Origin of the sequence: Pseudomonas sp. BT76 TE3572 (assembly GCF_050435365.1) — a bacterium.
Taxonomy (GTDB): Bacteria; Pseudomonadota; Gammaproteobacteria; order Pseudomonadales; family Pseudomonadaceae; genus Aquipseudomonas; species Aquipseudomonas fluorescens_W.
On record NZ_JBNDKE010000001.1, the window covers coordinates 1713838 to 1829180 of the forward strand.

General features: G+C 58.3%; 107 protein-coding genes and 4 pseudogenes (1 of these 111 running past the window's edge). 60 read left to right on the forward strand and 51 right to left on the reverse strand.

The genetic code is table 11. The annotated features are described in order from the left end of the window. Positions 1-288, reverse strand: the beginning of a protein-coding gene (locus ABH912_RS07705) for an NAD(P)/FAD-dependent oxidoreductase (protein WP_429510265.1). 1146 nt of this gene lie to the left of the window's left edge; only the first 288 of its 1434 coding nucleotides appear in the window; it begins with the start codon at positions 286-288; the stop codon falls past the left edge of the window. Positions 289-1145: 857 nt separating this feature from the next. Between ABH912_RS07705 and yghX the strand changes: the two genes are divergently transcribed. Then, entirely contained in the window at positions 1146-2033 is an 888-nt protein-coding gene (gene yghX, locus ABH912_RS07710; protein WP_429510266.1) for a YghX family hydrolase, read from the forward strand. On the opposite strand, the gene mug is transcribed toward yghX, so the two are convergent. Both mug and ABH912_RS07720 read right to left on the reverse strand, forming a co-directional pair. Further along, positions 2030-2551 (reverse strand): G/U mismatch-specific DNA glycosylase, encoded by a 522-nt coding sequence (gene mug / locus ABH912_RS07715; protein ID WP_429510267.1) that lies wholly within the window; start codon positions 2549-2551, stop codon positions 2030-2032. The two genes, yghX and mug, sit on opposite strands and share 4 nt — an antisense overlap. An 8-nt stretch (positions 2552-2559) precedes the next feature. Next, entirely contained in the window at positions 2560-3186 is a 627-nt protein-coding gene (locus ABH912_RS07720) for a TetR/AcrR family transcriptional regulator (RefSeq protein ID WP_429510268.1), read from the reverse strand. A 225-nt stretch (positions 3187-3411) separates the two neighbouring features. Here ABH912_RS07720 and ABH912_RS07725 point away from each other — a divergent pair, with 225 nt between their 5' ends. From ABH912_RS07725 to ABH912_RS07745, 5 genes are all read left to right on the forward strand, one after another. After that, a complete protein-coding gene (locus ABH912_RS07725) occupies positions 3412-4548 on the forward strand; it encodes an HlyD family secretion protein (protein ID WP_429510269.1) in 1137 nt (378 codons plus the stop codon). Next, the gene (locus ABH912_RS07730) at positions 4548-6032 is read left to right on the forward strand and encodes a DHA2 family efflux MFS transporter permease subunit (RefSeq protein ID WP_429510270.1); all 1485 of its coding nucleotides are present in this window, start codon (positions 4548-4550) and stop codon (positions 6030-6032) included. The genes ABH912_RS07725 and ABH912_RS07730 overlap by 1 nt, the downstream gene beginning before the upstream one ends. A 19-nt stretch (positions 6033-6051) precedes the next feature. Beyond that, positions 6052-7542, forward strand: a complete 1491-nt coding sequence (locus tag ABH912_RS07735; protein WP_429510271.1) for an efflux transporter outer membrane subunit — start codon at positions 6052-6054, stop codon at positions 7540-7542. A 23-nt stretch (positions 7543-7565) separates the two neighbouring features. Next, the gene (locus ABH912_RS07740) at positions 7566-8516 is read left to right on the forward strand and encodes an aldo/keto reductase (RefSeq protein ID WP_429510272.1); all 951 of its coding nucleotides are present in this window, start codon (positions 7566-7568) and stop codon (positions 8514-8516) included. A gap of 65 nt (positions 8517-8581) precedes the next feature. Beyond that, positions 8582-9520: a LysR family transcriptional regulator gene (locus tag ABH912_RS07745; protein WP_429510273.1), complete on the forward strand. Its 939-nt coding sequence runs from the start codon at positions 8582-8584 to the stop codon at positions 9518-9520. 63 nt (positions 9521-9583) lie between these two features. On the opposite strand, the gene ABH912_RS07750 is transcribed toward ABH912_RS07745, so the two are convergent. Together ABH912_RS07750 and ABH912_RS07755 are read right to left on the reverse strand one after the other, a co-directional pair. Continuing rightward, positions 9584-9856 carry a DUF2790 domain-containing protein gene (locus ABH912_RS07750; RefSeq protein WP_429510274.1) on the reverse strand — a complete coding sequence of 91 codons (273 nt, stop codon included), beginning with the start codon at positions 9854-9856 and terminating at the stop codon, positions 9584-9586. A gap of 492 nt (positions 9857-10348) precedes the next feature. Next, positions 10349-11901, reverse strand: a protein-coding gene (locus ABH912_RS07755) for an IS3 family transposase (RefSeq protein WP_429510275.1) whose coding sequence is annotated in 2 segments (ribosomal slippage) — positions 10349-11439 and positions 11439-11901 — 1554 coding nt in all. Because the reading frame shifts where the segments join, the coding sequence is not laid out codon by codon here. Between the two features lie 591 nt (positions 11902-12492). On the opposite strand from ABH912_RS07755, the gene ABH912_RS07760 reads away from it, so the two are divergent. Then, positions 12493-12945 carry a hypothetical protein gene (locus ABH912_RS07760; RefSeq protein ID WP_429510276.1) on the forward strand — a complete coding sequence of 151 codons (453 nt, stop codon included), beginning with the start codon at positions 12493-12495 and terminating at the stop codon, positions 12943-12945. Between the two features lie 8 nt (positions 12946-12953). Here the strand turns inward: ABH912_RS07760 and ABH912_RS07765 are convergent, their stop codons facing one another. Next, entirely contained in the window at positions 12954-13271 is a 318-nt protein-coding gene (locus ABH912_RS07765) for a carboxymuconolactone decarboxylase family protein (RefSeq protein ID WP_033056561.1), read from the reverse strand. A 212-nt stretch (positions 13272-13483) separates the two neighbouring features. Between ABH912_RS07765 and ABH912_RS07770 the strand changes: the two genes are divergently transcribed. The 4 genes from ABH912_RS07770 (at position 13484) to ABH912_RS07785 (ending at position 19143) form a co-directional block, all read left to right on the forward strand. Continuing rightward, positions 13484-14857 carry a glutamine synthetase family protein gene (locus ABH912_RS07770; RefSeq protein ID WP_033056563.1) on the forward strand — a complete coding sequence of 458 codons (1374 nt, stop codon included), beginning with the start codon at positions 13484-13486 and terminating at the stop codon, positions 14855-14857. 10 nt (positions 14858-14867) lie between these two features. Then, positions 14868-16259, forward strand: a complete 1392-nt coding sequence (locus tag ABH912_RS07775; RefSeq protein WP_429510277.1) for an aldehyde dehydrogenase family protein — start codon at positions 14868-14870, stop codon at positions 16257-16259. A gap of 3 nt (positions 16260-16262) precedes the next feature. Further along, a complete protein-coding gene (locus ABH912_RS07780; protein ID WP_429510278.1) occupies positions 16263-17423 on the forward strand; it encodes an iron-containing alcohol dehydrogenase in 1161 nt (386 codons plus the stop codon). A 154-nt stretch (positions 17424-17577) separates the two neighbouring features. Beyond that, positions 17578-19143, forward strand: coding sequence for an amino acid permease (locus ABH912_RS07785; protein WP_429510279.1), 1566 nt, complete (start codon positions 17578-17580; stop codon positions 19141-19143). 3 nt (positions 19144-19146) lie between these two features. Here ABH912_RS07785 and ABH912_RS07790 read toward each other — a convergent pair whose 3' ends face one another. Both ABH912_RS07790 and ABH912_RS07795 read right to left on the reverse strand, forming a co-directional pair. Continuing rightward, positions 19147-19320 (reverse strand): hypothetical protein, encoded by a 174-nt coding sequence (locus ABH912_RS07790; protein ID WP_429510280.1) that lies wholly within the window; start codon positions 19318-19320, stop codon positions 19147-19149. 27 nt (positions 19321-19347) lie between these two features. Further along, positions 19348-19938 (reverse strand): TetR/AcrR family transcriptional regulator, encoded by a 591-nt coding sequence (locus ABH912_RS07795; RefSeq protein ID WP_429510281.1) that lies wholly within the window; start codon positions 19936-19938, stop codon positions 19348-19350. 193 nt (positions 19939-20131) lie between these two features. Here ABH912_RS07795 and ABH912_RS07800 point away from each other — a divergent pair, with 193 nt between their 5' ends. The 9 genes and pseudogenes from ABH912_RS07800 to ABH912_RS07840 all read left to right on the forward strand — a co-directional run bounded on the left by ABH912_RS07800 (position 20132) and on the right by ABH912_RS07840 (position 28522). Further along, positions 20132-20845: an SDR family oxidoreductase gene (locus tag ABH912_RS07800; protein WP_429510282.1), complete on the forward strand. Its 714-nt coding sequence runs from the start codon at positions 20132-20134 to the stop codon at positions 20843-20845. A 10-nt stretch (positions 20846-20855) separates the two neighbouring features. Further along, complete coding sequence (locus tag ABH912_RS07805; RefSeq protein WP_429510283.1) at positions 20856-21764, forward strand: alpha/beta fold hydrolase; 909 nt, start codon at positions 20856-20858, stop codon at positions 21762-21764. A gap of 106 nt (positions 21765-21870) precedes the next feature. Next, complete coding sequence (locus ABH912_RS07810; RefSeq protein ID WP_429510284.1) at positions 21871-23196, forward strand: epoxide hydrolase family protein; 1326 nt, start codon at positions 21871-21873, stop codon at positions 23194-23196. Between the two features lie 78 nt (positions 23197-23274). Beyond that, positions 23275-23730 (forward strand): VOC family protein, encoded by a 456-nt coding sequence (locus tag ABH912_RS07815; RefSeq protein ID WP_429510285.1) that lies wholly within the window; start codon positions 23275-23277, stop codon positions 23728-23730. Positions 23731-24104: 374 nt separating this feature from the next. Continuing rightward, positions 24105-24371 (forward strand): annotated as a pseudogene (locus tag ABH912_RS07820) (PAS domain-containing protein); the annotation flags it as partial. A 234-nt stretch (positions 24372-24605) separates the two neighbouring features. Beyond that, on the forward strand, positions 24606-25670 hold the full coding sequence (locus ABH912_RS07825; RefSeq protein WP_419866184.1) for a methyl-accepting chemotaxis protein: 1065 nt from the start codon (positions 24606-24608) through the stop codon (positions 25668-25670). 221 nt (positions 25671-25891) lie between these two features. Further along, positions 25892-26053, forward strand: coding sequence for a DUF2986 domain-containing protein (locus ABH912_RS07830; RefSeq protein ID WP_082459073.1), 162 nt, complete (start codon positions 25892-25894; stop codon positions 26051-26053). Positions 26054-26124: 71 nt separating this feature from the next. Next, positions 26125-27576 (forward strand): M15 family metallopeptidase, encoded by a 1452-nt coding sequence (locus tag ABH912_RS07835; protein ID WP_429510286.1) that lies wholly within the window; start codon positions 26125-26127, stop codon positions 27574-27576. Positions 27577-27778: 202 nt separating this feature from the next. Next, a complete protein-coding gene (locus tag ABH912_RS07840; protein WP_429510287.1) occupies positions 27779-28522 on the forward strand; it encodes a hypothetical protein in 744 nt (247 codons plus the stop codon). Positions 28523-28564: 42 nt separating this feature from the next. Here the strand turns inward: ABH912_RS07840 and ABH912_RS07845 are convergent, their stop codons facing one another. Next, positions 28565-29365 (reverse strand): hypothetical protein, encoded by an 801-nt coding sequence (locus ABH912_RS07845; protein WP_429510288.1) that lies wholly within the window; start codon positions 29363-29365, stop codon positions 28565-28567. A gap of 204 nt (positions 29366-29569) precedes the next feature. Here ABH912_RS07845 and ABH912_RS07850 point away from each other — a divergent pair, with 204 nt between their 5' ends. The 15 genes and pseudogenes from ABH912_RS07850 (at position 29570) to ABH912_RS07920 (ending at position 45117) form a co-directional block, all read left to right on the forward strand. Beyond that, a complete protein-coding gene (locus ABH912_RS07850) occupies positions 29570-30241 on the forward strand; it encodes a GntR family transcriptional regulator (RefSeq protein ID WP_185049412.1) in 672 nt (223 codons plus the stop codon). Positions 30242-30355: 114 nt separating this feature from the next. Next, the gene (locus ABH912_RS07855; protein WP_429510289.1) at positions 30356-31288 is read left to right on the forward strand and encodes a 4-hydroxyproline epimerase; all 933 of its coding nucleotides are present in this window, start codon (positions 30356-30358) and stop codon (positions 31286-31288) included. Beyond that, a complete protein-coding gene (locus tag ABH912_RS07860; protein WP_429510290.1) occupies positions 31285-32400 on the forward strand; it encodes an NAD(P)/FAD-dependent oxidoreductase in 1116 nt (371 codons plus the stop codon). The genes ABH912_RS07855 and ABH912_RS07860 overlap by 4 nt, the downstream gene beginning before the upstream one ends. Continuing rightward, positions 32393-32629: a (2Fe-2S)-binding protein gene (locus ABH912_RS07865; RefSeq protein ID WP_429510291.1), complete on the forward strand. Its 237-nt coding sequence runs from the start codon at positions 32393-32395 to the stop codon at positions 32627-32629. The genes ABH912_RS07860 and ABH912_RS07865 overlap by 8 nt, the downstream gene beginning before the upstream one ends. Then, on the forward strand, positions 32626-33882 hold the full coding sequence (locus ABH912_RS07870) for an FAD-dependent oxidoreductase (RefSeq protein WP_429510292.1): 1257 nt from the start codon (positions 32626-32628) through the stop codon (positions 33880-33882). The genes ABH912_RS07865 and ABH912_RS07870 overlap by 4 nt, the downstream gene beginning before the upstream one ends. 74 nt (positions 33883-33956) lie before the next feature. Then, positions 33957-34706, forward strand: a complete 750-nt coding sequence (locus ABH912_RS07875) for a helix-turn-helix domain-containing protein (protein WP_429510293.1) — start codon at positions 33957-33959, stop codon at positions 34704-34706. A gap of 250 nt (positions 34707-34956) precedes the next feature. Further along, positions 34957-35775 (forward strand): transporter substrate-binding domain-containing protein, encoded by an 819-nt coding sequence (locus tag ABH912_RS07880; RefSeq protein WP_046055488.1) that lies wholly within the window; start codon positions 34957-34959, stop codon positions 35773-35775. 10 nt (positions 35776-35785) lie between these two features. Next, a complete protein-coding gene (locus ABH912_RS07885) occupies positions 35786-37564 on the forward strand; it encodes an aconitase X (RefSeq protein ID WP_429510294.1) in 1779 nt (592 codons plus the stop codon). Next, positions 37557-38222 (forward strand): amino acid ABC transporter permease, encoded by a 666-nt coding sequence (locus ABH912_RS07890; RefSeq protein ID WP_429510295.1) that lies wholly within the window; start codon positions 37557-37559, stop codon positions 38220-38222. The genes ABH912_RS07885 and ABH912_RS07890 overlap by 8 nt, the downstream gene beginning before the upstream one ends. Before the next feature lie 10 nt (positions 38223-38232). Continuing rightward, the gene (locus ABH912_RS07895) at positions 38233-38883 is read left to right on the forward strand and encodes an amino acid ABC transporter permease (protein WP_008157201.1); all 651 of its coding nucleotides are present in this window, start codon (positions 38233-38235) and stop codon (positions 38881-38883) included. Continuing rightward, positions 38876-39598, forward strand: a complete 723-nt coding sequence (locus tag ABH912_RS07900) for an amino acid ABC transporter ATP-binding protein (RefSeq protein WP_008157200.1) — start codon at positions 38876-38878, stop codon at positions 39596-39598. The genes ABH912_RS07895 and ABH912_RS07900 overlap by 8 nt, the downstream gene beginning before the upstream one ends. A 134-nt stretch (positions 39599-39732) precedes the next feature. After that, on the forward strand, positions 39733-40761 hold the full coding sequence (locus tag ABH912_RS07905; protein WP_076030925.1) for a trans-3-hydroxy-L-proline dehydratase: 1029 nt from the start codon (positions 39733-39735) through the stop codon (positions 40759-40761). A 138-nt stretch (positions 40762-40899) separates the two neighbouring features. Beyond that, positions 40900-41817, forward strand: a complete 918-nt coding sequence (locus tag ABH912_RS07910) for a dihydrodipicolinate synthase family protein (RefSeq protein ID WP_033056590.1) — start codon at positions 40900-40902, stop codon at positions 41815-41817. 71 nt (positions 41818-41888) lie between these two features. Then, positions 41889-43287: pseudogene (abaF, locus tag ABH912_RS07915) on the forward strand (fosfomycin efflux MFS transporter AbaF). 249 nt (positions 43288-43536) lie between these two features. Beyond that, positions 43537-45117, forward strand: coding sequence for an aldehyde dehydrogenase (NADP(+)) (locus tag ABH912_RS07920; RefSeq protein WP_429510296.1), 1581 nt, complete (start codon positions 43537-43539; stop codon positions 45115-45117). Between the two features lie 33 nt (positions 45118-45150). On the opposite strand, the gene ABH912_RS07925 is transcribed toward ABH912_RS07920, so the two are convergent. Further along, entirely contained in the window at positions 45151-46158 is a 1008-nt protein-coding gene (locus ABH912_RS07925) for an Ldh family oxidoreductase (protein WP_429513069.1), read from the reverse strand. Between the two features lie 237 nt (positions 46159-46395). On the opposite strand from ABH912_RS07925, the gene ABH912_RS07930 reads away from it, so the two are divergent. The 4 genes from ABH912_RS07930 (at position 46396) to ABH912_RS07945 (ending at position 48509) form a co-directional block, all read left to right on the forward strand. Further along, the gene (locus ABH912_RS07930; protein WP_429510297.1) at positions 46396-46836 is read left to right on the forward strand and encodes an Ohr family peroxiredoxin; all 441 of its coding nucleotides are present in this window, start codon (positions 46396-46398) and stop codon (positions 46834-46836) included. A gap of 76 nt (positions 46837-46912) precedes the next feature. Further along, a complete protein-coding gene (locus ABH912_RS07935) occupies positions 46913-47365 on the forward strand; it encodes an Ohr family peroxiredoxin (protein ID WP_429510298.1) in 453 nt (150 codons plus the stop codon). 107 nt (positions 47366-47472) lie between these two features. Continuing rightward, on the forward strand, positions 47473-47913 hold the full coding sequence (locus tag ABH912_RS07940) for an Ohr family peroxiredoxin (RefSeq protein WP_429510299.1): 441 nt from the start codon (positions 47473-47475) through the stop codon (positions 47911-47913). A gap of 134 nt (positions 47914-48047) precedes the next feature. After that, the gene (locus ABH912_RS07945; RefSeq protein ID WP_033056604.1) at positions 48048-48509 is read left to right on the forward strand and encodes a MarR family winged helix-turn-helix transcriptional regulator; all 462 of its coding nucleotides are present in this window, start codon (positions 48048-48050) and stop codon (positions 48507-48509) included. A gap of 35 nt (positions 48510-48544) precedes the next feature. On the opposite strand, the gene ptrR is transcribed toward ABH912_RS07945, so the two are convergent. Continuing rightward, positions 48545-49429: a putrescine utilization regulator PtrR gene (gene ptrR, locus ABH912_RS07950; RefSeq protein ID WP_033056607.1), complete on the reverse strand. Its 885-nt coding sequence runs from the start codon at positions 49427-49429 to the stop codon at positions 48545-48547. A 100-nt stretch (positions 49430-49529) separates the two neighbouring features. Between ptrR and ABH912_RS07955 the strand changes: the two genes are divergently transcribed. After that, on the forward strand, positions 49530-50921 hold the full coding sequence (locus ABH912_RS07955) for an aldehyde dehydrogenase family protein (RefSeq protein WP_429510300.1): 1392 nt from the start codon (positions 49530-49532) through the stop codon (positions 50919-50921). Positions 50922-50966: 45 nt separating this feature from the next. Here ABH912_RS07955 and ABH912_RS07960 read toward each other — a convergent pair whose 3' ends face one another. Beyond that, a complete protein-coding gene (locus tag ABH912_RS07960) occupies positions 50967-51338 on the reverse strand; it encodes a nuclear transport factor 2 family protein (RefSeq protein ID WP_429510301.1) in 372 nt (123 codons plus the stop codon). Between the two features lie 147 nt (positions 51339-51485). Between ABH912_RS07960 and ABH912_RS07965 the strand changes: the two genes are divergently transcribed. Next, positions 51486-52166 (forward strand): glutathione S-transferase family protein, encoded by a 681-nt coding sequence (locus ABH912_RS07965; RefSeq protein WP_429510302.1) that lies wholly within the window; start codon positions 51486-51488, stop codon positions 52164-52166. A gap of 18 nt (positions 52167-52184) precedes the next feature. Here the strand turns inward: ABH912_RS07965 and ABH912_RS07970 are convergent, their stop codons facing one another. Continuing rightward, positions 52185-53129, reverse strand: a complete 945-nt coding sequence (locus ABH912_RS07970) for an aldo/keto reductase (RefSeq protein ID WP_429510303.1) — start codon at positions 53127-53129, stop codon at positions 52185-52187. A gap of 148 nt (positions 53130-53277) precedes the next feature. Here ABH912_RS07970 and ABH912_RS07975 point away from each other — a divergent pair, with 148 nt between their 5' ends. After that, positions 53278-54066, forward strand: a complete 789-nt coding sequence (locus tag ABH912_RS07975; protein ID WP_033056619.1) for an alpha/beta hydrolase — start codon at positions 53278-53280, stop codon at positions 54064-54066. Positions 54067-54092: 26 nt separating this feature from the next. On the opposite strand, the gene ABH912_RS07980 is transcribed toward ABH912_RS07975, so the two are convergent. The 4 genes from ABH912_RS07980 to ABH912_RS07995 form a co-directional block, all read right to left on the reverse strand. Continuing rightward, positions 54093-55364 (reverse strand): epoxide hydrolase family protein, encoded by a 1272-nt coding sequence (locus ABH912_RS07980; protein WP_429510304.1) that lies wholly within the window; start codon positions 55362-55364, stop codon positions 54093-54095. A gap of 222 nt (positions 55365-55586) precedes the next feature. Then, the gene (locus ABH912_RS07985; RefSeq protein ID WP_429510305.1) at positions 55587-56699 is read right to left on the reverse strand and encodes a CapA family protein; all 1113 of its coding nucleotides are present in this window, start codon (positions 56697-56699) and stop codon (positions 55587-55589) included. 121 nt (positions 56700-56820) lie between these two features. Then, positions 56821-57237: an organic hydroperoxide resistance protein gene (locus ABH912_RS07990; RefSeq protein ID WP_429510306.1), complete on the reverse strand. Its 417-nt coding sequence runs from the start codon at positions 57235-57237 to the stop codon at positions 56821-56823. Between the two features lie 157 nt (positions 57238-57394). Beyond that, entirely contained in the window at positions 57395-58726 is a 1332-nt protein-coding gene (locus ABH912_RS07995; protein WP_429510307.1) for a PLP-dependent aminotransferase family protein, read from the reverse strand. A gap of 83 nt (positions 58727-58809) precedes the next feature. On the opposite strand from ABH912_RS07995, the gene ABH912_RS08000 reads away from it, so the two are divergent. After that, the gene (locus ABH912_RS08000; RefSeq protein WP_033056629.1) at positions 58810-59700 is read left to right on the forward strand and encodes a DMT family transporter; all 891 of its coding nucleotides are present in this window, start codon (positions 58810-58812) and stop codon (positions 59698-59700) included. On the opposite strand, the gene ABH912_RS08005 is transcribed toward ABH912_RS08000, so the two are convergent. Then, entirely contained in the window at positions 59648-60055 is a 408-nt protein-coding gene (locus ABH912_RS08005) for a hypothetical protein (RefSeq protein WP_429510308.1), read from the reverse strand. The two genes, ABH912_RS08000 and ABH912_RS08005, sit on opposite strands and share 53 nt — an antisense overlap. A gap of 173 nt (positions 60056-60228) precedes the next feature. Between ABH912_RS08005 and ABH912_RS08010 the strand changes: the two genes are divergently transcribed. Then, positions 60229-61089, forward strand: coding sequence for a CAP domain-containing protein (locus tag ABH912_RS08010; RefSeq protein ID WP_429510309.1), 861 nt, complete (start codon positions 60229-60231; stop codon positions 61087-61089). Positions 61090-61105: 16 nt separating this feature from the next. Here the strand turns inward: ABH912_RS08010 and ABH912_RS08015 are convergent, their stop codons facing one another. After that, positions 61106-61735, reverse strand: a complete 630-nt coding sequence (locus ABH912_RS08015) for a glutamine cyclotransferase (protein ID WP_429510310.1) — start codon at positions 61733-61735, stop codon at positions 61106-61108. Between the two features lie 36 nt (positions 61736-61771). Continuing rightward, positions 61772-62992 (reverse strand): helix-turn-helix domain-containing protein, encoded by a 1221-nt coding sequence (locus ABH912_RS08020; RefSeq protein ID WP_429510311.1) that lies wholly within the window; start codon positions 62990-62992, stop codon positions 61772-61774. Between the two features lie 725 nt (positions 62993-63717). Here ABH912_RS08020 and katG point away from each other — a divergent pair. Further along, positions 63718-65973, forward strand: coding sequence for a catalase/peroxidase HPI (gene katG, locus ABH912_RS08025; RefSeq protein ID WP_429510312.1), 2256 nt, complete (start codon positions 63718-63720; stop codon positions 65971-65973). Positions 65974-66305: 332 nt separating this feature from the next. Beyond that, positions 66306-67124, forward strand: a complete 819-nt coding sequence (dapF, locus tag ABH912_RS08030) for a diaminopimelate epimerase (RefSeq protein WP_033056636.1) — start codon at positions 66306-66308, stop codon at positions 67122-67124. Positions 67125-67261: 137 nt separating this feature from the next. Here dapF and mqo read toward each other — a convergent pair whose 3' ends face one another. Then, the gene (gene mqo / locus ABH912_RS08035) at positions 67262-68908 is read right to left on the reverse strand and encodes a malate dehydrogenase (quinone) (protein WP_429510313.1); all 1647 of its coding nucleotides are present in this window, start codon (positions 68906-68908) and stop codon (positions 67262-67264) included. Between the two features lie 387 nt (positions 68909-69295). Between mqo and ilvD the strand changes: the two genes are divergently transcribed. Beyond that, a complete protein-coding gene (gene ilvD / locus ABH912_RS08040) occupies positions 69296-70978 on the forward strand; it encodes a dihydroxy-acid dehydratase (protein ID WP_429510314.1) in 1683 nt (560 codons plus the stop codon). A 4-nt stretch (positions 70979-70982) separates the two neighbouring features. Here ilvD and ABH912_RS08045 read toward each other — a convergent pair whose 3' ends face one another. The 5 genes and pseudogenes from ABH912_RS08045 to ABH912_RS08065 all read right to left on the reverse strand — a co-directional run bounded on the left by ABH912_RS08045 (position 70983) and on the right by ABH912_RS08065 (position 74923). Beyond that, positions 70983-71846, reverse strand: coding sequence for a methyl-accepting chemotaxis protein (locus tag ABH912_RS08045; protein ID WP_429513071.1), 864 nt, complete (start codon positions 71844-71846; stop codon positions 70983-70985). Next, positions 71841-72596, reverse strand: a pseudogene (locus tag ABH912_RS08050) (MCP four helix bundle domain-containing protein); the annotation flags it as partial. The pseudogene ABH912_RS08050 and the gene ABH912_RS08045, both read right to left, overlap by 6 nt. A gap of 164 nt (positions 72597-72760) precedes the next feature. Further along, complete coding sequence (locus tag ABH912_RS08055; RefSeq protein WP_033056640.1) at positions 72761-73708, reverse strand: phosphatidate cytidylyltransferase; 948 nt, start codon at positions 73706-73708, stop codon at positions 72761-72763. Further along, positions 73705-74304 carry a lysophospholipid acyltransferase family protein gene (locus tag ABH912_RS08060; protein ID WP_429510315.1) on the reverse strand — a complete coding sequence of 200 codons (600 nt, stop codon included), beginning with the start codon at positions 74302-74304 and terminating at the stop codon, positions 73705-73707. Before ABH912_RS08060 ends, ABH912_RS08055 begins: the two co-directional genes overlap by 4 nt. Continuing rightward, positions 74291-74923: a CDP-alcohol phosphatidyltransferase family protein gene (locus ABH912_RS08065; RefSeq protein ID WP_429510316.1), complete on the reverse strand. Its 633-nt coding sequence runs from the start codon at positions 74921-74923 to the stop codon at positions 74291-74293. The genes ABH912_RS08060 and ABH912_RS08065 overlap by 14 nt, the downstream gene beginning before the upstream one ends. 181 nt (positions 74924-75104) lie before the next feature. On the opposite strand from ABH912_RS08065, the gene ABH912_RS08070 reads away from it, so the two are divergent. The 6 genes and pseudogenes from ABH912_RS08070 to ABH912_RS08095 all read left to right on the forward strand — a co-directional run bounded on the left by ABH912_RS08070 (position 75105) and on the right by ABH912_RS08095 (position 78703). Continuing rightward, on the forward strand, positions 75105-75536 hold the full coding sequence (locus ABH912_RS08070) for a nuclear transport factor 2 family protein (protein ID WP_429510317.1): 432 nt from the start codon (positions 75105-75107) through the stop codon (positions 75534-75536). 165 nt (positions 75537-75701) lie between these two features. Continuing rightward, positions 75702-76331 (forward strand): hypothetical protein, encoded by a 630-nt coding sequence (locus ABH912_RS08075; protein WP_429510318.1) that lies wholly within the window; start codon positions 75702-75704, stop codon positions 76329-76331. A gap of 19 nt (positions 76332-76350) precedes the next feature. After that, positions 76351-77022 (forward strand): helix-turn-helix transcriptional regulator, encoded by a 672-nt coding sequence (locus ABH912_RS08080; RefSeq protein ID WP_033056645.1) that lies wholly within the window; start codon positions 76351-76353, stop codon positions 77020-77022. A gap of 182 nt (positions 77023-77204) precedes the next feature. Further along, positions 77205-77711, forward strand: a complete 507-nt coding sequence (msrA, locus tag ABH912_RS08085) for a peptide-methionine (S)-S-oxide reductase MsrA (protein WP_429510319.1) — start codon at positions 77205-77207, stop codon at positions 77709-77711. Positions 77712-77768: 57 nt separating this feature from the next. Continuing rightward, a pseudogene (locus ABH912_RS08090) lies at positions 77769-78075 on the forward strand (FAS1-like dehydratase domain-containing protein); the annotation flags it as partial. A 208-nt stretch (positions 78076-78283) separates the two neighbouring features. Continuing rightward, a complete protein-coding gene (locus ABH912_RS08095) occupies positions 78284-78703 on the forward strand; it encodes an organic hydroperoxide resistance protein (protein ID WP_429510320.1) in 420 nt (139 codons plus the stop codon). Between the two features lie 45 nt (positions 78704-78748). On the opposite strand, the gene ABH912_RS08100 is transcribed toward ABH912_RS08095, so the two are convergent. From ABH912_RS08100 to ABH912_RS08120, 5 genes are all read right to left on the reverse strand, one after another. Next, positions 78749-80257 carry a tripartite tricarboxylate transporter permease gene (locus tag ABH912_RS08100; RefSeq protein ID WP_033056650.1) on the reverse strand — a complete coding sequence of 503 codons (1509 nt, stop codon included), beginning with the start codon at positions 80255-80257 and terminating at the stop codon, positions 78749-78751. A 23-nt stretch (positions 80258-80280) separates the two neighbouring features. Next, positions 80281-80775 carry a tripartite tricarboxylate transporter TctB family protein gene (locus ABH912_RS08105; RefSeq protein ID WP_033056651.1) on the reverse strand — a complete coding sequence of 165 codons (495 nt, stop codon included), beginning with the start codon at positions 80773-80775 and terminating at the stop codon, positions 80281-80283. Further along, positions 80772-81743 (reverse strand): tripartite tricarboxylate transporter substrate binding protein, encoded by a 972-nt coding sequence (locus tag ABH912_RS08110; RefSeq protein WP_033056652.1) that lies wholly within the window; start codon positions 81741-81743, stop codon positions 80772-80774. The genes ABH912_RS08105 and ABH912_RS08110 overlap by 4 nt, the downstream gene beginning before the upstream one ends. A gap of 246 nt (positions 81744-81989) precedes the next feature. Beyond that, positions 81990-83078, reverse strand: a complete 1089-nt coding sequence (locus ABH912_RS08115; protein ID WP_429510321.1) for a polyamine ABC transporter substrate-binding protein — start codon at positions 83076-83078, stop codon at positions 81990-81992. A gap of 51 nt (positions 83079-83129) precedes the next feature. Next, entirely contained in the window at positions 83130-84431 is a 1302-nt protein-coding gene (locus ABH912_RS08120; protein WP_429510322.1) for an NAD(P)/FAD-dependent oxidoreductase, read from the reverse strand. Positions 84432-84580: 149 nt separating this feature from the next. Here ABH912_RS08120 and ABH912_RS08125 point away from each other — a divergent pair, with 149 nt between their 5' ends. Then, positions 84581-85483: a LysR substrate-binding domain-containing protein gene (locus ABH912_RS08125; RefSeq protein ID WP_429510323.1), complete on the forward strand. Its 903-nt coding sequence runs from the start codon at positions 84581-84583 to the stop codon at positions 85481-85483. A gap of 17 nt (positions 85484-85500) precedes the next feature. Here the strand turns inward: ABH912_RS08125 and ABH912_RS08130 are convergent, their stop codons facing one another. After that, the gene (locus ABH912_RS08130; protein ID WP_033056726.1) at positions 85501-85722 is read right to left on the reverse strand and encodes a hypothetical protein; all 222 of its coding nucleotides are present in this window, start codon (positions 85720-85722) and stop codon (positions 85501-85503) included. Positions 85723-86017: 295 nt separating this feature from the next. Between ABH912_RS08130 and ABH912_RS08135 the strand changes: the two genes are divergently transcribed. The 3 genes from ABH912_RS08135 (at position 86018) to ABH912_RS08145 (ending at position 89563) form a co-directional block, all read left to right on the forward strand. Continuing rightward, entirely contained in the window at positions 86018-86275 is a 258-nt protein-coding gene (locus ABH912_RS08135; RefSeq protein ID WP_429510324.1) for a DUF2790 domain-containing protein, read from the forward strand. 233 nt (positions 86276-86508) lie between these two features. Further along, positions 86509-87693 (forward strand): acetyl-CoA C-acyltransferase family protein, encoded by a 1185-nt coding sequence (locus ABH912_RS08140; RefSeq protein ID WP_033056665.1) that lies wholly within the window; start codon positions 86509-86511, stop codon positions 87691-87693. 445 nt (positions 87694-88138) lie between these two features. Next, entirely contained in the window at positions 88139-89563 is a 1425-nt protein-coding gene (locus ABH912_RS08145; protein WP_033056667.1) for an undecaprenyl-phosphate glucose phosphotransferase, read from the forward strand. Positions 89564-89639: 76 nt separating this feature from the next. Here the strand turns inward: ABH912_RS08145 and ABH912_RS08150 are convergent, their stop codons facing one another. The 13 genes from ABH912_RS08150 to ABH912_RS08210 form a co-directional block, all read right to left on the reverse strand. Further along, complete coding sequence (locus tag ABH912_RS08150) at positions 89640-90761, reverse strand: glycosyltransferase 61 family protein (protein ID WP_429510325.1); 1122 nt, start codon at positions 90759-90761, stop codon at positions 89640-89642. An 81-nt stretch (positions 90762-90842) separates the two neighbouring features. Continuing rightward, on the reverse strand, positions 90843-91985 hold the full coding sequence (locus ABH912_RS08155) for a hypothetical protein (RefSeq protein ID WP_429510326.1): 1143 nt from the start codon (positions 91983-91985) through the stop codon (positions 90843-90845). A gap of 272 nt (positions 91986-92257) precedes the next feature. Then, positions 92258-92992, reverse strand: coding sequence for a WecB/TagA/CpsF family glycosyltransferase (locus ABH912_RS08160; protein WP_429510327.1), 735 nt, complete (start codon positions 92990-92992; stop codon positions 92258-92260). Continuing rightward, entirely contained in the window at positions 92992-94179 is a 1188-nt protein-coding gene (locus ABH912_RS08165; protein ID WP_429510328.1) for a glycosyltransferase family 2 protein, read from the reverse strand. Before ABH912_RS08165 ends, ABH912_RS08160 begins: the two co-directional genes overlap by 1 nt. Continuing rightward, on the reverse strand, positions 94176-95378 hold the full coding sequence (locus ABH912_RS08170) for a glycosyltransferase (RefSeq protein WP_429510329.1): 1203 nt from the start codon (positions 95376-95378) through the stop codon (positions 94176-94178). Before ABH912_RS08170 ends, ABH912_RS08165 begins: the two co-directional genes overlap by 4 nt. Positions 95379-95453: 75 nt before the next feature. Continuing rightward, entirely contained in the window at positions 95454-96389 is a 936-nt protein-coding gene (locus ABH912_RS08175) for a DUF535 family protein (RefSeq protein WP_033056682.1), read from the reverse strand. Between the two features lie 7 nt (positions 96390-96396). Further along, on the reverse strand, positions 96397-97374 hold the full coding sequence (locus ABH912_RS08180; RefSeq protein WP_429510330.1) for a glycosyltransferase: 978 nt from the start codon (positions 97372-97374) through the stop codon (positions 96397-96399). 43 nt (positions 97375-97417) lie between these two features. Next, the gene (locus tag ABH912_RS08185) at positions 97418-97942 is read right to left on the reverse strand and encodes a serine O-acetyltransferase (protein WP_033056687.1); all 525 of its coding nucleotides are present in this window, start codon (positions 97940-97942) and stop codon (positions 97418-97420) included. 8 nt (positions 97943-97950) lie between these two features. Then, complete coding sequence (locus ABH912_RS08190) at positions 97951-98907, reverse strand: glycosyltransferase family 2 protein (RefSeq protein ID WP_429510331.1); 957 nt, start codon at positions 98905-98907, stop codon at positions 97951-97953. Further along, a complete protein-coding gene (locus ABH912_RS08195; RefSeq protein ID WP_033056691.1) occupies positions 98900-99517 on the reverse strand; it encodes an acyltransferase in 618 nt (205 codons plus the stop codon). The genes ABH912_RS08190 and ABH912_RS08195 overlap by 8 nt, the downstream gene beginning before the upstream one ends. A gap of 135 nt (positions 99518-99652) precedes the next feature. Next, the gene (locus tag ABH912_RS08200) at positions 99653-101122 is read right to left on the reverse strand and encodes an FAD-dependent oxidoreductase (protein WP_033056692.1); all 1470 of its coding nucleotides are present in this window, start codon (positions 101120-101122) and stop codon (positions 99653-99655) included. Beyond that, a complete protein-coding gene (locus ABH912_RS08205; RefSeq protein ID WP_082459078.1) occupies positions 101119-101313 on the reverse strand; it encodes a hypothetical protein in 195 nt (64 codons plus the stop codon). The genes ABH912_RS08200 and ABH912_RS08205 overlap by 4 nt, the downstream gene beginning before the upstream one ends. 139 nt (positions 101314-101452) lie before the next feature. Then, a complete protein-coding gene (locus ABH912_RS08210; protein WP_033056693.1) occupies positions 101453-102829 on the reverse strand; it encodes an oligosaccharide flippase family protein in 1377 nt (458 codons plus the stop codon). A gap of 95 nt (positions 102830-102924) precedes the next feature. Here ABH912_RS08210 and ABH912_RS08215 point away from each other — a divergent pair, with 95 nt between their 5' ends. Both ABH912_RS08215 and ABH912_RS08220 read left to right on the forward strand, forming a co-directional pair. Continuing rightward, positions 102925-104448: an O-antigen ligase family protein gene (locus ABH912_RS08215; protein WP_033056694.1), complete on the forward strand. Its 1524-nt coding sequence runs from the start codon at positions 102925-102927 to the stop codon at positions 104446-104448. A 5-nt stretch (positions 104449-104453) separates the two neighbouring features. Then, complete coding sequence (locus ABH912_RS08220; protein WP_429510332.1) at positions 104454-107075, forward strand: glycosyl hydrolase family 5; 2622 nt, start codon at positions 104454-104456, stop codon at positions 107073-107075. Positions 107076-107126: 51 nt separating this feature from the next. Here ABH912_RS08220 and ABH912_RS08225 read toward each other — a convergent pair whose 3' ends face one another. Then, positions 107127-108773, reverse strand: coding sequence for a phosphoethanolamine transferase (locus tag ABH912_RS08225; RefSeq protein ID WP_429510333.1), 1647 nt, complete (start codon positions 108771-108773; stop codon positions 107127-107129). A 201-nt stretch (positions 108774-108974) separates the two neighbouring features. Here ABH912_RS08225 and galE point away from each other — a divergent pair, with 201 nt between their 5' ends. Beyond that, positions 108975-109952, forward strand: coding sequence for a UDP-glucose 4-epimerase GalE (gene galE, locus ABH912_RS08230; protein ID WP_429510334.1), 978 nt, complete (start codon positions 108975-108977; stop codon positions 109950-109952). A gap of 43 nt (positions 109953-109995) precedes the next feature. Here the strand turns inward: galE and ABH912_RS08235 are convergent, their stop codons facing one another. The 5 genes from ABH912_RS08235 to ABH912_RS08255 all read right to left on the reverse strand — a co-directional run bounded on the left by ABH912_RS08235 (position 109996) and on the right by ABH912_RS08255 (position 115033). After that, the gene (locus ABH912_RS08235) at positions 109996-110727 is read right to left on the reverse strand and encodes a CpsD/CapB family tyrosine-protein kinase (RefSeq protein ID WP_231670535.1); all 732 of its coding nucleotides are present in this window, start codon (positions 110725-110727) and stop codon (positions 109996-109998) included. Between the two features lie 68 nt (positions 110728-110795). Continuing rightward, positions 110796-112355 carry a GumC family protein gene (locus tag ABH912_RS08240; protein ID WP_429510335.1) on the reverse strand — a complete coding sequence of 520 codons (1560 nt, stop codon included), beginning with the start codon at positions 112353-112355 and terminating at the stop codon, positions 110796-110798. 20 nt (positions 112356-112375) lie between these two features. Next, on the reverse strand, positions 112376-113431 hold the full coding sequence (locus ABH912_RS08245; protein ID WP_419866183.1) for a hypothetical protein: 1056 nt from the start codon (positions 113429-113431) through the stop codon (positions 112376-112378). 86 nt (positions 113432-113517) lie between these two features. Next, a complete protein-coding gene (locus ABH912_RS08250; RefSeq protein WP_033056700.1) occupies positions 113518-114075 on the reverse strand; it encodes a polysaccharide biosynthesis/export family protein in 558 nt (185 codons plus the stop codon). Positions 114076-114535: 460 nt separating this feature from the next. Continuing rightward, positions 114536-115033: a hypothetical protein gene (locus tag ABH912_RS08255; RefSeq protein ID WP_033056701.1), complete on the reverse strand. Its 498-nt coding sequence runs from the start codon at positions 115031-115033 to the stop codon at positions 114536-114538. Between the last annotated feature and the right edge of the window lie 310 nt (positions 115034-115343).

The window sequence follows — 115343 nt, forward strand, 5'->3', positions numbered from 1 at the left end:
AAACAACGAACTGAAATCACCTGAAGAAATTGCCAAGCGCTCCGCCCAACTTGACCACAAGTGTTGAGCTTTTCGGTCCATGTCTAGTTTCAATCGACCAAAATCACTTGCCAGCAGGCCGCTTGTTACCTCCCCGAAACATCCATTCATCGCTCCAGCAGCCTTTGACGCTGCATTTGTACGATCAGTCTTACCGACCCGACAGACATTTAAACCACGCGTAGACAACTCATACGCGATTGACCCACCAACTGCTCCTGCACCTACAACAATGACGTCGAACTCCATGTTTTGACCTCGGACGATTACCCGCAATGTAAGAAAAATCAACTTTTCTCGCTGGAAAGCAGAACATTTCTATAATTTCGTTACATTACGATTCAACCGACTATTTGTTTCATATTGTATCTTCGAAATAATTCCACACATCTTGTCGTAGAACTAAAAATCTTGACCTCCCCGCTTAAACCACGGACTTCCAGTTAACTTTTTTAAAAACAGCAGCCTATGCAAATGTAGTAATAATTATCGAATTAATAAAAATTTATACCTCCAAAAAAAATCGACCATCACAGATTGTGTGAAAACTTAGCTATCCGCCTGACGCTTCGAGCTTTGTCGCAGGTGAGCTGGCGACGATCGATGGCAGTTAGTTTCAGGCAGCCGCGTCCTAGTGGCGTCATTTGAGTTTCAAGCGGCCTGCGCATTGGTGTTTGAGGGGGGCGCACAACCCAATGGTTACACTGAACCGCTGTTGCATAAATTCCGGCGCGCGTACAAGCAGTCGAGGGCGTAAGCAGAGGGAACAGAAGAAGAGGCTCCGGCCTGACACCAGTCAGTTAAGCCGTAACGCAATCTGTAGCAGCTGCCGAGCCCGCGAGGCTGCGTTCGGCTGCGAAGCAGTCGTGAATCCGGCTGACGCGGTATGCCTGACGTACCGCAATGACTGATTTTACGACTGCTACGCAGCCGAACGCAGCCTCGCGGGCTCGGCAGCTGCTACAAAAAAGTGTCGCGGCTGAAATTGCTTAACTGACTGGAATTTCGCTCCCGCTTTCTTTTTTTGTAAGCGGCTACGCTCGATAGGTATCGCTCACGCTGTCCAGCCAACAGAGCAATTGACCCGCCCAAGAGGAAGCGCACAGATGACCCGTCTCACTGCGAAAGACTTTGCCCCGGAACTGCTCGAGCTGTACGACTACTACGCCCACGGCAAGATCAACCGGCGAGAGTTTCTGGATCGGGCGGCGTTGTTCACCTTGGGCGGCTTGACCGCCAGCGCCCTGCTCGCCGCCCTGAGCCCGAACTATGCGCTCGCCGAGCAAGTTGAATTTACCGACCCGGAGATTGTTGCCGAGTACATAACCTATCCCTCCCCCAAGGGCAACGGGCAGGTCCGTGGTTATCTGGTGCGCCCGGCGAAAGCCACCGGCAAGGTGCCGGCGGTGGTGGTTGTGCATGAGAATCGCGGGCTCAACCCGTACATTGAAGATGTCGCGCGGCGTGTGGCCAAGGCAGGGTTTATCGCCCTCGCCCCCGATGGTCTGACGTCGGTGGGCGGTTATCCCGGCAACGATGACAAAGGCCGGGAGTTGCAGGCGACCGTCGACCCGGAAAAGCTCATGAATGACTTTTTCGCCGCCATCGAGTGGTTGATGAAGCATGACGCGACCACCGGGAAAGTCGGCATCACCGGGTTCTGTTACGGCGGTGGCGTCGTCAATGCCGCGGCCGTGGCTTATCCGGAACTGGCGGCTGCCGTGTCCTTTTATGGCCGCCAGCCAGAGGCCAAGGATGTCGCCCGAATCAAGGCGCCGGTGATGCTTCACTACGGTGAACTGGATACGCGCATCAATGAAGGCTGGCCCGCCTATGAGAAGGCACTGAAAGCTGCGGGCAAGACCTATGAAGCCTACATTTACCCCGGCGCCAACCATGGTTTTCATAACGACTCCACGCCTCGATACGATGAAGCCGCGGCGAAGCTGGCCTGGGACCGGACGCTGGGATGGTTTCGGCGGTACCTGGCTTAATGGTGTGGTTGCTCGCCTGTTGCTAAATAGAGTTGGCGGTATGCGCCCACCAGTTGATCAAGGGTGAACGCGCGATTTCGTCCACTGGGATTGGGCAGGACCCATACCGAAGCATTGCCAAAGGTCTTCGACTGAAGGCCCCACGCAATGTCTCGTTGACCGGATAGCGCGCAATACGCCGCTTTACCGAGAAATGCCACAAAGCGAGGCGCATAGCGCTCGATCTTTTGTTCAAAGTCCGCAGCGGCAGCGATGAATTCATCGGCAAACAGCTGATCCGCTCGCGCCGTCGGCCGTTCCACCACGGCCGTTAATCCACACTGATACTGCAAGATCGTCCGATCGTTTTCCGGGCGCACTTCCTCAGGCGTAAAGCCAGCGAGATGCAGAGTGCGCCAAAAGCGATTGCCCCGGCCCGCAAAATGATGGCCTTGGGCAGCGGCAGTCATGCCTGGGTTGATGCCACAAAAAATCACGGCTAGCTGTCCGGCAAGAATATCTTCAAGTCCTTCACTCACCGCAAACCTTACCCACCGCAAATCACTTTGACCGCACTGCGCGCAAGCTCGGTCAATTCAGCCCGGGATTTACCCGCGCGCGCACGTATCGAAATGCTGTGCAGCAGGGATGACGCGAGTACGGCAAGAGCGGCAGGGTCGACATCGCTTTTCAACTCGCCGGAACTGATGGCCACTCGCAGACGCGTTTCGAGATCGGCATCGAGCCTGCTGAGCCGGTCCGACAGCACGTCTCGTATTTCAGAATCCTCGACGGCTTCGGTCGTCGCTGTGCCGATCGCAAAGCAGCCGCGCGGCTGGCCATCTCCCGAGAAGTAAATCGACAACTGCCCTTCATAAAACCGCATCAATGCCTGGCTCAAGGTCAGTTCGTTGTCCGTCAGCGCCTCCTGCATGGCAGCGGCGGCAAACTCCCAATACTGCTCCAGCGCTTTGATATAGAGCGCGTGTTTGTCACCGAATGCCGCATAGAGGCTTGGGCGATTCATGCCGGCGGCCGTGGCGATGCTGTCCAGAGAAGCGCCGGAATATCCGGTACTCCAAAAAACATCAAGTGCCTGCAACAGCGCTGTCTGCGGGTCATATGCACGAGGGCGGCCGCGGCCTTTCGCCTCTGCAATCTTTTTTTGTGCCATGTCGTACAAAATCCTTAAATGAAGATGGGTCGGGGGATATTCTTACACCATCGCACAAAATTAAGGAACCAGAAATTCCTTGGTTTGCAGGTTTGTTGTAGCGGAGCTCGAACTGGGTATTGCGGCGACGAAACAGAGGCGGCGGAGCGATCCTCCTGACCGCACACGGTATGGCTGTTTTTGTGGGTGTTAGCCCGACTTCCCGGTTAATAGGTGCATTCGATCATGACCAAACAGTTCGACATCCCAGCTACACAGACCTTCGAGCATCCAGGGCCGAACCCGTCTGATTCGCCCATCAAGAAGCCGCTTAAAGAGAAATTACGGCCAGTGCTGATGGTGGGTTTTCCTCTGCTCTTCGCTGCGGTTGGGTACGCACACTATGTGGCGGGCGAGCCGTTTGTTTCGACCGATAACGCTTACGCCCGCGTGGCGAAGGCATCGATCAACGCGCGCATTTCCGGGCAAGTTGTCGAGATCGCCGTTGAGGACAATCAGCCTGTTCACAAGGGCCAGGTTCTGTTTCGGATCGATCCGAAACCGCTGCAGATCGCCGTTGACCGTGCACAAGCACAGTTGAGCGTCGCGCGGCTGCGCATCGATGGCCTCAAGGCCAGCTATCGCCAGCAGCAGGCCGAACTGCAATCGGCCAAAGAGTCGGCCGATTTCGACCAACGGGATTTTGCCCGCAAGAAGGCGCTGGTCGCTACAGAGTTTGTCTCGCGCTCGATTTACGAGCGCGCCGACACTGACGTTAAAGTTGCCCGGCAACGAATAGCAGCGGTCGAACAACAGCTCGCCAGCACGGTCGTTGCACTGAACGGCAATCCAAACATCGAGGCCGATATCCACCCGACGGTTCGCGAGGCCAAGGCTCAGCTCGACGAGGCGCAACTGTATCTCTCGTACGCGACGGTGTATGCGCCGGACGATGGCATCGTGGCCAAGGTCGACGATTTGCAGGTGGGCAACTACGTCAACAACGGTGCGCCAGCCTTTGCACTGCTGTCCGACCGCGAGATCTGGGTTGAGGCCAACTTCCGCGAAACCGACGTGACCCACATGCGTCCAGGCCAGGAAGCGACCATCAGTATCGATACGTACCCTGATCACACCTTCAAAGCGCACGTGACCAGCATGAGCCCCGGTGCCGGATCGGACTTCGCCCTGCTGCCGCCTGAAAACGCGACCGGCAACTGGGTCAAGGTTGTGCAGCGGGTACCGGTTCGGCTCGAACTTGATGAGGTGGACCCTGCCCTGCCCCTTTTCTCGGGCACCAGCGCCACGGTCAAGGTCGATACCGGGTATCGCACGCCTTGGTGGCATCCGCTCAAGGCGCTGTTGACCGCAGGTAACTTCTGATGAACGCCAATCATGCCGGACCTCAAGGTGCGGGAACGTTAAGGTTCGCCGCGCTGCTCGCGACTTATATGCAGTCGGCGAACCTGCCGCTTCCGAATGCAGTACTCAGGTTGATTCAGGGCAGCCTGTCGATGACCGACGACCAGGCGGGCTGGATATTCACCTCGTACCTCGCGGCGAGTGCCATCACGATGCCGATTGCGCAATGGCTCGCCGGGCGCTATGGCTTGAAGTTGGTTTATCAAGCTGCGCTGGCCTTCTTCGTCCTGGGCTTGCTGCTCGCTACGCAGGCAACGACGCCACTGGAATTCATTGGCGCGCGCATTATCCAAGGCCTGGCGAGTGGCGTGCTGGCACCGCTGTCGATGGCGATTTCGCTGGAGACCTTGGCACTCGAGAAGCGTGCAAAATTTGGCGCAACATGGACCGCCATCGTGCTGTTCGGCATCGTCAGCGGCCCGAGCATCGGTGGTTGGGTCGGCGAACATTTCGGATGGCGCCCGATCTTCTACATCAGCCTTCCGCTGTCGGCATTTATCTTCCTCGTCATGGCGCTGTTGCTGGCCGAGAAGAAGGCCGAGAAACGTCCCTCGTTCGACTTCTTTGGCTTCGGCAGCTTCACGCTGGGTTTGATCAGCCTGCAAATGTTGCTTGATCGCGGTGAACGCCTGGACTGGTTTTCCTCGACCGAGATCTGGCTGGAAGCGATCGGCTGTGCACTGGGGCTCTACCTGTTCGCTGTGCATGCACTGACTGCGAAGGTGCATTTCCTCAACAAGCGTTTGTTCAAAGACCGCAATTTCGTGCTGTCGACCGTCATCTTTTTCGCCGTGGGTTTCGTGCTGTTGTCGACCATGGCGCTGACCTCGCCAATGCTCGACGAGATTCTCGGCTACCCGCCTGACACCACGGGTTCCCTGACGATTCCGCGCGGGATCGGGCTGGTCGGTGCATTCCTGTTGATGGGGCGTGTTCCCGAGCGTTTCGACCGTCGAATGTTCGTGGCCGCAGGCGTCGCCGTGGTGATTTATGCCAACTGGTTGATGCTCGGCTATTCGCCGTTGATGGACTGGTCGCCCGTGGCGGTGGCGGGTGCGATCCAGGGGATTGGCATCGGCATGCTGATGCCATCGCTGACCAAGGTCGCGTTCAGCACACTCGACCCGACGTTGCGCCCTGAAGGCACCGGTTTTTTCAATCTGTCTCGCGTGTACGGCAGCACCCTCGGCGTTGCGATTGTGCAGTTGTTTTTCTTCAACAACACGCAAGCGATGCACATGGCGTTGGCCAGTAACCTGACGCCGTATCGCGCCGCTGCGCATTCCGCACCGACGTCCCTGCAAGCACTGGCGGGGCTCAACGAAATGATCACCGGCCAGGCTGCTTTTATCGCGGTGGTCGACCAGTTCAAGATTTTGATGTTCGCGATGCTGGTGATCAGCCCACTGGTTGTCTTTCTTCGCAAGCCCGTTCCGACCAACTAGTTTTCGTGGAGTTTGCCAAATGAAATCCCATGCGCGCTTCATCAACAGACAGCTGTTCAAAACCACGTTCGGTGCGGTGTCGGCTCTTGCGTTCCTGACCGCCTGCACCGTCGGCCCTGACTATCAAATGCCGCCACCGAGCCTGTCGCAGCACTACGATCAACAGGCCGAGCAGCGTCTTGGCCAAGGCAGCAACAAGCCCGGTGAACAACGCATAGACCTGGGCAAAAAGGTCAACGGTGATTGGTGGTCTGCGTTTCGTTCGCCGAAGCTCGACAAGCTTGTACGTCGCGCCATCGACGGTAATCTTGAGCTCGTGGCGGCAGACGCGACGATCCGGCAAGCGGCGTCCTCCGTCGCTGCAGCGGAAGGTGCGCTGTATCCGCAAGTCGATTTTGGCGCGGTGGCTGGCCGCCAACGGGTGCATAACGCGAAAGAGCCTTCCATCTCCAATTTCTATGCGATCGGGCCACGGGTCGGCTTCGACCTTGATGTTTTCGGCGGCAATAAGCGGCAGGTCGAACAACAGCAAGCGTTTACCGATCTGCAGAAGCATCGCTACGAAGCGGCGTACCTGACGCTGACGGGCGATGTCGCGAGCCAGGCGTTGTTGCTGGCCTCGGCCAACGCGCAGATGGAAGCCGTTGAGAAGCTGCTCGCCAATGACACAAAAAACCTCGAACTGGTGCGCATGGCGCACGCCAGTGGCAGCACCACGCAGATCGATGTTTCGCTGGCCGAGACGCGGCTCGCCCAGGACCGCACGCTGTTGCCACCCCTCGCCCAGCAGCGCGATTCAGCACGTCACGCGCTGTCGATTCTGACGGGCAAAGGCCCTGCAGATTGGATCGCGCCTGACTTCACGCTCGCCGAGTTTGCCTTGCCGGCAAACGTGCCGGTCAGTCTGCCTTCCGAAATGGCCCACGACCGGCCGGACGTGCGGCAAGCAGAGGCAGAACTGCACATGGCCAGCGCCGCGGTTGGCGTGGCGACAGCCAACCTCTATCCCCATGTCGAGTTGTCAGCGTCGCTCGCACAGGCGGCTTCCGGCAATGGCGGCGCCGCACTCTGGGGTTTCGCTGCCGGGCTCACGGCGCCCATCTTCAATGGCGGAACGCTGCAAGCTGAACGCCAGGCCGCCGTCGACGGCTACAAGGCAACCCTCGCCGGCTACCAGCAAACCGTCATCAATTCGTTCGGTCAGGTCGCCGACACGCTGCAAGCGATCAATCATGACGCCGAGGAAAACCTGGCTCAGCAGGATGCCTTGCGAGCAGCTGACACAAGTTTTCGCTTGAACCAACAAGCCTACGCGCAAGGCGAGAACAGCATTCTCCAGGTGCTGGAAGCGGAACGTGCTTATGAGCAAGCGCTGCTGGGTCAAATCAGAGTGAAGACCGCGCAGTACCTCGACACGGTACGGCTGTACGTGGCACTCGGCGGTAATTCCATCGGTGTGTTTGAGCAACGAGTGGCCAGTCGCGAAGACCCGAAACCTTCCTATCAGTAGCACCCGATATTGGAGTCAAAGATATGCCTTACGAAGCCTTTCACGATGCACTTCGCGATACCCGATTTCCTCTGATCCACGGAACCGGTGAGATGCCGGCCGTTGGCTTTGGCACGCTGTTTCGGGATCTCAGCGTCACAACACAAGCGGTCAAGGCCGCGCTGGAAGCAGGCTTTCGCCATTTCGATTGCGCAGAACGTTATCGAAATGAAGAGAAGGTCGGCGTTGCCCTACAGGAAGTGATTGAGACGGGTAAGGTCCGGCGCGAGGACGTGTTCATTACCACGAAACTGTGGAACACCAACCATCGTCCCGAGCGCGTCGAACCTGCTTTTGAGGCGAGTTGCCGACGGCTACAAGTTGATTACATCGATTGCTATCTGATCCATACGCCCTTTGCCTTTCAACCCGGTGATGATCAGGACCCCAGAGACGAACACGGTCAAGTCATCTACGACCCAGGCGTGACGTTAATTGAGACTTGGCGGGAACTTGAGCGTCTGGTGGATGACGGCCGCTGCAAGTCCATCGGTTTGTCTGATATCACGTTGGAGCGGTTGCAAGAAATTGTGGCAGTGGCCCGGATAAAACCCGCCGTGGTGCAGGTAGAATCCCACCCTTACTTGCCTGAATGGGAACTGCTTGAGTTTTGCCAGCAACATGGAATTATCGTGCTTGCGTTTGCGCCACTCGGCCATGGTATGGAGCCGAACGTATTAGAAGACACGGTGATCACAGGGATCGCCAAGCGCATACAGAAGACTCCGGCTCAAGTGGCACTGGCCTGGTCGGTACAGCGGGGAGTCGCTTTCCTGACCACGTCTGCAACACCGAGCCATATTCAGGAAAACATTGATATTTCTACCCTGCCATACAGGGCCATGCGTGAAATCCAGGACGATATTACGACCCGGGTTCGATTCAACTCAGTCGTGGAAACGGGTGTACCTGGATTTATTCCGCAGAAAAAGTAATACACCACAAAGGGCGGTCTTGTTGCAGGGCCGCCCTTTTTATCCATACCCCTGAGGTGGAAACGATGGACGTTTTCCAAACCATGCGTTTTTTTGTTGCGGTCGCTCAGAGCGGCAGCTTTACCGCGGCGGCTGAGGTGTTGGACACCACAACCACCAACGTTTCCAAAGCTGTTTCGAGTCTGGAAGCCAGACTGCAAACACGCTTGATCAACCGGACGACCCGACGCCTGGCGCTGACCGAGGCCGGCCTGCGCTATTTGCAACGCTGCGAGAAAATCCTGGACGAGATGCGCGAAGCGGATGAAGAAGCAGGCACCGCTCACACCCTGCCCGTTGGCCGACTGAAAATCCACGCGATGTCAGCCATTGGCAATCATTACGTGATCGATGCCATCGCCCGCTATAGAGAGACTCATCCCTCGGTGATGTTTGATCTGACCCTGACCAACCGGCTCCCTGACTTGCTGGAAGAAGGCTATGACATGTCGATTGTCTTGGCGCGGGATTTACCCGATTCAGGGTTTGTCGCTCAGCGGCTCGGCATGACCTACAGCATCCTCTGTGCTTCGCCTGCGTACCTGAAGAAACGCGGACACCCGGAGTCCCCGAGTGCGCTTGGCTCACATGATTGCCTGAGAATTGTGAATACTGTCATGCCGGCTGAAAACTGGGCATTTGAGGGGCCAGAAGGCATGGAAACCGTCAACATCCCGTTGTCTCCCTTGCACATCAACACCGCCGATGGCATGACCATCGCGATTACAAACGGGATGGGCATCGGCGTTCAGCCGATTGCTTCGGCAGTCGATGGACTCAGGGCGGGCACGTTAGTGCGGGTATTACCCGACTATCATCTTGAAGAGTTGAATTTGTTTGCCATCTACCCATCACGAAAATTCGTGGATGCAAAGATCAGGACATGGGTGGAGTTTCTTAAAAGTTATATTCCAGACTTGTTGGCATCCGATGAAAAAATCATAGGTTCGCCGAGGAAACGATAACAAGCTTTTAAATGACGAGTGTGGCAGGCATGGAGTGTCGACCCTCCATCTTCCACACACGGCTCAACCATTTGAACAGCCAGTGCCCATGACTTGATACTGCAGGATATGCCGTTGGCCCTGAGAGTCTTCGTAGGTCATTTGCGCCGGGACCGGCCCGCACTCGTCAGCAATATCAGTCACCTTGATGACTTTCTGGATATCCAGTTTCGTGTCGTATGTGTAGGTTTCAACAGGCGTCTTGCTGTCCGCAGCAGTTGATTGGCTTTCGCCTGCAAATGCCTGTGAACCTAAAACGCCAAGCGCAAGAAACATCGCAAGTTTTGAGATTTTCATCGTATTCACCCTATCGTCAAAAGTTAACTTCGTGAGCGGGTTGACACTTGTTCTATTGGCTCACTCGGTAGAGACGATGCTAGGTGTTTACCCCTCCCTCAAACAGCAGCCTGCTGGACAAACACTGTTGCCGGATTTCGCATGAATGGTAGTGCTGTTCACTTAAGGTCGGGGGGCGTACATATCCGTTTCTGCGGTGATGGCTGATTACGGTTTCGCTCTTACAGCGACTCACTTTTCCAAACGCCGAAAAGTAAGCAAAAGGCTTTGCCCCTCCATTCGGTGCCTCGCCTAGGCTCGGCATGCCCTCACTCCGGCATTGCTCCGGGGGCCCGCCGCCATCGGCCATCCATGGCCGGGGGCGGCTACCGCGGCATCCTTGCCGCGGTGCCCCCTGCGCAACGCCTGCGTTCGGCCTCTGGGAAAGGGGCAACAGATCAAAATCAGAAGCCACCGGCGTTTTTCAAGGTAGTTGTCGCGTCTACCGTCTCGCTACGCGACTTTTACGACTACGGTCAGCTGCCTTTCAGGGTTCAGATACACCGTTCCGATCGGGTTCCAGTTTCGCGTTTCACCCGACCACCGTTCCGGTCTTCTTTCTCGGGCAAGCCCATAGATCGTGTCCCGGCGCGCCAGGATTTCTTTGTCTTTCCCGTCGTGGCGTTGAGCCGGGGTTACGAAGCGGATTCGGCTGTGACGATGCACGGTGTTGTACCAGGTCATAAAATTCCTCACCCAGATACGCGCATCATCCACGCTGGTAAATCCATCGTGTGGCCATTGCGGGCAGTACTTAAGCGTTCTGAACAGTGATTCCGAGTACGGGTTGTCGTTGCTCACCCGTGGTCGGCCGCGCGATGGCGTGATGCCCAAGTCATACATTTTGGTCAACAGCGTCACCGATTTCATCGGAGCACCATTGTCCGAGTGAAGTACCAGCGGCTGTCGCCAGCACTTCTCATTTGTCACGCTTCGTTGCAGTAGCGCCGCCGCTTTTTCGCCACTTTCTGCTTCGTAAACCTCCCAGCCCACGGCCTTGCGGCTGTAGATATCCTCGATCAAATAGAGGTAGAAAAACTTTCCGCGAACCGGTGATGGCAGATAGGTGATATCCCATGACCACACCTGATTGGCCGAGGTCGCTGCGTAAGTGGTCGGTGCCTCATGGCGATGCGGTCGCTTGGCTCGGGAGCGGTGATGCTGCTGGCCTGCCGCATGCAGCACTCGATAAAAAGTCGCTTCCGACGCCACATAGCGTCCCTCGTCAGCCAGTTGCGGCACGATCTGGCTCGGCGGTAGATGCGCATAGGCTTTGCTGTTGCACAGCGTCACGATGCCTTGTCGCTCGAGCTCACTGAGCGCATTGCTCGGTATTGGCCTGAGCGTCGTCGTGCGTCCATCCGCCAGGATTTCTTCCGGCAAGTTCCAGCGTTGCAGCGTCCTCAGTGAAATGCCTACCTCCCGACAAGCAGGCGCCCTGCGGGCGCCCGCCAGGATGGCTTCATTGAGCCAATCAACGAGTAAATACCGTTCTGGCAACAAGGTCAGCTGTCCTCGTCGTCGCTCCCCCAGTAGGCATTGAGCTTTTTTCGCAGTACCAACAAAGCCGCCGTTTCAGCCAACGCAGCGTCCTTGCGGCGCAGCTCGCGCTCCAGGTCGCGGATGCGATTTTTATCGTCTCGTGATTGGCAGGCATTTACATGTTTCACCGCCGATTGCTTGGTGTTGTTGGCGATAAACGCATTACGCCAATCAGTGATCTGCTCAGGAAAAATACCTTTGCGCCGGCAATACTCACCGATTTCCAGCTCTGACAACGCTGACGTTTCGATGATGATCGACAGCTTCGATTCGGCTGACCAATTCTCTACGGGCTGCTTGGCGTCGGACAATTGAGTTCCTTTGGCTGCAGCTTGCTTGCGCCAATAAAAGAGAGACATGTCGCTGCAACCCTCGCGGCGCGCAACCTCAGCCGCTGAAAGGCTCAGTGGTGGGAGCATCATTTTCAGCAGTGCGGCTTTTCGTTCAGGTGAGTAGAAAGGCATGACCATACTCTTGCCGCCCCCGGAATACTTTGGATAAAACCGGAGACACGACAACTACCCTGACACCGGGGGCCACAGCCACAGCCACAGCAAGATCAAAAGATCGCAGCCTCGTTTCACTCGACAGCTCCTACCGGGGGGAAGGGGTGTACGCACGCTCCTCACCACTCAACAGGCCGAGCGTTAGCTCGCCTGCAGCTTTTGATCTGGATGCACCGCCCCCTCGAGAGGCCGAGTGGAGGTTCTGCGCAGTGGGCAACCCGGCATGGATGCCGGGTTAGCCGCCCCCGGCCATGGATGGCCGATGGCGGCGGGCCCACGGAGCAGGACCGGAGCGAGGGCATGCCGAGCCTAGGCGAGGCACCGAACGAAAGGGGCAAGAGCCCTTGGTTACTTGGGGCTTTTCCAAGTGACTCGCCGTAAGGGCGAAACCAATAGCGGCCGTTACCGCAGAAACGGATATGTACCCCGATCTAAGTGAACGGCATTCCGCACGGTACCGGGAATTTCGAACAGGCAACGCCAAGGAGGCGATTAATGAGCTATACCCGCTAATCTCCCATCGCAGTTCTTCAGCACCGGAGGTTGGCAATGAAGCCCAGTCACTCACTTGCAGCTCTAATGATCACCGCAAGCCTTTTCGGCTGCACCACTTCATCCACCCCTGGAGTGAGCGTTCCTTTGGTGGCCACGCGGCAGAACACCGGTCAGATCGGCAATGTAACGTTGGCCGACTGGGGCAAAGAAACCGGGTTCAGTTTCTTCATCAGTGGTGCCCCAAGCGGATCGTCTCTGCCCTTGCGCCTCTACACCTTCATCAATAAAGGCAGCTGCCAGCAACCCGGGCCAGTCGCTTATGCCATGAATGATCGTGTCACCACCGAACGCCAGCCCATACGCGGCTGGGCTTTCTCAAGAAGCGCGCCTGTCGCAATGCCGGTCCTGCTTTCCGGTGAGTACTCCATCGTCGTGCGAAGTGCACCGGACAGTGGCAACGTCGATATTTTTTGCGGAGATATCAGGCAGAAAGGCTCAGGGAAATAGCCTCTCTTTCACGTCTCAATCACATCGTCCGCCCAACTGATGGCCGCAACAACGGTGGGAAATCCGATCGTGCTGGTCAGTGAGATCAGCGTGTGACGAATCTGCTCTGGCGTAGCACCCGCCTCCAGTGCTCGTCGGGTATGACTGTGCACCGCGCCCTCGGATCGGATGGCCGCTGCGGCACCGAGCTGGATCAACTGGACAACGATCTCTTCCAACGGGCCGGTATGACGCACCGCCGTACCCAAGGCCTCAACGGCAGCCAGGTAATCCGGGTACTGCTGTTCGAGACGCTGGTAGGTGTTGTGCACTTTCTTCTTTGTCATGTTGGTTTCCTCGCGTTGGAGGGCGATCAGTTCTCGCCTTGGCGCCCGAGTCATCAGGCTGCGATTTGCGAAACTTGCACACTGCAACAGTAGGCTACGCTTACAGCAGCTTATTGCACACGATGCTCGCGTCTGCAGGTTTTGGTTTGTTCTGGAGAGCGTCTGCAACAGCTATTTCAGACAGGCCCAAACAATTCACGCAGGACTACGTGATGACCGAGCCCCTCCTCAGTTTTGATCAACTCAAGCGTGCTGCCGCCTCCGGCGAGATCGATACCGTTCTTGTTTGCATGGTCGACATGCAAGGCCGACTGGTCGGCAAGCGATTCCAGGTCGAGTTTTTCATCGACAGCGGCCATGAAGAAACCCACTGCTGCAATTACCTGCTGGCCGACGACATCGACATGGAGCCGGTGCCGGGTTACGCCGCCGCCAGCTGGAGCAAAGGCTATGGCGACTTTGTGCTCAAGCCCGACATGTCCACCTTGCGCCGGGTGCCCTGGCTCGAATGCACGGCGCTGGTGCTCTGCGATGTGCTCGATCATCACCATCGGCGCGACCTACCGCACAGCCCGCGGGCGATTCTGAAAAAGCAGGTCGAGCGACTGCGCGAGCGCGGCTACACCGGGATGTTCGCCTCGGAACTGGAGTTCTATCTGTTCGACGAGAGCTACGAAGCCATCCACGAGCGCAACTACCACAAGCCGAAAACGGCCGGTCACTACATCGAGGACTACAACATCCTGCAGACCACTCGCGAAGAGCCGGTGCTGCGGGCGATTCGCAAGCATCTGCAGGCCAGCGGCATTCCCGTGGAAAACTCCAAGGGTGAATGGGGGCCGGGCCAGGAAGAGATCAACATCCGTTATGCCGATGCGCTGACCATGGCCGACCACCACGTCATCATCAAGCACGCCTGCAAAGAGATCGCGCAACTGCAGGGCAAGGCGATCACGTTCATGGCCAAGTGGCGCTATGACGCCGCCGGTTCCAGCAGCCACATTCACAATTCGCTGTGGGACAAGAACGGGAAAAAGCCGCTGTTCTTCGACGCCAAGGCTGAGTTCGGCATGTCGAAACTGATGCGCTCCTGGGTGGCCGGGCAGCTTAAATATGCCAACGACATCACCTGTTTTCTCGCGCCCTACATCAATTCGTACAAGCGCTTTCAGGCCGGCACCTTTGCCCCGACCCGGGCAGTGTGGAGTCGTGACAATCGCACCGCAGGCTTTCGTTTGTGCGCAGAAGGCAGCAAATCCATCCGCATCGAATGCCGCATTGGCGGCGCCGACCTCAACCCCTATCTGGCCTTCGCCGCCTTGATCGCGGCGGGACTGGCCGGTATCGACGAGAAGCTCAGCCTCGCGCCGCCCTTCGAGGGCGATGCCTACGTCGACGAACACTTGCCTGAAGTCTCGAAGACCCTGCGCGAAGCCTGCGCCGCACTCCAGGGCTCGACCATGTTGCGCGAAGCGTTCGGCGATGAAGTGATCGACCACTACGTGCACACCGCCGAATGGGAGCAGAAAGAGTACGACCGGCGGATCACCGACTGGGAACTGCAGCGTGGTTTTGAGCGCTATTGAGACAGCCATCATGACTTCAACGATTCAACTCATCTCCCCGGTCGATGGCCGGGTCTATGCCGAACGCCGCTGCGCCGATGCAGCGCAAATCGACCAGGCGCTGGCGGCGGCCGAAGCTGCCCAGGCGCAATGGAAACGCCGGCCACTGAGCGAACGCGCCGCCTTCTGCAGCGCCGCGGTGGACGCGATGCTGGCCATGAAGGCTGACATCGTGCCGGAACTGGCCTGGCAGATGGGCCGACCGGTGCGTTTTGGCGCTGGCGAACTGCGCGGGTTCGAAGAGCGTGCCCGCCATATGATCGCCATTGCGCCTGAAGCGTTGGCAGCGCTTGAACCCACACCCGTCGCCGGTTTTCGACGCTGTATCAAACGCGAACCGCTGGGTACGGTGCTGGTCATCGCCCCTTGGAACTACCCCTACCTGACGGCGGTGAATACGATTATCCCGGCGCTGATGGCCGGCAACAGCGTCATCCTCAAACACGCGTCGCAAACGCTGCTGGTGGGTGAACGGTTCGCCGAGGCGTTTCGCCGCGCCCATCTGCCCGAAGGGCTGTTCCAGAACCTGCTGCTCAGTCACGTTTATACCGGAGCGATCATTGCCTCTGGACGCGTGCAGCAAGTGAACTTCACCGGCTCGGTCGAAGCCGGCAAATCCATGGAACACGCTGCCGTCGGAGGCTTCCTCGGCGTGGGCCTGGAGCTCGGTGGCAAAGACCCGGCCTACGTCCGGGCAGACGCCAACCTGGAACACGCGGTGGAAAACCTGGTGGATGGCAGCTTCTTCAACTCCGGGCAGAGCTGTTGCGCGGTCGAGCGTATTTATGTCGATGAAAAAATCTACCCGGCGTTTGTCGAACGCTTCGTCGCGCTGACTCGCCAATACGTGCTGGGCAACCCGCTGGACGAAGCCACCACGCTCGGCCCGCTGGTGACACCAAGCGCCGCTGATTTCGTTCGCGGGCAGATCGCCGATGCGCTGGCCCAAGGCGCTCGGGCGCTGATCGATCCAAAAGGTTTTCCTGCCGACGCACCGGGCAGCGCCTACCTCGCGCCGCAAGTATTAGTCGACGTCACCCATCAAATGTCGGTGATGCGCGAGGAAAGCTTTGGTCCCGTGGTCGGCATCATGCCTGTGGCCAGCGACGACGAAGCCATCGCCTTGATGAACGACAGTGAGTTCGGGCTCAGCGCCTCCATCTGGACGCAGGACCTTGCCGCCGCCGAACGCCTGGGCAACGAGATCGACACCGGTACCGTGTTCATGAACCGCTGCGATTACCTGGACCCGGCCCTGGCCTGGACCGGGGTGAAGAACAGCGGGCGCGGCGTCACGCTGTCGCGCCTGGGTTATGAAAATCTGACCCGCGCGAAATCCTTCCATTTGCGCCACGAGATCTGAGCCATGAGCCTGACCGCGAACTGGAATTACCCCACAAGCATCCGCTTCGGCGTCGGCCGCATCGCCGAGCTCGCCGAGATCTGCCGTAGTCAAGGGATCCAGCGACCGTTGCTGGTCACCGACAGTGGCCTGGCGCGCGCCCCGATCACCATCGCAGCAGTGGACGCCTTGCGCGCCGCCGGCCTTGGCGTCGCGTTGTTTTGCGACCTTAAACCCAACCCGGTCGAAGCCAATCTGGCGGGCGGGCTCGACGCCTGGCGCGCCGGTAAACACGATGGCGTGGTCGCCTTCGGCGGCGGCAGTGGCCTGGACATGGGCAAGCTCATCGCGTTCATGAGCGGCCAGACCCGGCCGGTGTGGGATTTCGAAGACATCGGCGACTACTGGACCCGCGCCGACGAAGGCAGCATCGCCCCGATCATTGCGGTGCCGACCACGGCGGGCACCGGCTCCGAGGTGGGCCGTGCGGCGGTAATCATCGATGAGCGTACGCACACCAAACGCATCATCTTCCACCCGAAGATGATGCCGCGCGTGGTCATCAGCGACCCGGCCCTCACCGTCGGCATGCCGGCCAAGGTCACCGCTGGCACTGGCATGGATGCGTTTGCGCATTGCCTGGAGTCCTATTGCGCCCCCGGTTTCCACCCCATGGCCGAAGGGATTGCGGTGGAAGGCATGCGCCTGGTCGCCAATGCCCTGGTGCGGGCCGTACACACACCCTCGGACCTGGAGGCGCGCGCGGAAATGCTCGCGGCAGCCGCGATGGGCGCTACCGCTTTTCAGAAAGGTCTGGGCGGGATGCATGCCCTCTCACATCCGGTGGGCGCCCTGTACGACACCCATCACGGCATGACCAACGCCACGTTCATGCCCTATGTCCTGAAATTCAATCGCCCGGCCATCGAGGAACGCATCACCCGCCTCGCGGCTTATTTGCGTCTGCCCTCGCCCGGCTTCGACAGTTTTCTGGCCTTCGTCCTCAAGTTGCGCAAGGACATCGGCGTGCCCCATACGCTGGTTGAGTTGGGGGTGGATGATCGGCAGGCCGACCTGATCGCGGACATGGCGATTGTCGACCCTTGCGCTGGCGGCAACCCGTTGCCATTGACCCGAAATGGCGCGGCAGAGATTTTCGAAGCGGCGTACCACGGCCGTCTATAGAGCAGTTGTCTGTCCATGGCCAAAGTGCGAACGCGCAGCATGGACGGGATTTATCCGCAAGAAACAGGAGCAGTACGACAAGGGGTTGAAGGCCAGCCCATCCGGCCACGTAAAACCCGGATGGATGCGTATCAAAACCTGAGGGGCACACAACATGAAGCCAGCAAGCCAGCCCGGCACGAGCGCGCCGCAAGACGATGACGTCAAGGTGCTGCACAGCATGGGCTATGCCCAGCAGCTCTCGCGACGCATGGGCGTTTTCTCCAACTTTGCCATTTCCTTTTCGATCATCTGCATCCTCTCGGGTGGCATCAACTCACTCGCTCAGGGCACCTCGGGTGCAGGCGGTGCGTCAATCGGCATCGGCTGGCCGATCGGTTGCCTGATCTCCGGGGTGTTCGCCATGGCCATGGCGCAGATTTCCTCGGCCTACCCCACCGCTGGCGGCCTCTATCACTGGGGTTCGATTCTCGGAAACCGCTTCACCGGATGGCTGACCGCGTGGTTCAATTTGCTCGGGCTGGTCACCGTGCTCGGTGCGATCAACGTCGGCACCTATTACTTCTTTTTCGGCGCCTTCGGACCGGCCCTGGGTATGGAAGACACCACCACGGTGAGGGTGATTTTCCTGGCGATCCTGACCGGCCTCCAGGCCTTGTGTAACCATCTGGGTATCGGCCTGACCGCGAAGCTCACCGACTTCTCGGGGTATCTGATCTTCGCCACGGCGCTCGCGCTGACCATCGTCTGCCTGATCTCTGCTCCCAGTTATGAGTTCGCCCGGTTATGGACCTTCAGCAACTATTCCGGCGAGGCTGGCGGCAGCGTTTGGCCTCAGGTGTCGAACGGCTGGATTTTCATGCTCGGCCTGCTCTTGCCGATCTACACCATCACCGGTTATGACGCCTCTGCGCATACCTCGGAAGAGACCCGAAATGCTGCCATGTCGGTGCCACGCGGGATGGTCATGTCGGTGGTCTGGTCGCTGCTGTTCGGCTGGGTGATGCTCAGCGCGTTCGTATTGTTGCTGCCGAACATGGATGACGCGGCCAAGCAAGGCTGGAACGTGTTTTTCTGGGCCATGAACACACAAGTCAATCCAACGTTGAAGCTCGCACTGTACGTGGCGATATTCATTTCGCAGGTCCTCTGTGGGCTGGCGACGGTGACCTCGGTTTCACGCATGATCTTCGCCTTCTCCCGGGATGGCGGCTTGCCCTGCTCGAAAGCGCTGGCCTCGGTCTCGCCGACATTCCGTAGCCCGGTGGCGGCGATCTGGACCGGTGCCACCCTCGCGGTATTGTTCGACTGGGGATCGTCGGTGATATCCGTCGGTGCAACGCCGGTCTACACCATCGTGGTGTCTTGCACGGTGATCTTCCTGTTCTTCTCCTTCGTCATTCCCATCGTGCTGGGCCTGTTTACCTACGGGACCTCGAAGTGGCCAACCATGGGGCCGTGGAACATGGGGCGCTTCTGGTACACCGTGTTTGCCCTGCTCTCGGTCCTGTCGATGGTGATCATTTTCGTCATCGGCATCCAGCCACCGAACGATTGGGCGCTGTACATCACCATCGGCTTTCTGGTGCTGACGGCCATCGTCTGGTTCGGTTTTGAAGCCCGCCGCTTCCAGGGTCCGCCGATTGGCGACATGATCGTCAAGCGTCAGGCTGAAATTGCCGCTGCTGAAGAGGCGTTGAATAAACGGACTGGAAGTTGATCGCTACAGATGAGTAACCTGTGGCGAGGGAGCTTGCTCCCGCGGGGCAAGCGCAAGTTTCAGGTCATAGGGTTGGCCCGACTTGAGCACGCCATAAACGAAGTGCAGTAGCTTGCGCAAAGCGGCACAGATGATCTGCTTGGGGGCCTTGCCGTTGACCTTCAAACGATCCTTCATGGCCCTGATCGCCTTGTTATGCTCCAGCTAGAGCGGTTTGCCCAGCGCAGCATCGATCATGTGACGCACGCCCCGCAGTACCTGGGCTGACACCTCCGGCCTGGCCTTCGCCGTGGCGCGCGCAACCGAGAGGGCGCCCACCATTGCCGCAACGATGCCCATGGCGGTGCCAAGCGCGTCGACGCCGGGATTGTTGGCGGCGACCCTGCGCTCAAACGCCCGCACCAGCACCATGTAACCTTCGGTAAACGTTGCGCTGATCGCAATATCCTGGCGGCCGATTTCGCTGGCGGACGCGGCCATTGCGCAGTGCTCGGCGTAGTCGTCGCGCTTATCGACGGATAGATAATCGGACAGAAAACGCTCCAGGTCCGGCTCGCCATCGACCGTGCCCGTGTAGAGCTTGGCATTCCCCTGCTCCAGGCTCCACGCCAGCGCCTCGGCCGCCAGCACGTCCTTGGATGGGAAATGTGCGTACAGCGCACCATGGGTCAAACCAGCCGACTTGCTGATTTCGGCAACGCCCACCCCGTCGATCCCTTTCTGTCGAAACAGGCGACTCGCCGTCTCCAGCAGTGCGGCGCGATTGGCTTCTGATTTTTCTTTCGAGATTTTCATAATGAGGCTCCTCTGCGCTCACTCTCGCACATTATGGTTGCACTCACAATGAACGAAAACCCTATTCCTACAAGGCATTATTACGTACATAATATTTGTATTGACTTTAATAAACGCGACCACCATTATTAATTCAATGATTGCGATCGCAATCTTACAGGGCGAAAGCCCCTCCAACCCAGAGCACACCCTCATGAAAATAAAAAATTCCGTTGCCTTCGTTACCGGCGCCAACCGTGGCCTCGGCCTGGCGTTCGCAAAAGAGCTCGTGGCCCGTGGCGCGAGCAAGGTGTATGCCGGGGTGCGCAATCCCGAAGGCGTCAACATTCCGGGCGTGATCGCCATTCGTCTTGACGTCAGCGACCCGGCATCGGTTGCCGCGGCGGTGGCCCAAGCGGGCGACGTGACGCTGCTGGTCAACAATGCAGGCATTGCCCGCTTGCTGCCATCGATGCTTGATCCTGGCCTGGTGGAAGCCGCTCGCGAAATCTTCGAAACCAATTACTACGGCGTCATGCACGTCAGCCTGGCCTTCGCTCCCGTGCTTAAAGCCAACGGCGGCGGCGCGATCGTCAACGTACTGTCGGATGCGACCTGGGTCGCTGCGCCTTTCCTGTCCGCTTACGCGGCATCGAAAGCGGCAGCGTGGAGCTTCACCAACTCGTTGCGGATCGAACTCCACGGCCAGGGAACCATCGTGCAAGGCCTGCACGTGGGCTTCATCGACACCGACCTGACCCACGGTTTTGACGTGCCAAAAGTCCAGCCTTCCGAAGTCGTGATCCAGTCGCTGGACGGCGTGGAAGCAGGCTTGAAAGAAGTGCTCGCAGACGAAGGGACACGCGCTATAAAGGCCAGCCTGTCTACTGGGCAAGCGGCTTACCTGAATCCCGAAACCGTCGCATAAGGAGCACACCATGCACCTCTTCCAGCGGCTGGCCCTCGGGGCTACCTTCTTTGCCATCGCGGTCAGCGGCGCCATTGCGGCGTCAGCGGCCACGCATAACAGCGCACCCAATCAATTCGTCGAAGCTGACGGTGTGCGTTATGCCTATCGCCACTTCGGGACGGAGACTGGTGTTCCTGTCATCTTGCTACAGCACTTTCGCGGCAATATGGATTACTGGGACCCGGCACTGACCGATGGCCTGGCAAAGCAGCGCCCGGTCTACCTGTTCGACAATGCCGGCGTGGGCCTTAGCAGCGGTGAAACACCCGATTCATTCGAAGGCATGGCCGACCACGTTGCCGCATTTGCCCGCGCCCGCGGGTTGACGCAGGTCGACGTGCTTGGCTTTTCAATCGGCGGCATGGTGGCGCAGGAAGTTGCGTTGCGTCATCCGCAACTGGTGCGCCGGCTGATCCTGGCGGGAACGTCGCCGCGTGGCGGGGTCGCGGGACATGATCCACGGGTTCCGGGGATCGCGCTGCGCGAATCGATCGCCACGCAGGAAGAGACCGCTTACCTGTTCTTCGATCCCGCGCCGGCAAGCCAGCAGGCGGCCCGGGAATTCTGGGATAGGCGCCACCAGCGCACGGAAGGCCTCGACAAGCTCAGTTCGATGAAGGTCATCGCGGCCCAAGGGGCGGCGCTGGGAAAATGGAGCATTCCCGGTGACGGCACTTTTTCGCAATTGAGCAAGATTACCCAACCAACCCTGGTGGTCAACGGCAGCAACGACGTGATGGTGCCCACCGAGAATTCCTACACGCTGCAACAGCATATTCCGAACGCCAAGTTGCTCATCTATCCAAGCTCGGGGCACGGGGCATTGTTCCAATATGCCAACGATTTCGTGCAGCAAGCCAACACCTTTCTGAACTAGGTCGGATCGCATCGCTTTCGAAAACCCTTTGAGCGACACGCCGTCGCGGTAAGGAAATCCAATGTAGGCCCTTGTTTTATCGCCCCCATCCCCCTGGAGTACGACCATGTCAGCAGTATCGTTTGCGGCGTTCCGGCGCTGCCTGTTAGCTGTTTCAGCAACCGCAGGTGCCCTCGCACTGGTCGCCCTCGTTTCGCCAACTTACGCCCGGGCCAGTACGACGCCGGAGGTCACCGCGACCGTCGAGAAGGACAGCGCGATTCGTCCGTTCAAGGTCAACATTCCTGAAGACGCGGTGGCCGATCTGCGCAAACGCGTATTGACAACCCGTTGGCCCGACCGCGAAACGGTCAACGATCAATCCCAGGGCGTGCAACTGGCCAAACTCCAGGCACTCGTCGGTTATTGGGGTACGCAATACGACTGGCGCAAGGTTGAAAAACAACTCAATGCGCTGCCGATGTTCGTGACCAAAATCGACGGCCTCGACATCCAGTTCATCCACGTCAAATCGAAACATCCCAACGCCCTGCCGCTGCTGCTCACCCATGGCTGGCCCGGTTCGATTCTGGAACTGACCAAAGCCATCGGCCCGTTGACCGACCCGACTGCCCACGGCGGTCGTGCCGAAGATGCCTTTGACGTGATCATTCCCTCGATGCCTGGCTATGGTTTCTCGCAGAGACCCATCGACGGCGGCTGGGGTCCTGACCGTATCGGCGTGGCGTGGGATGTGTTGATCAAGCGCCTGGGCTATAAGCGCTACGTGTCGCAAGGTGGCGACTGGGGATCGGTGATCGCCGACGCCATGGGACGCCAGGCACCGCCCGGTTTGCTGGGGATCCACGTGAACATGCCGGCCACCGTACCTGCTGATGTCGCCAAGGCGATCAACGACGGCACCCCGCCACCCGCCGGCCTGTCGGCCAAGGAGACAGCGGCCTATGAGTCGCTGAAAATCTTCTTCAGCAAAAATGCGGCTTACGGTGCAATGATGAGCACCCGCCCACAAACCGTCGGCTACGGTTTGTCGGATTCACCCGCAGGCCTGGCTGCGTGGATGTTCGATAAATTCAACCAGTGGACCTACAGCGGCGGCGACGCGGAAAAGTCCCTTACCAAGGACGAGATACTCGACGGCATTTCACTCTATTGGCTGACCAACAGCGCCATCTCCTCCGCTCGCCTGTATTGGGAAAACAACACCAACAACTTCAATGCCGTTGAACAGAAGACCCGGGAGATCAAGATCCCTGTCGCGGTGACCGTGTTCCCTGGCGAAATCTACCAGGCGCCGAAAACCTGGACCGAGCGCGCCTATCCCAACCTGATCTATTTCAACGAAGTGGATAAGGGCGGCCATTTCGCGGCATGGGAACAACCCGAGTTGTTCGCCAAAGAGCTGCGCGCAGCCTTCCGCACCCTGCGCTAAGTATTGCGTTGCATTGGCCTGCCCATTGTCCTGATGGGCAGGTCGTACCACCGATTTCCGTCCGCCATGAGGCATGCAATGGATCTGAAGTTCAGTCACGTCGACGTACTGGTCAAGAATCTCGAAGAAGCCTGTGCGTACTACGCGCAGATACTTAGAGCCAGGATCTCCAAGACGCTCGTCTGGGAACGGGGTGGTCTTCACGTGCGCTACGCGATTGCGCTGATCGGCCAAGAGCGTTTCATGCTGGTGCAGCCGTTGGCGGGGAACCTGAAGGAGCTGCTGGACTCCTCGGGCGAGGGGATGATTTATCGCCACTGCTACTCGACACCGGACATCGAGAAGGCCTATGACGAACTGATGGTCGCCGGTGTTCAGCCAGAAGACGAAAACGGAAAGCCATTGGCCCGCGCAAACCTGCAATCCCCGTCAGGGGCTCGCATCATCTGGTTGCCCAAGCGCTTCGGGCACTTCTCTATCGAGATCCTGGAGGACAAAGCGCTGGAGGCATTTATCGAGGCTGCATTTGCCTGAGAGATGTGGCGACCGGTTGAATCCATAGCCAATAGCGGTCATCCGCCTGATGACATTCGTACACCGAGCAAGACATATCCCGCTTGTGAGAAGGAACAGTCGTCCCTAGGGCGACGGAGTACGACTAGTACTCATGATTCAATCGAACCGCCCGCTGGTACAACTTGCCCTCGTCCACGGGTAACCGCAATTGCGGCAAAGCCATCGCCTTCAAGAAAAGATCCCTCATCCCAACCGATAAATTGACCGCCGAAGTAGCCTTGCGAGGCTCCACATCTTCTTTTCCGACGCACAACCTGTCCTTTTAGAATTACTCGTTCATCTTTCACTCATTGCTGCCGATGCCTCTAGCTTAGGGCATAGGAGCAATACAGATGAGAAACAACCAACCGGTTACGCAGCGCGAGGTTGCCCTTGGACCTCAACAAAAACTCATCTCGACAACGGATGCACGAGGCGTCATCACGTACTGCAATGACGCCTTCGTTGATATCAGCGGTTTCAACAAATCCGACCTGATCGGCGCGCCTCAAAACATCGTTCGTCACCCCGACGTACCCTCCGCCATCTTTGCCCATATGTGGGGCGCGCTGAAGCAAGGCAAGCCGTGGATGGGCATCGTCAAGAACCGCTCAAAAAACGGCGACCACTACTGGGTCAACGCCTACGTCACGCCGATTTTCGAAGGACGTGAGGTGGTTGGCTATGAATCGGTCAGGGTCAAGCCGACAGCCGAGCAGATCCGCCGCGCCGAAGCTGTCTATAAACGCATCAGCCTCGGAAAATCAGCCGTCCCAGGCAGCGATCAATGGCAACCTGCCCTGCTCGCCTGGTTGCCTGTTGTGACGATCGGGTTGGTCGGAACGCTGGCCGGCATGTTCCTCAGCGCGCCTGAAGCTTTCATTTTGGCTGTCGGGGTATCGATTCCCATCGGGTTGCTTGTGTCCCGCAGGCAAAACCGCGGGGCGCTGCATCTGCTGGAAATGGCTGAGGCCTCTACCTCCGACTCGTTGCTGGCTAAAATGTACAGCGATGAACGCGGTCCCCAGGCACGCCTTGAAACGGCGTTTGTCAGTCAGGCGTCCCGGCTCAAGACCTGCCTCACTCGGCTACAAGACACGGCAGAGCAACTGACCAGTCTGGCAGGGAGATCCGATGGCCTCGCCGCCGATAGCTCTCTTGGACTGGACCGCCAACGGGTCGAGACCGAGCAGGTGTCGGCCGCAGTCAATCAAATGGCGGCCACCACGCAGGAGGTCGCCAGCCATGTCCAGCGCACTGCCGACGCCACTCAAGAAGCCAATGTGCTGACCGGACGTGGACGCGAGGTGGCCCGAGACACTCGAGAAGCCATTCAGCGCCTCTCTGTCGTGGTGGGCGAGACAGGGCTGACGGTGGCGCAGTTAGCCAAGGACAGCCATGAAATCGGGACGGTGGTGGATGTCATCAAAGGCATTGCCGATCAGACTAACCTGCTGGCGCTGAACGCAGCCATCGAAGCCGCGCGCGCGGGCGACATGGGTCGAGGCTTCGCGGTAGTCGCTGATGAAGTGCGTCAGCTGGCACAGCGCACGACTCAGTCCACAATCCAGATCCATGACCTGATTTCCAAGTTGCAGGTCTCATCCGGCAATGCGGTTAAAACCATGGAAAGCGGACATCGACAGGCCGAAGAAGGCGTGGCGTGGGTGCTTGAGGCAGACAAGGCACTAGTCGGTATCAGTGAGGCCGTCGCGAACATCACGGACATGACGACCCAGATAGCCGCTGCGACCGAAGAGCAAACCGCCGTGGCCGAGGAAATCAGCCGCAATATCACGACCATTGCTAATCTGGCGGACCAAACATCTGAACAAGCCAGGCATTCGGCAGAGTTGAGCAAGGAATTGACCCAGACCGCTAAAACTCAGTATTCATTGGTCGAGCGATTTAACCGATAATCCATCCACTTTGTTAAAAAAGCCCGCCCCGGCGGGCTTTCAATTCCGGGCCCTGCTCGAACACAAGCGGATTCACGCTCTGGATATTCCCGACAACTTTCGCTACATGGATCCTGAGTGGGTGGTCATGCTCGAAGACGCAGTGAAGCCCTGTCTCACTGCCCAGGCTTCGTGCGCAAACCACTGCCATCATTCAAGAACTGACAAGCCGAGTAGAAAACATGAATCGCCAAAAAAAAATAAAGCAGTTATTAAAGGCTCACGCCAAAAAGGCCAGTGCCAAATTAGCACCGGCAAACAAGTCCAAATACATTAGTAAAGCTGACCGATTGAAACTGGCTGCTGAACCCGGTCTGGACCCGATCACTCCCCCTGAGAGCTGATCCATCGAAACCAGAATCTTTGGAGGTATCGCGTGCGCCCTTTGTGCCCAATCAAACCTCCGTCCTTCTCGATGCCATTTCCAGTCCGTCTGCCACGAAGGCTCGCGCGGACCTGTCTGCGATGGGCCCTGTGCCTGAGCATTGTCGCGCCCGGCATGGTCGCTGCAGAGACACGCCCTGAGAACATGGTTTATCTGCGTACGATTGATCCGGGCATCGAGCAAGACATTCGCTATGCCAGCGCTCACAACTTCACCGGCCACCCGCTCGACGGTTACGACGCGGCGCAATGCCTGTTATCGCTGGACGCCGCCAAGGCCCTCGCTCGGGTACAAACGGCGTTGCGTGCGCAAGGCTACGGTTTGAAGGTGTTTGACTGTTATCGGCCCAGCCGTGCCGTTGCCGATATGGGGCGTTTCGCGACGGAACCCGGCGACCCACGCAAGGCCGAGTTCTATCCGCGCGTGGACAAGCAGGACTTCTGGCGCCTGGGTTACGTGGCCCGGGTGTCGGGCCACTCCAAAGGCTCAACCGTGGACCTGACACTGACCGGCCCGGATGCCCTGCCCGCCGATAACTGGACGCCATCAGCCGGGCAAGTCGATTGCACGGCCGCCTATGGCCAGCGTTGGCGCGATGGCGCACTCGACATGGGCACCGGTTTCGATTGCTTCGATGAGCGAGCGCATACCGACAACCCGACGATCAGCGCTGCCGCCAGGGACAATCGCCAGAAGCTCAGCACGGCCATGGAGAAAGAAGGGTTTACCGGGTACGCGAAGGAGTGGTGGCACTTCACCTACAACGGCGAAGGTTCGCCGAAGAACGTCATGGACTTCCCCATCACGCCGCTGGGGACACGCGATGTACTCGACACCGCCAATCAGCTGATTGTGGTCACCACAAAAAACTGGACTGACATTCAGGGCACGGCCCAGCGCTATGAACGGCAGGGCAACACCTTTCGAAAATACGAAGCGCCGTTTCCGGTGGTGGTCGGCAAGAGCGGGCTGGCGTGGGGCAAGGGTCTTGGCAGCGTTGAGCAGCGCGAAGGTCCGATCAAACGTGAAGGCGATGGAAAAGCGCCAGCCGGGGTATTCAAACTGGGGACGGCGTTTGGCTACGACAGCACGGCCGACACCCGACTGCCTTACCTGGCGCTGACCCCGACCATCGAATGCGTGGATGACAGCCATTCCGCCCGCTATAACGAGCTGGTCAATGGCGCGACTGTTTCGAAAGACTGGAACAGCTCCGAACGTATGCGTCGCGATGACGACACGTATCGAAAAGGCATTTTCATCGAGCACAATACGCCGGCGTCCCCCGCCTGGGGCTCGTGCATTTTCTTCCACATCTGGCGCGGTCCCACCTCGCCGACACTGGGCTGCACCGCCATGGATCAAGCGGATATTTCTCGCTTGTTCAATTGGCTGGACCCTCGCCAGTCCCCGCTGCTGGTTCAAATGCCCGAAGCGGAATATGAGCAACTCCGCGAAAGCTGGAACCTTCCCGAACGTTGATACAACACCGTTACGCAGGCTGTTACTTCCTGATCTGCACCGGCGCCAATGCCCCTCCTGACTGTAACGCCAAGACACTTCGCCGCACTGCGCGACCCGCCTATCGTGAAGCCGTCAATGTGCTTACAGGGTCGTGACAGCGCCGGATTCGAAGCCCGCTGCCCATTGATTGTCCAACACTCAACCAAGGAAGAGGGAAACCATGAGTCAGTCAAACGCAGTCAGCAAACAAAGCGAGCAACTGCACAAAGACGTGCAAGAGGCTTTCAAGTCGTTCCAGAGCGTCGCCCCAACGGCCCTGAAAACCACCGACTACAGCAAGGTGCTGACGTCGACCCTGGCGGCCACCCAAAAGTCGGTCAAGATCCAGATCGCCGCCGCTGATCTGACCCTGCTCAAACAATCAGGCTACAAGCTGTGCTTTGCCAAAAAGGTTGGCAATGAAGCCTACAACGTGGTCTGGCAGTCCTACGTTCAGTACCTGAGTAACAGCACGTTCAGCTGGACGCCTCAGTATCAGTTGTTCGGCGCCAACTCTTTCCAGGCCAACGTGCAGGTTGATGTGTCGACCAACCTCGTCAATATCGGGCTGGGCCAACAGTCGATACTCGACAATGCCGGCCTGTTGGGTTCGGCGACGAGCGGTGGCCCCGACACCTCCATCACCCTGGTGAACAACTACGGTGCGATCCACCCCGGCCTCAGCCAATTGTCCACGGGCATCGATGGCAAGCAGATCAGCACGCCCATCTACGTGGCCTCGGCTCAAGTCGTCACCGGCCAGACCGTGCTAACCCCCGTCGAGACTATTCTGGTGTGGTTCGAACAGAACGTGCAGACCAGCACCATGTTCAGCACCTCACGCTCGCAATCCATCGAAATCGACCTGACCTTCGATAACAGTGCAACCCGCCTCTACTCAGGCGGTAGCTGGACGGTCGTGTAACGTCAGCCTCCAGGGGCAACCTTGTGGTTGCCCCTCTGTTCATCAATCGTCACTGCCACCCCGGGCGAAATAGCCCGTCAACGACTGACAGATCGACTCGGCCAGGTCTTCCTGAGTGGCAATGCCATACGGTCGATTGCGATCAAACTGCGCTGACCAGCGAATGCGGCCCTGAGCGACATCAATCAAGCGTACCGAAGTCCGGACACGGGCCGGTTCCACCCGCACGCTGCCTTCCAGGGAATAGCTGCCGCGCCCGCCCCGCCCAAGGTCCGGTGCTTTTACGCTGCTTCGCGGCACCTTCATCAGCACATGGTTCGCAGGCGTTTGCGCCTGTTCGAACGACTCGAACAGCCTGCAACTCAACTCTTCGCACAAGCCCTGGGTAAAGTCGTCGCCGTCGCGGGTGATGCAGGTAAACGGCTGGAGTTGCAGGACAGGATGGCGAATAGCGATGCCTTTGAGTCTGAGTCGCTGGTACGCCAGCCGATAACAACCGGCCGGCAGGCTCAGGCGCACCGGATCCTGTTGGCCAAACGTGGCGTAATGACTGGCGAGTTTGCGCCGCAACCGGCCTATCTGCACCCGCACCACTGGATCATCACCGGTGCTATAGACCGCCGGATCACGGCGAAACACCGCGATGCCGATGGCGTGTTCGGTAAGAGGGATGTCCGAAAACTGAAGGTCGTATTCGACCAGAAAGCGCAGCAGGCTGCCCATCCGCCGGGACTTGGCAAACAATGGGCTGGCCAATAACTGCGCGAGCACCCGCTCCACCTCTTCCCGAGCGAGAGGCTCGGGAACGATGTCCGCACTCGAATTAACACTGTGCCTGGTCACAACTGCCTGCCTCCTTGCAGGTTGCCGCCTGTCGCCCGCCACCTCAATGGCCATGAACGACTCGAGCGCTGCCAGAACGTAGCGTAGCAGTTGCCATCGGATCGGGAAGATATTGCAATGGCTGGAAGTCCTGGTCATTGCCGAAGGAACACTCAGTGCAAATTCGTATACCATATCTGCAATTCAATCCTAACGATCACGACCGTGGCCCTGACAAAACTCAACGCTCCCGACCTTGGCAATTCGCCTTCGACGTCGGAAATCATCACCCGTCATCTGCGTGACGCCATCGTCGCCGGGCATTTCGCCGAGGACGAGCCGATTCGCCAGGACGATATCGCCCGCCAGTTCAACGTCAGCAAGATTCCGGTGCGCGAAGCCCTCAAGCGCCTGGAGGCCGAAGGCCTGGTGATGTTCCAGCGCAATCGCGGGGCGATGGTCACCCGGGTGTCCGATGCAGAACTGGCGCAGATGTTCGAAGTGCGCATGCTGCTCGAAGACAAGGTGCTGCGCCTGGCTATCCCCAACATGACCGAAGAAACCTTCGCTCGCGCCGAGCGCATCTGCCAGGAGTTCATCGGCGAAGATGACGTGGGTCGCTGGGCCGAACTCAACTGGGAACTGCACGCTTGCCTCTACGAACCGGCGCAACGACCGTTTCTGGTCGGCCTGATCCGCTCGGTCAACGACAAGCTGGAGCGCTACCTGCGCATGCAGATGAGCCTGTCAGCCGGCAAGGAACGCGCCGATCACGAACACCGGGAAATCCTTGCGGCCTGCCGCGCCGGTGACGTGGACCTGGCGGTGAAGTTGCTCGACGAGCATATTGCCGGCGTCTGCAAGACCCTGTTCGAACACCTGCCTCATAGCCACTGACCCCTCGCCGCACTGTGCCGATTTCGTCATCGACACTGGCTAAAACCATCAAGCCGGCAAGCCCTCGCACAGGCCACTCTTTTGTTCACTCATCTGAACGGGCGTGGCCAACTTATGAAACGCATCACCGTGATCGACTCCCACACCGGCGGCGAACCGACCCGCCTGGTGACCGCCGGTTTTCCTGACCTGGGCAGCGGCAGCATGGCCGAACGTCGACAGCGGCTGGCCGAACAGCATGATCAATGGCGCGCTGCCTGCGTGCTCGAACCACGTGGCAGTGACGTGCTGGTCGGCGCCCTGCTCTGCGAGCCGGTAGACCCGAGCGCCTGTGCCGGCGTGATTTTCTTCAATAACAGCGGTTACCTCGGCATGTGCGGCCACGGCACCATTGGCCTGGTGGCCTCACTCGCGCATCTGGGCAAGATCGGCCCTGGCGTGCACAGCATCGAAACCCCGGTGGGCACGGTGCAGGCGACGCTGCACAAAGACCATTCAGTGAGCGTGCGCAACGTGCCGGCTTACCGTTACCGCAAAGCGCTGTCACTGCAGGTGCCGGGTATCGGCCAAGTGACCGGCGATGTTGCCTGGGGTGGGAACTGGTTTTTCCTGATTGCCGACCATGGCCTGCGCGTTGCGGGCGACAACCTCGATGCGCTGACCGCCTACACCTTCGCCGTGCAGCAGGCACTGGAGGCTCAGGGTATTCGCGGCGAAGACGGCGGGTTGATCGACCATGTCGAGCTGTTCGCCGATGACGAAAAGGCCGACAGCCGCAACTTCGTCCTCTGCCCCGGCAAAGCCTACGACCGCTCTCCGTGTGGCACCGGCACCAGCGCCAAACTGGCGTGCCTGGCGGCCGATGACAAATTGCAGCCGGGACAGATCTGGCGTCAGGCCAGTGTCATCGGCAGCGAGTTCGAGGGTTCCTACGAACTTCAGGGCGAGCGCATCGTGCCGACCATTCGCGGCCGCGCCTTTATCAGCGCCGAAGCCAGCCTGATCATCGAGCAGGACGACCCGTTCGCCTGGGGCATTCGCCCGTGAACGAGGGCCGGGTGGCCGATGTGATCGTGATTGGCGCCGGCATCATCGGCGCCGCCTGTGCCCAGGCGTTGGCGGGGCGCGGCTTGCGCGTGCTGGTGCTGGACGCCGGCCTGCCCGGCGCTACGGCGGCGGGCATGGGCCACTTGCTGGTCCTCGACGACAATCCGGCCGAACTGGCCCTCAGTCAATACTCCCTGCAACGCTGGCGCGAACTGGCGCCGGCCCTGCCCGACGGCTGTGCCTACCGTTGCAACGGCACCCTCTGGCTCGCCGCCAATGCTGAAGAAATGGCCGTCGCCCACAGCAAATACCTGAACTTGCAGGCCCAAGGCGTGGCGTGCGAGTTGATCTCGCGCAGTGCCTTGCACCAACGCGAACCGGAACTGCGCGAGGGCCTGGAAGGCGGATTGCTGATCAATGGCGACGGCATTCTTTACGCACCGGCGACCGCCAATTGGATGCTCGACACACCGAACATCAGCCAGCGCCGGGCGCGGGTCAGCGAAGTCGATGGCAATCGCGTGCGACTCGACGATGGCCACTGGCTAAGCGCCGATGCGGTGATTCTGGCCAACGGCATCCAGGCCAACGAGCTCTGCCCGGAATTACCAATCGAACCGAAGAAAGGCCACTTGCTGATCACCGATCGCTACCCCGGCAAAGTCACCCACACCCTGGTGGAACTCGGTTACGTCACCAGCGCCCACAACGCCACCGGCCCATCGACGGCGTGCAACATTCAGCCGCGACCAACCGGGCAACTGTTCATTGGCGCCTCGCGACAATTCGGCACCACTGACCCGCAGGTCGAGGGCTGGATGCTGGCGAAAATGCTCCGGCGTGCCGCCGACTACATGCCGGGCCTGGCTCAGCTCAACGGCATCCGCGCCTGGACCGGTTTTCGCGCGGCCAGCCCCGACGGCTTGCCGCTGGTGGGTCAGCATCCACAACGCAAAGGTTTATGGCTGGCGGTCGGTCACGAGGGCCTCGGCGTGACGACCGCCCCCGGCACCGCCGACCTGCTGGTCGCACAGCTGTTCGACGAAACGCCGCCACTGGCCGCGCAACCGTATCTGCCGCAACGTTTTCTCGGAGAGCCCGTTTATGCCTGAATTGATCCTGGACGGACGTGCCCTTCGGGTTGCCGAGGGCACCAGCGTCGCCGCGGCACTGGCGCTGAGCGGTGATGGCTGCACGCGCACATCGGTCAGTGGCCAACGCCGCGCACCGTTGTGCGGCATGGGTATTTGCCAGGAATGCCGGGTGACCATCGACGGTCGCCGGCGCCTGGCGTGCCAGACGCTGTGCCGTGACGGCATGCACGTGGAGACTCAAGCATGAGCGAATACGCCGACCTGCTGATCATCGGTGCCGGGCCCGCCGGCATGGCCGCTGCGCTCGCCGCAGCACCAAGCGGTGCATGCATCGTCCTGCTCGATGACAACCCGCTGCCGGGCGGGCAAATCTGGCGTGACGGACCTCAGGCCAAGCTGCCGAACCCGGCACGTCAGATGCGCGATCGGCTGGAGGCGTGCAGCAACATTCGCCGCCACTCCGGCACGCGGGTGATTGCCTGCGCCGGGCCGAAACAACTGCTGGTCGAAGACGCCGATCGAGGCTGGGTGATTGGCTACGACAAACTGATTCTGTGTACCGGCGCCCGCGAGTTGCTGCTGCCCTTCCCCGGCTGGACGCTGCCCGGCGTGACGGGCGCGGGTGGCCTCCAGGCATTGATCAAGGGGGGGCTGCCGGTGCAGGACGAACGCGTTGTGATTGCCGGCAGCGGACCGTTATTGCTCGCCAGCGCCGCCACCGCAAAACACAACGGCGCCCGGGTGCTACGCATTGCCGAGCAGGCCTGCACAGCCGCCGTCGCCGGTTTCGCCGCGCAACTGCCACGCTGGCCCAACAAACTGATGCAGTCGGTCACGTTGTTCGACCGCCATTACCGCACCGGGACTTATGTACTGGCCGCTCTGGGCAATGAGCGGCTGGAAGGTGTGCGCCTGCACCAGCAAGGAAAAATCGTCGAACTGGAATGTGATCGCCTGGCCTGTGGCTTCGGTCTGATCCCCAATACCCAACTCGGTCAGGCCCTCGGCTGCGAACTTGAAGGTCAGGCGATTGCCGTCGATCCCTGGCAGGCCACTCGCCGCGCCGATCACTACGCGGCAGGTGAATGCACCGGTTTCGGTGGCAGTGAACTGGCCTTGGTCGAAGGCGCCATCGCTGGCCACGCCGCCGTCGGTGGCCTTGATTCGGCCCGAGCATTGTGGCCGCGTCGTGCACGCTGGCAGGGTTTTGCCAACACGCTCAACAAGGCCTTCACCCTCGATCCGCAACTCAAGTCGCTCGCGCAACCCGACACTTTGGTGTGCCGTTGCGAAGACGTGCCTTACGCAGTGCTTGCCGGGCACACAGACTGGCGCGAGGCCAAACTGGCCAGCCGCTGCGGCATGGGCGCCTGCCAGGGCCGGGTGTGTGGCGGCGCGTTGCAGCACCTGTTCGGCTGGCAACCTTCGGCACCACGACCACCGTTCAGTCCGGCACGGATCGAGACCTTGCTGTGCCTGGACGACACCCCGCCGGCCTGAATGCCGGCCCGGGGCTTTCGGGTCCGTCGCCGAGTCTTTATGATCCCGGGCATTGCCTCCAGACGCCCAGCGCCATGTATGCCTCGCTCACTACCTTCAAACCCTGCGACCTGCCCACTCTGCTGAGCAGTCTGCAGCCGATCGCGGCGCTGCTCGACACCCTGTCGGACGTGGTGTTTTTCATCAAGGACAGCGAGGCCCGCTACGCCTTCGTCAACCAGACCCTGGCCCGGCGCTGCGGCTTCAAACACAGTGACGAGTTGCTCGGGCGCACCGCCGACATGGTCTTTCCCGAGCGCTTCGGCCCGCTGTACACCGAGCAGGATCGGCGGGTGCTGTCCACCGGCCGCGAACTGGCCGACCAACTCGAACTGCACCTGTATTACGGTAACCAACCGGTCTGGTGCCTGACCCACAAACTCGCGCTGCGCGACCTGCAAGGTCAGATCGTCGGCCTGGCCGGCATCTCCCGCGACCTGCAAACGCCACAGTCGAATCATCCGGCGTTCCAGAAACTCGCGGCGGTGGACGCGCACATCCGCAGCCATTTCGCCCGACCGATCAGCCTCGCCGAACTGACTGCAATCGCCGGGTTTTCCGTGGCGCAACTGGAGCGCCATTGCAAACGGGTGTTCCAGCTCACCCCACGGCAGATGATTCACAAGGCGCGCCTGGAAGAAGGCTCTCGACTGTTGCTGCACACCGACCTGCCCATCACCGAGATCGCCCTGCGCTGCGGTTACACCGACCACAGTGCCTTCAGCCGGCAGTTCCGCGCCTTGACCAGTCTGGCGCCGAGTCAGTATCGCGAAAGCCGTCGCTGAACCCAGACGAGTGTTCCTTTAAGGGGCGCCCGGCGTTCCCACTGCTCCCTTCTGTAACACCGTCTGATACGACCCGCCAAGGCGCTCTTCTCCTACGCCCTATTCCTAAAATCTTGCAGGACGTTTAACTCAAGGCTTGGCGATAAATTCTCGCCTCAGTTCGGAAACAGGCACGCTCATTGCTAATCACATATCGTATACGAAATTCACAATACGATATCCAACAGCACTTTCCGACAACGAGGCCTCTATGAAAAACCCCGCATTTGCCGTAGCCCTCAGCGCTGTTCTCAGTACGTCCTTTATCGCCACCGCCCAGGCCGACAAGCTCGACGACATTATTGGTTCGGGCAAGCTGCGCTGCGCCGTGACCCTGGACTTCCCGCCCATGGGTTTTCGCGATGCAAGTAACAACCCGGCCGGTTTCGACGTGGACTACTGCCACGACCTGGCGAAGATCCTCGGGGTCGACGCCGAAGTGGTTGAAACGCCCTTCCCCGATCGAATTCCGGCGCTGGTCTCCGGGCGTGCCGACGTGATCGTTGCGTCCACGTCCGACACCCTCGAACGGGCCAAGACCGTCGGCCTCACCGTGCCGTACTTCGCCTTCCAGATGGTGGTGCTGACCCGCGACAACACCGGCATCAACAGCTTCGCCGATATCAAGGGCAAAGCCTTGGGCAACACCAGCGGCACCTACGAAGCCATCGCCCTGGAAAAAGACGTGAAGAACTGGGGCACCGGCACCTTCCGCGCCTATCAGTCGCAGAACGACACGCTGCTGGCGGTCGCCCAGGGTCACATCGACGCCACCGTGGTCACCAACACCGTGGCCGCCGCCACGATCAAGTCGGGCAAATACAAGAACCTGAAAATCGCCGGTAACGCGCCGTACACCATCGACTACGTGTCCCTGGGTGCCAAGCGCAACGAGTATGGCCTGCTCAACTACCTCAACCTGTTCGTCAATCAGCAGGTGCGCAGCGGCCGCTACAACGAGCTGTTCACCAAATGGGTCGGCACCGAGATTTCACCCACCGACCTGACCGTGCCCAAGGTCTATTACTGAGGTGTCCGGCATGCCTAGGCCAACCTCTCTGACCGGTCGCAGCCTGGTCGCCGGCGCCGCACAAGGCGCTCTGCTGTTCGCCGATGTCGGGCTGAGTTTCTGGGGCGGGGTCGATCCGTACAGCGGCGAGGTCATCGACCGTCACCACCCGCTCAGCGGCGAATACCTGGCCGGCCGGGTGCTGGCCATTCCCAGCGGCCGCGGCTCGTGCACCGGCAGCAGTGTGCTGATGGAACTGATCAGCAACGGTCATGCGCCGGCCGCACTGGTGCTGGCCGAACCCGATGAGATCCTGACCCTGGGCGTGCTCGTGGCACAGACCATTTTCGAGCGATCCCTGCCGGTGCTGTGCATCGGCCGGGAGGCCTTCGCCGCCTTGCGCGGCAAGGCCTTTGCTCGGGTCGAAGCCTCAACGGTGACTCTGTTCGAACACCTGCCGGGCGATGCCTGGCAGGCACTCGACAGTCCGTTGCCGACAGCAGAAAAAAGCAGCACTATCGAACTCACCGAACACGATCAGGCGCTACTCGGCGGCGAGCATGGCAAAGCTGCCCAAGTGGCCATGCAGATCGTCCTGCGCATGGCTGAACTGCAAGGCGCCCGTCACCTGGTGAATGTCACCCAGGCGCACATCGACGGCTGCATTTATACGGGACCTGCGAGCCTGCGCTTCGCCGAACAACTGGTGCAGTGGGGAGCAAACGTACGGGTGCCGACCACCCTCAATTCGATTTCCGTCGACCAGCGCCGTTGGCGCGAGTTGGGCATTGATCCGGCGCTCGGCGTACCGGCCAGTGCCTTGGGCGATGCGTACATGGCGATGGGCGCACAGCTGAGTTTTACCTGCGCGCCCTACCTGCTCGACAGCGCGCCGAAGGCCGGCGAGCAAATCGTCTGGGCCGAATCCAACGCCGTGGTATATGCCAACAGCGTGCTCGGCGCACGCACCCTGAAATACCCGGACTACCTGGATATCTGCATCGCCCTGACCGGCCGCGCGCCGTTGATTGGCTGCCATCTGGACGCGCAACGTAAAGCGAGACTGCAAATCGAATTGCCGGATTTTGGCGAGCTGGACGATGCCTTTTACCCGCTGCTCGGTTACCACATCGGCGCCCTGGCCGGGAGCCGGATTCCGCTGGTGTTGGGGCTGGAACACAGCAAGCCGAGCCTGGACGATTTGAAAGCTTTTGGCGCGGCTTTCGCCACCACCTCCGCCGCGCCGCTGTTCCATATCGCCGGGGTGACCCCGGAAGCACTCGACCCGACGCAGGTGCTGGAGGCGGATGCCGATGTGCCGGTGGAAAAAATCCGCCTGAAGGATTTGCTGCTCAGCTGGCGCAAGCTCAACAGTGCCCGCGACAACCGGGTGGATGTGGTCTCGCTGGGCAACCCGCATTTCTCCCTCAGCGAATTCGCGCATCTGGCGCGGCTGTGCCGGGGTCGGCACAAGCACCCCGTGGTGGTGCTCGCCATCACCTGTGGTCGTGCGGTGCTGGAGCAGGCGCGCGAGGCCGGGCATATCGCGGTGATCGAAGCCTTCGGCGCAACCCTGGTCACCGATACCTGCTGGTGCATGCTCGGTGAGCCGGTGATTCCGCTGGCCGCCAAAACCTTGATGACCAACTCGGGCAAGTACGCCCATTACGCACCCGGCCTGGTAGGCCGCAAGGTGCACTTCGCCAACCTCGCCGAATGTGTCGACGCCGCCTGCAGCGCCACGGCCAGTGGTCGTTTGCCGGCCTGGCTGCATTCGGCCGCCTCCCTGGAGAGCCCCGCGCATGTTTGATTACACCTTCCAATGGCGCGCAACGCTGCGCGCCCTGCCGGACATGCTCGCCGGCGCCTGGGTCACCTTCGAGACCGCCGCACTGTCGATGATCTTCGGCGTACTGATCGCCCTGGCCCTGACGGTGATGCGCGAAACCAAACAGCCGTTGTTGCGCGGCATCGGCAACGGCTGGGTGTCGGTCGCCCGCAACACCCCGTCGCTGTTCCAGATCTACGTCCTCTACTTCGGCCTCGGCTCGCTGGAATTGCACGTCAGCTCATGGTTCGCGCTGCTGGCCGGGATCACTTTCAACAACGCCGGTTACCTCGCGGAAAACTTTCGCGGTGGCCTCAAGGCTGTGCCCGGCACCCAAGTGCGCGCCGCGCGTTCGCTGGGCATGAGTGCCTTTCAGGCTTACCGGATGATCATCGTCCCGCAGCTGCTGCGGATCGTGTTCTATCCGTTGAGTAACCAGATGGTCTGGGCGGTGTTGATGACGTCGCTGGGGGTGATCGTCGGGCTGAACAATGACCTCACCGGCGTGACCCAGGATTACAACGTCAAGACGTTCCGCACTTTCGAATATTTCGCCATCGCCGCGGCGCTGTATTACCTGATTGCCAAGGCGATCGTCGGCGTCGCCCGGCTGATGGCCTGGCGGCTGTTCCGTTACTGAGGAGGTGAGCATGTTGACCACCAGTTTTTCCTGGAATGACCTGTTGTTCTTGCTTGATGGCGCCTGGGTCACTCTGAAACTCACGTTCTGGTCGATCATCCTCGGCTCCTTCGCCGGGCTGTTGTTCGGCTTGCTGCGAGCGCTGTTGCCACGCGCCAGCCTGCCACTGGCGTGGGTGCTGGACGTGTTTCGCAGCGTGCCGTTGCTGATCCAGTTTGTGTTGTTCAACTCGCTGAAAAGCATCGTCGGCTTGAACATCAGCGCCTTCAGCGTTGGCTGCATTGTGCTCGGGGTCTACGCCGCCGCGTACTTCACCGAGATCGTGCGCAGCGGCGTGCTGTCGGTGCCATTCACCGTGCGCCGGGCCAGCCGCTCGCTGGGCCTGAGCTTCCTCCAGGACCTGCGCTGGATCGTCCTGCCGATGGCCACGCGGGTGGCTTTTCCCGGCTGGCTGAACCTGGTGCTCAGCGTGATGAAAGACACCGCGCTGGTGATGTGGATCGGCATCGTCGAACTGCTGCGCGCTTCGCAAACCATCGTGACCCGCATTCAGGAACCGCTGCTGGTGCTGTGCATCGCGGGCCTCATCTACTACGTCATGAGCCTGGTGGTTGCTCGCCTCGGCGCTCGTCTGGAAAGAAGGTGGCAAGAAAATGATTGAGATCGACAACGTACACAAATCCTTCGGCAACCTCGAAGTGGTCAAGGGCGTCAACCTGACGGTGAACAAGGGCGAGGTGGTGTCGATCATCGGCGGCTCCGGCTCGGGCAAATCGACCCTGCTGATGTGCATCAATGGCCTGGAGCCGATCCAGAAAGGCAACATTCGTGTCGACGGTGTCGAAGTCCATCACAGCGCCACGGACCTCAACCGTCTGCGGCAGAAGATCGGCATCGTCTTCCAGCAATGGAACGCGTTCCCGCACCTGACCGTGCTGGAAAACGTGATGCTGGCGCCGCGCAAAGTGCTGGGCAAAAGCAAGGCCGAAGCCGAGGAACTGGCGGTCAAGCAACTGACCCACGTCGGCCTGGGCGACAAGCTCAAGGCCTTTCCCGGCAAGCTCTCCGGCGGCCAGCAACAGCGCATGGCGATCGCCCGCGCCCTGGCCATGTCGCCGGACTACATGCTGTTCGACGAAGCCACGTCAGCCCTCGATCCGCAATTGGTGGGCGAGGTGCTGGACACCATGCGCATGCTCGCCGAAGACGGCATGACCATGGTCCTGGTGACCCATGAAATCCGCTTCGCCCGCGACGTGTCCGACCGCGTGGCATTTTTCCGCAATGGTTTGGTGCATGAAATCGGCTCGCCTGATCAGGTTATCGGCAACCCGGTGCATGCGGAAACCGCGGCGTTTCTGAAATCAGTGAAATAACTAATGGCCCCATCGCGAGCAAGCTCGCTCCCACAGTGATCTATGTCGGTCACCAGTTTTGTGTACACCACCAAACCCTGTGGGAGCGGGCTTGCCCGCGATGAGGCCCTAACAGACAAAACAAGGAGCAGACAATGCGCTCATCAAAAGTCATCCATGTAGTGAGCTGTCACGCCGAAGGCGAAGTCGGCGACGTGATCGTCGGCGGCGTCGCGCCACCGCCCGGGGCCACCGTGTGGGAGCAGTCGCGCTGGATTGCCAAGGATCAGACCCTGCGCAACTTCGTCCTCAACGAGCCGCGCGGCGGGGTGTTCCGCCACGTCAACCTGCTGGTGCCGGCCAAGGATCCTCGGGCGCAGATGGCCTGGATCATCATGGAACCGGCCGACACGCCACCGATGTCCGGCTCCAATTCGCTGTGCGTGGCCACCGTGTTGCTCGACAGCGGCATCCTGCCGATGACCGAACCGCAAACCCGGCTGGTGCTCGAAGCGCCGGGCGGGCTGATCGAAGCGGTGGCTGACTGCCGTGACGGCAAGGTCGAACGGGTAGAAATCAAGAACGTGCCCTCCTTCGCTGACCGCCTTGACGCCTGGATCGAAGTGGAAGGCGTCGGCTCATTGCAGGTCGATACCGCGTACGGCGGTGACAGTTTTGTGATCGCTGACGCCAAGCGCCTGGGCTTTTCCATTCGTCCTGATGAAGCGGCGGAGCTGGTCGAGGTCGGGCTGAAAATCACCCGCGCGGCCAATGAACAACTGGGCTTCGTCCATCCGCTGAACCCCGAGTGGTCGCACATTTCCTTCTGCCAGATCGCGGCGCCCCTCGTCTATGAAAATGGCATCGCCACCGGCGCCAACGCGGTGGTGATTCAACCCGGCAAGATCGACCGTTCGCCCACCGGCACCGGCTGCTCGGCGCGCATGGCGGTGCTGCAAGCCAAGGGCTTGATGCAGGTCGGCGAGCGTTTTATCGGCCGTTCGATCATCGGCTCCGAGTTCCACTGCCGCATCGATTCGCTGACGGAAGTGGCCGGACGCCCGGCGATCTATCCGTGCATTTCCGGCCGGGCCTGGATCACCGGCACCCACCAGTTGCTGCTCGATCCAAGCGATCCGTGGCCACAAGGCTATCGCTTGTCTGACACCTGGCCGGGTGCCTGAGCACAGCCTTACAAACCCTCACCAAAAAACTCTGACAAACGGCTAGTAAAAACCCCCACGAAACTGAAAAAAGCACTGGCCGAGTCTTTTCACTTGAAATATCGTATACGAAATACAATTAACGAACCGGAGGCAACAATGAGCAAGCGCATTAACTGGAGTGGCGTCTTCCCAGCGGTGACCACTCAATTCAACGACGACTTCTCCATCAACCTGGAAAAAACCCACCAGGTGATTTCCAACGTGATCCGTGACGGCGTGTCGGGCCTGGTGGTGTGCGGTTCGGTGGGGGAAAACACCTCGCTGACCGCCGAAGAAAAAATCGCCGTGACTGAAGTCGCGGTCGACGCTTCCCGCGGCCGCGTGCCAGTGATCTGCGGTGTGGCCGAATTCACCAGCATCGCAGCGGCCAAAGTCGCCAACGCCGTGCGCCGCGTGGGTGTCGACGGGGTCATGCTGATGCCGGCGCTGGTCTACGGTTCCAAGCCGTTCGAGACCGCCGAGCACTACCGCTACGTGGCGAAAAACGCCGACGTACCGCTGATGGTTTACAACAACCCGCCGATCTACAAAAACGACGTGACCCCGGACATCCTGATTTCCCTGGCCGACTGCGACAACGTGGTGTGCTTCAAGGACTCCTCCGGCGACACCCGTCGTTTCATCGACGTGCGCAATGAAGTGGGTGACCGTTTTGTGCTGTTCGCCGGCCTTGATGACGTGGTGCTGGAAAGCATCGCCGTGGGGGCCGAAGGCTGGGTCTCGGGCATGTCGAACGTGTTCCCGAAAGAAGGCGAAACCATCTTCCGCCTGGCCAAGGCCGGTCGCTTCGCCGAAGCCATGCCGATCTACGAATGGCTGATGCCGATCCTGCACCTCGACGCCCGTGCCGACCTGGTGCAGTGCATCAAGCTGTGCGAAGCCATTGCCGGTCGCGGCAGCGCCCTGACCCGTCCACCCCGCCTGGCCCTGCCGGAAGCCGATCGGGTGTTCGTCGAGCAGATCATGGCCAAGGCTCTGGCCAATCGTCCGGAACTGCCGGACGTCGGTCTCTGAGTGATCGCCGGGCGGGTCATTGAGGACCCGGCCCGGCTACCTGTCTTTGCGCCTCTACAGGAAACGTCAGCATGCCCAATCCTCACAGCACCGCCCGCGCAACCACACCTTCGGGACTCAAGCGCGTGGTGGCCGCCGCCATGGCCGGCACGGTCGCCGAATGGTATGAATTCTTTCTCTACGGCACCGCCTCGGCACTGGTCTTCGGCCAGCTGTTCTTCCGTCAAACCGACAGCCCGATCGATGGCATCCTCGCCGCCTTCGCTTTGTATGCCGTCGGCTTTCTCGCCCGCCCATTGGGTGGTCTGGTGTTCGGTCACTACGGTGACAAGTTCGGCCGCAAACGCCTGCTGCAACTGAGCCTGGTGGTGGTCGGCATCACCACGTTCCTGATGGGTTGCCTGCCCGGTTTCGACCAGATCGGCTACGCCGCGCCCGTGTTACTGGTGCTGCTGCGGCTGATCCAGGGTTTCGCCTTCGGAGGTGAATGGGGCGGCGCGATTCTACTGGTGTCCGAACACTGCCCGGACAATCGCCGAGGCTTCTGGGCCAGTTGGCCGCAAGCCGGTGTGCCGGCCGGTAACCTGGTGGCGACCGTCGCGTTGCTGCTGTTGTCGTCGAACCTGTCGGAGGAGCAATTCCTCGCGTGGGGCTGGCGCGTCGCATTCTGGTTCTCGGCGGTGGTGGTGCTGATCGGCTACTGGATTCGCACCAGCGTCGACGACGCGCCGATCTTCAAGGAAGCCCAGGCCCGTCAGGCGCAAAACAAGCAACAACAATTGGGTGTGGTCGAAGTGTTGCGTCATCACTGGCGTGCAGTGCTGGTCGGTATCGGTGCGCGGTTTGCCGAGAACATTCTCTACTACACCGTCGTGACCTTCTCGATTACCTACCTGAAGCTGGTGGTGCACAAGGACACCTCAGAGATTCTGTTTCTGATGTTCGGCGCGCACCTGCTGCATTTCTTCATGATCCCGCTGATGGGGTATCTGTCCGATCTGGTCGGGCGTAAACCGGTGTACCTGACGGGGGCGATCCTCACCGCGTTCTGGGGCTTCATCGGCTTCCCGATGATGGACACCGGCAACAACTGGCTGATCATCGGGGCAATCACCCTGGGCCTGGCGATCGAGTCGATGACCTACGCGCCCTACTCGGCGCTGATGGCCGAAATGTTCCCGACCCACGTGCGCTACACCGCGTTGTCCCTGTGCTACCAGGTGGCGCCGATCTTCGCCGGCTCGTTGGCGCCGCTGATTGCCCTCACCCTGCTCAACAAGTACCACAGCTCGACACCGATCGCCTGGTACCTGGTCTGTGCCGCGCTGATCTCCATCGTCGCCGTCGGGTTTGACTCGGGAAACCCGTGGCAAGTCGCTGCACCTGGTGGATAGCGAATCCGCTGCGCGGATCGCTGCCTTGGGCACCGCTGAAACCGCCAGCGCACGTCGGGGTGATTCGTTGGCTTGAGTTTCATACCTGCCAGTCAAGAACGTGAGACGAGCACAGTACCTGTGGCGAGGGAGCTTGCTCCCGCTGGGGCGCGAAGCGTCCCTAAAACCTGAAACCCGGTTCTTCCAGGCACACCGTTCTGCAGGTTTTACGACTGCTGCGCACTCGAGCGGGAGCAAGCTCCCTCGCCACAAGTAACCGTCCGACCATCGATCTCTGTTAACTGGCAATCATTAGGCCTGCCCCCTTTTCCGACAGGAGTTTTTCATGCCCCACATCATCGGCCACAACTACATCGGCGGTGCGCGCAGTGCCGCCGGCAACATCACCGTGCAAAGCCATGACGCCAGCACCGGTGAAGCACTGCCCTACGCGTTCATGCAAGCCACCGTTGAGGAAGTCGACGCCGCTGCCCAGGCCGCGGCTTTCGCCTACCCGACCTTCCGCAATTTGCCGGCGAGCCGCCGCGCGGAATTTCTCGAGGCCATCGCCGCGCAACTGGACGCACTGGACGATGAGTTCGTTGCCCTGGTCACCCGCGAGACGGCGCTGCCGACCGGGCGGATTCAGGGTGAGCGCGGTCGCACCAGCGGACAGATGCGCCTGTTCGCTCAGGTCCTGCGCCGTGGCGATTTCTATGGTGCGCGCATCGACCTAGCCTTGCCCGAACGTCAGCCACTGCCACGGGTGGATCTGCGTCAGTACCGGATTGGCGTCGGCCCGGTTGCGGTGTTCGGTGCGAGCAATTTTCCGCTGGCATTCTCCACCGCCGGTGGCGACACCGCGGCCGCCCTGGCCGCCGGTTGCCCGGTGGTGTTCAAGGCCCACAGCGGGCATATGGCGACTGCCGAGCTCGTGGCCGATGCAATCATCCGCGCCGCCGAGCAAACCGGCATGCCCAAAGGCGTGTTCAACATGATCTACGGCGCGGGTGTCGGCGAAGCGCTGGTCAAGCATCCGGCGATCCAGGCGGTCGGCTTCACCGGTTCGCTCAAGGGCGGTCGCGCCCTCTGCGACATGGCCGCCGCACGGCCTCAGCCGATTCCGGTGTTCGCCGAAATGAGCAGCATCAATCCAGTGCTGGTACTGCCCGAAGCCCTGCAACTGCGGGGCGAGAAAATCGCCCGCGAACTCGCCGCGTCAGTGGTGCTCGGCTGCGGCCAGTTCTGCACCAACCCCGGATTGGTGATCGGCATTCGCTCCCCCGAATTCAGCGCATTTATTGAATCGCTCAGCGCGGTAATGGCCGACCAACCGGGGCAAACCATGCTCAACGCCGGCACGTTAACCAGCTACGCCAAGGGTGTGCAGGCGCTGCACGCGCATCCGCACATCAGCCACCTGGCCGGCCGCGAACAACAGGGCAAGCAGGCCCAGCCGCAGCTGTTCAAGGCCGACGTCAGCCTATTGCTCAATGGCGATCATCTGTTGCAGGAGGAAGTGTTTGGCCCGACTACCGTGTTGGTGGAAGTGGCCGACAAGGCCGAGCTGCAACAGGCGTTGCAGAGCTTGCACGGCCAACTTACCGCCACGCTGATTGCCGAAGCCGCAGACCTGCAAACCCATAGCGAACTGCTGCCGCTGCTTGAACAGAAAGTCGGCCGGGTACTGTTCAACGGCTACCCGACCGGCGTCGAAGTCTGCGATGCGATGGTGCATGGCGGTCCCTACCCCGCCACCTCCGATGCCCGTGGCACCTCGGTCGGCAGCTTGGCCATCGAGCGTTTCCTGCGCCCGGTGTGCTACCAGAATTGCCCGGATGCACTCTTGCCCGAGGCACTGCAAAACGCCAATCCGCTGGGCATCGCCCGTCTGGTCGACGGCAACAGCCACCGCGAACCGCTGTAAAACCAAACGGGCGCCACTGGCGCCCGTCTCCCTTCAGTCCAGCAGTGCTTTCAAGTCGTTGTACAAGGCTTCGGGAATCTGCACGCCCTCCACCAAACTGCGTGCTCGCGCCTCGTAACGCCGTTGCGACGGCAAGCGTGCGCCCTGCCCTTGTATGCTCTGGAACATGACTTCGGCACGGGCCAGGTGCTGCTCGGTGGCCTCACCGAGAAAGCGTCGCGGATCGAGGGCGATGATCAGCTCGCCATGGTACGGCGACGACTTGCTGCCCGCGTCGTACGCCAGCGATTCAGCGCTGGTCAGGTCACCAATCAACGGCCCGGCGATCAACTCCACCATGGCGGCCAGCGCCGAGCCCTTGTGCCCGCCGAACGTCAGCATCGCGCCGGCATCGAGCACCACGTTCGCATCGGTGCTTGGCTGCCCTTCAGCGTCCACCCCCCAACCTTCGGGAATCGCTTTGCCGGCACGCCGATGCAACTCGATCTCGCCACGGGCAATCGCACTGGTGGCGAAGTCGAACACAAACGGATCCTTGCCCGAACGCGGCCAGCCAAACGCAATCGGATTGGTGCCGAACACCGGTTGACTGCCCCCCGCCGGCGCGACCCAGGCATGACTCGGATTACACGCCAGCGCCACCAGGCCGGCAGCGGTCAGTTGCTCGATCTCGACCCACAGGGCAGAAAAATGCACACAGCGATTGATCGCCAGCGCTGCAATCCCGTTTGCCCGGGTTTTCTCCTCCAGTAAGGACAGGCCTGCCTGAAACGCCAATTGGGAGAAACCACCCGCCGCATCGACCCGCACGATCGAAGGGGCCTGGTCGATCACCCGTGGCTCGGCATCCGCCACCACCTTGCCGGCCCGGAGCGAATTCACGCATCCCAAAACCCGGTACAAACCGTGGGAGGCGCAGCCATCGCGCTCGCCGGCAATCACCGTGGCGGCCACCGCCTGAGCGTGGGCAAGGTTGAAACCGTTGTGCAGCAAGATCGATTCGGCCAGCTCGCGAGCTTCGGCCAGAGACAGTCGTTTCATCATCAACTCCTTGGACAGACCGCCCAGACTGGCCCATTCCAGACGCCACGGCTTGATCGCTTTAGGCCCGGTCGACGACGAATTCAGCACATCCCGGCAACCCGACCATTCGTCGGCTGGGCCGCGTACTACCCCTTGACACCGATTGAGCTCTGCGCGAGTATTATTTCAATCGCATACGATACAAACGTATACGACAGACAGCCACCACCTATTGAAACGTTGAGGATTCATTCCATGAGCAAGATCGAAAAAGTACTGTTTACCGGCAAAACCCACACCACGTTCAGCGACGCAACCCGTGCCCACGGCAACCTCGACATCGAGCTGTCGTCGCCAGGTGACGCAAAACCGGCCCACGTATTTGCAGCCACCCAAGCGCACCCGACCGCCGAGCAACTGTTCGCCGGTGCGTGGTCGGCCTGCTACATCTCCGCCATCGAACACATCGCCAAGGCGAAAAAAGTGCTGCTGCCGGCCGATGCGTCTGTCGACATCGAAGTCGATCTGGGCCAGACCGGTCAGGCTTACTTCCTTCAGGCTCGATTCTTTGTCCGCTTGCCGGGCGTGGCACACGACGTCGCAACCGCACTGGCGCGCGCCGCACACGAACTTTGCCCGTACTCGAAAGCGACGCTGGGCAACATTGACGTGGCGGTGAACGTCCTGACGGCGTGAAGATCGTTTTAATCCATTAAATATATCGCATGCGATATAAGCGCATGCGAAAACAATAGAAACTTAGGAAATCATCATGAGCAAGATCGAAAAAGTACTGGCCACCGGCAAAACCCACACCACCGTCAGCGACGCTGGCAACACCTCGCGCGGCCATGACGGCAGCCTCGACATCACCCTGTCGACGCCCGGCATCACCAAGCCAGCCCACGTGTTCGCCGCCACCCAGCCGCACCCGACTGCCGAGCAACTGTTCGCTGGCGCCTGGTCGGCCTGCTACACCGCCGCCGTCGGGCTGGTGGCCGGTGAGATGAACGTGGTGCTGCCGTCGGATTTGTCCGTCGACATCGAAGTCGATCTGGGTCAGACCGGCCCGGCCTACTTCCTTCAGGCTCGATTGACCCTGCGCGTGCCGGGTTTGCCGCGCGACATCGCGACGACACTGGCGCACACCGCCGATCAAATCTGCCCGTACTCGAAAGCAACGCGGGGTAACATTGACGTGGCCCTGAACGTCCTCACGGCTTGACGCACCGCGCGGCGTTGCTATCAATCGGCATAGTCGATACGCCACATATATCGTATGCGCTTTAAGCGCATACGAATTACAAATCCAAAAAAGTTGAGGACTCAACCATGAACAAGATCGAAAAAGTCCTGGCCACAGGCAAAACCCACACGACATTCAGCGACGGTGACAACTCTTCCCGCGGCCTCTCCATCCAGCTCTCGTCCCCGGGAAACCCTAGACTGGCACAAGAGTTCGCAGCCGTTGTTCCGCACCCCACGGCAGAGCAGTTTTTCGCCGGCGCATGGTCGGCCTGCTACACCGCTGCCGTCGAGCTGGCGGCGAAAAACATGAAGGTGACGCTGCCGCCTAATATGGCGGTTGATATTGAGGTCGATCTGGGCCAGACCGGTCCGGCCTACTTCCTCCAGGCCCGGCTGACTCTTCGCGTGCCAGGTTTGACGCAAGACGTCGCGACAGAGTTGGCGCACGCCGCAGACCAGATCTGCCCGTATTCGAAAGCAACGCGCGGCAATATCGGCGTGGTCATCAACGCCCTGACAGCGTGATGCACCGTACGACCGGTTCGACTTTCGCCGTCGAACCGGTCGCCACCGTCAGTTAGAGTCGTTCCGACACAATCGCATACGAGGTATATTTCGTTTTTTTGCGAGCCATCCGTCTTTGGCCAACGAGGCTGTACATGAAACCCACCGACAACGCCGTCCCCGACAACCTGAAGCTCTCCGAATTCCTGTGTTTTGCGGTCTATTCCACCAACCTGGCCTTCGGCAAGGCTTACAAGCCGATACTTGAACAGCTTGGGCTGACCTATACGCAATACATCACCATCGTCGCGCTGTGGGAGGAAGACAACCAGACCGTCGGCAGCCTGGGTGAGAAGCTGTTTCTCGAATCGAACACGCTGACCCCGATCCTGAAGAAGCTGGAAGCGATGGGCTTTTTGCAAAGGCAGCGCGACCCCGAGGACGAACGCCAGGTACGGATCAGCCTGACGAAGAAGGGTCGACAGCTGCGCGAAAGCCAACCGGAAATGGGCCTCGCCGACGCGACGGGGCTGACGCTCGACGAGTTCACGACCCTGCAGAAGGCGGTCGTGAAGCTGCGCAACAATCTGATCAAGTCGACGAAAGCCGGGGAATGAGTCGGCACGCCGATCTGGATATTTTCGCCTGCGAACTAGCGCACAGTGTCATCGCGCACCACCCCGCGCTCCTCGAGCAAGCGCACAAACATGGTCAGGCTTTGCGACACCGTCCCCCGGCGCCACACCAGCCAGGTGCGCAAATAACGGAACGATTCCGATAGCGGCCAGACGCTCACGGTGGTGCATCCGGGCATGCTGTTGAGCATGCTGCGGGGCATCAGCGCCAGGCCTGCACCGGCGCTGACGCACGCCAGCATGCCGTGATAGGACTCCATTTCGAAAATCTTGCCGGGCACCGCCGCGTCCTTGGCGAACCAACTTTCGAAGTGATGTCGGTAAGAGCAATTGGAGCGGAAGGCATAGATGTTTTCGCCATTAACATCCCGCGCGCGATGAATAGGGGAATGGTTGAGCGGTGCGATCACCACCATCTCTTCCTCGAACGCCGGCACGCCTTCCAGTGCCGGGTGCAGCACCGGTCCATCGACAAACGCTGCCGCCAATCGGCCCGACAACACCCCGTCGATCATCGTCCCCGAAGGTCCGGTGGACAGGTCCAGCTCGACCTTGGCGTGCTTCTGGTTATACGCGGCCAGGAGCCCAGGAATGCGCACCGCAGCGGTACTCTCCAGTGACCCCAGCGGAAACGATCCCTGCGGTTCTTCGCCCGCCACGGTGGCGCGTGCCTCCTGGACCAGGTCGAGAATGCGCCGGGCATAGTCGAGGAAACTCCAGCCGGCCGGCGACAGGCGCAGGCGGCTCTTCTCGCGGATAAACAGGTCCACGCCCAGATCCAGCTCCAGCTGCTTGATCCGCGTCGTCAGGTTCGACGGCACCCGGTGGATGTGCTGAGCCGCCGCGCTGATGCTGCCGTGTTCTGCGACGGCTTTGAATATTTCCAGCTGAACCAGATCCAAGTCATTCTCCAAACGTGAACGATATGCTCAGTATTATTCAGTTTCCAGAAAACAAACGCCACCGTAACCTGAGCACATCCCCACCTCGCAGGACGGTGCCATGACTCAAGTTTCCAGCCTCACCCATGCCATTTCGATCAACCCTGCCAACGGCGAGCAGATCGGCCACTACCCTTTTGAATCTGCATCGGCACTGGATGCCGCCCTGTCCCGCGCAGCTGCCGGGTTTCGCGCCTGGCGCAGCAAACCGGTTGATCAACGTTCGCAGTTGTTGACGGCGCTGGCGCGGGTATTGCGCGACAATGCCGCCGCGATGGCGAACATGATCACCCTGGAAATGGGCAAGCCGATCACTCAGGCCCGCGGCGAAATCGAAAAGTGCGCGCTGCTCTGCGAATGGTACGCCGAACACGGCCCGGCGATGTTGAGCGCCGAACCGACGCTGGTTGAAGGTGGAAAAGCGCGCATTGAATATCGCCCGCTCGGTCCGATTCTCGCCGTAATGCCGTGGAACTTCCCGATCTGGCAGGTCCTGCGCGGCGCCGTTCCAGCGTTGATCGCCGGCAACACCTACGTGCTCAAACATGCCCCCAACGTGATGGGCAGCGCTTATCTGTTGCGGGAAGCCTTCAAGCAAGCCGATTTCCCCGAAGGTGTCTTCGAGGTGATCAATGTCACGCCCGACGGCGTCTCCACTGCAATCGCCGATCCCCGCATTGCGGCCGTGACCCTCACTGGCAGCGTGCGAGCCGGCATCGCCATCGGCGCTCAAGCCGGTGCGGCGTTGAAGAAGTGTGTACTGGAACTAGGCGGCTCCGATCCGTTCATCGTCCTTAACGATGCTGACCTCGACGAAGCGGTCAAAGCCGCCGTGATTGGCCGCTACCAGAACACCGGGCAAGTTTGCGCGGCGGCTAAACGCTTGATCGTCGAGCAAGGCATCGTCGAGGAATTCACGCGCAAGTTCGTCGAAGCCACGCAAAAACTGCTGGTCGGTGATCCACTGGCCTCCGACACTTACATCGGCCCGATGGCTCGCTTTGATCTGCGTGATGAACTGGATCAACAGGTGCGCGACACCCTGGAAGAAGGCGCGACGCTGTTGATGGGCGGCAAGAAGGCTGAAGGCCCTGGCAACTTTTACGAGCCCACGGTTTTCGGTGATGTCACCGACCAGATGACCTCGTTCAAACAGGAACTGTTTGGCCCGGTGGCCTCGATCATCACCGCGCGCGATGCGGCGCATGCAATGGCACTGGCGAATGACAGTGAGTTCGGCCTCACTGCAACCATCTACACACGCAACGTCGAACTCGCCGAGCAGATGGCCGGTGAATTGGAAACCGGTGGCGTGTTCATCAATGGTTATTGCGCCTCCGACCCGCGAGTCACCTTCGGCGGCGTGAAGAAAAGCGGGTTTGGCCGTGAACTCTCGCATTTCGGCGTGCGCGAATTCTGCAATGCCCAGACCGTGTGGCTGGATCGTCGCTGATTGCATAACGATGCCCGGGAGCCTTTGGGCTCCCGGGCTCACGCGCTATTCGTTCAGGTAATACAGCTTGTTCACAATCATCCAGCGGTAATTGATGTTCAGTAGCGACAGATAATCGGTAAATCGCATGCCGAGATAAACATCATCGACTTTCACCGCGGCGGCATCACCTGTGACATCGATGCTGAGTACTTCCCAAAACGGTTTGACCTCTTTGGCTGCCGGCCCTTCGGCCTTGATCGCGCTGATAAATTCCTCCAGGGATGCCCATTCCAGCTTTTCTTCGTAATGACCAATGATGCGGCAAGAAGGATGGAAGGCCTGTCGCAGCAAGGCTTCATCAGCGAACACCATGCCTTCTACATAATTGCGGACCACCACGTTGATGTGTTCTTTAGCCAGCAGTTGAGTCGTCATGTCATACCTCCAGCGTTCTCACCATCGCACCGCCGGATCAGGTTGTTCGATCATCCACCCCACCCTGAAAGTCTAGCACCGCGCGCTTCACCGTCCCGGACGGCGACTATGATGATGGGGGTCACTTGCCTTTCGAGGAGCTGAGAGATGTCGCTGACTCTTTACTACCATCCGCTGTCGTCGTTCTGCCACAAAGTGCTGATCGCACTCTATGAAAACGCTGTCGAATTCGAGAAGCGGATCATCGATCTCGCCAACGATGCAGACAGAGCAGAGCTGCAAGCGCTGTGGCCGCTCGTCAAGTTCCCGGTCATCCGCGACCACACTCGCGAGCGCAACGTGGCGGAGACCACGATCATCATCGAATACCTGGACCGATTTTATGCCGGTGAACATCCACTCGTTCCCAGCGATTGGGACACCGCGCTGGAGGTCCGTCTGTGGGACCGTGTCTGCGACCACTATCTCCAACACCCGCTACAACAGATTGTGTTTGATCGCCTGCGCGGCACTCATGGCGATTTGACCAGAGAACGTTCCACACTGCAGACGACGTACGGCATGTTCGACCACCAGATGGCGTCCAGAATCTGGCTGGCCAGTGATGATTTCAGCCTGGCCGACTGCGCCGCGGCCCCGGCACTTTTCTATGCCAGTACGCTCGAGCCGTTTCCCGACGACTACGGCCACTTGAAAGCCTATTTCGACAGGCTGATGAGCAGACCGTCCGTCCAGCGGGTGATCGATGAAGCCAGACCCTGGTTTTCGTTTTATCCGTTTGCGGAGGCCATCCCGGAGAGATTTCGCCAGGCACCGAACAACACCTGACGAGCCTCGACAACTCGTCTACCCCACCACGTCAATCAACTGCTCGCGCTGCGCCCCCGTCAGCATCGGACCGAAACCTGCACCGGCATTTTCCGCCATGTAACGCGGGTTGCCGGTGCCGGGGATCACGCAGGTCACCGCCGAATGCGTCAGCAGGAACTTGAGCGCCAGTTGCGCCCAGCTGTTGATCCCCACTTGCGCGGCCCATCCCGGTAACGGCTTGCCCTTCAAGCGCGCGAGCAAATCACCGCCGCCGAAAGGCCGATTGCAGATCACCGCCACGCCCCGCTCGCGACACAGCGGCAGGATGCGTTTCTCGACGCCGCGATCGTCCAGGGAATAGTTGATCTGCAAAAAGTCCAACGGCTCGGCCTTGAGCACCGCTTCCACCTCGTCATACGCCGACGCCGTGTAATGGGTGATGCCGATGTAACGAATGCGCCCTTCTTCCTTCCATTTGCGCAAGGTCGGCAGATGGGTTTTCCAGTCCAGCAGGTTGTGGATCTGCATCAGGTCGATCCGGTCGGTCTGCAGCAGCTTGAAGGACTGCTCCATCTGCGCGATGCCTTCCTCGCGTCCACGGGTCCACACCTTGGTGGCCAGAAACGCGGGCGAGCGCGGTTCATGAATCGACAGCAGCTCACCGGTCGTCTGTTCGGCGCGACCGTACATCGGCGAACTGTCGATCACCTTCCCGCCCTTCTCGAACAACGCGCGCAGCACCGCAGGCAGTTGCTTGTAGGCGGGGCTTGAAGGCTCGACATCAAAACCGCGATACGTGCCCAGCCCAACGATCGGTAAGCGTTCGGCGCTGGATGGAATGGCCCGGGTCAGCATGTTCTTGCCTCCTGTTTCGCTCGACGGCGTGGATGCTGCAAACGCTGGATCGAAGGTGAAAACCGCCGAAGCACCGGCAGCCAGCATGAGTATTTTTCGACGCGTGTACCCATCAGTGTGGCTCATGGAATTGCCCTTCCACATTTTTGCTGTCAGCCACGGTCCACAGCACTTCTCGCGCCGCACGCACGAGGCTAGCCACATCAGCATAGCTACCTGTCTACTACACTCTGACAGCGATCAAGCGATAGCCGTCTTCCGGCCAGAGCCGTCAATGCCGCCCACTAAAGTTAGTCGAATGCCACGAATCCTGGTGTCAATCGTCGTCATCATCGCCGTCGTGTATCTGGCGCTCTGCGCTGCGCTGTTTGTGTTTCAGCGCGCCCTCATCTACTTCCCGCAACCCCGCGCTGTCGGCACCTCGGCATCGCTGCTCACGCTGTCGGTCGACGACGCGCAGGTGCTGGTGTCCGTCAGGCCGCACGAGGGCCCGAATGCGTTGATCTATTTCGGTGGAAATGCCGAGGACGTCTCCCGGAGCCTGCCTTCGTTTTCCGCAGCCTTTGCCGATCACGCCCTCTACTTGCTGCACTACCGAGGCTACGGTGGCAGTTCCGGATCGCCCTCCGAGGAGATGATTTCGCGCGACGCCCTGACCTTGTTTGACCTGGTCTACGCCACCCATCCACACATTACGGTGGTCGGTCGCAGCCTGGGCTCGGGCGTCGCCGTACGCCTCGCCAGCCAACGCCCGGCGGCGCGTCTGGTGCTGATCACGCCCTACAACAGTGTTGAAGAACTCGCCGCCCGGCAGTTCCCCATCTTCCCGGTGAAATGGTTGCTCAAGGACACGTTTGAATCCTGGAAGTACGCCGCCCACATCACGGTGCCGACGCTCTTGATCGCGGCTGAGCACGACGAAGTGATACCGCGTTCCAGCACCGAGCGGCTCTTCACGCATTTCGCCAACGGAGTGGCGTCGCTGAAGGTCATACCGGGTACGGGGCACAACTCGATCTCCGAGAGTCCCGAGTACCTGAAGGTGTTGGGCGATGATTTGTAAGTGGCGGTACCACGGGCAGTGTTCGACTAGCGCAGCGACCGGAACGCCGTGCGAAGTTCCTCGGTAAATAGCTGCGGCTGTTCCCAGGCCGCGAAGTGGCCGCCCTTGTCGGCCTGGTGGAAGTAGATCAGGTTGCTATAAGCACGCCTTGCCCATGTTTCTGGCGGACAGTAGACATCCTCTGGAAACACCGTGACGGCCACCGGCAACGAAATCTCGGTGGTCTTCTGTGCGGCCGAAGAAAGAGGGCTTCGCCCCATGTTTTCCCAGTAGAGCCTGGCTGCCGAGGCGCCGCTGTTCGTCAGCCAGTAGAGCGTGATGTCGTCCAGCACTTCATCCTTCGTCGGCGACTGTTGCGGGTCGGCGCCGTATGTCCACCGGGCAAAGCCTGGATGCACGAGCAGGAGCGCGGCGAGGAAGGCCGGTGAATCCGTCGCGCCGTAACCGATCATCTGCGGGCGCGCGGCCATCATCGCGCTGTACGCTAGGTTCCCCTGTTTGACGAGCGTGGCGACGGCATCATAGGTCGCGCGCTCCTTCTCGGAAAAACCCGCCGGCGCCGGTCCGCCAACCGCGAGCGCCGCGCTCGCTTCCGCCGGTATCGTGGCTGGCAGGTTTAGGTGAATGCCGCGCAATCCGGCCGGTGCCTGGCGTGCCATCGCGCTGGTAATGGGGGCGCCCCAGTCGCCACCTTGGGCGACGTAGTGGGTGTATTCGAGGCGCTGCATCAGCTGCGCCCAGACCCGGGCGATGTGGTCCGGATCCCAACCGATACCATTCGGCTTACCAGAGAAGCCGTAGCCAGGAATGGACGGAATCACCACATCAAAGGCATCTGCAGCATTGCCCCCGTGCGCAGGCGGATCGGTGAGCGGACCGACGACCTTGATGAACTCGAACACCGAGCCTGGCCACCCGTGGGTCATGATCATCGGCAAAGCGTTCGGGTGGGGGGAGCGCACCCAGATAAAGTGGATGTCGACCCCGTCGAGGGTGGTCACGTACTGCGCCAGATTATTGAGCTGCGCCTCGGCCTTGCGCCAGTCGTAGTCCGTGCCCCAGTAGCGAACCAGCGCCTGCAGTTGTTCCAGCTGTGCGCCCTGTGATCGATCGGAAACCGTCTCTTTGTCCGGCCAGCGGGTCGCCGCGATACGGTTGCGCAGATCGACGAGTTCCTTGTCCGCCACATTAACGTGGAAGGGCTGAATGGCCTGGGGTTTGGCGGCGGGAGCGGCGCTGGCGAGGGCCGAGACGCAAAGCGCGAGGGTCGCTACAGCGGCCGCGAGTGTGAGCTTCATCTTCATACCTCAGCTGAGGGATACGATGAGTCCGTCCGTGGTGAGAATGGCGTGGGCGGAGGTCGGGCGGCGCATGGTGCCCTTTACGATCTCGACGTCAAAAAGGTTAGACAATCCCGGACGTTTTCACACGCCCTGAAACCGGTCACTCATGCTTGATCGCTGAATTTTTACCCCCTTCTCCAGACAGCAAAACGCCGCTGAATTCGGCAGGCATGGCCCCTACCAACGCAACTCGAAAGCATTTTTCGCGCCCGGCTGGAGGCTGCTGCCCAAGCGTGCGCACTCGCGAGAAAGGGTGTCGTGCAGCCATTGACGGTCATCCCCTTCGGCGCGACAGATGCGAAAGCGGCGCACGCGGGTGGGTATCAGGTCCAGCGACTGCAGGTGCCCGCCCGTGTCCAGCGAGGCAAAGTAGAGAAGCCCCAGATCGCCGCGAAAGGCTGTGTGGCCCTCGATGCCTTCGTAATCGTTCAATAGATCACCGCAGCCATAGAGAATCAGGTGTTCGTGGTACACCTCGATGCCCTTGACGTGGTGCGAGGAATGCCCGTGCACCACGTCAACTCCGGCCTCGTCGATCAAGGCATGGGCGAACCGGACATGCTCGCGTGGGATATCGAACCCCCAGTTGCCGCCCCAGTGAATGGAGGCGACCACCCGATCCCCCGGATTTTTGCCCGCGAGAATCCGTTTGGCCACTGGGCGCAGGCTTTGCATCGACAAATCCTCCAGTCTCGCGACGCCCGCGCGCCTATCCGTGGCGGCCCAATCCGGCGCAATGCCGCTGTCGGGTGCACCGAGGCCAAACACCAGCAAGCGCCGCCCGCCAGGCTGCGGCAGCACGGCGGGCGCTTCGGCAGATTGCCGATTGTGCCCGGCGCCGGCGCTGCACATACCGTTACTCGCCAGGGTATCTAGCGTATCGGCTAGGCCGGCTGCCCCCCAGTCCAGCACATGGTTGTTGGCCAGCACGCAGCAGTCGATGCCGGCTGCGCGGATGGCCGGGAAGTTCTCCGGGCTCATGCGGTAATTGATGCCCTTTGGCTCCGGTCGTCCGCGGCGGGACACCGCAGTTTCAAGATTGATGATGCGTGCGTGCGGCCGGTGAAGTTCGAACTCTTCCAGCGCAAAGCCCCACACATAGGTGAAATCGGCTGGGCATGGAATCGAGCCACTGAGTCTTTCTGCCAGCCGTACGTAGTCGCCAGCATTCTTGACGTAAGACTCGTAAAGCCGCGGATCGCCAGGATGCGGCAAAACTGAGTCGATGCCGCGGGCGGTCATGACATCACCGCAGAGAAACAGCTTCAGCGTATCGGTAACAGTTGCCATGGCACCCTCCCGGACATCCCGAATTTGCCAATGGCTGGCAGCCAACCGCAGGGCCTGTCGCAAGGGCGAAACCTAAGCTTCACCCTTGCGATAACTTGCCAATGTGCGTGACAGCCCCGGCTCAGACCAGGTTGATCTCAACGTTGATGTTGCCCCGCGTGGCTTTGGAGTACGGACAAAGTTTGTGCCCTTCATCCACCAGCGCCCGGGCCGTTTCGCGGTCCATTCCCGGCAGGCTGATATTGAGGCGAGCCTGCAGCAGGTAACCGCCTGCGTTGGTGCCCAGGTCCACTTCGGCGTCAATGGCCAGGTCAGGCGGGAGCGTGACTTTCATTTTGCCGGCAGCGACCTGCATCGCACCGATGAAACAGGCTGACCACCCGGTGGCGAACAATTGCTCCGGATTGGTGCCGTCGCCCTTGGTGCCGGGGGACGAAAGCTTGACGTCGAGTCGTCCATCATCACTGCGTGATGCGCCGTCCCGCCCACCCGTGGTGTGGACTTTGGCGGTGTACAGTACTTTTTCGATCTGGGTCATGACGATCTCCTGATTGAAAATGCGGGATGAAAAAGATTGCCCTCTGTGAGCGTATCGACCAGTCCTGCTTGCTTGAGGGATTCGCCATTCGTCCGGCGCTTGCATCACCCGCAGCGGACTGGACCTTTCAATATAGATGGCGGTGGGCGACTTCGGGCTACGAATAAGCACCAATCACCCACTTCACTTTTTCCAGCGCCTCACGCAGTGCGCCCATCTCTGCCGACCCCAGCGCCAAGCGAATTGCATGCGGTACATGAGCAGAAGTCGCAAAAGGCTCAGCGGTTGAAACCGCCACTTTTTCACGCAGCAGCGCCGCGGCGATCTGGTCGGCCCTCGCATCTTCAGACAAAGGCAGCCAAAGAAAATAGGACGACGGATGACGAATGCACGCAAGGCCCGCCAGCACTTCGGCGGCCATGGTTTGCCTGGCTTGCGCATCCTGGCGTTTTTCAGCTTCCAGTTGCATGACGGTGCCATCGTCGAGCCACGTGCTCGCGATCGCCGTCAGCACGCCGGGGGTGTTCCAGGTGGTCGCCCTGATCGTTCGCTCCAGCGCGGGCACTTTTTCGGCCGGGGCGGCGACGAAACCTACGCGCAGTCCAGTGGCCACGCTTTTGGAAAGCCCTGAAACGTAAACGGTCCGCTCGGGGGCGATTTGCGCTATCGGTACTGGCGGGTTCTCGGCAAGGAACGCATACGCGGCGTCCTCGATAATGAGCAAGTCATGCCGGCGCGCGATCGTCACCAGCGACTCGCGTTGATCGGCACTCATCACCCACCCCAGCGGATTGTGCAGCGTCGGCATCGTGTACACCGCCCGCACGCGGCGACTCCGGCACAGACGGTCCAACGCCTCCAGATCTGGTCCCTCTTCGGTCACGGGAATGGGCACGATTTCCAGGTGCAAGGCTTCGGCCAGCACGATGAATCCTGAATAGGTCAGTGCATCCGCTGCAATCACATCACCGGGTTGCAACAGCGCCATCATCGTCACGGCCAGCCCATGCTGGGCACCGCTGACCACTAACACTTGCTCGGCCTCTACCGTCAGCCCTCGGGCGAGCAAATGGCGCGCCACCGAGGCGCGTTCATGCAGGCGCCCGGCGTGTGGCTGGTAGCGCAACAGGGATTCCAGATCACCGCCCGCGGCGAGCTGGCGCAGCGCATTTCGCAAGAGTTCTGCCTGCCCTGGCAGCGAGGGATAGTTGAAGTTGAGGTCGGTCATTCCGACGGCAACGTTTTTCTGGTCGATACCCAAGCCCGGCGGCAACGACGTCTCCCGCACGAACGTGCCTCGCCCCGTCTCGCCACTGACCAGGCCCATGGCTTCGAGCTCTGCATACACCCGACTGGCGGTCACCAATGCCAGCCCTTCTGTTGCCGCCAGTTGACGGTGCGTCGGCAAGCGCGTGCCCGGCAACAATCGCCCTGACCGGATGTCAGCCGCCAAAGCATCCACTAATGACTTGTACCGTGAGCGAGGCATGTCGAGTTGTATCCATGACAATTTTTTGATTGTAGTGATCGTCGATCATACGATGGATCTCTGCAAATTGAGAGTGCCCTCAGATGGAACGGACCCTGCAAAACCCAACGACGGAAAAGACCGCGAGCGGATGGCTCAACGGGTTTATCGGCGTGCTGATTTTCAGCGGCTCGCTGCCGGCCACACGGTTGGCCGTACTGGAATTCGACCCGGTGTTCCTGACCGTTGCCCGAGCGGCGATTGCCGGGCTCCTGGCCCTTTGCATGCTGGTGCTGTTTAAAGAAAAACGGCCCGCCAAGCGTCAGCTTATGCCCTTGGCGATCGTGGCAATGGGCGTTGTCGTCGGGTTTCCGCTGCTGACGGCGCTGGCGCTTCAGTACGTGACGTCGGCGCACTCCATCGTCTTCGTTGGCTTGTTGCCACTCGCTACTGCGGTGTTCGGCGTGTTGCGCGGCGGGGAGCGTCCACGGCCGGTGTTCTGGTTCTTCTCGGTGCTGGGCAGCGCGTTGGTCGTGGGGTTTGCGGTCTCGCAAGGCCTGACCGCTTCGCCGACCGGCGACATCCTCATGCTGCTGGCCATCCTCGCTTGCGGGCTGGGTTATGCAGAAGGCGCAAAGCTTTCAAGAACACTGGGAGGCTGGCAGGTGATTTCTTGGGCATTGGTGTTGTCGCTGCCCGTCATGGTCCCGCTGACCTGGTTAATGGCCCCGGCTTCGTTCTCGGGAATTACCCCATCCGCGTGGTTGAGCCTGGCGTACGTATCGATCTTCAGCATGCTGATCGGTTTCGTCTTCTGGTACCGCGGGCTTGCCCAAGGGGGGATTGCCGCCGTCGGCCAGCTGCAACTGCTGCAGCCGTTTTTTGGTTTGGCGCTGGCGGCCACGCTGCTTCACGAACATGTCAGCATCGGCATGCTGGGGGTTACCGTCGCGGTGATCCTTTGCGTGGCTGGGGCGAGGAAGTTTTCGAAGTGAGCGGGCGCGACAAGCGTTGCTGCCAGTTTCCGCCATTGGCGCGCTGGCAGGCTTCTTCAGAATCGAACTGCACATGGGCCGATACCGGACTGACGAGAACGTCCGCTTCGCTTAACGCATTGGTCGTCAACTCGAGCATGCGCTCGCCCTGCCCGCTGGCCAGCGCCTGATCCTTATTGGCCTGCGTATCGAAGACCCAGATAACCCTCAGACTGGAAGGGAACCGATCGTAATCGATCTCGTGGGTCAGCCAGCAGAACCCGAGGATTTCCACTTTGGCCGTCTCACACGCCTCGGTCAGGGTGGCCACCAGGCGACGGTCGATGTGCGCCTGATCGCGTTTGCTTAGCGGCATGGGTGGGTCCTTGTGACGGGTGAAAAGCAGCCATCATACGACACCTCCACGTCCTCTTTGGAGGACGCACTGATTCCGTCGCAAATATGCATCTTCCGCCCGTGAACCTTGTGTTGAAGCGCCAGTCATAGCCGAGCCGTGAATTCCACTTGCCCGCTCAGAGCTATTCATCCATGCGCCAAACCCTCCTGTCCGTTCGCGTTGCCTCGCTCTGTTTCATTCCCCTGCTTTCCCTGTTCGCCAACCCCGCCCACGCCGGTGCCGAAAGGCAGTTGGTGGAAGCCATCAACGACTACCGCGCCCACCCTTCTCGTTGCTCGGGGCGCGCCGGCCGAGCGTTATCGCCGCTGGCGTTGAAGTCGAACCTGGCCTTGCCGATCGGCTATGGCGGCGGTTTGCGCGATCGATTGAAAGCGTCCGGCTATCAGGCGGTGACCGTGCGCACGATTCGTGTGGTCGGTGCGCAGGATGCCGATGAGGCCTTCGACATGCTCCAGAGCGATTACTGCGAGGCGTTGCTCGATACCCAATATGCCGACATTGGCGTCAGTCGTGCCCGGAGTGAGTGGCAGGTGGTGCTAGCGCAGCCCGTGCTGGACAGTCGCGTGGGTGATTCGCGAGCTGTCAGCAAAGCGTTGCTGGCACAGGTCAATGCAGCACGCTCAAAGCCGCGACTCTGCGGTCGTCAGCGCTTCGCCGCCGCACGGCCATTGGCCTGGAACGCAGCCCTGGGCGCTGCGGCGCAAGGGCATAGCAAGGCGATGGCCTACGGCAACTACTTCGCACACCAGGACCCCGACGGTGACATGCCCGCAGACCGAGCCAGAGCCGCTGGTTTCCGTGGCCGGCAGATCGGCGAGAACATCGCTGCCGGCCAGGGTTCACCGAGCAAGGCCATGTCGGGCTGGCTGGCCAGCCCGGGGCATTGCGCCAACCTGATGAATCCGATGTTTACCCAGATGGGCGCAGCCTATGCGGCGGACGCGCGCAGTGATGAGGGGGTTTACTGGACGATGTTGTTTGGCGCGCCTTGAGTGATTGAGCGGCGTCTTATTTGGGGCGCCGCACCGCCCTCACCTTTCCACTGCCACCGCCGCCGCAGAAAAACTGCTCGCCGCCGTCCGATTCAAGCCCCGACACCCCGATGCCGTCCGGCAGCTTCACGCTCTCCAGCACCTCGCCGGTGGTCGAATCGATATGGCGTAACTCACTCTCGTCTTCTTCCCAGGTGCCATGCCACAGCTGACCCTCGACCCACGTCACCCCGGTGACAAAGCGGTTGGATTCAAGGGTGCGCAGAATCGCGCCGGTCTCGGGATCGATCTGATGAATCTTGCGATCCCGATACTCGCCGACCCACAGCGTACCTTCCGCCCATGTCAGCCCTGAGTCACTGCTGCCAGGCGCCGGAATAGTCGCAAGTACACGACCGGTCTGCGGGTCAATTTTCTGGATGCGGTCCTCGGCGATCTGGAACAGGTGCTGGCCGTCGAAGGCGGTGCCGGCATGGGCGGCGACATCGATTGAACGCAGTGTCTTGCCGCTTTCAGGGTCCAGGGCGTTGAGTTTGTCACCGGTGGCAAACCACACGTGCCGGCCGTCCCAGGTGACGCCATGCACCTTGTCGGCACCGGCAAAGGGTCCATATTCACGAAGGATTTGGGCTGCTGACTGTTTCATGTTGGCATTCCTCGTTACGGGTGTGTGGCGTTCATCCTAGTCACCCGGCAACGGAACCGGGAGTAACAAGGTCGTCGCGAAACCCGGCACCGGCGGGGTCATCCAGCGACGCGCCCGACCGCGACCAAACGACTGCACCTTGCCCGCGTGGGCCAGTTCCTCGAGTGCTCGTTGCACCGTGCGCTGGCTGGCACCGAGAGCCAGTGCCAGGGCCGAACTCGACCACGACTCACCGTCGACGAGGAAAGCAAACACCGACCCGTGCTTCTCTTCAACGTGTTGCGCCAGCACCACAACGTCAGAGGCAACCAGCGACACCAACGCAAAACCACGTTGAGTTGCAGTGATGCCGGCCAAGGGTTTCAGCGCCGCACGCAGTCGCCCGATTTCGACTCTCAACCGTGCGCGAAGGGACTCATCGGCGTGCTTCAAACAAAAGGCCCGGACGATCAGCGTTTCCCTCGACACATCGGCCGGCCACGCTTCGGCCAGTGCCCGCGCAAGGGCGAACAAGACCGGCCGTGTAGCGAGGGAAACCGACATACCGGCACCCCGCACGACGTAGCGACAGGCGTCCACCACCAGCGACGTGGACGCCAGCAAGGCTTCAACCTCTTCCAGCAACAGAGGCCGTTCTTCGCCATAGGCAATCAAACGCGCGACGGGCGTGTCGAGGACAAGGGCAGCGTTTTCCACCTCGGCCGTCAGCGCAGGAATATCGGCGTCGCGCGCGGCGTGCTCGGCTCTTGTGAGTGCAGACCGCGCCTTGTTCGTCTCGAGTCGCCGCATCGCGATCCCGGCCACGACCAGTTCGTGGGCGGTGCGCAATGCCGGCGGCAATGGCGCAGGATCAAGCTCGGCGAGCAGCACCTCGGCCTCTTCGAGATGCCCGATCAGCAGCAAACGCCGAATCTGCAGATACCGCGCATGAGCGGCGTTCACTCGATCGCCATGCGCCTCAAGCGTTACCCGCGCCGACTCGAGTGCCTTCACCGGCCAGCCCAACTCCCGGGAGGCCAGCGCGATCTCGGCCTCGGCGACCACACAGCGCGCCCGAGCCAAGGCCTCCTTTGGCCCGAAGGCCCGCGCCGCCTTCTGCACCAGCGCCTTGGCTCGCACCAGATCACCGAGTTGCGCCATCGCAATCCCGCGCAACGCCAGCGCCGGCGCATCGTCGCGCAACGCGACCCGGTTCAGCGCGCCGAGCGGATCACCCGCCGCCAGCGCCTGCGCTGCGGCCGTGATCAGCGAGTCCATCGCAATCCCGCCACCGTTGTCACTCCCACCGTCGGATGTTCGCTGTTGAGTCTATCTCACGATGACCCATCACGAAGGAGGCCACCCGACACTCGAATGTTGGGCGTGACTCTAAAGCCGCAGGTGCCTGCCTTGGCATAGGTGTAGTGAGAACCCAGTTCGTGAATGCACAGGAAAACGAATACCAGGCTGATGGAAACAGCCGACAAACATGGTTTGAGTTCCTCAAAGAGAAGAATGACGACGGCTTTTGAGTCCTTCTAAATGGATCAATTGATCGCGAGTCCGGTTCAGGCACACCGACAAAAGGCAGCCTTCACTGTGCACCGCGTTGCCAGGGTTCAGGGCGTGAAGAGGCGCGTCTATGCTTCAAATAGACGCGGGCCCTGCCCCTGATGCCAGTAAAAGACTCTGCCTATCACGACCCAATACTCCCCCTATTAGCTGACTTCCCAACTGGGGTCTAACCTTACTCGAGCGCCGGCCCCCTAAGCCGGCCGGTCAAGAGCTGATAAGGAGATAGGAATGGGTCAGAAGCCTGACTAAACCTGCCGTGGCCACCGTGCAGGCAACTCGATTGCCGCTGTTCAGAATCCCGTGTGATCAAAACAATCAGTTGATCAAACTGCTGGCCCTGCAGCCTGTGTCATTGGTTTCGCCCGTTGCTGTTTAACGCCCACGCTGGGCCGGATAGCCGGATGAATACGACCAAAGGTAGCTCACACATGGCAAACGAATCGAAATGCCCGTTTATTGGCGCCGCTGGCGGTGGCACGACAAACCGCGACTGGTGGCCGAACCAACTGAATCTGAAGATCCTCCATCAGCACTCGTCCCTGTCCGATCCCATGGACGAGGGCTTCAACTACGCCGAAGCATTCAAAAGCCTGGACTTTGAAGCGGTCAAAAGAGACCTGACTGCGTTGATGACCGATTCCCAGGACTGGTGGCCGGCGGACTTCGGTCACTACGGGCCACTCTTCATTCGCATGGCCTGGCACGCCGCCGGTACGTACCGCACCGGTGACGGTCGTGGTGGCGCCGGTTCCGGCCAGCAGCGCTTCGCGCCGCTCAACAGTTGGCCGGACAACGTTAGCCTCGACAAGGCCCGCCGCCTGCTCTGGCCGATCAAGCAAAAATATGGCCGCAAAATTTCCTGGGCGGATCTGATCGTCCTCACCGGCAACGTCGCGCTGGAGTCCATGGGCTTCAAGACCTTCGGCTTTTCCGGTGGTCGTCCAGACGTCTGGGAACCGGATGAAGACGTCTATTGGGGCTCGGAAAACAAATGGCTGGGTGGCGACACCCGCTACGGCAAAGAACAGAAGGTTATGCAAGAGCCCGGCGAAGGCCCACTCGTCGCTGAGCCAGGGGAAAATGAGGAGAGCCGCACCGACCAGGGGCGCTTCCTGGAGAACCCGCTCGCCGCCGTGCAAATGGGCCTGATCTACGTGAACCCGGAAGGCCCGGAAGGCAACCCGGATCCCGTCGCTGCCGGGAAGGACATCCGCGAAACCTTCGCGCGCATGGCGATGAATGATGAAGAAACCGTGGCACTGATCGCCGGCGGTCACGCCTTCGGCAAGACCCACGGCGCCGGGCCTGCCGACAATGTCGGCGCCGAGCCCGAAGCCGCTGGCCTCGAACAACAAGGCTTCGGCTGGAAGAACAGCTTTGGCACCGGTAAAGGCGCGGACACCATCACCAGCGGCCTGGAAGTGACCTGGACCACCACGCCCACCCGGTGGAGCAACAACTACCTGGAAAACCTGTTCGGCTTCGAGTGGGAACTGAGTAAAAGCCCGGCCGGTGCGAACCAGTGGATACCGAAAAACAACGCCGGCGCCGGCATCATTCCAGATGCTCACGACCCGTCCAAGCGTCGTAATCCGACCATGCTGACCACCGACCTGTCGCTGCGATTCGACCCGATCTATGAACCGATTTCGCGGCGTTTCCTGGCCAATCCAGACCAGTTGTCCGACGCGTTCGCCCGCGCCTGGTTCAAGCTGATCCACCGCGACATGGGTCCCCTCTCCCGCTACCTCGGCCCGGAAATGCCGAGCGAAGAGCTACTGTGGCAAGACCCGATTCCAGCGGTCGACCATGCCTTGGTCAACGACAGTGACGTCGCCGCACTCAAGAGCAAACTCCTGGCCTCGGGCCTGACCGTCTCGCAGCTTGTATCAACGGCTTGGGCGGCAGCATCGACCTTCCGCGGCTCCGACAAACGCGGCGGTGCCAACGGTGGGCGTTTGCGTCTGGCCCCGCAGAAGTTCTGGCAGGCCAACCAGCCTGACCAATTGGCGAACGTGCTGGCGAAACTCGAGGGTATCCAGAGCGAGTTCAACAACAGCGGCAAGAAAATCTCGCTGGCAGACCTGATCGTGCTGGCCGGTAACGCCGGCGTCGAACAGGCGGCGAAAAATGCCGGTCAGACCGTAACGGTGCCTTTCACACCAGGACGGATGGACGCCTCCCAAGAGCAGACGGACGTGGAATCCTTCGGCTTCCTCGAACCCATCGCCGATGGCTTCCGTAACTACCTCAAAGGCAGATACCGCGTACCGGCCGAGCAACTGTTGATCGACAAGGCGCAACTGCTGACACTCACCGCGCCAGAAATGACCGCGCTCATTGGCGGCATGCGCGTGCTGAACACCAACGTCGGACAAACCAAACACGGAGTATTCACCCAGCAGCCGGAAGCGTTGACCAACGATTTCTTCAAAAACCTGCTGGATATGGGCGTGGAATGGAAACCGGTGTCGGAGGCTAACGAGGAGTTTGAAGCACGCGATCGCAAAACCGGCGAACTGAAGTGGACAGGCACCCGTGTCGACCTTGTCTTCGGCTCAAATGCACAGCTGCGAGCGTTGGCTGAAGTCTATGCAACCGCTGATGCGCAAGAGAAGTTCGTCAAAGACTTCGTAGTCGCCTGGGCCAAAGTGATGGACCTGGATCGCTTCGACGTTAAGTAACACGAGCGGTATCGCTGAAACTGCAACGCCTCCCACTGGGGAGGCGTTGTGCTTTTTGATCGCAGAAAGGACTACGTCGGAGAGATCGTGGCCAGGGCACCAATCAAAATGGTCAACACCAGAAATCCACCCAGGAAAATCGCCATCTTGCCCATTGGGGCCTCCTACATTAAGAGTTTGCGGTGCAGCGGTTGCCGCGACTGCGGAGCGTGCTGTTATTGTGAGCCGGCGGCTGTGTGCATTACAGATGCAGATAGCGCAGGAAAATACGGATCAGAACATCGAATTGGGGCTAGATCACCTTTAAACGTCAATTCCGCCAGGATCTATGTATGCCGCTGAGTTTTCATAAAATGCACGCCAATGGCGATGACTTCATTATTGTGGACTCGCGAAACTCGGCCGATCCAATGACAAGTACCCTCGCTCGGCGAATGGGTGATCGGCACCGAGGAATCGGTTTCAACCAACTCGCGGTGGTGCTCGATTGCGATGATGCCGATGCGCGTTTGATGTTCTGGAATGCAGATGGCTCCACGCTGGATGTTTGTGGCAGTGCAACGCGGGGTGCCGCGGATATGCTGATGCGCGAATCAAATACCACGTCGATAGCGCTCCGAACCAACCGTGGTCTACTCACTTGCGAACGAACTTCAAGCGGTGCAATTTCTGTCGACATGGGGAAGCCGCGTTTCGGCTGGTCGGATATTCCCCTGGCTCTGGAACTGGACACTGCTGTTTTACCACTTGCTGGTGGCCCAACAGCGTGCAGCATGGGCAATCCGCACTGCACCTATTTTGTGGATGATCTAACAGCCATTGATATAGCGACAATCGGCCCGACAATTGAAACCAACCCCCTGTTTCCCCTCAGGACGAACGTACATTTCGTCCAGATCATTGACCGAAAGCACATCCGGTTGCGCATTTGGGAGCGCTGGGGTGGTATTCCGCTCGGTTCAGGTTCCTGCTCTTGTGGCGCCGCTGTTAACGGAATTCGTCGTGGTTTATTAGACAATTCTGTTGAGGTTGAATGTGACGGAGGAACTGTGACGGTTCAATGGGATGGCGTGGGATCTGTCTTTCTCATCGGACCGGTAGAGACAACTTTTTCGGGAATAATTACGGATAGTTTGTTACACGCTTTATAGCGGCTATCTGGTGCTGCGAACTCACAACGATAAAAAAACAAGATGGGTTCACCGCCCACTTACTAAAAACTGAATTCAGGGCACAAAAAAGCCCACTGACCGTCACCGGTCCAGTGGGCTTTTGATTACGTCTCTAGTTACAGAGCCATATCAGTCGCAGCATTAGCCTTCGGCGCCTTAGCCGGAGCAGCCGGAGCAGCAGCCGGAGCCGCCACCTGACCAATCGCCGGCGGCGGAGTCAGCTGCAGCACCTTGGCGGTGTAAGCCCACTCCTCAGCCACTTTCTCAGGGCTACCATTCAACTGAGTGCCGTAGCTAGGCACGATCTGATGCAGCTTTTCCTGCCAGGCCGGCGAAGCAACCTTGTCCTTGAACACTTTCTGCAGCACGGTCAGCATGATCGGTGCAGCGGTCGAAGCGCCCGGCGATGCGCCCAGCAAACCAGCGATGGTGCCGTCTTGCGAAGCAACAATCTCGGTACCCAATTTCAGCACGCCACCGGCAGCTTCATCACGCTTGATGATCTGTACGCGTTGGCCGGCTTGCCACAGGCGCCAGTCTTCGGCTTTGGCGTTCGGGAAGTATTCTTTCAGGGCGTTGAGGCGGTCTTCGTCAGACAGCATCAGTTGGCCAGCCAGGTACTCGACCAGCGGGTATTCCTTGATGCCGACTTTGGTCATTGGCCACACGTTGTGCGTGGTGGTGGTGGTCAGCAGGTCCAGGTACGAGCCTTCTTTGAGGAACTTGGTGCTGAAGGTCGCGAATGGGCCAAACAGGATGACGCGCTTGCCGTCCAGGACACGGGTGTCCAGGTGCGGAACCGACATTGGCGGTGCGCCAACGGAGGCTTTGCCGTAGGCCTTGGCCAGGTGTTGCTCGGCGATGGTCGGGTTCTCGGTCACCAGGAACGAGCCGCCAACCGGGAAGCCTGCGTATTCCTTGGCTTCAGGAATGCCGGACTTCTGCAGCAGGTGCAGTGCACCGCCGCCCGCGCCGATGAACACGAACTTGGCGTCGGTTTCGGATTGGGTGCCGTCTTTCAGGTTTTTGTAGCTGACGCGCCAGCTGCCGTCTTCGTTCTTGGTGATGTCTTGCACTTCGCTAGACAGTTTCAAGTCGAACTTTGGCGTGGTTTGCAGGTGCGCAACGAATTGGCGGGTGATCTCGCCGAAGTTCACGTCGGTACCGATCGGAGACCAGGTGGCCGCGACTTTCTGGTTCGGGTCACGCCCTTCCATCATCAGCGGAACCCACTTTTTGATCACAGCCGGGTCTTCGGAGTACTGCATGCCGGCGAACAGCGGGCTTGCTTGCAGGGCTTCGTAGCGCTTTTTCAGGAACTTGATGTTGTCATCGCCCCACACAAAGCTCATGTGCGGCGTGGAGTTGATGAACGAACGCGGGTTCTTCAGTACGCCTTGCTGAACCTGCCAGGCCCAGAATTGACGGGAGATCTGGAAGGCTTCGTTGATTTCAACGGCTTTCGGGATCTGAACGTTGCCTTTATCGTCTTCCGGGGTGTAGTTCAACTCGGCCAGGGCGGAGTGACCGGTACCGGCGTTGTTCCAGCCGTTGGAGCTTTCCAGGGCGACACCGTCGAGGCGCTCGACCATTTCCATCGACATACCCGGTTCCAGCTCATTGAGCCAGACACCGAGGGTTGCGCTCATGATGCCGCCACCAATCAGCAGCACATCGACTTTCTTTGCCTCTTCCGCTTGCGCGGACACGATCCCCATCGACAAAGCCAGCCCCAGCAGGGCCGTGTTCATTTTTTTAAACATGTGTAGCACCTATGATAAAACGCCATCCGCCCTTCCATCCCCACGCTTGAGGCCCCTGGTTCACGGCATGCAGGCAGCATGCTGTGGGTTCCGCACGCATAAGGATTGGAGGGTGGGCACACAAGGCCGACGTGTCTCCATCGACCTCAGTTTATATGTCCCTACTGAACTGACTTTTTATCATTATTGGCTTCAGCTACTTGAGCGACAGTGATTCTGTTGGCGCGTCTCGAGGACACGCAAACTGAATAAGTCAAAGCAAGTTGGGGCGAAGAATATCACGACACGGCAAACCCGCGCGTCTGTTCCCGACTTGATAGTCCTGGCTCGAGCGCTGAGCCCACTATACTCATCGTGATTTTCTCGACGAGCCTGTGAGGAGCAGTCATGAGCGACAAAAACGATTTGCGCAAATATTCCTCCCAAGTGGTCGACGGCGTGGAACGCGCGCCGGGACGATCCATGCTGCGCGCAGTGGGTTTCACGGACGAGGACTTCAAGAAACCGCAGATCGGCATCGCCTCCACCTGGGCGATGGTCACGCCCTGCAACATGCACATCGACAAGCTGGCGATTGAAGCCGAAAAAGGCGCGAATGCCGCTGGCGCCAAGGGCGTCATTTTCAACACGATCACCATTTCCGACGGCATCGCCAACGGCACCGAAGGCATGAAGTATTCGCTGGTGTCGCGGGAAGTGATCGCCGATTCCATTGAGGTGGTGGCCGGTTGCGAAGGCTTTGACGGCCTGGTAACCGTGGGCGGTTGTGACAAGAACATGCCGGGCTGCCTGATCGGCATGGCGCGGCTGAACCGCCCTTCCATCTTCGTCTATGGCGGCACCATCCGGCCGGGCGCCGGCCACACCGATATCATCTCCGTGTTCGAGGCTGTGGGTCAGAACGCGCGGGGGGATATCAGCGAAATTCAGGTCAAGCAAATCGAGGAAGTGGCGATTCCAGGCCCCGGTTCCTGCGGCGGCATGTACACGGCCAACACCATGGCTTCGGCGATTGAGGCGTTGGGCATGAGCCTGCCCGGTTCCAGCTCTCAGGACGCCGTCGGCAGCGACAAGGCTTCGGACAGTTTCCGCGCCGGTCAGCAGGTCATGGAGCTGCTCAAACAAGACATCAAACCGCGCGACATCATGACCCGCAAGGCCTTTGAAAATGCGATTCGGGTGGTGATCGCCCTCGCCGGCTCGACCAATGCCGTGCTGCATCTTCTGGCCATGGCGCATGCCGTGGATGTCGAGCTGACGCTGGATGATTTTGTCGAGCTGGGCAAGGTGTCTCCCGTGGTGGCCGACCTGCGCCCCAGCGGTCAATACATGATGAGTGAACTGGTGGCCATCGGCGGCATTCAGCCGCTGATGAAGCGCATGCTCGCCGCCGGGATGCTGCATGGCGATGCACTGACGGTCACCGGCAAAACCCTGGCCGAAAACCTGGAAAACGTGCCCGACTACCCCGAGGGCCAGGACGTGATCCTGCCCTTCGACCAACCGATCAAAAAGGACTCTCATTTAGTAGTGCTGCGCGGCAACCTTTCGCCCACCGGTGCCGTGGCCAAGATCACCGGCAAGGAAGGCTTGCGCTTTGAAGGCACGGCGCGGGTCTATCACGGCGAGGAAGGTGCGCTGGCTGGCATCCTCAATGGCGAAGTCAAAGCCGGCGATGTGATCGTGATTCGCTACGAAGGCCCAAAAGGTGGCCCGGGCATGCGCGAAATGCTTTCGCCGACGTCGGCGGTCATGGGCAAAGGGTTGGGCAAGGACGTTGCGCTGATCACCGATGGTCGCTTCTCCGGCGGTTCACATGGGTTTGTGGTGGGTCATATCACACCCGAAGCCTTTGATGGCGGGCCGATCGCGCTGATTGAAGACGGCGACAAGATCACCATCGACGCCGAAACACGGCAGATCACGGTCGATGTTTCCGACACCGAACTGGCCGAGCGCAAGACCCGCTGGGTACGCCCGGAATCCAAGTACAAACGCGGCGTGTTGGCCAAGTACGCGAAGACCGTGTCCAGCGCCTCGGAAGGCGCCGTCACAGATAAGTACCTCTAGATCATCAAAGCCGAAACCGGTCCACCGACTGCGAGAGCTTGCCTGCGAGGGTGGACAACTCATCGGTGGTCGAAGCGGTCCGGCCAATCACCTTGCTGTTGCCTTCGGACATGCCGGCAATCATTTCGACTTGATGGGCGATTTCGTTGCTGGCCAGGCTCTGCTCACCGATGGTGCGGGTGATGTCATTGACCAGTTGCGTGGTGTTCAACGTGGCGTCGAGGATTTCGCGGATGGCGCGCTCGACGTCAGCGGTCACGGCCATGCCTTTGTCGACCTGCGCCACGCCCGCCTCCATGCTGCTCACCGCCTCACGGGTGCTTTGCTGGATGCGCGAGACCATCGTGGCAATTTCCTGGGTGGAGGCGCTGGTGCGTCCCGCCAAGCTGCGCACTTCGTCGGCCACCACGGCAAATCCACGGCCCTGCTCACCGGCACGAGCGGCTTCGATCGCGGCGTTGAGCGCCAGCAGGTTGGTTTGGTCGGCGATGCCCTTGATCACCTGGATGATGCTGAAAATCCCTTCGGACTCCTTGTCCAGCGTGCGGATCACCTGGGCCGATTGCTGCGCCGAACGCGCAATACCGTCCATGTCGTTGACCACCTGATGGATCACACGACCACCATCCTTGGCCAGTGCCTCGGCCTGATTGGCCATGTTCAGTGCGCGCTCGGCATGCCGGGTGATTTCCTCGATGCTCGCGGTCATTTCGCTGGCCGCCGCCGCCATGGTACTGGCGGCTACGCTTTGCTGCTGGCTGCTACCGGCGACTTCGTGGCAGCCACTGCTCAATTGCTCACTCATGCCAGTCACGCCGTGGGCGTTGCTGCGCACGACTTCGATCATGCTGCGCAGGTCGCGCTGCATGGTCGCGAGGCTGCGAATCAGCGCGCTCGCTTCGTCGTTGTGAGTGGGCTCGACAATCGGTTCGCTCAGGTTGCCATGGGCGATGCTGTCGGCGATGCGGCTGGCGGTTTTCAACGGCCCCATGATGCTCAGCATCACCCAGCGCCCTTGGGCCAACAGCAATAACAGGCTGGCGATCAGGACGCCGCCGAGGGTGAAGTTGGCGTTACTGATGACTTTCTGAGTACCGACACTGGTCTGTTGGGTGTTGGTTTCGATCAGTTCGCTGAGGGCGGCCATCTGGTCTTCCAGCTGGCTGAATACCGTACTGAAACTGCCCAGTTGTTGCTGCGCGGCTTCCGGATTTTCCAGCGCCAGCGCGACGATGCGTTCGGCGGCGCTGATGTAGGTATCGAGGCTGGGCTTGATCTTGTTCAGGCCCGCTTTAAGGGTGTCGTTAACCGGCAACTTGAGGTTTTCACCGAGCATTTCACGAAAATGCGCCGCATGTTCCTCGATGGAGGTGCGCACCTCGGCTTTGCTGCTGGTGCTTTTACCCAGCCCGACCAGCATCGCCGACAGCACGTCGGCGCGTAACGCGTCGTGCATCATGTCGGCTTCGAGGTGATTGCGCAGCACGGCCATACTGACCTCGTTGTCATTCACCGCCTCAGCCATCTGGGTGTTTCCCAGGTAACTGACCAGACTCATGATCAACGCGGTCATCAGCCCGGTGCCAATCAGCAGAATCAAACGTAATTTTATGGACACTCTGTGGATCCTCTCTCAGCACGTTTGCCAGTGGCGTAAAGCCCACTGCGGATTGGTTTGCTAAAGGGGATATCGGCTGGCACGAGTGGTTATTGAAGCGAATGTCCATACGCGCATGTCTTTACGACATGCGGTATGTTTTTTCGGTTTTGAGGGCGCTCAAATCAGGCTGCGGAGAAGAAATAGCGCGTCAGGTGAAAGAAGATCGGCGCTGCGAAGCAAATCGAGTCCATCCGGTCGAGCATGCCGCCGTGACCTTTGATCATGGTGCCCCAGTCCTTGGCGCTCAAACTGCGTTTGATTGCCGACATGACCAGACCACCGAGGAAGCCCATCACCACGATGACGAACGACATCATCAGTGACTGCCAGAAACTGAAGGGGGTCATCCAGAACATGCAGCCGCCAATCAGCGTTGCAGACAGGCCGCCACCGACCAGCCCTTCCACCGTTTTTGACGGACTCACCAGCGGCGCGACCTTGTGTTTGCCGAAGAGCTTGCCGAACACGTACTGCAACACGTCACTCAACTGAACAACGAACACCAGATAGAACAGCAGCAGCGCGTTTTGGCCCGCGAAACCTTCCAGATCCAGGAGCAAAAGCGCCGGTGCATGGCTGATGCAATAAATGCAGATCATCACGCCCCACTGGATCTTCGCCGTCCTTTCCAGGAAGCCGTCAGTGTCCTGACTCAACACCGCAATCGCCGGCAACAGCAGGAATGAATACACCGGAATCAGCAGCGTAAACATCGAATACCAGTGCGTACCGATCAGAATGTATTGCAGCGGGATCAGGATGAAGAACGCCGAAAACAGGGCGTTATGGTCACCCCGTCTGGTCGGTGTCAGGGTGATGAACTCCCTGAGCGCGAACAGTGAGATAAAACCGAACAGGACGACCGTTGCATTACCGCCCAGCAGGTAGGAAACGAAGAAGATGATGACCATCCCCCACCAGGCATTCACGCGCTGATTGAGGTTTTCGATGGTCGAGACAGCGCCTTCCGTTTTGGCCCGCCGGGCCAGCAATCGACCGGCCAGCGAAGCAATCGCCAGCAAGCATGCCAATCCAAAAAAGAACCACAAAAACTTGGCTTCAAGACTCATTTCGACAGCCCCACGATGGCGTTACGCGCGCGTTCCAGAAACACCTGTTTGTCCTCGCCAACAATCCTTTCCATCGGATTGCCGATACGGATCGTGCAGATGATCGGCAGAGGGACGTGTTTGCCTTTAGGCATGGAGCGATGCAGGTTTTCCAGGTAGATCGGCACCAGGTCGACATCGGGGAAGGTCTCGGCCAGCCGGAAAAGACCTGATTTGAATTCCCCGGGCAGTGCCTCGGATGAGCGAGTGCCTTCCGGGAAGAAGATGATCGAATGACCCGCTTGCACCACATCGAAAATGGGCTCCAGCGCGTTTTTACCGGGCGCCGGTTTACGGTCAATCAGCACGGCATTCAGGCCTTTCTGGGAGATGTACGACAGAAACCGGTTCTTTCCCCAGTAATCGGCAGCGGCGATCGGCTTCACATTTAACCTGGCCTCAGGCGGCAGGGCCGCAATGATGGCCAAGGTGTCCATGTGACTGGTGTGGTTGGCGAAATAGATTCGCTGTCGCGAGAGATCCGGTGGGCTCTCCCACCTGGCCGTGACGCCAATCAGCAGTCGAAGAACGGAAATCAGCGCATTACTGATCCACATGGTCGGTCCCCTTCAACTGCTTGGCGATCGCCAGCGTTCGCGTAACGCAGGTTGCGACTGAGCCAATGGCGATGACAGCCAGCGCGATCAACAGCACGTAGTGAGTGCCATAAACGCTGGCTTCGACGGCATTCAGCAGCAGTGCTGCGGTCATCACGGCCATTCGATGCTGCTTGGCCATTGGGCCGATGAAGGTCTGCTTGAGGCCAATCGAGCCGCCGAACACCCTGACATATGCCGTCAGTGCAGCGGCCAGGGCAGCGAACCATCCGAGGTCGGATTGCCCAATGGCATACCCCAACCCTACGATCAGCAGGCTGTCGGCTATCCGGTCGGGGAATTCGTTGTAGAGACTGCCGATGTCGGACTTCTTGCCGCCCTCTATCGCCACCATCCCATCGAAGAGATTGCACAGCAGGCGCAACTGGATGCCGATCGCGCAGCAGATCGATCCAATGACCCCGCTATCAATATTGAGCGCGACGACGCCGGCAAACGCGAAGGCGATGCTGGCGACGGATATCTGATTGGGGGAAATGTCTCTTTTCACCAGAATGTCGGTGATGCGTTTTGCCCAGCCCGCAGAGCGCGTCTTGATGGGCCTTCTGTTGTCATCCACTGGCCAATATCCCTATAAATGATGAGTTACTACGTGTTGCAGTGTAATGGTGAGTCGCGCTGACTACATCCAGCAATATGAAGGCTTCGTTTTTTTCTTGGGCGCATGCTAGGTTGTACGATGACCGATAAGTGATATTTTCACTTTCGCTCCGACAACCCACAACAACAAGGAAACACCGATGAAAAAAGTGAAACTGCTGATTGGATTCTTGTGCCTCTTCAGTGGCTACGTAGCCGCCGCTCCTGCTTCCGTGGACAAGGATGTTGCGCAAGCCGTCGATCATCTGACGCAAGCCATGTTGCACAAGAACATAGCCGATCTGAAGGCGCTGACCGCCGAGAACCTGACCTACGGGCATTCCAGCGGGAAGATCCAGGACAAGAAAGCCTTCATCGACGATATCGAAACCGGTAAAAGCGCGTTCAAAACCCTGGAGATGCAGAACCAGACCATCACCGTGTCGGGTGACGTTGCGTTGGTCCGACATCACTTCTCGGCACAAGCGCTGAAGGGCACCGAAGTGGTTCCGACCGAAATCGAGAACTTCCAGATCTGGCAAAAACAGAAAGGCCACTGGTTGCTGGTAGGCCGACAAGCGTTCAAGTTCTGATTGTTGCGTAACTGAGGGGGCGCCCGTCAGCCAGGCGGCTGGTGTCCCCTACTCTCCCCCCCTTTATCTACCGTTGATCCGCGAGTTTGGCTTGAATCCTATAAAAACATATTTGTATGCTTAAATTGATATTGTCGAACAATCCCATCACCAGAGGGTGCCGTCATGAATATCAAAGTCCTGGCTTTAATGCTGTTGGCGTTCTGTGCTCAACCGGCCTGGAGTCAGAATCCCCCCGCCGCTCCCGCCTCCGCCGACAGCGCCGCGCTGACCACACGCCTGGCCTTGCGCGACCTGTGGGTCGAGCATATTTTCTGGATCAGAAACTACGCGATCGCCAACCAGGCAGCGGACAAACAGCAAGCCAAAGTCGCCGCTGACCAGGTCGTCGACAACGCAACCAAAATCGCCAACAGCATCGCTCCGCTCTACGGCCAGCCCGCAGCCGATCAACTGCTCAAGCTGCTTGCCGGTCACTGGGGCGCGGTGAAACACTACAGCGACGCCACGGTCGCCAAAGACACGAAAGGCAAGCAGGCAGCCGTCACGGAGTTGACCAGCAATGCCAAGGCGATTGCGGCGTTTCTGGCCAAAGCCAACCCCAACCTCCCTGAAAACACGCTGGTTGCGATGCTGTCAGCCCACGGCGGCCACCACGTCGCCCAGGTCGATGAACTCGCCGCGCACGACTATGCAGGCGAAGCACGCACCTGGCAGATGATGCGCACCCATATCGTGTCGCTGGCTGACGCGTTGACGGCCGCACTGGTCAAGAAGTTCCCGGACAAGTTCTGATACCGCGCGAGGGCAAACCATGCTGGAAGGACTGGGCCGTACACAGCAGGACCTGCTCAATGCGTTGCTGCACCATGCGGGCGGCATGAGCATTGACGAGTTGGCTGACCATCTTTCGGTGACACGCACCGCGGTTCGCCAGCACCTGGCGGCGCTGGAGCGTGACGCCTTGGTGCTGCGCGGCGAAACCCGGCCGACGGGCCGACGTCCGGAGCAGCTATATCGGCTCACCGACCATGCGCGGGAGCAGTTCCCTCGCCAATACCAGATGCTCGCCAGCGTGCTGATCGAGGAAGTGGCCGACATCATCGGCCACGACGCCCTGGCTTCGCTGATGCGCAGCATGGGCCGTAAACTGGCCCAGGACCGCGAACCCCAGGTGGTTGACGAAGCCAGGATCGTGCAGCACATGAACCAGGCGGGATACGAAGCAGAAGTGTTTTTTCGCTCGTCCGATGACAAGGAAATCGTCGCGCACAACTGCGTCTTCCATCGCCTGGCCGCGGCCCACCCGGTGGTCTGCGAACTGGACCTGGCCTTGATCGGAGCGTTAGGCGGTGGTGAAGTCGATCACACAGAGTGCATGGTGCGCGGCGGAAATGTCTGTCGATTCAAACTGCGACCCGTCGTAGAAAAGGCCAGCGAGCCTGATGTTTCACCCAACTCGCCAAACCCCACACCAGACCGCTAAAGTGGCGCAACCGACACCTGAGAAACGATGAACATGGACGCACTTCACCAAGGAAGTTGCCTGTACGGCGCAGTGAACTCTCTCGTGGCCGAGGACCGAGTGAACGCATTCAGCCAAAAAGCGAAAGCACATGAGGTACATTGATACCTGATCCCAAATTCACTGATGGGAGGGACCGTACTATGACGACGCGAACTGAAACTGCGATCCTGGCCGGTGGCTGCTTCTGGGGCATGCAGGATTTGCTGAGACGCTACCCCGGCGTAGTGTCCACGCGGGTGGGATACTCGGGCGGCGATGTGCCCAACGCGACTTACCGCAACCATGGCACGCACGCGGAAGCGATCGAGATCGTGTTCGATCCGGACCAGATCAGCTATCGCCAGATCCTCGAGTTTTTCTTCCAGATCCACGACCCGACGACGAAAAATCGTCAGGGCAACGATGTGGGTATGAGCTATCGCTCGGCACTCTTCTATCTCAACGATGAACAGAAGCAGGTGGCCGAGGACACCGTGGCCGACGCTGATGCATCCGGCTTGTGGCCCGACAAAGTTGTCACTGAAATCGTGCCCGCAGGCCCGTTCTGGGAGGCAGAGCCGGAACATCAGGACTACCTCGAACACTATCCCAACGGCTACACCTGCCATTTCATTCGGCCAAACTGGAAACTGCCTAAACAAGGGTGATGGTGCGGCGAAATCCGGGCGAACACTCGACAGGCTCCAGCGATCCCGCCCGGCGCAATTTCCCGCGACTACAACCCCGCGCATTTCGATGCGCGTTTCGCCGAGGCCCGCGGCGTCAGGCATGACGTTCCACTTCAAGAAGCCCGTGTATGCCGGCGACACCATCACCTGCCATTGGGTGATCACGGACATCGATGAAAAAGGCCGCGCCACGGCGGCGATCACGATGAGCAACCAGGACGACATCATCGTGATGGAAGCACAAACCAGCGGCGTCGTGCCGGGTGTGAAGGAGCGAGAAATCCTGACGCAGATGCTGCAAGAAGGTGATCCCACAAACGGTGTAACGGCCCCTCGCGAATAACGGCTGAACACGTATCAGTGAAGCATCGGATAGGCCGAAGATTTGTATCGTTCTGTATGTTCGCTGGAGATCTTACACAGCGTTACACAACCGCCGGATCAGGACACATACGCAGTACATGAAGGTGAAAAAGTGGGCGGCGTCGAACACCTGGCGTTCTCCGATGAACCCAGGCTAAAGAGCCCAACACCCCAGCAGGAGCCACCTCATGATCAATGAAATCGATACCGTGCTTTACACCGGCAAGACCCACACGACCGGAGGCCGTAACGGCGAGGCGCGAAGCGACGATGGACGTTTGGAAATCAAGCTTTCCGCGCCAGGTTCGTCAGGGAGCGGCACCAATCCCGAACAGCTGCTGGCGGCGGGTTGGTCGGCCTGTTTCATCGGTGCAATGGGTAAGGCGGCTGTCGCGTTGAAGGTGACTCTGCCGAGCGACGTCGCCGTCGATGCCGAAGTGGACCTGGGCAAGACCGAAGACGCCTTCTTCCTCCAGGCGCGCCTCAATGTCAGTCTTCCGGGCCTGGACCCTGCTGTCGCACGGGCGGTGGTGGATGGCGCCCACCAGCGGTGCCCGTACTCCAAGGCGACCCGTGGCAACATCGACGTCACGATCAATCTGGTTTAACCAAAGCACCCCGCGCAGCCTGCCTTCCCGGCAGGCTGCGCTCGGTCAATCATCCTCATGCAACTTGATACCGCGTGCGTGAAGCAGGTGCGGAACCACCAGCACCAGCAGCGTCAGTGCGAGGAACGCGGCCGATATCGGTTGCGTGACAAACACCAGCCAGTCTCCCTCGCTGATGGACAACGCATTACGCAGCTGCTTTTCAGCCATGGGCCCCAGCAGCATGCCGACGATTACGGGGGCGACGGGGAAATCGAAACGACGCATCAGCACCCCGCCCCAACCAATCCCCAACATCAGCAACAGGTCGAAGGAAGAGTGACGCATGCCGTACACGCCGATGGTGGCAAACACCAGAATGCCGGCGTTCAGGTACGGCCGGGGAATCTGCAGGAGTTTGACCCACAGCCCCACCAACGGGAGGTTCAACACCAGCAGAATCACGTTGCCGACATACAGCGAGGCCACCAGGGTCCAGACCAGTTCCCCCGACGTCTGGAAGAGCATCGGCCCCGGCTGCAGGTTGTAGTTCTGGAACGCGGCCAACAGAATCGCCGCGGTGGCGGACGTCGGAATACCGAGCGTCAGCAGTGGCACCAAAGAACCCGTCGCGCTCGCGTTGTTGGCCGCCTCGGGACCGGCAACCCCCTCGATCGCTCCTTCGCCCTTGCTGCCCGCAAACTCTTTCGGGTACTTGCTCAATTTGCGTTCCGCCGAATAGGACAGGAACGTCGGAATTTCAGCACCACCGGCTGGAATCGAGCCGAATGGAAAACCGATCAACGTGCCCCGTAGCCAGGCGGGGACCGAGCGTTTCCAGTCAGCGCGCGTCATCCACAACGAGGTCAAGCGGTGCCGACCGGACGCTTCTTCTTTTTGATACAGCAGGCTGTACAAGGCCTCACCTACGGCAAACAAACCGACCGCGACGAGCACGACTTCGATGCCATCAACCAACTCCGGCACCGCCAAGGTGTAGCGGGCAATGCCCGAGGTCGAGTCCAGGCCGATCAAGCCGATGGTCAGTCCAATCCCGAGCGAGGCAAAACCGCGCAGCATTGAAGCCCCGAGTACCGCAGACACCGTCGTGAAGGACAGCACCAGAATCGCGAAATACTCCGCAGGACCAAACTTGAGCGCCAGCGTGGCAACAATCGGGGCAAACAACGTCAGCAACACCGTCGCGATGGTGCCGGCAACAAATGAGCCTATTGCGGCCGTTGCCAGGGCCGGTCCTGCCCGGCCGTTACGCGCCATGAGATTGCCTTCCAGGGCCGTGACCATGGAGGAGGATTCACCGGGCGTATTGAGCAGGATGGAAGTGGTCGAGCCGCCGAACTGCGCGCCGTAATAGATCCCGGCGAACATGATCAAGGCGCCCGTAGGATCGACCTTGGCGGTGATCGGCAGCAGCAGCGCAACGGTCAGCGCCGGCCCAATACCCGGCAAGACACCAATGGCGGTGCCGAGCAAACAGCCGATAAAGCCCCACATCAAATTGATCGGTGTCAGCGCAGCGGAAAAACCAATGGCCAGGTTTGCGAGAGTTTCCACCTTGTTTACCTCCTTCGGCCCGGTCAGATCCAGGCATTGACAAGGGGCGGCAGGGAAACCCCTAGCCCGGCGTTGAACAGCCAGTAAATCGGCAGCGTCAAGGCAATGCCGATAGCGAAGTCCTTCACTGGCCGACGACTGCCAAACCCTCGCGCCGAACAGGCAAACAGCAGCCCGGCGGCCAATACGAAGCCGATGAGGTTAATCAGCACGGCTACCCCCACAAGCCCCGCCGTCACCCAGGCTGCGCCGGCTTTGCCGCCGGGCAGCGCTTGGGCAGCTTCGTCGCTGTGGTCTGCCAACTCGCGAAATCCACCGGTGATGGCCTGATAACACAGCAATAGACCGACGACGCCCAGGAACACTGCAACGGCGTACGGGTAGACGTGGGCTCCCAGGATGACGAAGCCCATCTCAGGCGGAAACCGGAATGCGCCCACCGCCAACACGGCGCTGATGGCAATCACTCCGATGCCGATCGCCAGTTGCACCGGCACGATTGCGCGAGACTCAGTCATTGCGAAACCAGCCCGACCTCGACCAGCATCGCACGCAGCCGCACATGCTCGTCGTCGACAAATTTGCCGAACTCATCGCCGGTCAGGACGTTGGGTGACCATTTGTTGGTGTCGATATTGTCTTTCCAGACTTTGCTGTTGGTGGCGGCCACGACAGCGTCGATCACTTCTTTGCGCTGCTCGGGCGTGAGGTTCGCGGCACCGTAAACACCCCGCCAATTGCCGATGGTCACGTCGTAGCCTTTCTCCTTGAGGGTCGGTGCATCGATGCCTTCAATGCGTTCCGGCGCGCCGATGGCGAGTACTCGGAACTGGCCGTTCCTGATGTATTGACCAAGCTCGGCATAACCACCGGTGATCACCTTGATTTGCCCGCCCAATGCCTGGGCAACGACTTCACCCCCGCCCGCGAAGGCAACGTAATTCACCTTGTTGACCGGGACACCCATTTTCGCGGCCAATTCGGCAATGCCGATGTGATCGATCGACCCCTTGGAACCACCGCCCCAGGAGATGCTGGTCGGCTTGTCTTTGAAGACTTTCAGCAAGTCCTCCAGGGTTTGGAATTCAGACTCCTTGCGAACGGCAATCACGTTGTATTCAGTAAACAGCCGGGCAATCGGCGTCACGTCCTTCAAGGTGATCTGCGGTTTGTTCTGTTCAATGGCAGTGACCATGATCGCGCCGACAACCAGCAGCGCATTCGGATCGCCCTTGGTGCTGTTGGCGAACTGCGCCAACCCCAACGTCCCCCCTGCTCCGCCCTTGTTCTCGAAGGTGGTGGATTTGGCCGTGTTGGCCTCGATCAAGGCTTTGCCCAGAACCCTGGCGGTCTGGTCATAACCGCCACCCACAGAACCCGGGGCCATGAACTTGACGGTGTCCAGCGCAAAGGCCGGAGTCGCGAGCGCAGCTGCGGTAACGGCCGTTGCGATGCAGCGGCTGAATCGACGGAACAAAGCGGACATAAGTGGTCTCCCGAGACTTTTGTTTTTATGGCACCCGTTGAACGTCGATCAGGAATAAACCCTGATCAATGAATATCCATCTCGGGATAAGCGTAGGCCATGGTTCGGGCGACGACATACAACGAAAAATCCCTTGAAGTAAGCCTGATGCCAATCAGTTAAGCCGCAATGCAATCTGTAGCAGCTGAAATTGCTTAACTGACTGGCATTAGGCATCGGTGCCCCCCTGGGATCATGCCGATGTTGTTATGTGTTGGTTTTCAGCTTGGTCCACAGGCGAGTGCTCAACCGTGCGATGGCCGCAGGCAACTCCTCTACGGTAAACAACTTGTCCAGCACGCTTTTCGGCGGGTAAATCGCCAGGTCCTGCTTCACTACCGGAGTTACATATTCATCCGCCGCAAGGTTGGGGTTGGCGTAATGAATGCTGTTGCTGATGTTGGCAATAACCTGCGGGGTCAGCAGGCAATTCATGTAGGCGTAGCCATTCTTCTCGTGTGGCGCGCTCTTGGGCATGACCACCATGTCGAACCACAGCGTCGAGCCTTCGTCAGGGATCGAATAGGCGATGTCGATGCCGTTGTTGGCTTCCTTGGCGCTGGCGGCCGCCTGCACGATGTCGCCATTGAAACCGATCACCGCGCAGACATTGCCGTTCGCCAGGTCGCTGATGTACTTGGATGCGTGGAAATACTGGACGTAAGGCCTGATTTTGAGCAGCGCCTGCTCGGCTTTCTTGTAGTCCGCCGGCTCGTGGCTATGCGGTGGCAGCCCCAGGTAGTTCAGGGTGATCGGCAGGATCTGCGTAGGGTTATCGATAATCGCCACGCCGCACTGGCTCAGTTTCTTGATGTTGTTTTCATCAAAAAACAGATTCCAGGAATGGGTGACATCGGTGTTGCCGAAGATCGCCTTGATCTTCTCGACGTTGTAGCCGATACCCGCCGTGCCCCACATGTACGGATAACCGTATTGATTGCCCGGATCATTGACCTCGAGTTTTTTCATCAACGCCGGGTCAAGGTTTTTCCAGTTGGGCAGCTGGCTTTTATCGAGTTTCTGCACCGCCCCGGCTTTGATCAATCGGGACAGAAAATGGTTCGAAGGGCTCACCACGTCATAGCCGGTGTTGCCGGTCATCAGTTTGGATTCGAGCACTTCGTTGCTGTCGTGAATGTCGTACGTTGCCTTGATCCCCGTTTCCTTGGTGAAGGTGACCAAGGTGTCGTCGGCGATGTAGCCGTTCCAGTTTGAGATATTGACGACTTCGTCGGCGTAAGTGGCTGCCGACAACGTCGTCAGCACGACCATCAGGGAAATGTTTTTGACGCGCATGTTCAATCACCGTGTGTTTGATGAGTTTTTATTCTTTGATCGCCGGGTGTTCTAGATTTCTGTTTTGGCCCTGACCGCCTCCACGCGCATTCGAAGCATGGCACCGATATCGAGCAAGGGCCGCGGTGGCAGCCAGCCCGGCCGGGCTCTGCGCATCACTGATTCGAGGGTGGGCGAGCTGGCACCCGATGCCAGTTCGGCGAGCAAGCGTCCCCAAAGAGTGCCGCGTGCGACGCCCGAACCATTGCAGCCGGCCACCGCAAACACACCTTCGTCGACCTTGGCGAAATACGGTTGCCCGGTGCGTGAAGCGCTCAAGTGTCCGGTCCAGGTGTATTGAATGTCCTGTTCGTTCAAAAACGGGAAGCGTCGTTGCAAGCCGAGCACATGGTGTTGGCGACGGTGCAGCAGCTCACTGTTGGATAAATCCCGAGAACGGTATTCCGCTGTGTTGCGGATCATCACGCGGCGGTCCGGGGTCAGTCGAACCGTGGCGCCCAAGGGCCGGGTCGACAGCACGCCCCAAGGCTCAACCGCGCCGATGGAATTGAACTCGGCGTCGCTGAGCGGTCGTGTCAGGCTGGCACTGAGTTCCATCGGGAACGTCCCGCTGCCCTCTATCCCTGAGCGCGGGATGAACGCGTTCAAGCACACCAGCACTTGCCTGGCCTCGATGCTTCCGTCGGTGCCATTGGCGCGAATACGCCCTTTACCCGAACGCTCCAGGCCGGTGATATCGGTGTTCTCAAACAGGGTTACCGTGTCCGGCAGCATATCCAGCAGGCCCTTCACGTATTTCGCCGGTTGCAGCAGTGCGTTGCCATTGCCGCACCAGATCGCGGCCTGGTAATGCGCGGTGCCCAGTTGTTTGCTCAGCGGTTCACCTTCCAGAAAATGCGCAGAGGCGCCGACAGCGCGTAGCGTCGCCAGTTTGGCGGCGACATCGGTCAACTTGCCGGGATCGTTGACGGCGAAGAAGTAGCCCGACTCCCTGAATTCACATTCGATACCCAGACGAGCGATGCGTCGGCGCACTTCGTCACTGGCGGCGCGGGAAATCGAGGTATCGACTTCAAAACCGGCGAACCCCGGGTTGCCGATCAACTCATCCTTGGCCGGATGTTCGTGCCCCACCACGAAGCCCGAATTGCGCGCCGAAGCGCCCTGTGCGGCCCGTTGTCTGTCGACGATCACGATCCTCGCCTGAGGGTGCATTTCAGCGAGTGTGTGAGCGGCGCACAGCCCGGTGATACCGGCACCGACAATCAGCCAATCGGCTTTTTGCGCGCCTTTGAGAGCATCGCGAGCGGGAGAACTCCCCGCCTGCGCAATCCAGCCACATACATTGGTCATGCATCACCTCATCTGCCTGTCGTTCCGCAAGCACCGCACATGACGTCATCGCATGAGTATTTTCGGAGGGTGCTGGCTAGAGCTAGAATTTATAAGGCCTGTAGTGATACAACCAACGTTATAAAATCATCGAGCCATTCATAAAACGCATGGATAAAATCCACCACGTTCCTTCTCTCCAGGCCTTGCAGGCGCTGGTCGAGGTCGCAGGCTCGGGCAGCTTCACGCAAGCGGCGCAAAAGCTGTGCCTGACCCAAAGCGCAGTGAGCCGAAAAATCCAGCAGTTGGAGAGCCACTTCGACTTGCCGATGTTCGTGAGGAATAGCCGCAGTGTTCGACTGACACCGGAAGGCGAGCAGGTCCTTGCGACCGCCCGAAGTATCCTGGAGCAACTGAAAACCCTTGAAGATCGGCTGACACCGCAAAAACGACCCTTCCGCATTCGCATGCATGTGTCGTTGGCAGTTCGATGGTTGTTGCCAAAGTTGAGCGAGTTCTATCGAAGTCATCCGCAGGTTTCGCTGTCGATCGAAACCGTGGCCACGGAAGTGGTGGAGCCGGCCATCGACAGCGACGCCTACATCCTCTATCTGCCCGAGCCGTCCCGCGATCCTGACTGCCTGACGTTGTTCGAGGAGGCGCTGGTGCCGGTGTGCGCCCCGGGTCTGGGTAGCACCTCCCAGCCGTTGGAGTCGGTGGCCGATCTCGTGCGTTTCCCGCTGTTGCATCGCTCGGCGGACAAGCATGACTGGGTCCAGTGGCTGCACGCCAATGGCGGCCAGTCACTCGAGGACTACCGCCATATCCCCTTCAACCTCGACGAGTTGGCGCTCGATGCAGCGGCGCGAGGACTGGGGGTCGCCATGACTGACCTGACCCTGGCAGGCGAATCACTCGAACGAGGCGTGCTCGTCGTTCCGTTCGGCCACCCCTTGAAGACTCGCGGCATTTACGCTTTGAACCTGCAACCTACTGCCGCCGCTCATCCAGCCTGCTCGCTGATCATGCAGTGGTTTGCCCAACAGGCCGAACAGCCCGCAGGCGACGTTTGACCATCAGGGTTTAAACACTACGTTCCGCCTCCCACCCCTTGTGTCGCATTGGCAAAAGCAGCGTTCGCCTCTTGAACCAGCTTGCGCCATTCAACGCTGTTGATGAGTCCGGTGCGCTCCATCTCATCGGCAGCCCTGAGCAACTCGTCATATTGCTCTTCGGCATCCATCCGGATTTCAGGCGCTTTCAGGAGCTGATACCAGGCCGCCAGGGCTTCACTCTTTTGATCATCACTCATGCTGAAACTCCCAAAGACAGTCTTCGTTTGGCAGTTTTCTCATGGATGGCGTTCCTCGCTTCCGACATACGGCAGGCATAAAGACAAGCGCGCCGTGCATTACAACTTGTCATTGAGTTGCCGGCGTAGCCAGCACCCTCGTTTCATACCAAGAAATCGCTGGCCTGACCCTCGAAGCCGCCGGTCGCTAACCGTACCGTCGGCGCCGTTTCATTACAGAATTGTCATTCAACTGTGGGTCGGCTGTGCGGCAACCCATCGGCAGCCAATCCGCCTCTGAATAGAGGGAATCATCATGAAAATGTTAATCCTCGGTTGTGCTGCCCTCCTCGCCACCGGTTCGGCGTTTGCCGACACCCAGACCGCCGAACCTGTCATCCACGACAAGACCGGTTTCTTCGTAGAAGTTGATATTGCCAAAGACCTGTCCAGCAATATCATCACGCAAGATTGCGGCATCGTCCCCGCGCAGCTGATTTACCTCGACCATCAGGGTCGCAAGCATGTGCTGGATTACCAGATCCATGGCATGGGTTGCATTGGTGATAATTGATCACACGCCTGTACTCACAGAGGATCGGGCTGCACTGGCGCCACTGGCTGACCTCTGTAGCCCGCCGCCGCGACATGTATGGGATCAAAAAGCGACTTCAACTGAAATGGCCAAAAAAGCCACCCCCCTTGAGCAGTTTTGGCATAGGCCAACATCATCGCGGTGTCTAGACTCACCTCCATATAACAGTGCAAAAGCACACTTGAATCCAGGACTGTTCCAGGGGAACCCGCATGAACCCATCCGACATTTTTGTTATCAGCGCCGTCCGCTCGGCCATCGGCAGCTTTGGCGGGTCGCTCAAAGATGTGCCGCCCATTCAATTGGCCACTGACGTTTGCCGTGCCGCCATTGAACGTTCGGGGCTGGCACCTGAACACATCGGTCACGTGGTGATGGGGCATGTGATCCCGACGGAAGCACGTGACGCCTACATCTCTCGTGCCGTGGCGATGAACGCCGGCCTGCCGAAAGAGACGCCCGCCTTCAACGTCAACCGCCTCTGCGGTTCTGGTTTGCAGGCCATTGTCAGCGCAGCACAGAGTTTGATGTTGGGAGACGCAGGCGCTGCGCTGGCGGGTGGCGTCGAATCCATGAGCCGCGGAACCTATCTGTTGCCGCAGGCGCGCTGGGGCGCCCGCATGGGTGATATGCAAGCCATCGACTACGTGCTCGGCGTTCTGCAAGACCCGTTTGGCGGTTTCCACATGGGCATTACTGCGGAAAACGTCGCCGAGCGCTATGGCATCACTCGTCAGGCTCAGGATGAGTTGGCGCTGCTCAGCCAGCAACGGGCAGCCCGGGCGATTGCCGAAGGGCGATTCACCGACCAGATCGTGCCGATCGAAGTGGCGTCCCGCAAAGGTACCGTGACGTTTGCGACGGACGAACATGTCCGCGCCGAGGTCAATGCCGAGCAATTGGGCAAGATGAAACCGGCCTTCAAAAAAGACGGCAGCGTCACCGCCGGCAATGCATCGGGCCTCAATGACGGTGCCGGTGCACTGATCCTGGCCACCGGTCAGATGGTTCTCGATCAAGGTCTCAAACCGATGGTCCGACTGGTCGGTTATGCCCATGCCGGTGTGGAGCCAGAGCTGATGGGGCTGGGACCGATTCCTGCCACCCGCCTGGTCCTCAAACGCGCCGGCCTGACCGTTGCCGACCTGGATGTCATCGAGTCCAACGAAGCATTCGCGGCCCAGGCGTGTGCCGTGGCGCAGGAACTGGGCTTCGACCCGGCGAAGGTCAACCCGAACGGTTCGGGGATTTCGCTGGGCCACCCGGTGGGCGCGACCGGTGCGATTATCGCCACCAAAGCCATTCACGAATTGCACCGTGTTCAGGGCCGTTATGCCTTGGCAACCATGTGCATCGGCGGCGGCCAAGGCATCGCCGTGTTGTTCGAACGCGTCTGATCGCCCCAAATGAAGACGGCGCCCATTGTGGGCGCCGTCTTGTTTTACCGCGATGGAATCTGTGCGCAATGCACTCCGATTTCAGCTCGGCGTAAACCTCGATCACTGCGCGACCAAACCCGCGCCCCATTTCCGATGAATGACCAGGCACAACCTTGCTGCAGACACCGCGGAAGGCCCCGCAGCAGGCGCCGGTCGGTATCTCGACGCGCTTCATTTTTTCAGTCCCGGAGGTTCTACTAGACTACGCAGAACGACGGCAGATTCAGTGAATGATTTCACAGTACTGCTAAAGTGATAGCACGCGTCGCCACATGCTCCCAAAGCCTGTAATTTTCGAAGGTGGGTGGCAGATTACGGTGATGCCGAGGCTCTCAAGCGAGGGCAGCATGAACTGAATCGCGCCATCATCGAGCGCGAGGGGCAGCAGACATGAGGTCTAGATATGATATTTGAGCCCAACAGTACCCGTTCCGTTCTCCAGCGAAGAAGCAGTACCAGTATCGTTGTTCAGGCTGGTCTCGATTGTGTTGCAGTGACCGGTGTTGCGTGGTTTTTGATCAATTATCATATCGGCTTCATAACGCAGTCCTATGTCATCCTGCTCCTGTTGCTGCTGGGGGCGCTGGCCGTCGTGTACGACCACTACGCCATTTACCGCAGCAACGTTGTTTTTACCGTCAAAGCCTTCAAGCTTTTGAAAGCGTGGACTGCCACGTTTGGCTTTCTCGTGGCCATGGCCTTTCTTACCAAGCAAAGCGAACAGTACTCGCGCTTATTGGTCGGGCAGCTATTTATTCTTGGATATTTTGCTCAGTTGCTGTTGCACCTCGCGACACGCGAGATGCAGAAGAAATTTTTGGCCCACCCGACTCAATTGGAAAACTCGCTCATCATTGGCTCGGGCGAACTGGCCAGCTATCTTCACAAAAAAATCAGCAATAACCCCTGGCTCGGTGAACGCATCGTCGGCTGTGTGTTGATTGGCGCGGACGATGATCGGGGAAAGGAAAGTCTGGAAGGCGCGCAACGTCTGTCGATACTGGGCGATATCTCCGACCTTGACGAGTTAGTCGTTAAACATGCCATTCGTACCGTCTATTTCGTGACCCCTCTGGGTGGCTCAGAGGTCATCCAGGATGTTTATCTAAGGCTGTTCGATAAACACATCTCTGTTAACTGGGTGCCTGACATTTTCTCGTTGCGCCTGATCAACCATAGTGTTCGCGAAATTGCCGGCATTCCCGTGCTGACCTTGTCTGAAACTCCGCTGATGGGCATGCGTCTGTTTCTGAAGAACCTTGAGGACAAAGTCCTGGCCTTTCTCATTCTGGTTCTTGCAGCGCCAGTCCTGGCAGTCGTCGCCATTGCCATCAAGCTCGATAGCCCCGGCCCCATATTCTTTCGTCAGCAACGCATGGGGTGGAGTGGTGAAGCTTTCCGGATCTGGAAGTTCAGAAGCATGGTCGTCCATCAGCCGGAAGACGGCGTCGTCAAGCAGGCGCAAAAGAATGACCCGCGCATGACCAGGGTTGGCGCCTTTATTCGGCGGACCAGCCTCGATGAACTACCGCAGTTGTTCAACGTGTTGATGGGGGAAATGTCTCTGGTGGGGCCTCGCCCGCACGCTATTCAACACGATGTGCAGTACTCGCCCGATGTCTCGGGCTACTTTGCGCGTCACAACATTAAACCGGGCATCACAGGCCTGGCTCAGGTGCGTGGTTATCGTGGTGAAACGAGGGATATAGAGCAGATGATCCGACGTGTTGACTCGGACATCGAGTACATCAACAACTGGTCGCTTTGGCTCGATTTCATCATCCTTGTACGAACGGTGTTTGCTTTCTCGGGCAAGCATGCCTACTAAGCTGACATGACCCAGAATACCGGGGTGGCTTCCTGCCCCGGCATGAATTCAGATATCCAGAAACCTGAAGAAGCTGTTATGCCGGAAATAGATCCAGCGTACGCTCAACCTCATCGGGATCGATCCTGAAGCCATTGCCCTCTTGCGTACCGACCACAAAGCCAAAATTTTGGTGATCACGATCCGTAAGATATTTAAAAAAACAGAGGAAGCGATTAGGGGGCTGCAAAACCAGCAGCGAACCACCCGGCTGGAGTACATTAACGCCGTGTATTAGATGACTCCCTTCAATCCCTACCACTGTTCTTGCACCGGCACAGGCCGCCACGATAGTGGCAACGTCGGATTTCGCAGGATCGATAATCCGAAACCCCCTGCGGTCACGCAGACGCTCGGCAAGTTCCAACTCATTGCGTAACAATCGCAATTCTCCCGTGCCGCCTCGCAGAACGAACACGCCTGGGTGATCGCAAACTTTTACGTGCGAGAGTAACTTTTCACCCATCGCCCGAAAGCGCAGGTGCTTATGTCGATTTTGACTTAGGTCGTCAAAGATAACGAGCTCACGAAAAAATGCATCGCGTAAACGAACCGGCGTCATACCAAGCCAGTCCTCATAGCCGGGGGCATGAAGTATGCAGGTCGTAGCGGTGGACACACCGTTGGCAGGCACTGCCGTGGTCACCGGAACGCCTTCCTCGCAGGCTATTGGATAGGTTATGCAATCATCCATTAACCACGAGCCAAACCATTTATTCCCTCCCGCCGTACAAAACATCGCACCGCGATCAATTTCGTTTTCTACGCGAATCTTTGGTAACCATCCAGATCTAGGCGACAACGAAGACTTGGCATTACCTTTGTAAAGAGTGCCATCAATTAACCAGACATCTTTAAGCAGGTAGCCTCGTGTTGCCCCATGTTCAACACTGCCCACTCCTTCCATTGTGCGACGGGGATGCTCGTAAGGATAAAAAAGCTCCCCTGCCCATCCCGTCACACGTTCGAGTTGATTGGGAAGGAAAAAAGCGGGCGGAGCCATTGAGATTTCGCCTGGAGCAATTTCCCACGTTTTCACGGCCAGGCTTTGCAGCGTTAACGACGGCTTGCGTATAAGTCGCGTTTTAAGAATGTGTTTATACGCCGCAAGGCTCCACTTTGATTGGCCGCCACTCGTCAATGCGTTAAATTTCGACATATGCACCTCATCGTAATGTGGTTATACCGAAACAGCGTTTATGGCCAAACACGTAAACCGTACTTCTTTAAAGCAACCTATTCAGGTGGATACAATAGTTTCCAGAATAGGGGGTAATGCCAGATGAGCATAGCGGCCGCGCAACGTGTCGAGGAGCGCCTCTTCCGGTTTTCTAGAACAATGAAGATATATTTTGAACAGTCCACCAAAACCCATTTCACGATATCGACCCGCGACCTCTTCATCACTGGGTCCGTCCGGCAACCCAAGATGAAGTGTCAGTTTTTTGCCTTCGACAGCAAATAGAGGGGTCTCCCAAAGAAATTGGGCCGCGCCCACCTTGGGCAGTCGAACAAACAAATAGCCGTGATTGCCCAGCGTATCGACATCACCCCCACGTCTTCTCTTCCATTCAAGAAGTCCATCATCCGGGCGTGCCAGACAAGTGCCGATATCATAATAGTCAAAACCATTTTCTATCGCCCATTCAAGCGCCATGAACGTGGTAATCGAGTTGATTTCACGTAACTTCTTGGCATCTGAAAATACAACATCGGGATAGCCGAAACGGATCGTGCTCCAGTAGCGTTTTCCTGCCCGGGTAATGACGCATCCAAGATGGCATGCAACAATTTCATCCTCCAGCAGTACCAGATCGAGCCGCCCGGCATTTTTTGCCACCCTTTGAACCTCATGCGATTCAATTTGAGAGGCGGATGCTCCATGCCTCGCTCTGGCATAGGGCTTCAGCATTTCCCGATCTGCGATTTCAATTTCATCATCGTTCAAGGCCTGTTTCATACGATAGCGCAACCGGTTCTTGCGCAGATTTCGACGCAACTCGGTATTGTACCTGGCGGTAATATCCTCAATTGACCGGCTCAGCGGAACGACAGCACTTAAATATTGAGGCACATATAATGCACCCAAGGTCGGCATTTCACTGACCCACACTGTTCGCGCTGAATTATCCAACTTCAATTGGCTATTAACCGTTTTAGATTCAGCACCCAGTAGTACCTTTACAAATTCCCGCTGTGTTTTCCTGCCCACATAGAGAATTTCAAAGGCACTGTCTTCGCGCAGTTTGAATCTGGCGACTTCCCAGCGCCAAAAACATGCCCTCCCCCCTATATCTTGCAGCCAGGCGAGCGCTTTCCTTAGCTCAAATCGCATTGAAGGAGAGATTAACTTACGTATTAATTCGGCTATGTATTTTTTCATTTGGTTATTAGCACACTTCAAGGAATGGCCATTTGAGTTTACAAATCAATAACCTAACTACTCGAAATGAGCGCTCGACAGCCGAGCACTTTTTTCAAAATATGCGGCGTCTGACAACATTTTGTTGACGCCAATCTTAATGATGAAAACGACCCCGAACATACCCGTCAAGTCGATAATTCCAACCTGAGTAAAGGTGCTACGTCGGGGTTTTGCAAGATATTTCAGCCGCGTTTTTTATGGCGCCGGCCAGGCGTCAAATTCTTGTAATGTCAGGAATCCCTGTAGATCAATGTGCGCAACAAGAACATTGGATTACCCACCACATAGCGTCTGAATAATCGCTTTGGCTCACTCAGTAGCCTGAACACCCACTCACAACCGAGACGACGCACCCATTGCGGAGCACGAGTGACCTTGCCGCCGAGAAAATCCAGAATCGCCCCACCGCACACGACCAGACAAGGCACGCCACTGACGGCTAACCTGGCAGCAACAGCTTCTTGCTTGGGCATGCCCATACCCAACACAACCAGTTCCGGTTGAAACTGCCGGGCAAGGTTGATGTAGGTATCCACCGGCGCGAAACCATGGTGAGCAGAGACTACATTGACCGCAAATACCGCCTCGCTACGCTGCACCGCGTTAGCTAGAAAGGGTTCTTCAGTCCCCCAGAAAGCCACGCGCCGGCCCTTGTACGCGGCCAGCAATTTGGGAATGAAATCGGTGCCATTCATATTCAGTCCCGGCTCCAGGCCGAGGCGACGAAACAGGACAGCCATGCCGGAGCCATCGCGTAATAACACGTCAGCAGCCGACAGCGCGTGATAGTAATCGGTGTTGCCCGCCACCAGGTTCATGGCATGGGCATTGACGAAGCCAAGCACCTTCGTCGACTCAGTCCTGGATAAAGCCTCAATCAATCCTTGTTCATCACCCACATCACTGACCACCCTGAGATCCTGGAGAATCGTTTGCCAGTTGTGCAGCCAGGATGAAGCGCGCATCAGGTGTCATCTCGCTTCGAACGCACCCATTCAACTTGGCGCTTAAGTAAAAATCCGAGGTACAGAGGGATTTTCTTCACCGCGTAGAACGGCGCATACAACAAGGCTGAAAAAGAAATAATCCCGCGACCAAACCGGCTCCATGCCAGCAAGACAGTCACACCCAATATTGCCACCCCGGAGGAAGCTATCAATGCTGGGGCCAAAGCTCCCGACAGCATGAATACCAACCATGACAAACCAAATGCCGCCACCAAGGCCAACGTCAACAAGGCCAACGGAGGGACCAGCAAATCCAGCGTCATCGCCAGCAGACTCCAGTTTCGCTGGCCAATCGACTCCACCAGCAACTTCGGCGTATCCCCAAGGATTACCCCTAGATGACCATGTTCCCAGCGCGTACGCTGGGTAGTTAAGCCTTCTTCGCTGCGCGGAAAATAACTGGTCACCAGAGCATCGGGGCAGAACACCGGCGGCTTGCCGCTTCGGCATAAATCCAGGCCCATCTTCAAATCTTCAACGATGTGGCCACTGGCCAAACTGATCAACGTCATATCCCGCCAGACGAAAGCCATTCCCGTGCCCATTAACTGACAGGGCAAACCGAGCCGGGTCCAACCCTGCGGCCGCACCCGGTTCTTCACACACCAGGCAAACTCGGCAAGCCGCACTTTCAGCCCGGAACCTGCTGGAGCATGCATTAAATTAAGTGCTTGCGCTGGCCGCCCTGAGTCGATGCAACAGATTGCCAAACGCTCAATAGAACCTGCGGCCACCTGGCAATCCGCATCGATAACAATCATGACGTCCGGCGCATCGCTCGCCAAATGACGCACCCCACAGTCCAGCGCATAACCCTTGCCACGCTGCTGATCATTGCTGCGCTCCACCACCTCAGCGCCCGCCATGCGGGCCTGCGCGGCCGTGTCGTCAGAACAGTTATCCGCCACCACCAATAGGCGATCACCCAAAAGCAACTGCGGCAGAATGCTGTTTAACGTCGCGACGATGATCGAGGATTCATTGTGTGCCGGTATCAACACCGCCACCCGCGGTCGCGATCCTTGCGCAGGCGAGCGCGACCGTGCAGGCAGGCAGGCCATCAGCACCTGCACAAACAGCACCAACACCGGCAGGAGGATGAGTATCAGCAGTGCGCTGAACAGCCAACTAAGTAATGTGATCATGCTTGCGCCCTGAACAAATGAGCCAACTTGGCTGCTTCGATATCGATATCGTGTCGCTCCAGCACTCTCTGATACGCCGCCTCGCCCATCCGCTGTAACACCTCGACAGGTTGCGCGAGGCAGTCCGCCAGCGCCGCCGCCAACTCATCCACAGCTCCGGCGGGAAATAACCAACCGTTCTCACCCTGTCGCACCAACTCGGGTATGCCCGCCACATAGCTCGTCAGTACGGGTCGGCGCAACGCCATGGCTTCCATGATGACCACCGGCAACCCCTCGGCGAAGCTCGGCAACACCAAGGCCCGCGCCGCAAGAATCTCCGCCCGCACCTGATCGCTGCTGATCCAGCCGGTAATTCGCACCCGTGCCTGCAAGCCATGCCGTGCAATCAGGGTTTCGATTTCCGCGCGCATTTCTCCATCGCCGGCCAGTACTATTTCGAACTCCACGTCTTGAGCTGTCAGGATGCGGGCGGCTTCAAGCAGCAAAAGCTGACCCTTTTGCTCACACAAACGACCTGCACAAACCAACCGCGGCGCGGATGGCACGGCAACGGCCGGCACATCGTGAAACGCCCGTTCCAGCCCACAATGCACCACCTTTACCCTTGGCCAGTGGGCATGAGCCACCCAGCGATACAGCTGGCTGCGCCCATAAGAACTGATAGCAGCGACAAAGGCTGCGCGCCGGACTTTCTCGCCCAAATGAATAAACTGCGGTTTGTCGAACTCTTCCGGCCCGTGCACGGTAAAACTGTACGCCGGCCCACCGAGTACATTGGCCAGCATCACCACCTCGGTTGAGTTGGTGCCGAAATGCGCATGCACATGCTCGGCCCCGAACGCCTGCAACCACATCAGCACGCGACACGCCTCGGCCAAATAAACCAAATGATAGGGCCAGGAGCGATCGGCACGCCGGCCCATGCGTAGCGCCAGCCACAGCGCCGAAAAAAAACGTCGCGGCTGGGCGCGCAACACCTGAAGCACAGGCACTAACAGCTCTTTGACCCCGCCCTGCAGCACATACTGGGTTTTATCGCGTTCGGACACGTCCTCGGCATCCACCAATTCGGCATCCCAGCCACGCAGGGCAATGCGCTGCACCACAAACCCCTGACGTTCCAACGCCAAAATTTCGCGACGAATGAAGCTATGGCTGACTTTGGGGTATTGATTGATGAAATAAGCAATACGCATAGGAACCAGACTTAGTTGTCGTTTCAGTGGATTATTACTGCAAGTAACCCCACAGTAGTACAGGTATCAGGAACGTCAACTAGCCACACGGCTGCTGCTATAACTGCCTATCAACACGCTGTCTATCTTTTTAAAGGTATCGTCCAGCAGCTCATAGCGCCTGCGATACATGGCACGTTTTTTTGAAGCAATACTGTCGAGCGGCTTCCTGGACAGAATCATGGGAATCTCAAAAAAATCTTCGCGCTCTGATGGAGTCGCTCCATGCTCTAACCAGATCACATCATAATTGGCCGCCAGCTCTAGCGCTTTGTGAGCGCCAAAATACGGATGACGATGGTGGCGATAGCCATCCCCTACCGCATAAATTTTTTCAACACCGATATTGATGGCAATGTATTTAATAACTTCGATCAGAAAGCTTCTTGGCCGAAGGCCTTCAAAGTCTTTTGTCAGGTCCCTGTAGATACTCAACGACAGTTCACTCTCGACGCCTTTATGTATCCCTTGAACGGCGCCGATAAAAATACATAACTCAGTGTCCGTACGACACAAGGTGAAGGCTATTGACGCAATGCGCAGATCCCCCTGAAACAAGTTCAGCACCAGCTCCCCTTCACGCATAAACCAGAAGGGCCGATCCAGCACCAGGGAACAGCCAGCCGCAAACTCCGACAAATCACTCAGCAGCAAACTGTCACTTCGCCCCAACAGCAATAGCTGCGGACAGCTTTTGGTCACCACTTCGTAATGCGAGGCCAACACACTCAGTTTATTCTTGGGGTTCCAGCTTTTACTGATGTATGGCCAATGAACAACGCCTACACAATCCCCGCCTAATTTCTCAACTCCGGACTTGCCCAGAGCGTTCGACATCCGCCCGCAAAACAACTTCAGCTCGGACCAGTTTTTTGCAACTAATACCAGCATTTTAAACTTATTATTCAATGCCCTTAAAGAATACCCGGCATGTAAAAAAAACACGCTCTTCAATATCACCCAATTATTCATATCAGTCTCACTTGTATTCGATCAGCGCCGTCTTGCCGGCGCCGAATCTGTTCAGTAGAAACTTGACTTGCCCGAGCATCTCGGGAAATTTCCCCAGCACGAGAAAGAAAGCCCGCAGCCAGTTTTCGCGCGTGGACCTATCGCCCCCACGAGCCAGGCGCACGACCTGCAATGGATACACCAGCAGCACCAGCAGCCCAAACCATCCCGACACCCAACTCGCGAGAACCGTCACCAGCGGGACACCCAATCCCCAGAACCAGGCACGGCGCGACTCACGCAACCAATGTTGCTCCGGCGCCGCCCCATGCAAAAATGCCCCCTCGGCAAAGGCATAACCACCGCGCAGGGTACGCCGCCACCATTGGCCGAACCGGGTCATGGTTGCATCGTGCAAGGTCATTTCCTCACCCAGACGCCAGACCTTCCAACCATTCCCACGCAGACGCACACACAACTCAGGCTCTTCCCCAGCAATAAGGCCCGGTCGAAATCCGGACGCATCGGCGAAGGCGTCAGCCCGCATCAACGCATCGCCACCGCATGCCTTGGCCTCACCGACCGGCGTATCCCATTCGAAATCACACAACAAGTTGTAAACCGAGTGCTGCGGAAAACGTTCACGGCGCCGTCCACAGACCACCGCGACGTCAGGATGAGTATCAAGAAAGGCGTGCGCCCGAGGCAGCCAGTCGCCGACAACCTCACAATCACCGTCGACGAACTGCACATAACGCATCGCCGGCAATAGGCGTTGCAGGCAGGCAAATCCTTCATTGCGCGCACGCGCTGCAGTGAAGGGAATGGTCATGTCCAACTCGACCACTTCGACCCCAAGCCTCAGTGCCACCGGCACTGAATCGTCCGTTGATCCAGAGTCGACATAAACGACCTTCTCCACCGAACCGACGAGGGAAGTCAGACAACGCTCAAGCCGTAGGCCTTCGTTGCGACCGATAACAACGACACCGATACCCATAGCCATGGCGTTCACTCAGCGACGCAATTGAAGTAATCCATCGGGTGGTTCATGAGAACTCCCTCGAATCTGCGTACTTCCTTTTCTTGATAGTCGCAGGCACGCCCACTGCCACTGAGTCGTCCGGTACATCGGTCAGCACCACAGCATTGGCACCAATCACGACATTGTTACCAATGCGGATATTGCCCAGCACCTTGGCCCCTGCACCGATATCAACATTGTTACCCATCACCGGAGCAATCGGGTCACTCACATTCTTGAGGCCCACGACGACACCATTGCGAATACGGCAATCATCGCCGAACTGCGCATAGCCACTGATTACGATGCCGCCAAAATGATCGATGACGAAGTTGCGCCCGACCACAACCTCACACGGCAGCTCGATACCCGTGACGATCTGCACCAGTTTGAAGAGTACTTTGTATATAAAGGAGAACAACTTGCGTAACAGTGCCGGTCGCACACCGTAACGCCAGCGCCCGAAGCGATAAACCACCATCACCCAAAACCCCTGAGCCCCCCAATCTCCGGCGTATGCACGTAAGTCCGCACGTATGTTTTCGAACATAACTGGCTCTACCGTGTTGGTTGGCTAGCGAATTTGGTATCACGCAGCAGCGCCCAGGTCACACGAGTATGCTGCCAACACGCCCCTAAAGCGGCCCGACCACGGCCTTTCAATAGCGCCTTGAGCGCCAAAATCAGATCACCCAGACTCACCAGTAGCATATGTGAGGCCAAACCAGACAGACCGTGGTGCTTGCGGAAGTACAAAAGCTCACTTTCGATTTGTAACGTGGGTAGCTGACGACTAGCCGCATTGAGCTTGTCAACAGACTTGGCACTTTCACCGCCGATATGCACCACCGTGGTATGCGGGTAGTAAACCACCTTCCAGCCTGCCTGTTTAACGCGTTTGCAGTGATCTATCTCCTCGAAATAAAGGAAGTAGCGCGGATCGAACAAGCCAACCTGGTCGATGACTTCACGACGGATCAGGTAATAGCACCCGGGCACCCAGTCGCACTCACGCACCGAAGCATGATCCCAGGTCATGTCGTCGACTCTCTTCACCGCAGGGAAAAAACGTTCAAGCCCTGTACGCCCGAGGAAGATATTCAACGGCGTCGGAAAATAGCGACACGAGGGCTGTAAATCGCCCTCTCGTCCAACCAGGCGAACGCCGAGGACACCGCAATCAGGATTAGCCTCCATGTACTCGAGGGTCTTGCTCAGGGTATCCGCAGCAACAAAGGCATCGGTATTGAGGAGCAACGCATACTTGCCCTGCAGGTGTTCAACCAGTTGATTATTGGCACGCCCAAAGCCAACATTACTTTCATTGGCCAGTTGCAATGCCTCTGGACAAATAGTTGCCAGACACTCCAGCGAATTATCCGCAGAGGCATTATCCACCACTAAATAGCGCGTGCGATCCACACTATTTGACTGGCGTAACGCATTAAACATCGGCTGCAACAACTCCGCTGTGTTGTAATTAACGACCAACACGTCAAGGGGAGCACTAGCCATTGGGTTGCTCGCCAAAAAAGTGTTGCGATCTCATCGCTATAAGCTTCGGTTCAAGTTCCGGGTCGTATACACCACTGCGCTGCCTGATAAGGTCAATCCACGGATAAGTGGCGCTACGCTCTTCGACTTTCGCCAACACCTCTTCCAGCGTACAAATAACCTTGGCTGGATTACCCCCAACCACTACCCCAGGCGGAACATCCTTTATGACTACAGCACCGGCTGCGACAATCGAATTTGGGCCGATAGTCACACGCGGCATGATGATAGAGCCATAACCGATAAAACAATTATCACGTATGTCGATAGCGCCGACAGAGTCAAGTTTTTTACCATAGCGCACCTCGAGCATGCCAACTACTCCATCGTGGCCGAACAGCGTGCAACACGATAAACCTACATTATCTCCAAGTCGTACTAGCGAAGGGTCAGTTATGTTGGCAGCAGGATTGATCCATACGCCTTTACCGATGGAGTATAGCCCCCCCCACCGAACCATATGTTTAGCCCAGTCATACCCGTTCGGCTTACAGAATTTTTTATAGAGCGACGTCCCATGCCCCGTTGTTTTTGCAATATAAGCAATCGTACGTTTCAGTAGACCAATCATCCTGTCAGCCTCAATTATTTAGCGATAGACATCTGCGCCAGAGTTAGATACACCCTGATTCTTCATTACCACTACTCCAAGAGTAGACGCTTCTCTAAAACCCAACACTCAAATAATCCACACATGCTCCCCCCTTCATGAGTATCTGCCCACCCCGGGCCCCATCTGATGGTTAAGATGATCCGCCAACCTTAGAGCAAGTTGCAAAAGAGGCATCGTGGGGTTACAGGCGCCGCCTGTAGCGAAAACACTGCTGCCCGCAACGTAAAGATTCTCGACGCCAAACACTTTGCAGTTCTCGTCGACCACACCAAACTCAGGCGAAGTCGCCATCCGCGTGGTCCCCATATGATGAGCATGGGGATTGAGCTTCAGTGGCAAATCGACGTCATACACACATTCTTCCAGCTTGACGAAGCCCAACCCTGTATCGGCAAAACACTTGGCCACTTCGAGCCCTATGGACTTGACTGTTTCCCTGTCTGCAGGCGTTAGCTCCCAATGAATCTTGACCTTCCTCATCCCTAACGCATCTCGATCATCGAGCAATGAGATGCGGCTATCAGGGTTGGGAAACTGCTCGATCAGCGTGCCGAGCACCCCATCTCCAGGGCAATCGAATTTGGCAATAAATTCAACCTTGCGCTCCGCACCCACTTCGCAAACCAGGTTCTCGAAAAAACTCTTGATGGACGCCATTCGCCCATAGGATTTCACTTCAGCTACAAGCGTGGCCGTCACATTCCCTTTACCTGACTTGTGCTCCCTCACGAATGCATCGGTCGTGAAATACTCCTGCCGAGCATCTGTACCCTCCCCGTCTTTCAGGATGAAGTTTCCCATTTCGACGTTCAGGTGCTCCATGAAGCATCTGCCGACGAAACCATCCTTGCTTACGACACCGCCAGCTGCGAGAGACTCGCTGTTGAGCAGGTGCCTGGCATTCTCGATCGCGCCTGTCGCCAGAATGAATTGTTTTGCCGTGACTCGCTCTCGATGCAACTCATAGTCCGAGACGACTATCGTTGCTATGCGGCCGGTCTTGCTGTCGAACTCAAGATCGACGCAATTGCAATGGATGAAGACATCCAGCCCCTCGGTCTCATTCAGTTCCCTGGCATATTTTTGTGCAAATCGCGTCGGCGGGCTTAGCAGAAAACGATCAGCCTCAAAGTCAGTGCCGTCCAAAGTCGCATTGATGGCCTTGAATCCGGAGTGCGGCGGAAGATCGACAATATCCATGGCCCCCGGCAGATTGCGCTCGATCTCGGAAAACGCGATGGGCCAACCGGGCACGGGCACCGGAGGGCCTACGGCAAAGTCCGACGGTTCGAATGGACGGCATCGCCCGGCCCAGTGATTGGAGGTCCCGCCAAGAAAACGCAGGCGTGTTTCATGAGCGTAGACCTCGAGGCCCGATGAGGAGACGTTGTAGAGGTTCTGCGAGGTCGGCGAATACTCGTGTCCGCCGCCCTCGACAAGCAACACACGCCGACCATTACCGGCTAAACGCAAGGCCAGCGTAATGCCAGCTGGCCCCCCGCCTATGATGCAGACGTCATAGTGGTCGCGGAGCTCTTTCTGCGATTGGTAGTCTTTGATCATGCTTGTGTTTGCCGAAAATGCCGGGCAGGCAGCACCCATCCGTTGATGACAACAAACTCGGATTTAATAGCAGAAGGCCGGGCAACGGCTTTGGAAAATCCGAACATGAGCCCCCCAAGACTCAATAGAGCAGAAGCCTGGAGGAAGCCTCTGCGCCCCATCACAGAGGTATTCAAATCAGTTTCTCTCATGATTCAAAGCTCCACGACATCAAGATTACGTTGGAAATTTCAACCACACATCAAGGCCATATTTTTTGGCGACCGCCATCAATACCTCAATGGCGACGCTGTGCCACAGCTTTGGAAACATCAAGAGAAATGGATCAGATCAAAGCCATTTGAAAAGATCCGTCAATAACTCCCCACACAAAGCCCCCACCGCCAGCATTGGCAGCACTACCAGCTCACGCTTGAGACTCAACAGCCCCAGACGACCATTGACATAAAAAACCAGGATAAGCGTAGGAAACGTGTACAGGGCAGCGCCCCAAATCGCATATTTGACTCCGCCAATCGCCAGTAACAGAGGCAGCAGCACCCACAACGAGACCACGCGAATAATGTTATCGATGGCCTGGTACTTGGTGAGTCCCAAGGCAATCCAGACCTGATTCGACAGCAGGTAGCGCATGGTGAAAAAAGAGAGTGAAAGAATGGCCATCATGTTGCCGGCCTCAGCGTAACGCTCGTCGTACAAGATGCTGATGAGCAGTGGACTGCCGGTCAGGAACAATCCACAGAGAAACAGGCAGGCCAGATCGAGCATCAATTTCAAGCGGTAGTACAAAGCGTGGAGCCGTGCGGTGTCATTGGTTCTTGTGGCCTCACTGAAGGCCGGCAAGGCCACGGCCCCGACGATCTTTTGCAACGCAAGCTGAACCGCTCCCAAAATCAGCACGGCAATGGAGTAAACCCCCAGTTCAGCGGGCGTCATGCTGCCGCCGAACCAGACACGATCACCGTACAAGGCCAATACGCCCACTGCCGACGACAACAGTATCCAACGGCCGAAGCTGACTAATTCATCGAGCGCAGCACGCTCCCACCGCAGACGGTTGGAAGGGCCCTCAAACCAGAGATGCCCCAACAGCGTGTTGACCATCGATTGGACCAGGCCTGCAATCACCAGCGACCAGATGGACCGGGTGAAGTAACCGATGGCCAGCATGACCACCAGCCCGACGACCTGAGACCCAAACTCGGTGAGCACCACTTTCTTTTGCTGGAAAGCGCGCACTGCCAGGTCCATTTTGGTCGACTGAAAGCCAACGATGATTGCCGAGAAACCGGTCACGGCCAACACCAGCGGCAACTCGGGTGCGGCGTAGGTGGAATTGGGCGACCACAGATTAATGGTCTGTGCATACCAGGCGAGGGCTGCGAGAAGAAGTGTCGAAGCAAACAGGATAAAGCCGCGCACGATCTGCACGGTCCAGATGGTATTGAGAAATGCCGGATCGTCGCCACGCGGGCTCTGGATGATGTTCTGGCGCAAGCCGACATCGGAAAGCATGTGCAGAACCAGCGAAACGGTGATGGCGATCATCATGATGCCGAACATCTCCGGCATCAGCAGACGAGCCATTATCAGGTTGCCGCCCAAGCGAAAGGCTTGAGACGTAACCAGCGCTCCCAGATTCCATGCCCCAGCAGAGATCGCTCGCTTACGAAGGCCCAACGTTGGCGACAAATCAACTAGCGACATAGCATCATCCCCCGACTCAATGGCTCAAAAGGAACTATAGTCGCGTTTGGCCATTCCACTAGCAGTCGCTCATCAATCAATAAGTCCAATCATCCATGCCTGAGCACTTCCGAGCGTTAATCGTCATTCTGGTCCTTGCTGTTGTCGTTTTTGCCATGGCACGTCGACCAGCAGCAGATCTGATTCCCGACCGTGATTTCACTCGTCGGCGCAATCTGTGGTTCGTCTTGACGCTACTGGCATTTTTTTCGCACAGTTTCTGGGTGTACGCAGGCATTGCCGCGATCGTTTTGACCTTCGCACGAAATCGCGAACGCAATCCCGTGGCGCTATTTTTCCTTCTGGTGTTTCTAATCCCGCCGTCCACCGCGGAGATTCCGGGCTTCGGCCTGATCAACTATTTTTTTGCCCTTAACCACATTCGTCTGCTGGCACTGTGTGTGTTGCTTCCGGCTTTTTTGGTTCTGCGCAAACGCGCCGACACGGTCCCTTTCGGGCGCACCTGGCCTGACAAACTGTTAGCCGCCTACCTCCTGCTGACGAGCCTGCTTTTCCTGCGCGAAACCACCGTCACTGACACCTTGCGCCAAATGCTCTACCTGTTCCTCGAAGTTTTTTTGCCTTACTACGTTGCCAGCCGGGCGTTGAAGAACCTCAGCGACTTCAAGGACGCGCTGTTCGGTTTTGTACTCGCCGCCATGCTGTTGTCGCTTATAGGTCTCTTCGAATATTCCAAGCACTGGCTGATGTACAGCGCGGTTGTCTACGCCATGGGCATGCAATGGGATCCCGGCTACTTGAGTCGTGGTGGCTCATTGCGCGCCAGCGCCACGACCGGCCAGGCCATTGCGCTGGGCTTTGTCATCAGCGTGGCCATCGGCTTTTACCTGTACTTGCAGGAGGCTGTACGTAGCAAATTGCAGCGCAGCCTCGGCGCACTGTTGCTCGCCGGTGGTTTGTTCGCGCCGTTGTCGCGTGGCCCCTGGATCGGTGCAGCCGTGATCATCGTCGTGTTCATCGGCACCGGTCGTAAAGCGATCAAACGCCTGATGCTGCTGGGCGCCGCCGGTGCGCTCGCCCTTCCCTTGCTGGCCATCGTGCCGGGCGGGCAAAAAGTCCTTGATCTGCTACCGTTTATCGGCACGGTGGAAGTGGAAAATATCACCTACCGGCAGCGCTTGATTGATAACGCCGTGATCGTCATCCAGCGCAACCCTTGGCTGGGTTCTTTCAATTTCCGCAATACGCCGGAAATGCAGTCCATGATTCAGGGCCAGGGAATCATCGATATCGTGAACACCTATATCGGCATCGCGCTGTCGTTCGGTTTGATTGGCTTGACGCTTTTCGTGGTTTTTTTCGCCACTGTCCTGCAGGGCATCCGCAAGGGGATGCGTTCGTTCCCCAACCAAGACGATGAGGCACGCCGACTCGGACGTGCACTTCTGGCGACACTGGCCGGGATCCTGATCACCATCGTTACCGTTAGCAGTATCACGGTCATCCCCGTGGTGTATTGGTCGGTGGCTGGGCTAGGCGTCGCCTACGCTCAGATGGCACGCAGGCTCAAGCAGACCTCGACGGCCGTCACGGCGAGCGCCCACCTCCAACTCAGGTAGACCCCATGATCCAGTTGTTTCGCCGCCCACGGATACTGATCCTGCTGCTGTTTTTTGCTATTTGGCCGTTTCGTACCTGGGCGTCGGACTGGGTCATCAGTGTCGATGAGCGCAACGGCCTGCCCATGCTGGAGCGTGGAGGCAGTCCGGCAATTGCTACGACATTCTCGTTCTTTGGGCGCAACTGGGACTGGACGTATTTGCAGACCGAATTCAAGGTCAATACACCTTATCGATACTCCCTTGCCGGTAAAAACAAAGCGCTGGATTTCGACTTGGCTGCGCAGATTCAGAAGCAAGGCGAGCAAAAGCTGACCTGGAACTTTGCCGTGGATGCACACAGCGGGAAGTCGGGCATTTCAGGTGGCGGCATCGTTTTCGAATTCGACCCTGCTCTGTTTGCTGGAGAAATGGGCGAGCCCACTTTGCTACCCGACAACCGCGGCTGGACCTGGGGCAATGCACAAGGGCGACGCATCGAAATGCGCTTCGAGCCCGCACTGGCAAGTGTGTACCTTGAACCGGGCAGTAAATCCGAGGTGCGTGCTTTTTTCTTCAAGAACACGATCAAACCTGGCCGCCTGGATTTCACCGCCACCTTGACCGTTTCTGGCGATGTGGCGATCGGCCCAACCACTACCGAGCGCTTCGGGTTGTCGGACCCAAAGAGCTGGCCGACAGACAAGCTCGACTGGAAAACCTCGCCGGTCGACCTGTCCTTTCTCAACGCTCAGGAAAAACCGGCAGGCAAGCGCGGCTTCATCAAAGCCTCCGGCGAGCAATTGCTATTTGCGGACAACACTGAGGCGCGTTTCTGGGGCACCAACCTTTCGGCCTACTCGCTGTTCCAAACGTCAGACGATGCAATCAAGCTGCAGGCCAAACGCCTGTCGGCACTGGGCTTCAATCTTGTTCGACTGCACCACCATGACTCGCCATGGGTCTTCCCGAACGTCTTTGGCGACGGCAGGGTCACGCGCAGCACCCAGCAACTGAGCCCGGAATCGCTGAAAAAAATCGACTGGTGGATCAAGTGCCTGAAAGACGAAGGCATTTATGTGTGGCTCGATCTGCACGTCCAGCGAGTCTTTACTGAAAACGACAACATTTTTGGCTTTGATGAATTGCCAAAAGAATCGGGAAATTTCACCTATCTCAAGGGCTATTCCTATGTGAATCTCACCATTCAGAAAGCCATGAAGCGCTTTGCCGAAGCCTACATGACTCATGTAAACAGCTATACCGGTCTCGCCTATAAAGACGACCCGGCGATCGCCGCCGTACTGATTACCAACGAAAACGACGTCACCAACCACTTTGCCAACGCTCTGTTGCCAGACAAGAATCTGCCGAAGCACAACCGCGTCTACATGGCCGAGGCCGAGGCCTTTGCCAAGCAGCACAATCTATCTGCAGACCAGACCTGGCGTTCCTGGGAGCCAGGCCCCTCCAAGCTGTTCCTCAACGATCTGGAGCGACGTTTCAACGTCGACATGATTCAACACCTGCGTGGAATAGGCGTGAAGGTCCCCATCGCCACGACAAGTAGCTGGGGCCGCAATGGTCTGAACTCCCTGCCGGCCCTTACTGCTGGCGACGTAATCGATGTCCATAGCTACGGGGGCTCGGGACAGATAGAGAAAAACCCGCTTTACAGCGACGGCATAGTGAATTGGATTGCCGCCGGCCAGGTCATTGGTAAACCCTTGACCGTGACCGAGTGGAACAATGAGCCCTTCCCGATACCAGACCGTCACTCGTTGCCACTCTATATCGCCGGTACCGCCCGCCATCAGGGCTGGGATGCACTGATGCAATATGCCTACAGCCAGGAGCCACTGGGGGCCCAAGGGATGAGTGCCAACAACTGGCACGCCTATAACGACCCTGCAATGCTGGCCACCCTGCCCGCCGCCGCCTTGCTTTATCGCCGTGCAGACGTTCGCGAAGCAACAACGACCTACGTCTTCGCGCCGACGCCAGGCACCCTGTTCAACCAAATGATCACACCGGCCAACTCTGCTCTACTGCGCACAGCCATGGAGAAAGGCAAGCTGGAAATCGCTATGCCACAGACACCGGAATTGCCCTGGTTGCAACAGAGCGTTATCCCAGGCAATGCACAGCAATTTCATGACCCTGACCAGTCGCTGCTGGACGCCAATGCCAGCGAGTCCACGACAGACACGGGTGAGCTGAAGCGCAACTGGAAACAAGGCATCTACACCATCAACACACCGCGTACCCAGGCCGCTACCGGCTGGATCGGCGGCGAATCGATCAGCCTAGGCAACATTCAGGTTCAAGTGAAGACCGCCAACGCCAGTGTGGTGGTGCAAAGTCTGGACGACGCGCCTTTGAGCCGATCGCAGGATTTACTGATTTCGTTAGGCACCCGTGCCATCCCCCAGGACGTCGACAAAATACCTTTTTACGTTGAGCCCCTCGAGGGCACGCTAACCATCCAGGCGCCGCAAGGCTTGACACTGTTCACCCACGGCATTCTGGGGCAAATGAAGAAGCTTCCCGCGACCTACCTTGATGGCCGCTATACCATCAAGTTCGATGGCTTGCAGGCGTCGAACTGGTTGTTTTTGAAAAAAGGTGTCACGCCAGCACAACCTTAGGCGATGCGCAGCCATGGAACAACGCCTTGCGGCGTTGTTCCGCGAGGCTCTTTAAAGGGCGTCAAAATCAAACGTAGGAACATAGCCTGCGCCGAGCAGATGTGGACACTTCGACGATACAAAATCATCACTTAATAAATCATCCGAACTTTTGTACTTGTTCGTGAAGACCCCTGTGATATTTAAAAGCGTATGCGGCAAGGACGATATGCTGATTTTCTGACTTTCTCTTTCCTTCAGCTTTAAAAGCTTAAGCGCTTGCGGGCTTGAAACATTATCGGATGCCCAGATAAATGCCGAAACCGGGAGGTCATATTTATTGCCAATCCCATGCCCCAAGAGCCCCCGACTGTCATCCATCATGTTTTCACCGTGATCCGATGAATAAAACAAAACAGATGGTTTCTTGCTTGACTTCAATTGTTCAATAATCGTGCTTAACAGCCAGTCCGTATACAAAATACTATTATCATATTCTGCGGTGATTTTGTCTTTGAAGCTGTCTGTAGACGGCTTGAACTTATCGAAATTTTCTGGATATCGGCGTGAGTATTCGAAATGACTACCTTTGACATGAATGAATATGGCTTTCTTTTCTGTACCGCTTTTATTGAGTATTTTTTCATGCTCTGAAATCATTGCTCCATCATAGCTTCTCTCAAAATATTGACGGTACTGTGCCTCTGCAGCTATTTGTGGAATTATTCCACCAAAACTATCAACCTCCTGTACAGACAACCAATAGGTCATGTACCCGGCTGCCCGATAGATACCCACCAATGATTTGGTTGACGCAATGGCGTCCCAATCCGATATAGGCTCAAGGCTCAGCATTGAAGGAACCGCGTAGGAGGTATAGGGGGCTGTCGTGCAGATCTGATTAAACTTGAAAATCCCCGCCTGTTTACCGAGATTCGGCGTGGTTTCCTTGTTATAACCGTAGAGGGACCAGTTCTGTGGCCTTGATGACTCACCGATGACAAAAACAATGGTTTCTATATTTGATTGATTCGACAGGCTGGTTATTTTTACCTCAGATTCCCGACGGCGCTTGATAAGCTCCCCCGTCCCCATATACAAATTTGCAGTAAGGGTAATTTGCGACAAATAACCTGCTGGCGTGCTTTGATCTTTTGCCAGGAGATCCATGACTGCAGACTTCCCGAAAGAATTAAGCTTGACGGTTTTATAAAAATACGCCCCATACCCCACTACCAAGGCGCTGACAACCAAAACAAAAACACCTTTGTTTTTATATAACTTGCGCTTATGCAGGCCTATTAACCCAACCCCATAGCACACTATGAAAATCACCAAAACGATACTGATGGGCTGCCAATAGGTCGGTAGAAATTCGCTGGCCTCCTGAAAGTTTGTCAAGCCAATAAATATATAGGCAGCTGTTAGTCTCGAGTTGAAATTCAAAACCAAAAACAGATCAATGGCTGCTGCCAAATAGAACGGCAACAGAATGAGGTGAACCTTGAATTGATTGGATGATATGAATCTAATTGCCAACAGCCACAACACTGACATGCCAAGGGTGTAAACAACCAACAAATCAATTTTAGAGTATTGATAGTTTGTTAGCGTTCTAACAATCAACGGCGACAACAGAAATGACCACAACACTAAATTTGGCCATTCTGCTTTAAATATTTTTAATGAGTAATCGATAACTTCGGCAGAGTTTTTCATTTGATAATTATTCTCGCAGGTTACCCATATGCCTCCTCAGAGGGTAGCTCCAATTGGCGCGCTCGCCGTATCGTGTTCGAAATATTCTCTCCTTTGGCGTTCCAAACGTAGTGAGCCTCAGCTATTAATGGTCAGGTGGATCGCGTTGTCGTTGCAATCTGCGCTTGCACAGCACTAGTGCCCAGGAAATCGGAGATCAGGATGAAATTTTTGGTGGTGGGTGGTGCGGGTTATATCGGCTCGCACATGGTGAAACAGCTACTGAGCGCAGGTCACGAACTGGTGGTGGCAGACAATTTCTCAACGGGTTATCGCAGCGCGTTGAGGGGCGGGACATTGGTCGAACTGGACATAGCCGACGAACAGGCGCTGGACGCCCTGTTTGCGGGACACCACTTCGATGCCGTGTTCCACTTCGCCTCCTTTATACAGGTGGGCGAATCCGTCTCTGAACCTGCCAAGTACTATCAAAACAATGTCGCCGCCACCCTGACGCTGCTCCAGGCGATGGTTCGCGCCGGAGTCAAAAACTTCATTTTTTCCTCGACCGCCGCCGTCTACGGTGACCCGGTGTATGTGCCTATCGACGAGAAGCATCCCAAGGCCGCGATCAACCCTTATGGTCGCAGCAAGTGGATGGTGGAGCAGATGCTTGAAGATTTCGACCGCGCATACGGGCTGAAATCGGTCTGCTTGCGCTACTTCAACGCCGCCGGAGCAGACCCTGAGGGACAGCTGGGTGAACGCCATGAACCGGAAACCCACCTGCTGCCCCTGATCCTGCAAGCCGCCTCCGGACGGCGCGCAACCATTACCGTCTATGGCCGTGATTACGACACGCCTGACGGCACTTGCATTCGCGACTACGTCCACGTTGTCGACCTCGTTGCCGCTCACGCGCTTGCTGTGGATTATCTGTTGGCAGGAGGTGCAAGCACGGCGTTCAACCTCGGTAACGGTCAAGGTTTCTCAGTACAGCAAGTCATAGATACGGCGCGCTACGTGACCGGCCAGGATATCTCTGTCAGTGAAGCGCCACGTCGCGCGGGCGATCCACCACGCCTTGTGGCCGATCCCCGCAGGGCCAACACATTACTTGGCTGGCAGCCGCAATTTGGCTCACTTGAACAGATAGTGGCGCACGCCTGGAGCTGGGAGCAGAAGTACCCTTGGCACTGACTGTCGGCGCTAGCCAATAGCGCCGATCTCCTGCGGGGATGCTCTAGTAGTAGGAGCGGTTTTCGGGCTCGGCTTTGTTCAACACCGTGCCAATCAGGTTGGCTGTCCCAAGATGATGCAGGCTTTCCTCGATCTCTTTCTTGCTGTTCAATCCATTAGCGACAACGAGCAGGACGCAGTCGAACCTGGGCAGGACGTTAATCACATCATCCGAACTCAACAGCGGCGGCAAGTCGAAAATCACGATGCGTGAGTTGTAGCGCTCGCGCAGATCAGCAATCAAATGGCTCACTGCAGGCGATGACAACACCTCGGTGGAAAGAGGAATCGGCTCACGCGTCGGCAGGACCACAAAGCGCGGCAAGGTCGGATTGACCAGTACTTCTTGCAGTTCAGCTTCATCGGCCAACAATTCATTAAGCGATTTATCCATCGGCAGACCCAGATACTCACCCACCTTCGGACGACGCAAGTCGAAGTCCACCAGTAACGCCGTCTTGGTCGTGTGATGCGCGATACTCATTGCCAGGTTTATAGCCAACACCGTCTTGCCTGCCTCTGGAGTCGGCGAGGTGATGGCGAGCGTGCGCCAGCCATTTTCTTCCATGATTTTCAGCACTTGTGTACGCAGTAGATCGAATGCCCCGCCCATATTCGAATTTTTGTTGTAAGCCACAATGCGGTGGCGCTCAAGGTGATCGGGTCGCAAAGGTACAACTTTGGTTTGCACATAACTGAGAGCATTCAGACCTGTGGACTGCACGGTCGGTGTCATGGCTTTTGACGAGGTCTGTTGCTCGGCTTTTTCGGTATCGGGATTGAACATTTCCATGGCTATATTCCTTATGCAAACCGGCCCAGAGCTTTAAACATCAGAAGATCCAGAGGCATGTAGAGGAAGTGCAGGAGCACCAGAAAGATCGCGATAGTCGCGACCCCACAGACGATCAATAGCATTCGCCACTTCCTGCGGCGTGCCAGTTCAGCCTTGGTGTGAATGTAGGGAATGGAAACCAATACGCGTCTACCCAGCACGCTGGCCAAGGCCTGGGCACCGCGCACACGCTGACTCATCATCTCGATGAGCATCACCAGCGCGCCAGCACCTACGGGGGCAAGCAAGAACCCCATGGCAACCACTTTTTTACGGTTCGGCCGTACCGGCTTCTCGGGCATCAGCGGTGACTCCAGAAGCACAAAACGCTCGGCTTTGTTTTCCTGCTCCAGGCTTTCGGAAATTTTCGCACTCATTTCCTTCGTGCGAATCTCCTCATATTTTTTACGAGCATTATCATGGTCACGCATCACCGTGACCAAGCCGCGCTCGACTTGCGGCGTCTCAAGAATTTGTGCCTCGTATTCGGCTATTTTGCTGAGTATTTGCTGCTTTTGATCCGCCAGCGACTTGATACGTGCTTCTGCTGCGGAGATCCGCGCCTGGGCCTTGGCAACGTCCAGGTTGACCGACGCTGCACCATCAGCACCTTTGCCAGCCTCAAGTGCAGCAATTTTGCGTTTGACGGCACGCACGTCAGGGTGGGCTTGCGTATACAGCGACTGCAACCGGGTGTACTCGGCTTTGAGGCTAGCCAGATCCTGTGGTTTATCAACTGCCGCACCGGGTGCTCCAGGCTTGGTCGCTAGCCCGGCATTCGCGGCGGAAAGCTCCAACTCATTGAAGCGCAACTCCTCACGGGCAGTTTTGTAGTCACGGTCGACCTCTTTAAGCTCGGTTTCGGCGCGCGTCAACATATTCATGCGCAGCTCCTGATGCTCGGGCAGCGCGTTGCTGTGTGCCTGCTTGAAGTCCGCCAACCGGTTCTCAAGGGCTTCCAGTTCCACCCTGAGCTTGTCCGCCTCCTGCGTCAGGAACTCTGTCGTTTCACTGGCGCGTTCGGTGCGCTGCTTGATGTTTTCATCCAGAAACAGCGTCACCAGTTCTTTGGCAACTTTGTTCGCAATCTCTGGCTCCCTGTGTTCAAAGGAAAGACGGAAAGCAATCGTCACCTCTCCGCGCCCCTTGACGGCAGCGCTGACCAGGGAGACCACAATCGCATTGCGCATTTCTTCGATCTTCTCGGTAACGCTCAGTTGCCGACTTTGCGAAGCGAAAAGATTGTATTTGTTGATGATCCCTTCCAGATGTTCACGGGTCATCACGCGCTGGCGAATGACTTCGATACGCTCATCGGCAAAGGTATTGTTGTTGGCTGACACCAGGTCTGGCGAAATCTGCTGAGACTCCACCAGAATCGTGCCGGATGACTCATAGGTAGGCGGGAGAGAAATCGCTACCGCTATGCACACGCCGAGTATGACCACGAAACTCAGGATCAACAGCAGGGCGTGGTGCTTGATGATAGCTAGGTAGTCGTTGAACGACATTTCGTATTCAGAGGCCATATTTCTCACACAGCTGAATGTCAGAGACCGGGATAACTATAAGTCAGCATCAGCCCGACGACGTTTGCAGTGGCATCCGGCAAGCCATCTTGCTGGCGTTGTTTGTATGTGTAGGATAGGCGTGCAATCCAAAAAGGCGAGAGTTCTTGGCTAAACCAGGCACTGTAATTTTTCAGGGTATTAGGCGTCCGGCCTTTGGCGTCTTGCCAGGAGGCATCGAAACCGGTGCGCCGGGTCTCGTCGATGGCATAGCTCCATGTTCCCCTCAGGGCATCAACCTCGACGAAACCACCGTCCCCGCTGGCCAGAGTGCTACGACTGGCGTCGATGCTGGTATCAATACGCTCACCGGCATATTGCAACAATAAACCGCCCTGGCCTTTGGGCCCGCTACCTGTGCCGGAGACTTGGTTAAGACCCACGTAGGCCGTCCCCTTAAACCGCTCGGAGAGCTGGACATTCAAGCCGACCGTGGGGGTGTAGCTGTTTGAGGAAGCCACCCCAGATCCCTTCTCCGGCTCATAGCGCCTCACGCCAAGACGGGTGAACAGCTCGACCTGCTCACTCCATGCATAGTTCCAGCTGAAGCGGGTCGCCAGCTCGTCATAGTTGGTCAGTGTATTAATATCGTAAGTGACATGAGTGTAGTCAGTCTCGTTCACCAGGGTGCTTCGCTCGCTGAGAGCAGTGCTCCAGTTGCCGCCCACCACATACATCTTTTGCGTGCCATCGGAGGCAACTACGCCGGTTTCCTGAACCACCGTGGAAAGCGTAGAGTTTTCTTCATATCTCGCCGTGAGTCCAAAAGCACCGGTTTCGGTCTCGCGTTGCCAGCCTAATCTCAATCTGGGATCTTCACGGTCCGAAACGACGGACGTATCCGACGAACGCACGACATTTACCCCGAGACCGAACTGGAACTCATCCCGTCCGGAAGTACCCACGAGGCTGTAATCGGGGGCGATGATCGTACGGGTCACCCCTTTCTCATCACTCGTGAGCAGCAGTGGGTTGCTGTCGTACTCGACCGTCGTAGGCACTGCTATTGCTGATTGCCAAGTAGCAGCATAGGCCATGTCCGAACACGACAAAGCCAGGATTGCCGTCGCAACCCCGGTAGTTCGAAATCCAAGCAAAGTAATCCTTAGTGCCTTGCGCAAGGCTAAGGCACGACCAGCGTGTCGCCGGCTTTAAGTAGAAAATTGGTGGTCATGTCTTTCCCTGACATCAACTCGCTATAGTCGACGCGCAGGATCTCTTGTCTAGCTCCATTGAGCCGAACGACCTTAATGTCGTCTTTATCGGCGAATTTGTCGAGCCCGCCCGCCATGCTTATTACCTGCAGCACTGACGTTTGACCTGACATATGCACGGTGCCCGGCTTCAGCACTTTGCCCTGAACGTAGACGAGATTACCTTCGGTGCCGGTGACGACTACGCTCACCTGCGGATCAGGTATGAAAGCCTCAAGCTTGGCAGCGATTTGCTTCGCGACAGCGGTGGCATCAAGCCCCGCAACATTGACTTGCCCTGCCAGCGGGAAAGTAATGCTGCCATCAGGAAGCACGCGCACATCCTGCTTGAGCTTGTCTTCGCCCCACACGGAAACAGACAGGTTATCTCCCGGACTCAGCCGGTAAGTCGGGTCGTTTTCGACGGCACTGGAAATGCTGGGCCAAACAGCCAGCGCGCAAAGCACAGGTATCAATGAACGGAACATCGGGATCCCTCCGTCTCAGTAGCCATGCAAGGAGTTTAGAACAAAAAAACCTAGTCAAATCACTCTAGCCTATTTCACGCCAAAGAAACGACTAAACAGCAATCATCTTGAGCGTCCGGGCGGTCAATTCCGCCCATACAACACACACGAAACCGGAACGCTAGTGCAAAACAGAAAAATAGTGTTATTTAACAACAGGTTGGAACAAGAAAATCACCCCCTATGTATTCCGCGCCAATATTAACCACACCATACCCGTTTGAACTGGCTCAACTGCGACACTGTCAACCTGACGACGACTGCGTTTGCCAGTACAACTAACTGATATCAACAATTACAAACAAAGCATCACTGCAAGACAAACATCGTCCGCAAAAACAACATATAAAGCTGAGTGTTTACCCAGCAACCAGAGTAACTGTCTAAACAACCATTATTGCCAAAAACTGCTAACTACTACCTATATCTTCCGTCGGTTGGCGACCACAATAAAACCAAACAACGCGGAAGAAAATAACCATGCCGCCGCAGAAAGCGGTACTGCATTAGGTTGGTTGATATCCGATACCCCCACCAGACTTTTTTCCTGGAGAGATGAATCAATCTTGAACTGTTTATTGTCAACCGCCGCCATTAATCCGTCACGCGAAGAAGAATTGACGGACACATTCACGCTTGAGTCAGCCTGATGAATGACACTGTTAACTTTCGCAGAATGGGCATCATCGACGTAAATATCAGTGATCAATGAAGGTAAGCCAAGGCCCTTTCCAAAAGTAAGCAGCGCGCCACCCGCGTGCTCTTTGAGAGCCGTACAAAGTTGAGACCCTAACTCATCGCAAGCGCTGCTTATACGGCCAAATTCATAGGACAAACTGGTCGCCTGAGCACTAGCAACGACCGCACCATTCAGGATCACAGACAACAACACGAATTTAATGACAAGTGTTGAGCGCATAACACCGCCTCCTTGCGTAGGGGGTTATTCTTTTGTCGGTTGAAGGAATCTATATCGGCTAAATTGAGCCTATAAGCACATCGCCATTACGTCAATAGCTCGTCACAATAATAAATCGAAATTTAATTTTAGGGAGGATGGCGTCAAAATAACGCCACAACAAGCACGTCAGTCCGGTGGTTTCTATCCATGTGAAACAGCTTCACGCATGGGCGTCAGCCCACATCAATATGCTAGCCCACGACCCGGAGCAGCGCCTTGCACCGGGTAACGACACGCCAGGGCAATGGTCGCCGACGACGCCTGTAAA

Coding starts and splice junctions, on each gene's coding strand:
- ABH912_RS08120 (WP_429510322.1), bottom strand. CDS start 84,431: ATGACCAATGTATGTGGCTGGATTGCGCAGGCGGGGAGTTCTCCCGCT.
- ABH912_RS07935 (WP_429510298.1), top strand. CDS start 46,913: ATGAGCAAGATCGAAAAAGTACTGGCCACCGGCAAAACCCACACCACC.
- ABH912_RS08170 (WP_429510329.1), bottom strand. CDS start 95,378: ATGCGTATTGCTTATTTCATCAATCAATACCCCAAAGTCAGCCATAGC.
- ABH912_RS07750 (WP_429510274.1), bottom strand. CDS start 9,856: ATGAAAATCTCAAAACTTGCGATGTTTCTTGCGCTTGGCGTTTTAGGT.
- ABH912_RS07760 (WP_429510276.1), top strand. CDS start 12,493: ATGAAGCCCAGTCACTCACTTGCAGCTCTAATGATCACCGCAAGCCTT.
- ABH912_RS08245 (WP_419866183.1), bottom strand. CDS start 113,431: ATGGCCTATGCTGCTACTTGGCAATCAGCAATAGCAGTGCCTACGACG.
- ABH912_RS08045 (WP_429513071.1), bottom strand. CDS start 71,846: ATGCAGCGCGACCTGCGCAGCATGATCGAAGTCGTGCGCAGCAACGCC.
- ABH912_RS07785 (WP_429510279.1), top strand. CDS start 17,578: ATGAAGCCAGCAAGCCAGCCCGGCACGAGCGCGCCGCAAGACGATGAC.
- ABH912_RS07975 (WP_033056619.1), top strand. CDS start 53,278: ATGCCGCCCACTAAAGTTAGTCGAATGCCACGAATCCTGGTGTCAATC.
- ABH912_RS07995 (WP_429510307.1), bottom strand. CDS start 58,726: ATGCCTCGCTCACGGTACAAGTCATTAGTGGATGCTTTGGCGGCTGAC.
- ABH912_RS08010 (WP_429510309.1), top strand. CDS start 60,229: ATGCGCCAAACCCTCCTGTCCGTTCGCGTTGCCTCGCTCTGTTTCATT.
- ABH912_RS07830 (WP_082459073.1), top strand. CDS start 25,892: ATGAATCGCCAAAAAAAAATAAAGCAGTTATTAAAGGCTCACGCCAAA.
- ABH912_RS07775 (WP_429510277.1), top strand. CDS start 14,868: ATGACTTCAACGATTCAACTCATCTCCCCGGTCGATGGCCGGGTCTAT.
- ABH912_RS08210 (WP_033056693.1), bottom strand. CDS start 102,829: ATGTCGCTAGTTGATTTGTCGCCAACGTTGGGCCTTCGTAAGCGAGCG.
- ABH912_RS07970 (WP_429510303.1), bottom strand. CDS start 53,129: ATGAGCCACACTGATGGGTACACGCGTCGAAAAATACTCATGCTGGCT.
- ABH912_RS07745 (WP_429510273.1), top strand. CDS start 8,582: ATGGACGTTTTCCAAACCATGCGTTTTTTTGTTGCGGTCGCTCAGAGC.
- ABH912_RS07720 (WP_429510268.1), bottom strand. CDS start 3,186: ATGGCACAAAAAAAGATTGCAGAGGCGAAAGGCCGCGGCCGCCCTCGT.
- ABH912_RS07990 (WP_429510306.1), bottom strand. CDS start 57,237: ATGACCCAGATCGAAAAAGTACTGTACACCGCCAAAGTCCACACCACG.
- ABH912_RS08165 (WP_429510328.1), bottom strand. CDS start 94,179: ATGATCACATTACTTAGTTGGCTGTTCAGCGCACTGCTGATACTCATC.
- dapF (WP_033056636.1), top strand. CDS start 66,306: ATGCCGCTGAGTTTTCATAAAATGCACGCCAATGGCGATGACTTCATT.
- ABH912_RS07730 (WP_429510270.1), top strand. CDS start 4,548: ATGAACGCCAATCATGCCGGACCTCAAGGTGCGGGAACGTTAAGGTTC.
- ABH912_RS07880 (WP_046055488.1), top strand. CDS start 34,957: ATGAAAAACCCCGCATTTGCCGTAGCCCTCAGCGCTGTTCTCAGTACG.
- ABH912_RS07875 (WP_429510293.1), top strand. CDS start 33,957: ATGTATGCCTCGCTCACTACCTTCAAACCCTGCGACCTGCCCACTCTG.
- msrA (WP_429510319.1), top strand. CDS start 77,205: ATGACGACGCGAACTGAAACTGCGATCCTGGCCGGTGGCTGCTTCTGG.
- ABH912_RS08185 (WP_033056687.1), bottom strand. CDS start 97,942: ATGTTCGAAAACATACGTGCGGACTTACGTGCATACGCCGGAGATTGG.
- galE (WP_429510334.1), top strand. CDS start 108,975: ATGAAATTTTTGGTGGTGGGTGGTGCGGGTTATATCGGCTCGCACATG.
- ABH912_RS08020 (WP_429510311.1), bottom strand. CDS start 62,992: ATGGACTCGCTGATCACGGCCGCAGCGCAGGCGCTGGCGGCGGGTGAT.
- ABH912_RS07740 (WP_429510272.1), top strand. CDS start 7,566: ATGCCTTACGAAGCCTTTCACGATGCACTTCGCGATACCCGATTTCCT.
- ABH912_RS07965 (WP_429510302.1), top strand. CDS start 51,486: ATGTCGCTGACTCTTTACTACCATCCGCTGTCGTCGTTCTGCCACAAA.
- ABH912_RS08015 (WP_429510310.1), bottom strand. CDS start 61,735: ATGAAACAGTCAGCAGCCCAAATCCTTCGTGAATATGGACCCTTTGCC.
- ABH912_RS07835 (WP_429510286.1), top strand. CDS start 26,125: ATGCCATTTCCAGTCCGTCTGCCACGAAGGCTCGCGCGGACCTGTCTG.
- ABH912_RS08145 (WP_033056667.1), top strand. CDS start 88,139: ATGATATTTGAGCCCAACAGTACCCGTTCCGTTCTCCAGCGAAGAAGC.
- ABH912_RS08060 (WP_429510315.1), bottom strand. CDS start 74,304: ATGTGGATCAGTAATGCGCTGATTTCCGTTCTTCGACTGCTGATTGGC.
- ABH912_RS07940 (WP_429510299.1), top strand. CDS start 47,473: ATGAACAAGATCGAAAAAGTCCTGGCCACAGGCAAAACCCACACGACA.
- ABH912_RS08135 (WP_429510324.1), top strand. CDS start 86,018: ATGAAAATGTTAATCCTCGGTTGTGCTGCCCTCCTCGCCACCGGTTCG.
- ABH912_RS08095 (WP_429510320.1), top strand. CDS start 78,284: ATGATCAATGAAATCGATACCGTGCTTTACACCGGCAAGACCCACACG.
- ABH912_RS08240 (WP_429510335.1), bottom strand. CDS start 112,355: ATGGCCTCTGAATACGAAATGTCGTTCAACGACTACCTAGCTATCATC.
- ABH912_RS08205 (WP_082459078.1), bottom strand. CDS start 101,313: ATGAGAGAAACTGATTTGAATACCTCTGTGATGGGGCGCAGAGGCTTC.
- ABH912_RS08005 (WP_429510308.1), bottom strand. CDS start 60,055: ATGCCGCTAAGCAAACGCGATCAGGCGCACATCGACCGTCGCCTGGTG.
- ABH912_RS08070 (WP_429510317.1), top strand. CDS start 75,105: ATGAAAAAAGTGAAACTGCTGATTGGATTCTTGTGCCTCTTCAGTGGC.
- yghX (WP_429510266.1), top strand. CDS start 1,146: ATGACCCGTCTCACTGCGAAAGACTTTGCCCCGGAACTGCTCGAGCTG.
- ABH912_RS07815 (WP_429510285.1), top strand. CDS start 23,275: ATGGATCTGAAGTTCAGTCACGTCGACGTACTGGTCAAGAATCTCGAA.
- ABH912_RS08155 (WP_429510326.1), bottom strand. CDS start 91,985: ATGAAAAAATACATAGCCGAATTAATACGTAAGTTAATCTCTCCTTCA.
- ABH912_RS07735 (WP_429510271.1), top strand. CDS start 6,052: ATGAAATCCCATGCGCGCTTCATCAACAGACAGCTGTTCAAAACCACG.
- ABH912_RS07905 (WP_076030925.1), top strand. CDS start 39,733: ATGCGCTCATCAAAAGTCATCCATGTAGTGAGCTGTCACGCCGAAGGC.
- ABH912_RS08225 (WP_429510333.1), bottom strand. CDS start 108,773: ATGAAAAACTCTGCCGAAGTTATCGATTACTCATTAAAAATATTTAAA.
- ABH912_RS07795 (WP_429510281.1), bottom strand. CDS start 19,938: ATGAAAATCTCGAAAGAAAAATCAGAAGCCAATCGCGCCGCACTGCTG.
- ABH912_RS07945 (WP_033056604.1), top strand. CDS start 48,048: ATGAAACCCACCGACAACGCCGTCCCCGACAACCTGAAGCTCTCCGAA.
- ABH912_RS08180 (WP_429510330.1), bottom strand. CDS start 97,374: ATGGCTATGGGTATCGGTGTCGTTGTTATCGGTCGCAACGAAGGCCTA.
- ABH912_RS08075 (WP_429510318.1), top strand. CDS start 75,702: ATGAATATCAAAGTCCTGGCTTTAATGCTGTTGGCGTTCTGTGCTCAA.
- ABH912_RS08175 (WP_033056682.1), bottom strand. CDS start 96,389: ATGAATAATTGGGTGATATTGAAGAGCGTGTTTTTTTTACATGCCGGG.
- ABH912_RS07895 (WP_008157201.1), top strand. CDS start 38,233: ATGTTGACCACCAGTTTTTCCTGGAATGACCTGTTGTTCTTGCTTGAT.
- ABH912_RS08190 (WP_429510331.1), bottom strand. CDS start 98,907: ATGGCTAGTGCTCCCCTTGACGTGTTGGTCGTTAATTACAACACAGCG.
- ABH912_RS08055 (WP_033056640.1), bottom strand. CDS start 73,708: ATGAGTCTTGAAGCCAAGTTTTTGTGGTTCTTTTTTGGATTGGCATGC.
- ABH912_RS07985 (WP_429510305.1), bottom strand. CDS start 56,699: ATGGCAACTGTTACCGATACGCTGAAGCTGTTTCTCTGCGGTGATGTC.
- ABH912_RS08115 (WP_429510321.1), bottom strand. CDS start 83,078: ATGCGCGTCAAAAACATTTCCCTGATGGTCGTGCTGACGACGTTGTCG.
- ABH912_RS07800 (WP_429510282.1), top strand. CDS start 20,132: ATGAAAATAAAAAATTCCGTTGCCTTCGTTACCGGCGCCAACCGTGGC.
- ABH912_RS07865 (WP_429510291.1), top strand. CDS start 32,393: ATGCCTGAATTGATCCTGGACGGACGTGCCCTTCGGGTTGCCGAGGGC.
- ABH912_RS08200 (WP_033056692.1), bottom strand. CDS start 101,122: ATGATCAAAGACTACCAATCGCAGAAAGAGCTCCGCGACCACTATGAC.
- ilvD (WP_429510314.1), top strand. CDS start 69,296: ATGAGCGACAAAAACGATTTGCGCAAATATTCCTCCCAAGTGGTCGAC.
- ABH912_RS08125 (WP_429510323.1), top strand. CDS start 84,581: ATGGATAAAATCCACCACGTTCCTTCTCTCCAGGCCTTGCAGGCGCTG.
- ABH912_RS07840 (WP_429510287.1), top strand. CDS start 27,779: ATGAGTCAGTCAAACGCAGTCAGCAAACAAAGCGAGCAACTGCACAAA.
- ABH912_RS07920 (WP_429510296.1), top strand. CDS start 43,537: ATGCCCCACATCATCGGCCACAACTACATCGGCGGTGCGCGCAGTGCC.
- ABH912_RS07780 (WP_429510278.1), top strand. CDS start 16,263: ATGAGCCTGACCGCGAACTGGAATTACCCCACAAGCATCCGCTTCGGC.
- mqo (WP_429510313.1), bottom strand. CDS start 68,908: ATGTTTAAAAAAATGAACACGGCCCTGCTGGGGCTGGCTTTGTCGATG.
- ABH912_RS08150 (WP_429510325.1), bottom strand. CDS start 90,761: ATGTCGAAATTTAACGCATTGACGAGTGGCGGCCAATCAAAGTGGAGC.
- ABH912_RS08255 (WP_033056701.1), bottom strand. CDS start 115,033: ATGCGCTCAACACTTGTCATTAAATTCGTGTTGTTGTCTGTGATCCTG.
- ABH912_RS08160 (WP_429510327.1), bottom strand. CDS start 92,992: ATGCGCGCTTCATCCTGGCTGCACAACTGGCAAACGATTCTCCAGGAT.
- ABH912_RS07790 (WP_429510280.1), bottom strand. CDS start 19,320: ATGAAGGATCGTTTGAAGGTCAACGGCAAGGCCCCCAAGCAGATCATC.
- ABH912_RS07930 (WP_429510297.1), top strand. CDS start 46,396: ATGAGCAAGATCGAAAAAGTACTGTTTACCGGCAAAACCCACACCACG.
- ABH912_RS08130 (WP_033056726.1), bottom strand. CDS start 85,722: ATGAGTGATGATCAAAAGAGTGAAGCCCTGGCGGCCTGGTATCAGCTC.
- ABH912_RS07925 (WP_429513069.1), bottom strand. CDS start 46,158: ATGAAACGACTGTCTCTGGCCGAAGCTCGCGAGCTGGCCGAATCGATC.
- ABH912_RS07890 (WP_429510295.1), top strand. CDS start 37,557: ATGTTTGATTACACCTTCCAATGGCGCGCAACGCTGCGCGCCCTGCCG.
- ABH912_RS07910 (WP_033056590.1), top strand. CDS start 40,900: ATGAGCAAGCGCATTAACTGGAGTGGCGTCTTCCCAGCGGTGACCACT.
- ABH912_RS07980 (WP_429510304.1), bottom strand. CDS start 55,364: ATGAAGCTCACACTCGCGGCCGCTGTAGCGACCCTCGCGCTTTGCGTC.
- ABH912_RS08220 (WP_429510332.1), top strand. CDS start 104,454: ATGATCCAGTTGTTTCGCCGCCCACGGATACTGATCCTGCTGCTGTTT.
- ABH912_RS08140 (WP_033056665.1), top strand. CDS start 86,509: ATGAACCCATCCGACATTTTTGTTATCAGCGCCGTCCGCTCGGCCATC.
- ABH912_RS07805 (WP_429510283.1), top strand. CDS start 20,856: ATGCACCTCTTCCAGCGGCTGGCCCTCGGGGCTACCTTCTTTGCCATC.
- ABH912_RS07810 (WP_429510284.1), top strand. CDS start 21,871: ATGTCAGCAGTATCGTTTGCGGCGTTCCGGCGCTGCCTGTTAGCTGTT.
- ABH912_RS07765 (WP_033056561.1), bottom strand. CDS start 13,271: ATGACAAAGAAGAAAGTGCACAACACCTACCAGCGTCTCGAACAGCAG.
- ABH912_RS08080 (WP_033056645.1), top strand. CDS start 76,351: ATGCTGGAAGGACTGGGCCGTACACAGCAGGACCTGCTCAATGCGTTG.
- ABH912_RS08250 (WP_033056700.1), bottom strand. CDS start 114,075: ATGTTCCGTTCATTGATACCTGTGCTTTGCGCGCTGGCTGTTTGGCCC.
- ABH912_RS07770 (WP_033056563.1), top strand. CDS start 13,484: ATGACCGAGCCCCTCCTCAGTTTTGATCAACTCAAGCGTGCTGCCGCC.
- ABH912_RS07855 (WP_429510289.1), top strand. CDS start 30,356: ATGAAACGCATCACCGTGATCGACTCCCACACCGGCGGCGAACCGACC.
- ABH912_RS07960 (WP_429510301.1), bottom strand. CDS start 51,338: ATGACGACTCAACTGCTGGCTAAAGAACACATCAACGTGGTGGTCCGC.
- ABH912_RS07725 (WP_429510269.1), top strand. CDS start 3,412: ATGACCAAACAGTTCGACATCCCAGCTACACAGACCTTCGAGCATCCA.
- katG (WP_429510312.1), top strand. CDS start 63,718: ATGGCAAACGAATCGAAATGCCCGTTTATTGGCGCCGCTGGCGGTGGC.
- ABH912_RS07825 (WP_419866184.1), top strand. CDS start 24,606: ATGTTCCTCAGCGCGCCTGAAGCTTTCATTTTGGCTGTCGGGGTATCG.
- ABH912_RS07885 (WP_429510294.1), top strand. CDS start 35,786: ATGCCTAGGCCAACCTCTCTGACCGGTCGCAGCCTGGTCGCCGGCGCC.
- ABH912_RS08215 (WP_033056694.1), top strand. CDS start 102,925: ATGCCTGAGCACTTCCGAGCGTTAATCGTCATTCTGGTCCTTGCTGTT.
- ABH912_RS08105 (WP_033056651.1), bottom strand. CDS start 80,775: ATGACTGAGTCTCGCGCAATCGTGCCGGTGCAACTGGCGATCGGCATC.
- ABH912_RS07870 (WP_429510292.1), top strand. CDS start 32,626: ATGAGCGAATACGCCGACCTGCTGATCATCGGTGCCGGGCCCGCCGGC.
- ABH912_RS08195 (WP_033056691.1), bottom strand. CDS start 99,517: ATGATTGGTCTACTGAAACGTACGATTGCTTATATTGCAAAAACAACG.
- ABH912_RS07955 (WP_429510300.1), top strand. CDS start 49,530: ATGACTCAAGTTTCCAGCCTCACCCATGCCATTTCGATCAACCCTGCC.
- ABH912_RS08110 (WP_033056652.1), bottom strand. CDS start 81,743: ATGTCCGCTTTGTTCCGTCGATTCAGCCGCTGCATCGCAACGGCCGTT.
- ABH912_RS07900 (WP_008157200.1), top strand. CDS start 38,876: ATGATTGAGATCGACAACGTACACAAATCCTTCGGCAACCTCGAAGTG.
- ABH912_RS08235 (WP_231670535.1), bottom strand. CDS start 110,727: ATGACACCGACCGTGCAGTCCACAGGTCTGAATGCTCTCAGTTATGTG.
- ABH912_RS08000 (WP_033056629.1), top strand. CDS start 58,810: ATGGAACGGACCCTGCAAAACCCAACGACGGAAAAGACCGCGAGCGGA.